The 115,343-nt window shown below is 75.5% G+C and carries 99 protein-coding genes and 1 pseudogene (1 of these 100 running past the window's edge); 35 read left to right on the forward strand and 65 right to left on the reverse strand.

Annotated features, from left to right (window positions below; all coding sequences use genetic code 11):
* Window positions 1-568 precede the first annotated feature (568 nt).
* The 4 genes from DMP17_RS42165 (at window position 569) to DMP17_RS42180 (ending at window position 4,400) form a co-directional block, all read left to right on the forward strand.
* Entirely contained in the window at window positions 569-1,075 is a 507-nt protein-coding gene (locus DMP17_RS42165; protein WP_226349920.1) for a hypothetical protein, read from the forward strand.
* A gap of 136 nt (window positions 1,076-1,211) precedes the next feature.
* Entirely contained in the window at window positions 1,212-1,577 is a 366-nt protein-coding gene (locus DMP17_RS42170) for a hypothetical protein (protein WP_226349919.1), read from the forward strand.
* Entirely contained in the window at window positions 1,574-3,634 is a 2,061-nt protein-coding gene (locus DMP17_RS42175; RefSeq protein ID WP_337832441.1) for a PPE domain-containing protein, read from the forward strand. The genes DMP17_RS42170 and DMP17_RS42175 overlap by 4 nt, the downstream gene beginning before the upstream one ends.
* Entirely contained in the window at window positions 3,627-4,400 is a 774-nt protein-coding gene (locus DMP17_RS42180) for an ESX secretion-associated protein EspG (protein ID WP_226349917.1), read from the forward strand. Before DMP17_RS42175 ends, DMP17_RS42180 begins: the two co-directional genes overlap by 8 nt.
* Here DMP17_RS42180 and DMP17_RS42185 read toward each other — a convergent pair.
* Window positions 4,375-5,778: an NAD(P)H-quinone dehydrogenase gene (locus tag DMP17_RS42185; protein ID WP_337832442.1), complete on the reverse strand. Its 1,404-nt coding sequence runs from the start codon at window positions 5,776-5,778 to the stop codon at window positions 4,375-4,377. The two genes, DMP17_RS42180 and DMP17_RS42185, sit on opposite strands and share 26 nt — an antisense overlap.
* Window positions 5,779-5,921: 143 nt before the next feature.
* Between DMP17_RS42185 and DMP17_RS42190 the strand changes: the two genes are divergently transcribed.
* Window positions 5,922-6,386 carry a gamma-glutamylcyclotransferase gene (locus tag DMP17_RS42190; protein WP_062397641.1) on the forward strand — a complete coding sequence of 155 codons (465 nt, stop codon included), beginning with the start codon at window positions 5,922-5,924 and terminating at the stop codon, window positions 6,384-6,386.
* A gap of 80 nt (window positions 6,387-6,466) precedes the next feature.
* Here DMP17_RS42190 and DMP17_RS42195 read toward each other — a convergent pair whose 3' ends face one another.
* Complete coding sequence (locus DMP17_RS42195) at window positions 6,467-7,756, reverse strand: amidohydrolase (protein WP_226368245.1); 1,290 nt, start codon at window positions 7,754-7,756, stop codon at window positions 6,467-6,469.
* A 440-nt stretch (window positions 7,757-8,196) separates the two neighbouring features.
* Between DMP17_RS42195 and DMP17_RS42200 the strand changes: the two genes are divergently transcribed.
* The 4 genes from DMP17_RS42200 to DMP17_RS42215 are packed head-to-tail and all read left to right on the forward strand — an operon-like array spanning window position 8,197 to window position 12,803.
* Window positions 8,197-9,885, forward strand: coding sequence for a serine/threonine-protein kinase (locus DMP17_RS42200; RefSeq protein ID WP_337832443.1), 1,689 nt, complete (start codon window positions 8,197-8,199; stop codon window positions 9,883-9,885).
* Between the two features lie 37 nt (window positions 9,886-9,922).
* The gene (locus DMP17_RS42205; RefSeq protein ID WP_226367575.1) at window positions 9,923-10,726 is read left to right on the forward strand and encodes a purine-nucleoside phosphorylase; all 804 of its coding nucleotides are present in this window, start codon (window positions 9,923-9,925) and stop codon (window positions 10,724-10,726) included.
* Window positions 10,726-12,345, forward strand: coding sequence for a phospho-sugar mutase (locus tag DMP17_RS42210; protein WP_337832444.1), 1,620 nt, complete (start codon window positions 10,726-10,728; stop codon window positions 12,343-12,345). The genes DMP17_RS42205 and DMP17_RS42210 overlap by 1 nt, the downstream gene beginning before the upstream one ends.
* Complete coding sequence (locus DMP17_RS42215) at window positions 12,342-12,803, forward strand: flavodoxin family protein (RefSeq protein ID WP_337832445.1); 462 nt, start codon at window positions 12,342-12,344, stop codon at window positions 12,801-12,803. Before DMP17_RS42210 ends, DMP17_RS42215 begins: the two co-directional genes overlap by 4 nt.
* Window position 12,804: 1 nt before the next feature.
* Here the strand turns inward: DMP17_RS42215 and DMP17_RS42220 are convergent, their stop codons facing one another.
* On the reverse strand, window positions 12,805-13,554 hold the full coding sequence (locus DMP17_RS42220; protein ID WP_337832446.1) for an SGNH/GDSL hydrolase family protein: 750 nt from the start codon (window positions 13,552-13,554) through the stop codon (window positions 12,805-12,807).
* 7 nt (window positions 13,555-13,561) lie between these two features.
* Window positions 13,562-14,185, reverse strand: a complete 624-nt coding sequence (gene upp / locus DMP17_RS42225; protein WP_226349910.1) for a uracil phosphoribosyltransferase — start codon at window positions 14,183-14,185, stop codon at window positions 13,562-13,564.
* A 524-nt stretch (window positions 14,186-14,709) separates the two neighbouring features.
* On the opposite strand from upp, the gene DMP17_RS42230 reads away from it, so the two are divergent.
* Window positions 14,710-14,946: a hypothetical protein gene (locus DMP17_RS42230; RefSeq protein ID WP_010230125.1), complete on the forward strand. Its 237-nt coding sequence runs from the start codon at window positions 14,710-14,712 to the stop codon at window positions 14,944-14,946.
* 85 nt (window positions 14,947-15,031) lie between these two features.
* Window positions 15,032-16,294, forward strand: coding sequence for a primosomal protein (locus DMP17_RS42235; protein WP_337832447.1), 1,263 nt, complete (start codon window positions 15,032-15,034; stop codon window positions 16,292-16,294).
* On the opposite strand, the gene DMP17_RS42240 is transcribed toward DMP17_RS42235, so the two are convergent.
* Complete coding sequence (locus DMP17_RS42240; RefSeq protein ID WP_337832448.1) at window positions 16,291-17,391, reverse strand: adenosine deaminase; 1,101 nt, start codon at window positions 17,389-17,391, stop codon at window positions 16,291-16,293. The two genes, DMP17_RS42235 and DMP17_RS42240, sit on opposite strands and share 4 nt — an antisense overlap.
* 184 nt (window positions 17,392-17,575) lie before the next feature.
* Here DMP17_RS42240 and DMP17_RS42245 point away from each other — a divergent pair, with 184 nt between their 5' ends.
* A complete protein-coding gene (locus DMP17_RS42245; protein ID WP_226349907.1) occupies window positions 17,576-18,901 on the forward strand; it encodes a PA containing protein in 1,326 nt (441 codons plus the stop codon).
* A 152-nt stretch (window positions 18,902-19,053) separates the two neighbouring features.
* Window positions 19,054-19,563, forward strand: coding sequence for a hypothetical protein (locus DMP17_RS42250; protein WP_226349906.1), 510 nt, complete (start codon window positions 19,054-19,056; stop codon window positions 19,561-19,563).
* 7 nt (window positions 19,564-19,570) lie between these two features.
* On the opposite strand, the gene murJ is transcribed toward DMP17_RS42250, so the two are convergent.
* The 9 genes and pseudogenes from murJ to DMP17_RS42295 all read right to left on the reverse strand — a co-directional run bounded on the left by murJ (window position 19,571) and on the right by DMP17_RS42295 (window position 30,964).
* Window positions 19,571-21,406: a murein biosynthesis integral membrane protein MurJ gene (gene murJ / locus DMP17_RS42255; protein ID WP_226349905.1), complete on the reverse strand. Its 1,836-nt coding sequence runs from the start codon at window positions 21,404-21,406 to the stop codon at window positions 19,571-19,573.
* Between the two features lie 748 nt (window positions 21,407-22,154).
* Window positions 22,155-23,759, reverse strand: a pseudogene (locus tag DMP17_RS42260) (solute symporter family protein); the annotation flags it as partial.
* Window positions 23,756-24,097, reverse strand: coding sequence for a DUF485 domain-containing protein (locus tag DMP17_RS42265; protein ID WP_337832449.1), 342 nt, complete (start codon window positions 24,095-24,097; stop codon window positions 23,756-23,758). The gene DMP17_RS42265 and the pseudogene DMP17_RS42260, both read right to left, overlap by 4 nt.
* Before the next feature lie 178 nt (window positions 24,098-24,275).
* Window positions 24,276-25,562 carry a thymidine phosphorylase gene (locus DMP17_RS42270; RefSeq protein WP_337832450.1) on the reverse strand — a complete coding sequence of 429 codons (1,287 nt, stop codon included), beginning with the start codon at window positions 25,560-25,562 and terminating at the stop codon, window positions 24,276-24,278.
* Window positions 25,559-25,960 (reverse strand): cytidine deaminase, encoded by a 402-nt coding sequence (locus tag DMP17_RS42275; protein WP_062403743.1) that lies wholly within the window; start codon window positions 25,958-25,960, stop codon window positions 25,559-25,561. Before DMP17_RS42275 ends, DMP17_RS42270 begins: the two co-directional genes overlap by 4 nt.
* A gap of 39 nt (window positions 25,961-25,999) precedes the next feature.
* Window positions 26,000-27,235, reverse strand: a complete 1,236-nt coding sequence (locus DMP17_RS42280) for an ABC transporter permease (RefSeq protein WP_226349902.1) — start codon at window positions 27,233-27,235, stop codon at window positions 26,000-26,002.
* Window positions 27,232-28,311 (reverse strand): ABC transporter permease, encoded by a 1,080-nt coding sequence (locus tag DMP17_RS42285; protein ID WP_062397669.1) that lies wholly within the window; start codon window positions 28,309-28,311, stop codon window positions 27,232-27,234. Before DMP17_RS42285 ends, DMP17_RS42280 begins: the two co-directional genes overlap by 4 nt.
* Complete coding sequence (locus DMP17_RS42290) at window positions 28,308-29,819, reverse strand: ABC transporter ATP-binding protein (protein ID WP_337832451.1); 1,512 nt, start codon at window positions 29,817-29,819, stop codon at window positions 28,308-28,310. The genes DMP17_RS42285 and DMP17_RS42290 overlap by 4 nt, the downstream gene beginning before the upstream one ends.
* A complete protein-coding gene (locus tag DMP17_RS42295) occupies window positions 29,816-30,964 on the reverse strand; it encodes a BMP family lipoprotein (protein ID WP_226367586.1) in 1,149 nt (382 codons plus the stop codon). The genes DMP17_RS42290 and DMP17_RS42295 overlap by 4 nt, the downstream gene beginning before the upstream one ends.
* 194 nt (window positions 30,965-31,158) lie before the next feature.
* On the opposite strand from DMP17_RS42295, the gene DMP17_RS42300 reads away from it, so the two are divergent.
* Both DMP17_RS42300 and DMP17_RS42305 read left to right on the forward strand, forming a co-directional pair.
* Window positions 31,159-31,608, forward strand: a complete 450-nt coding sequence (locus DMP17_RS42300; RefSeq protein ID WP_337832452.1) for an SRPBCC family protein — start codon at window positions 31,159-31,161, stop codon at window positions 31,606-31,608.
* A gap of 73 nt (window positions 31,609-31,681) precedes the next feature.
* Entirely contained in the window at window positions 31,682-32,998 is a 1,317-nt protein-coding gene (locus DMP17_RS42305; protein WP_337832453.1) for a D-alanyl-D-alanine carboxypeptidase family protein, read from the forward strand.
* Window positions 32,999-33,505: 507 nt separating this feature from the next.
* Here DMP17_RS42305 and yhjD read toward each other — a convergent pair.
* The 9 genes from yhjD to DMP17_RS42350 all read right to left on the reverse strand — a co-directional run bounded on the left by yhjD (window position 33,506) and on the right by DMP17_RS42350 (window position 42,285).
* Entirely contained in the window at window positions 33,506-34,570 is a 1,065-nt protein-coding gene (yhjD, locus tag DMP17_RS42310; protein ID WP_337832454.1) for an inner membrane protein YhjD, read from the reverse strand.
* Between the two features lie 43 nt (window positions 34,571-34,613).
* Window positions 34,614-35,627 carry a tryptophan--tRNA ligase gene (gene trpS / locus DMP17_RS42315; protein WP_337832455.1) on the reverse strand — a complete coding sequence of 338 codons (1,014 nt, stop codon included), beginning with the start codon at window positions 35,625-35,627 and terminating at the stop codon, window positions 34,614-34,616.
* Between the two features lie 25 nt (window positions 35,628-35,652).
* A complete protein-coding gene (locus DMP17_RS42320) occupies window positions 35,653-36,555 on the reverse strand; it encodes a winged helix-turn-helix transcriptional regulator (RefSeq protein WP_226367590.1) in 903 nt (300 codons plus the stop codon).
* A 195-nt stretch (window positions 36,556-36,750) separates the two neighbouring features.
* Complete coding sequence (locus tag DMP17_RS42325; protein WP_226367591.1) at window positions 36,751-36,933, reverse strand: hypothetical protein; 183 nt, start codon at window positions 36,931-36,933, stop codon at window positions 36,751-36,753.
* A gap of 72 nt (window positions 36,934-37,005) precedes the next feature.
* The gene (locus DMP17_RS42330; protein ID WP_337832456.1) at window positions 37,006-39,645 is read right to left on the reverse strand and encodes a bifunctional FO biosynthesis protein CofGH; all 2,640 of its coding nucleotides are present in this window, start codon (window positions 39,643-39,645) and stop codon (window positions 37,006-37,008) included.
* An 82-nt stretch (window positions 39,646-39,727) separates the two neighbouring features.
* Window positions 39,728-40,231: a YbaK/EbsC family protein gene (locus tag DMP17_RS42335; RefSeq protein ID WP_443217957.1), complete on the reverse strand. Its 504-nt coding sequence runs from the start codon at window positions 40,229-40,231 to the stop codon at window positions 39,728-39,730.
* Window positions 40,232-40,290: 59 nt separating this feature from the next.
* A complete protein-coding gene (locus DMP17_RS42340; protein ID WP_337832458.1) occupies window positions 40,291-41,103 on the reverse strand; it encodes a protein kinase domain-containing protein in 813 nt (270 codons plus the stop codon).
* A complete protein-coding gene (locus DMP17_RS42345) occupies window positions 41,100-41,912 on the reverse strand; it encodes an exodeoxyribonuclease III (RefSeq protein WP_337832459.1) in 813 nt (270 codons plus the stop codon). The genes DMP17_RS42340 and DMP17_RS42345 overlap by 4 nt, the downstream gene beginning before the upstream one ends.
* A 43-nt stretch (window positions 41,913-41,955) precedes the next feature.
* Complete coding sequence (locus DMP17_RS42350; RefSeq protein WP_062397696.1) at window positions 41,956-42,285, reverse strand: hypothetical protein; 330 nt, start codon at window positions 42,283-42,285, stop codon at window positions 41,956-41,958.
* Window positions 42,286-42,542: 257 nt separating this feature from the next.
* On the opposite strand from DMP17_RS42350, the gene DMP17_RS42355 reads away from it, so the two are divergent.
* Window positions 42,543-44,771, forward strand: coding sequence for an NADP-dependent isocitrate dehydrogenase (locus DMP17_RS42355; RefSeq protein WP_337832460.1), 2,229 nt, complete (start codon window positions 42,543-42,545; stop codon window positions 44,769-44,771).
* A gap of 54 nt (window positions 44,772-44,825) precedes the next feature.
* Here DMP17_RS42355 and DMP17_RS42360 read toward each other — a convergent pair whose 3' ends face one another.
* Window positions 44,826-46,127, reverse strand: coding sequence for a DUF2252 domain-containing protein (locus DMP17_RS42360; protein WP_337832461.1), 1,302 nt, complete (start codon window positions 46,125-46,127; stop codon window positions 44,826-44,828).
* A 206-nt stretch (window positions 46,128-46,333) separates the two neighbouring features.
* Between DMP17_RS42360 and DMP17_RS42365 the strand changes: the two genes are divergently transcribed.
* Window positions 46,334-46,516 carry a hypothetical protein gene (locus DMP17_RS42365; protein ID WP_337832462.1) on the forward strand — a complete coding sequence of 61 codons (183 nt, stop codon included), beginning with the start codon at window positions 46,334-46,336 and terminating at the stop codon, window positions 46,514-46,516.
* A 4-nt stretch (window positions 46,517-46,520) separates the two neighbouring features.
* Here the strand turns inward: DMP17_RS42365 and DMP17_RS42370 are convergent, their stop codons facing one another.
* A complete protein-coding gene (locus tag DMP17_RS42370; protein ID WP_226349891.1) occupies window positions 46,521-46,829 on the reverse strand; it encodes a DUF3017 domain-containing protein in 309 nt (102 codons plus the stop codon).
* A gap of 23 nt (window positions 46,830-46,852) precedes the next feature.
* Window positions 46,853-47,692, reverse strand: a complete 840-nt coding sequence (locus tag DMP17_RS42375; RefSeq protein WP_255656803.1) for a bifunctional methylenetetrahydrofolate dehydrogenase/methenyltetrahydrofolate cyclohydrolase — start codon at window positions 47,690-47,692, stop codon at window positions 46,853-46,855.
* Window positions 47,693-47,936: 244 nt separating this feature from the next.
* Here DMP17_RS42375 and DMP17_RS42380 point away from each other — a divergent pair, with 244 nt between their 5' ends.
* Complete coding sequence (locus tag DMP17_RS42380; protein ID WP_337832463.1) at window positions 47,937-48,605, forward strand: GPR1/FUN34/YaaH family transporter; 669 nt, start codon at window positions 47,937-47,939, stop codon at window positions 48,603-48,605.
* Between the two features lie 154 nt (window positions 48,606-48,759).
* Here the strand turns inward: DMP17_RS42380 and DMP17_RS42385 are convergent, their stop codons facing one another.
* Window positions 48,760-52,101 carry an error-prone DNA polymerase gene (locus DMP17_RS42385; RefSeq protein ID WP_337832810.1) on the reverse strand — a complete coding sequence of 1,114 codons (3,342 nt, stop codon included), beginning with the start codon at window positions 52,099-52,101 and terminating at the stop codon, window positions 48,760-48,762.
* A gap of 486 nt (window positions 52,102-52,587) precedes the next feature.
* Here DMP17_RS42385 and DMP17_RS42390 point away from each other — a divergent pair, with 486 nt between their 5' ends.
* Window positions 52,588-54,099: a M28 family metallopeptidase gene (locus tag DMP17_RS42390; protein ID WP_226367597.1), complete on the forward strand. Its 1,512-nt coding sequence runs from the start codon at window positions 52,588-52,590 to the stop codon at window positions 54,097-54,099.
* Window positions 54,100-54,121: 22 nt separating this feature from the next.
* Here the strand turns inward: DMP17_RS42390 and DMP17_RS42395 are convergent, their stop codons facing one another.
* The 8 genes from DMP17_RS42395 to sucC form a co-directional block, all read right to left on the reverse strand.
* Window positions 54,122-55,987, reverse strand: coding sequence for a DNA polymerase Y family protein (locus tag DMP17_RS42395; RefSeq protein ID WP_443217958.1), 1,866 nt, complete (start codon window positions 55,985-55,987; stop codon window positions 54,122-54,124).
* Window positions 55,984-57,075 carry a hypothetical protein gene (locus DMP17_RS42400; RefSeq protein WP_337832464.1) on the reverse strand — a complete coding sequence of 364 codons (1,092 nt, stop codon included), beginning with the start codon at window positions 57,073-57,075 and terminating at the stop codon, window positions 55,984-55,986. Before DMP17_RS42400 ends, DMP17_RS42395 begins: the two co-directional genes overlap by 4 nt.
* 271 nt (window positions 57,076-57,346) lie before the next feature.
* A complete protein-coding gene (gene purH, locus DMP17_RS42405) occupies window positions 57,347-58,906 on the reverse strand; it encodes a bifunctional phosphoribosylaminoimidazolecarboxamide formyltransferase/IMP cyclohydrolase (protein WP_337832465.1) in 1,560 nt (519 codons plus the stop codon).
* Window positions 58,899-59,507 (reverse strand): phosphoribosylglycinamide formyltransferase, encoded by a 609-nt coding sequence (gene purN, locus DMP17_RS42410; protein ID WP_226349884.1) that lies wholly within the window; start codon window positions 59,505-59,507, stop codon window positions 58,899-58,901. The genes purH and purN overlap by 8 nt, the downstream gene beginning before the upstream one ends.
* A 128-nt stretch (window positions 59,508-59,635) precedes the next feature.
* Complete coding sequence (locus DMP17_RS42415; protein ID WP_337832466.1) at window positions 59,636-61,357, reverse strand: cell division protein PerM; 1,722 nt, start codon at window positions 61,355-61,357, stop codon at window positions 59,636-59,638.
* A gap of 77 nt (window positions 61,358-61,434) precedes the next feature.
* The gene (locus DMP17_RS42420; RefSeq protein WP_337832467.1) at window positions 61,435-62,724 is read right to left on the reverse strand and encodes a DUF5336 domain-containing protein; all 1,290 of its coding nucleotides are present in this window, start codon (window positions 62,722-62,724) and stop codon (window positions 61,435-61,437) included.
* Window positions 62,725-62,883: 159 nt separating this feature from the next.
* On the reverse strand, window positions 62,884-63,768 hold the full coding sequence (gene sucD / locus DMP17_RS42425; RefSeq protein WP_226367601.1) for a succinate--CoA ligase subunit alpha: 885 nt from the start codon (window positions 63,766-63,768) through the stop codon (window positions 62,884-62,886).
* Between the two features lie 3 nt (window positions 63,769-63,771).
* On the reverse strand, window positions 63,772-64,962 hold the full coding sequence (gene sucC, locus DMP17_RS42430) for an ADP-forming succinate--CoA ligase subunit beta (RefSeq protein ID WP_301549002.1): 1,191 nt from the start codon (window positions 64,960-64,962) through the stop codon (window positions 63,772-63,774).
* 261 nt (window positions 64,963-65,223) lie between these two features.
* Between sucC and DMP17_RS42435 the strand changes: the two genes are divergently transcribed.
* From DMP17_RS42435 to DMP17_RS42445, 3 genes are all read left to right on the forward strand, one after another.
* Window positions 65,224-66,198 (forward strand): esterase/lipase family protein, encoded by a 975-nt coding sequence (locus tag DMP17_RS42435; RefSeq protein ID WP_226353733.1) that lies wholly within the window; start codon window positions 65,224-65,226, stop codon window positions 66,196-66,198.
* Between the two features lie 422 nt (window positions 66,199-66,620).
* Entirely contained in the window at window positions 66,621-67,409 is a 789-nt protein-coding gene (locus DMP17_RS42440) for a M23 family metallopeptidase (RefSeq protein WP_226353734.1), read from the forward strand.
* 49 nt (window positions 67,410-67,458) lie between these two features.
* Window positions 67,459-68,091, forward strand: coding sequence for a DUF1707 SHOCT-like domain-containing protein (locus DMP17_RS42445; RefSeq protein WP_337832468.1), 633 nt, complete (start codon window positions 67,459-67,461; stop codon window positions 68,089-68,091).
* 3 nt (window positions 68,092-68,094) lie between these two features.
* Here the strand turns inward: DMP17_RS42445 and DMP17_RS42450 are convergent, their stop codons facing one another.
* Window positions 68,095-70,530, reverse strand: coding sequence for a UvrD-helicase domain-containing protein (locus tag DMP17_RS42450; RefSeq protein WP_226353736.1), 2,436 nt, complete (start codon window positions 70,528-70,530; stop codon window positions 68,095-68,097).
* 262 nt (window positions 70,531-70,792) lie between these two features.
* On the opposite strand from DMP17_RS42450, the gene DMP17_RS42455 reads away from it, so the two are divergent.
* Together DMP17_RS42455 and DMP17_RS42460 are read left to right on the forward strand one after the other, a co-directional pair.
* Window positions 70,793-71,107 (forward strand): chorismate mutase, encoded by a 315-nt coding sequence (locus DMP17_RS42455; protein ID WP_226353737.1) that lies wholly within the window; start codon window positions 70,793-70,795, stop codon window positions 71,105-71,107.
* A 302-nt stretch (window positions 71,108-71,409) separates the two neighbouring features.
* Entirely contained in the window at window positions 71,410-72,819 is a 1,410-nt protein-coding gene (locus tag DMP17_RS42460; protein ID WP_226353738.1) for a hypothetical protein, read from the forward strand.
* 95 nt (window positions 72,820-72,914) lie between these two features.
* On the opposite strand, the gene DMP17_RS42465 is transcribed toward DMP17_RS42460, so the two are convergent.
* Together DMP17_RS42465 and DMP17_RS42470 are read right to left on the reverse strand one after the other, a co-directional pair.
* Complete coding sequence (locus DMP17_RS42465) at window positions 72,915-73,619, reverse strand: response regulator transcription factor (RefSeq protein WP_337832469.1); 705 nt, start codon at window positions 73,617-73,619, stop codon at window positions 72,915-72,917.
* Entirely contained in the window at window positions 73,616-74,929 is a 1,314-nt protein-coding gene (locus DMP17_RS42470) for an ATP-binding protein (protein ID WP_374203805.1), read from the reverse strand. Before DMP17_RS42470 ends, DMP17_RS42465 begins: the two co-directional genes overlap by 4 nt.
* Window positions 74,930-75,254: 325 nt before the next feature.
* Here DMP17_RS42470 and DMP17_RS42475 point away from each other — a divergent pair, with 325 nt between their 5' ends.
* Together DMP17_RS42475 and DMP17_RS42480 are read left to right on the forward strand one after the other, a co-directional pair.
* Window positions 75,255-76,496, forward strand: coding sequence for a PspC domain-containing protein (locus DMP17_RS42475; RefSeq protein ID WP_226367605.1), 1,242 nt, complete (start codon window positions 75,255-75,257; stop codon window positions 76,494-76,496).
* Complete coding sequence (locus DMP17_RS42480) at window positions 76,489-76,695, forward strand: hypothetical protein (protein WP_073576424.1); 207 nt, start codon at window positions 76,489-76,491, stop codon at window positions 76,693-76,695. The genes DMP17_RS42475 and DMP17_RS42480 overlap by 8 nt, the downstream gene beginning before the upstream one ends.
* Window positions 76,696-76,850: 155 nt before the next feature.
* Here DMP17_RS42480 and guaA read toward each other — a convergent pair whose 3' ends face one another.
* Window positions 76,851-78,401 (reverse strand): glutamine-hydrolyzing GMP synthase, encoded by a 1,551-nt coding sequence (guaA, locus tag DMP17_RS42485; RefSeq protein ID WP_226353742.1) that lies wholly within the window; start codon window positions 78,399-78,401, stop codon window positions 76,851-76,853.
* A gap of 155 nt (window positions 78,402-78,556) precedes the next feature.
* Between guaA and DMP17_RS42490 the strand changes: the two genes are divergently transcribed.
* Window positions 78,557-79,498, forward strand: a complete 942-nt coding sequence (locus DMP17_RS42490) for a hypothetical protein (protein WP_226353743.1) — start codon at window positions 78,557-78,559, stop codon at window positions 79,496-79,498.
* 3 nt (window positions 79,499-79,501) lie between these two features.
* On the opposite strand, the gene DMP17_RS42495 is transcribed toward DMP17_RS42490, so the two are convergent.
* On the reverse strand, window positions 79,502-79,936 hold the full coding sequence (locus DMP17_RS42495) for a hypothetical protein (RefSeq protein WP_226353744.1): 435 nt from the start codon (window positions 79,934-79,936) through the stop codon (window positions 79,502-79,504).
* A gap of 98 nt (window positions 79,937-80,034) precedes the next feature.
* Here DMP17_RS42495 and DMP17_RS42500 point away from each other — a divergent pair, with 98 nt between their 5' ends.
* Window positions 80,035-80,529, forward strand: coding sequence for an FBP domain-containing protein (locus tag DMP17_RS42500; protein ID WP_226353745.1), 495 nt, complete (start codon window positions 80,035-80,037; stop codon window positions 80,527-80,529).
* 1 nt (window position 80,530) lies between these two features.
* Here DMP17_RS42500 and DMP17_RS42505 read toward each other — a convergent pair whose 3' ends face one another.
* Window positions 80,531-81,655, reverse strand: coding sequence for a GuaB3 family IMP dehydrogenase-related protein (locus DMP17_RS42505; RefSeq protein WP_208823117.1), 1,125 nt, complete (start codon window positions 81,653-81,655; stop codon window positions 80,531-80,533).
* Window positions 81,656-81,705: 50 nt separating this feature from the next.
* On the reverse strand, window positions 81,706-83,217 hold the full coding sequence (guaB, locus tag DMP17_RS42510) for an IMP dehydrogenase (protein WP_224392163.1): 1,512 nt from the start codon (window positions 83,215-83,217) through the stop codon (window positions 81,706-81,708).
* Between the two features lie 150 nt (window positions 83,218-83,367).
* Here guaB and DMP17_RS42515 point away from each other — a divergent pair, with 150 nt between their 5' ends.
* Window positions 83,368-83,775 (forward strand): DUF5319 domain-containing protein, encoded by a 408-nt coding sequence (locus DMP17_RS42515; RefSeq protein ID WP_226353789.1) that lies wholly within the window; start codon window positions 83,368-83,370, stop codon window positions 83,773-83,775.
* Window positions 83,776-83,854: 79 nt separating this feature from the next.
* Here DMP17_RS42515 and DMP17_RS42520 read toward each other — a convergent pair whose 3' ends face one another.
* The 4 genes from DMP17_RS42520 to DMP17_RS42535 all read right to left on the reverse strand — a co-directional run bounded on the left by DMP17_RS42520 (window position 83,855) and on the right by DMP17_RS42535 (window position 88,280).
* Complete coding sequence (locus DMP17_RS42520) at window positions 83,855-85,057, reverse strand: anti-sigma-D factor RsdA (protein WP_337832471.1); 1,203 nt, start codon at window positions 85,055-85,057, stop codon at window positions 83,855-83,857.
* Window positions 85,050-85,625, reverse strand: a complete 576-nt coding sequence (locus DMP17_RS42525) for a sigma-70 family RNA polymerase sigma factor (RefSeq protein ID WP_337832472.1) — start codon at window positions 85,623-85,625, stop codon at window positions 85,050-85,052. Before DMP17_RS42525 ends, DMP17_RS42520 begins: the two co-directional genes overlap by 8 nt.
* Before the next feature lie 800 nt (window positions 85,626-86,425).
* A complete protein-coding gene (locus tag DMP17_RS42530; protein ID WP_010225624.1) occupies window positions 86,426-87,022 on the reverse strand; it encodes a response regulator transcription factor in 597 nt (198 codons plus the stop codon).
* Window positions 87,023-87,224: 202 nt separating this feature from the next.
* On the reverse strand, window positions 87,225-88,280 hold the full coding sequence (locus DMP17_RS42535) for a hypothetical protein (protein ID WP_226353791.1): 1,056 nt from the start codon (window positions 88,278-88,280) through the stop codon (window positions 87,225-87,227).
* A gap of 84 nt (window positions 88,281-88,364) precedes the next feature.
* Here DMP17_RS42535 and DMP17_RS42540 point away from each other — a divergent pair, with 84 nt between their 5' ends.
* Window positions 88,365-88,700, forward strand: coding sequence for a WhiB family transcriptional regulator (locus DMP17_RS42540; protein ID WP_062403765.1), 336 nt, complete (start codon window positions 88,365-88,367; stop codon window positions 88,698-88,700).
* Window positions 88,701-88,817: 117 nt separating this feature from the next.
* Here DMP17_RS42540 and groL read toward each other — a convergent pair whose 3' ends face one another.
* Both groL and groES read right to left on the reverse strand, forming a co-directional pair.
* Window positions 88,818-90,440 carry a chaperonin GroEL gene (gene groL / locus DMP17_RS42545; protein ID WP_226353792.1) on the reverse strand — a complete coding sequence of 541 codons (1,623 nt, stop codon included), beginning with the start codon at window positions 90,438-90,440 and terminating at the stop codon, window positions 88,818-88,820.
* A gap of 119 nt (window positions 90,441-90,559) precedes the next feature.
* Window positions 90,560-90,850 (reverse strand): co-chaperone GroES, encoded by a 291-nt coding sequence (gene groES / locus DMP17_RS42550; RefSeq protein WP_020623960.1) that lies wholly within the window; start codon window positions 90,848-90,850, stop codon window positions 90,560-90,562.
* A gap of 279 nt (window positions 90,851-91,129) precedes the next feature.
* Here groES and DMP17_RS42555 point away from each other — a divergent pair, with 279 nt between their 5' ends.
* Window positions 91,130-92,722, forward strand: coding sequence for an alkaline phosphatase D family protein (locus DMP17_RS42555; RefSeq protein WP_337832473.1), 1,593 nt, complete (start codon window positions 91,130-91,132; stop codon window positions 92,720-92,722).
* Between the two features lie 18 nt (window positions 92,723-92,740).
* Window positions 92,741-93,652 (forward strand): aldo/keto reductase, encoded by a 912-nt coding sequence (locus tag DMP17_RS42560; RefSeq protein ID WP_226353794.1) that lies wholly within the window; start codon window positions 92,741-92,743, stop codon window positions 93,650-93,652.
* Here DMP17_RS42560 and rimI read toward each other — a convergent pair.
* The 8 genes from rimI to glmS form a co-directional block, all read right to left on the reverse strand.
* Window positions 93,631-94,122, reverse strand: a complete 492-nt coding sequence (gene rimI / locus DMP17_RS42565; protein ID WP_226353795.1) for a ribosomal protein S18-alanine N-acetyltransferase — start codon at window positions 94,120-94,122, stop codon at window positions 93,631-93,633. The two genes, DMP17_RS42560 and rimI, sit on opposite strands and share 22 nt — an antisense overlap.
* Window positions 94,119-94,808, reverse strand: coding sequence for a tRNA (adenosine(37)-N6)-threonylcarbamoyltransferase complex dimerization subunit type 1 TsaB (tsaB, locus tag DMP17_RS42570; protein WP_226353796.1), 690 nt, complete (start codon window positions 94,806-94,808; stop codon window positions 94,119-94,121). The genes rimI and tsaB overlap by 4 nt, the downstream gene beginning before the upstream one ends.
* A gap of 10 nt (window positions 94,809-94,818) precedes the next feature.
* Window positions 94,819-95,295: a tRNA (adenosine(37)-N6)-threonylcarbamoyltransferase complex ATPase subunit type 1 TsaE gene (tsaE, locus tag DMP17_RS42575; RefSeq protein WP_226353797.1), complete on the reverse strand. Its 477-nt coding sequence runs from the start codon at window positions 95,293-95,295 to the stop codon at window positions 94,819-94,821.
* The gene (locus DMP17_RS42580) at window positions 95,292-96,545 is read right to left on the reverse strand and encodes an alpha/beta fold hydrolase (protein ID WP_226353798.1); all 1,254 of its coding nucleotides are present in this window, start codon (window positions 96,543-96,545) and stop codon (window positions 95,292-95,294) included. The genes tsaE and DMP17_RS42580 overlap by 4 nt, the downstream gene beginning before the upstream one ends.
* Window positions 96,542-97,750 carry an alanine racemase gene (gene alr, locus DMP17_RS42585; protein WP_443217959.1) on the reverse strand — a complete coding sequence of 403 codons (1,209 nt, stop codon included), beginning with the start codon at window positions 97,748-97,750 and terminating at the stop codon, window positions 96,542-96,544. Before alr ends, DMP17_RS42580 begins: the two co-directional genes overlap by 4 nt.
* A gap of 38 nt (window positions 97,751-97,788) precedes the next feature.
* Window positions 97,789-99,213 (reverse strand): argininosuccinate synthase, encoded by a 1,425-nt coding sequence (gene argG / locus DMP17_RS42590; RefSeq protein WP_226353800.1) that lies wholly within the window; start codon window positions 99,211-99,213, stop codon window positions 97,789-97,791.
* Window positions 99,214-99,271: 58 nt separating this feature from the next.
* Window positions 99,272-100,765: an NAD(P)H-hydrate dehydratase gene (locus DMP17_RS42595; RefSeq protein WP_337832475.1), complete on the reverse strand. Its 1,494-nt coding sequence runs from the start codon at window positions 100,763-100,765 to the stop codon at window positions 99,272-99,274.
* Between the two features lie 87 nt (window positions 100,766-100,852).
* Complete coding sequence (gene glmS / locus DMP17_RS42600) at window positions 100,853-102,712, reverse strand: glutamine--fructose-6-phosphate transaminase (isomerizing) (RefSeq protein ID WP_226353802.1); 1,860 nt, start codon at window positions 102,710-102,712, stop codon at window positions 100,853-100,855.
* A gap of 118 nt (window positions 102,713-102,830) precedes the next feature.
* On the opposite strand from glmS, the gene DMP17_RS42605 reads away from it, so the two are divergent.
* The gene (locus DMP17_RS42605) at window positions 102,831-103,724 is read left to right on the forward strand and encodes a dienelactone hydrolase family protein (protein ID WP_226353803.1); all 894 of its coding nucleotides are present in this window, start codon (window positions 102,831-102,833) and stop codon (window positions 103,722-103,724) included.
* 373 nt (window positions 103,725-104,097) lie between these two features.
* Here the strand turns inward: DMP17_RS42605 and DMP17_RS42610 are convergent, their stop codons facing one another.
* From DMP17_RS42610 to eccCa, 9 genes are all read right to left on the reverse strand, one after another.
* Window positions 104,098-104,535 carry a hypothetical protein gene (locus DMP17_RS42610; RefSeq protein WP_337832476.1) on the reverse strand — a complete coding sequence of 146 codons (438 nt, stop codon included), beginning with the start codon at window positions 104,533-104,535 and terminating at the stop codon, window positions 104,098-104,100.
* Entirely contained in the window at window positions 104,529-104,813 is a 285-nt protein-coding gene (locus DMP17_RS42615; RefSeq protein WP_226353805.1) for a hypothetical protein, read from the reverse strand. Before DMP17_RS42615 ends, DMP17_RS42610 begins: the two co-directional genes overlap by 7 nt.
* Window positions 104,814-105,007: 194 nt before the next feature.
* The gene (gene glmM, locus DMP17_RS42620; protein ID WP_226367617.1) at window positions 105,008-106,345 is read right to left on the reverse strand and encodes a phosphoglucosamine mutase; all 1,338 of its coding nucleotides are present in this window, start codon (window positions 106,343-106,345) and stop codon (window positions 105,008-105,010) included.
* 11 nt (window positions 106,346-106,356) lie between these two features.
* Window positions 106,357-106,956 (reverse strand): 30S ribosomal protein S9, encoded by a 600-nt coding sequence (gene rpsI / locus DMP17_RS42625; RefSeq protein ID WP_369804852.1) that lies wholly within the window; start codon window positions 106,954-106,956, stop codon window positions 106,357-106,359.
* Complete coding sequence (gene rplM, locus DMP17_RS42630) at window positions 106,953-107,396, reverse strand: 50S ribosomal protein L13 (protein ID WP_062397782.1); 444 nt, start codon at window positions 107,394-107,396, stop codon at window positions 106,953-106,955. Before rplM ends, rpsI begins: the two co-directional genes overlap by 4 nt.
* Before the next feature lie 234 nt (window positions 107,397-107,630).
* The gene (locus tag DMP17_RS42635) at window positions 107,631-107,921 is read right to left on the reverse strand and encodes a WXG100 family type VII secretion target (protein ID WP_062397784.1); all 291 of its coding nucleotides are present in this window, start codon (window positions 107,919-107,921) and stop codon (window positions 107,631-107,633) included.
* Between the two features lie 14 nt (window positions 107,922-107,935).
* On the reverse strand, window positions 107,936-108,238 hold the full coding sequence (locus DMP17_RS42640; RefSeq protein ID WP_226353807.1) for a WXG100 family type VII secretion target: 303 nt from the start codon (window positions 108,236-108,238) through the stop codon (window positions 107,936-107,938).
* Between the two features lie 157 nt (window positions 108,239-108,395).
* Window positions 108,396-109,703, reverse strand: coding sequence for a type VII secretion-associated protein (locus DMP17_RS42645; RefSeq protein ID WP_337832477.1), 1,308 nt, complete (start codon window positions 109,701-109,703; stop codon window positions 108,396-108,398).
* Complete coding sequence (gene eccCa, locus DMP17_RS42650; RefSeq protein ID WP_337832478.1) at window positions 109,700-113,587, reverse strand: type VII secretion protein EccCa; 3,888 nt, start codon at window positions 113,585-113,587, stop codon at window positions 109,700-109,702. Before eccCa ends, DMP17_RS42645 begins: the two co-directional genes overlap by 4 nt.
* A gap of 100 nt (window positions 113,588-113,687) precedes the next feature.
* Here eccCa and eccD point away from each other — a divergent pair, with 100 nt between their 5' ends.
* The gene (gene eccD / locus DMP17_RS42655; RefSeq protein WP_337832479.1) at window positions 113,688-115,082 is read left to right on the forward strand and encodes a type VII secretion integral membrane protein EccD; all 1,395 of its coding nucleotides are present in this window, start codon (window positions 113,688-113,690) and stop codon (window positions 115,080-115,082) included.
* A protein-coding gene (locus DMP17_RS42660) for a S8 family serine peptidase (RefSeq protein ID WP_337832480.1) crosses the window boundary here: on the forward strand, window positions 115,079-115,343 show its 5' portion. Its footprint extends 1,100 nt past the window's final position; the window shows 265 of its 1,365 coding nt (coding positions 1-265); its start codon is at window positions 115,079-115,081; the stop codon falls past the right edge of the window. Before eccD ends, DMP17_RS42660 begins: the two co-directional genes overlap by 4 nt.

The raw sequence follows: 115,343 nt of genomic DNA on the forward strand, positions 1-115,343 counted from the left end.
CCGCAGCTCGCGTTCCGCGGAACGCGACATCGGTCCACCCGGCCGCGGCCCGCGAGCACGCCCTCCGTTCCGCGGGACGCGGTCCGCCCGATCCTGCTGCGGACACCGCACACGCCCCGCGGTTGGCGGAACGCACACGGCTCGCGCGCCGTGTCCCCGCGGTGGTCGGGACTCCCGCAGCGGTCGAGCCGTCGGCCCGCCGCGCGTCCCGATACGCAGTGCGCGTTCTGCGGAACGCACGCCGCCCGACCCGGACGCCCCCACCGACCGACCCCGGGCACGCCCCGGGCTCGCGGGAGCACACCCCGCGTTCCGCGGAACGCGCTGTCCCGAGCGGGTCACCGCCCGTTGACCGGCACGTCGCGCCGTTCTAGCGTTCCCGACGTGTCGCGCACGCCGTCCGGCGCCCGCGACACGCACGTCACAACTCCACAGCCGACCCGTGTGCCCGATCCACGGGGCCCGGAACTACCGCCACGCGGAGTACCGCGCCGCGGATCCGCTCACCACGCAGGCCCTGCCGCGCCGTGAGCCGTCCCAGTTCGACCGAGACGTCACAGGATCCGTCATGCCCCCAGAGTTCGACATCGCGCCGACGACGTTCCACGTCACGACGCACGTCCACACCGACGGCCCGATCCCGGGCCCGCACTCCCTGCTCACCCTGACCTCCGCCGCGTACGGCGCGGACGGGGTCCTGATCGGCACCTTCACCGCCAACCTCCGGGAGCTTCCGGGGGCCACCCTGCACCCGACCGCGCTGGCGTCCTGGCGCACCCGGGCGGAGGACTGGCTCCTGACCCGGCGGGCCTCGCGCCCACCGGGGCAGGTGGCGAACGACTACGCAGCCTGGGTCACCGACCTGGGCGAGCGTGCGCTGTTCGTCTCCGACCCGGAGGAACCGGACCACCTGTTCGTCTACTGGTATCTGCAGCGTTTCGCAGGCCGGTGGCCGTTCGCGGGGACCGTTCCCGCCCTCGGCGGGACGCCCCGGCCCTGGGCCCCACCGCCGTGCCCGCTGCGCGGGTGCGCCCCGGTCGAGGTCCCGGAGCCGACCGAGGTGACGGCGGCCTGATCGCGACACACCCCCGTCCGTGCCGGTGACCACCGGTGCGGGCGGGGGTGTCGTCGTGTGCGGGCTTCGCGATCGCGACCGTTCCACGGCGAACCCCCGCGGCGACGGCCGGTGCGGGCCTAGCGTGCGCCCGTCCGTGATCCGCCCGTCCGCACCGGAGGCCGACGTGCCCGACATCCACCCGGACCTGCGTGTCGACCCGGCCGCCCCGGCCGGGGCGGCGGAGGCGCTCGACCGGGCCGCGTCCCGGCTGGCCGTCGCGCTCCGCACCCTCGACGCCGACGCCCGCCGGGTCGAACCGTGGCTGGGGGATCCGGCCAGCGCCGAGGCCGCCGCCCGCTACACCGTCCACGCCGCGGACGGCCCGGACGCCGCGATCGGCCGGCTGCGCACGCTGCACGCGGAGCTGCTGCGGGCCCGCGACGCCGCCGGTGTCACCGGGCGTGCCTACATCCACACCGAGGAGTCGACGACGGACGCGCTGAACGGGGGTGCCCGGTGACCGCACCCCGTTGGGCGGGACTGAGCCACGCCGAGATCGTCGCGATGGTCGCGTCCGGTCCGGGCCCCTCGGCGTCGGCCGGGGCGGAGCGGGCCTGGCGCGACGCCGCCGCCGCGCTCACCGACGTCCACCGCGAGCTGTCCGGCCAGGTCCGCGAGCTGCCCGGAGGGTGGTCCGGCGGCACCGCGGACGGCGTCACCGTGGCGTTCGGGTCGCTGGACGGCTGGGTCGTCTCCGCCGCCGTCGACGCGGACCGCACCGCCGACGCACTCGCCGCCCAGGCCGGGCTCGCCGCGGACCTCCGGGCCCGGATGCCGGCCGCCGCGGCCCCGACGCCGCCCGAGACCGCACCCACCGGCCCGGCCCTGCTCGACGACTGGGCGGCCGCCGACCTCGCCGCGGGCAACTCGGCCGGCCGGGCCGCGGAGCTGATGGTCCGCTACGACGGCGACACCCGCGTCACCGGCGCCCCGTGGACGGGGTGGGGTGCGTCCCCGGCCGTCGCCCACGACGGCACCGTCCCCGCCTCCCCCGCCGTCCCGGCCCCGTCGCCCGGCGGGCGCCCGCCCGGTCCCGGCGGCGATGCGGATCCGGCCCCGGCGGGCGGCGCTGCGTCGGGGACGACGGTGTTCGCGGGGATCGGCCTCGGCGGGATCACCGCGGCGGTGCTGACCGGGAACGGACGGGCCGGGGTGCCCGGGGCGCGGCCGATCGACGTCGGCGGGCCCTCCTCCGGGCCCGACCTCGCGGACGCCTCCGCGACCGACACACCCCGCACCGGCACGCCCGGCACGGACACCGGGCCCGGAACCGTCGGCCTCGTGGCCGGTCCGGCCTCCCCCGCGGGCGCCGGCGACCCGGGCGGTGTCGGCGGCGCGGACCCCGGCGGCGGCACCGCGGTGACCGCCGCGGTGACCGCCGCGGTGCTCGCGGGCGGGGCGCTCGGCGGGGCCGGGATCCTGATCGGCGCCACGATCCGCCGGGAGCGACAGAGCCGGGACGGACGCAGGCCCGCCGAGGACGGCACGCCGCCCGGCCACCCGCGCCCCGGCGGCGACCTGACCCCGGAGCACGGCGCACACCCCTCCGGCGACCTGCCACCGGGACGCGACGCACACCCCTCCGATGACCTGCCGTCGGAGCACGGCGCACGGGCCGGCGACGACGCCGCACCGGGGCCGGAGGGGCCCGGCAGCGACACCACCCCCGGTGGGGCCCCGCGGCCCGGCGACGCGGTCGGCCACGGGACACCGTCCGGCGGTGCCGCCCAGGACCCGCCGGGTGACGGACCGCCGAGCGGGGCCGAGCACCGACCGCCCTCCGGCGACGCGACGACCAGCGGCACCCGCGCCCCCAGCGGCGCCCCGGCCGCCGACGGTGGAGTGCCGTGGACGCCCGGTGGCCCCCACCCGGACGGCGCCTCGCCCGGAGGCCCCGCTCCCGGTGCATTCCCGAGCGACCGACCGTCCCCGGGGGGAACCGGCGGCGGAACCACCGGCGGTACCGCCCCCGGCGACCCCACGCCGCACAGCTCCACGTCCGCGGGCCCCGGCCACTCCACGAACGGCGGCGTCGCGCCCACTCAGCCCACGCCCGGCGGGGGTGCGACGGGCACCGGCCCCACCGGCCACGGGCCGACCGGCAGCGGACCGACCGGCGGCGGCACCGCCCCGCACTGCCCCGCCCCCGGCGATCCCGGAGACCCCGACGGTCCCCGCAGCCCGGTCCACTACGGCGTCACCACCGGCGACCTCGCCGTCCCCCACACCGACGGCCCGGCGCCCCCCGGCGCCGTCACACACGCCCGCCCCACCCCGCCGCCGATGCCGGCACCGGGCGACCCGGCCGTCACCCCCGCCGGAGTACCGGTGGGCGCGGTCCCGGCCGCCCCGCACCCGGTCGCGGCGACCGTCGGCGCGCCCGCCGACCCCCGCATCCCGGCCTGGCGCCTCGTCGCCGACGAGCACGCCGCCCCCGACGACCCCCCGGAGCAGCCCGATGCCCGACCCGACCCCGGCGTCCTGCGCCCCGACGCGCGCTGGAGGGGCCGTGGCTGAGCCCGCGCCCTGGACCCCGTCGGTGCCGTTCGTGCTCACCGGCGCCGAGTTCGACGTCGTCTGGGAGCACCTGGGGCTCGGCGCCACCCCGGTGGCGCTGCGGCTGCCCTCCCCCGGGCGCACCCGCGAGGAGCGACGCCGGGTCGTGGCGGCCGGCGTCGGCGGGCTGCGCGCCCGCGGCCTCGCCGGTCCGGCCGGACCCGACCCCGCGCTGGTACGGCTGCTGGCCCTGCTCGCCCGCCCCGACCGTCACCTGGAGGTGCGCGGCCGGTTCGACGACGGGCCGCTGCGCGCGGTCGCCGCCGAGCGCGACGGCGACGGCGTCCTCGCCGTCCACACCGGCGGAGCCGTCACCGTCACCGCGGCGGGCTCACCGGCGTTCGCCGCGGTGTCGGCCCTGCCCCGGCGCGCGCCGGGGCCCGGGCCCGCCGTGGCCCTGCCCACCACCGAGCTGGCCCGCCTCCTCGACGCGGACGCACACACCGACCCCGGCACGGACGACGGGCAGCGGGCCCGGCTCGCACCGCTGCTCGCCGGGCCCGCGCACCGTGCGCAGATCTGTGCCGTCCGGCACGACCGCTGGGGCAGCCCGTCGCGGCTGCCGGGGCACGTCGCCGTCGTCGACACGCCGCGGGGGCGCTACCGGCTGACCCGCGGGACCGGCGCGCACGGCGGACCCGAGTGGTCCACCCTCGCCCCCGCGGGCGACGGCGAGCTGCGCGACCGGTTCGCGGAGCTGTTCAGTCCAGGTCGGAGTGCTGCATGAGCTGACGGCCCGCCTCGGTGATCGACCCGGACAGCGACGGGTACACCGAGAAGGTGTGGGCCAGGTCGTCCACGCCCAGCCCGTTCTGGACCGCCATCGCGATCGGCAGGATCAGCTCGCTCGCGACCGGGGCGACCACGACACCACCGATGACCACGCCGGACGCCGGGCGGCAGAACAGCTTCACGAAGCCGCGGCGCAGCCCGCGCATCTTGGCGCGCGGGTTGGTCGACAGCGGCAGCATCACGGTGCGGGCCGGGACCTCGCCGGAGTCGATCGCGTTCTGGCTGATCCCGACGGTCGCGATCTCGGGGCGGGTGAACACGTTCGCCGCGACGGTCCGCAGCCGGATCGGGGAGACGCCCTCGCCCAGCGCGTGCCACATCGCGATCCGGCCCTGCATGGCCGCGACCGAGGCGAGCATGAGCACGCCGGTGCAGTCGCCGGCCGCGTAGACGCCCGGCTCCGAGGTGCGCGAGACCTTGTCGACGGGGACGAACCCGCCGCGGTCGGTCTCGATGCCGATCTTCTCCAGGCCGAGGTCGGCGGTGTTCGGGATCGACCCGACGGTCATCAGGGCGTGCGAGCCCTCGACGACGCGGCCGTCGGACAGCGTCACGCGGACGCCGTCGCCGGTGTTCTCGACGGAGTCCGCGCGGGCGTGGGCGAGGATCTCGACGCCGCGCTCGGCGAAGACCTCCTCGAGCACGGCGGCGGCGTCGGCGTCCTCGTGCGGGAGGACCCGGTCACGGCTGGAGACCAGGCTGACCCGGCAGCCGAGCTCGACGTAGGCGGAGCAGAACTCCGCGCCGGTCACGCCCGACCCGATCACGATCAGGTGCTCGGGCAGCTCGTCGAGGTCGTAGAGCTGGCGCCAGTCGAGGATCCGGTCGCCGTCGGGGCGGGCGGAGTCCAGCACCCGCGGGGTGGCCCCGGTCGCGATGAGGACGACGTCGGCGACGAGCTCCTCGACCGTCCCGTCGGCGTGGGTGGCGGTCACCTCGTGCGCGGCGCGGGCCGCGCCGGGCCCGGCGAACTGCGCGGTGCCGGCGATGATCCGGACGCCCTCGTTCTCCAGCCGGGCCCGCACGTCGGCGGACTGGGCGAGAGCGAGGGACTTGACCCGCTGGTTGACCGCGGGCAGGTCGACCGCGGAGTTGCCGCGGTCGACCAGCACGCCGAGGTCCTCGGCACGGTGCAGGTCGACCCGGACGGCCGCGGAGGAGATGAAGGTCTTCGAGGGGACGCAGTCGTAGACGACGCAGGCGCCGCCCATCCCGTCCCGCTCGACGACGGTCACCTCGCTGCCGTGCTGTGCCGCGACGAGCGCGGCCTCGTACCCGGCCGGTCCGCCGCCCATGATGACGATGCGGGTCACGGGAGATCCCCCTGGAGAAGTCGGTGGTGGTGGACCGGCAGGCGGTCCCGCCCGCCGGCGTCGACGGGGCTCACAGTACGCGTGTCCCATCCTTAGGACCGGGCGGGTCGAGGCCCCGCCGGGCTTCCCATTACCCTGCACGCGTGCCGCTGTATGCCGCGTACGGGTCGAACATGGACCCCGAGCAGATGAAGGAGCGCGCCCCGCACTCGCCGATGGCCGGGACCGGGTGGCTCCAGGGCTGGCGGCTGACGTTCGGCGGCGAGGACTACACCTGGGAGGGCGCGCTCTCCACCGTGGTGGAGGAGCCGGGCTCGCAGGTGTTCGTCGTGCTCTACGACGTCCCCGAGCACGACGAACGCCAGCTCGACCGCTGGGAGGGCGGCGAGCTGGGCATGCACAAGAAGCTGCGGCTGCGCGTCGCCACCCTCGACGGCAGCGTCCTCGCGTTCATCTACGTGCTGAACGCCTACGAGGGCGGGGACCCGTCGGCCCGCTACCTGGGCGTGATCGCCGACGCCGCGGAGACCGCGGGCGCCCCGGACGACTACGTCAACGAGCTGCGCAGCAGGCCCAGCCGCAAGTCCTCCCCCGGCAACCAGTCCTGACCGGCCGCACCGGCTGACGACCACGGCCCGGCCCCCGCGAGGGGACCGGGCCGTCGTCGTTCACCGCGGGAGACGGTGGTTCAGGAGGCCGCCTGCGCCAGGGCGGACAATGCGGCCTGCACCAGCACCCGCGAGCCGAACGGCAGGGCCCGCTCGTCGAGGTCGAAGGTCGGCTGGTGGATGTCCCGCTGCTTCCCGGCGCCCGACCACACCCCGAGCCGCGCCATGGCGCCCGCGGAGTGCTCCAGGTACCAGGCGAAGTCCTCGCCGCCGGAGGACTGCTCGGTGGAGGCGTCGGCCGCCTCGCCCCCGACGGTCACCGCGGCGTCGCGCAGCATCCCGGTGGACACCGCGTCGTTGACGACCGGCGGGACACCGCGGACGTGATCGAGCACGTAGCCGACACCGGTCGGGGCCAGCACGGACGCGACGAGCGCCCGCAGCTTCTCCTCGAGCTCGGTCCAGGTGGCGTGGTCGGCGGTGCGCAGGGTGCCGCGCAGCAGCCCGGACTGCGGGATCGCGTTCGCCGCGTCCCCGGCGTGCACCGCACCCCAGGTCAGGACGGTGCCCGAGCGCGGGTCGACGTGGCGGGTCAGCAACAGCGGCACCTGGGTGGCCAGCAGCCCGAGCGCCTGCACGAGGTCGGCGGTCAGGTGCGGGCGCGAGGTGTGCCCGCCCGGGGAGGTCAGCCGGACCTCGATGAGGTCGCAGGCCGAGGTGATCGGCCCGACCCGGGTGCCGAGGCGTCCGACCTCCAGGCGCGGGTCGCAGTGCAGCGCGAAGATCCGCTGCACGCCCTCCATCACGCCCTGCTCGACGGCGTCGAGCGCGCCGCCCGGCTGCACCTCCTCGGCCGGCTGGAACACCAGCCGGACCCGGCCGGGCAGCGACGGCGCGGACTGCAGCGCCAGTGCCGCGCCGAGCAGCATCGCGGTGTGCGCGTCGTGCCCGCAGGCGTGCATCACGCCGGGCACCTCGGAGGCGAACGGGAGACCGGTCTGCTCCTGCAGGGGCAGCGCGTCCATGTCCGCGCGCAGGGCGACCAGCGGCTCGCCGTGCCCCACCTCGCAGACGACGCCGGTGCCGCCGCGCAGCGTGCGCGGCTCCAGACCGGCCCGCCGCAGGGTCTCCGCGACGCGCGCGGTCGTGAGGTGCTCGCGACGGGCCAGCTCGGGCTGGGCGTGGATCGCGCGGCGCCAGCCGACGATCTCGCCCTTGTGCGCCCGCATCCACGACTCCAGCCAGGCCGGACCCGTGCCGGAGCCGAGATCGTCGACCGCGGGATCGGTGATCTCCGGGAGCTCGGTGCGGGTCTGCAGCGCAGTCACCTTGTCCTCCTCGTACTGGCCCTCGGCGGGAACGGCCCGCATGTCCGCGGTCGACGCGGACGGCGTTCGGTCGTCTCCCACCACCCATGATGGTGCTCACCCGTCCGGCGGTGTTCCAGTCGAAATCGTCCGTACACGCCTCGGGGCGGCAAGGGGTCGGCGAGCTGCTGCCAGCGGGTTCACCGCTCCAGGTGAACGGCCGCGTGCGACCGCTCCTCCCGTCGGCGAACGGCCGTCCTCGCCGTTCACCGGCGGTTCGGACGCCCGTCACGGGGAACTCCCGGCACGACGACACCGTCCCGCGGCCGGAATGCCACCGGACCGTGACCGTCCGTACGCCCGGCCCGCCGCGGCGGCCGCCCGACGTCCCGGACCGACCAGTGTCGTCACGCACCGTCACCCCCGCGCACCGGCGGTGACGATCTCGGCCGGGAACGGTGTGCGGGGACGGGCCGCGCGGGCACGATGGAACAATCGACGGCGTGTCCGTTCCCGAGGGCGAGGTCCAGCGCCGACAGTTCGCCGGGCGGTACCGCGTCGACGGTCCGCTCGGGAGCGGCGCGATGGGCACCGTCTGGTCGGGTTTCGACGAGGTCCTGCACCGCCGCGTCGCGCTCAAGGAGCTGAAGATCCCCGACGGCATCCCGGCCGGGGAGAAGCTGGAGCTGCGGGAACGCATCATGCGGGAGGCCCGGGCGCTGGCCGGGCTGTCGCACCCCAACGTCGTGACCGTCTTCGACGTGCTCGACTCCGGCGGCGACGAGCCGCTGGTGGTCATGGAGCTGGTGCCGTCGAAGAACCTGGCCGCGGCGATCACCGAGCTGGGCAGGCTCGACGCCGCGCAGGCCGGCGTCGTCGGGCACGGCACGGCGGCGGCGCTGCGGGCCGCGCACCGGGCCGGGATCACCCACCGCGACGTGAAGCCCGGCAACGTCCTGATCTCCGACGACGGCCGGATCAAGCTCACCGACTTCGGCATCGCCCGCAACGAGTCCGACGCGCCGATGACCTCCGCGGGCCTCGTGCTCGGCTCGCCCGCCTACATCGCCCCCGAGGTCGCCGCGGGCCAGCCGGTCACCCCGGCCGCGGACCTGTGGGGCCTCGGCGCGACGCTCTGGGCCGCCGTCGAGGGCCGCCCGCCCTACGACGTCGACGGCGACCCGGTCCGCACCATCACCGAGGTCGTCGACGGCCCCGTCCCCGCGCCGACGATCACCGGCCCGCTCGCCGAGGTCATCGCCGGGCTGATGGTCAAGGAGCCGTCGGGCCGGATGCCGCTCGACGAGGTCCGGGCCCGGCTGCGCCCGCTGCTCGCCGACCCGGACGACCCGATCTTCCCCGGCTCGCCGGACGTGCCGACCGTGATGGCGCGGGTGCCCGCACCGACCGGCGCGGCCCCGGCACCGGCACCGCCGCGGGTCGCCGCACCGCCCCCGCCCGGCCCGGTCGGCCCCACCGGCACCGGCGCCTACGGCCGCGTCCCGGTCGCCGACCCCGTGCCCGCCCCGGCACCGCCGCCCGCCGAGCCGCCGCGCCCGCGGCAGGCCCGGCCGTCGTCGCGGGGGGCGGCGCCCGCCCGCACCGCGGCGGCCGGCCCGACCACCGTGCTCGGCGCCGTCCCGCTGGTCCTCGGCGGCGCCCTGATCGTGCTGCTCGGCGCGCTCGCCGGGTTCGCCGGGGTCCGCGCGCTGGCCGGCCAGGAACCGCTGTCGACGGTCACGGTCGCCACCGACCGGTCGCTGCGCACCACCTACCCGGACCCGCTCGGCTTCACCGTGCCGGTGCCCGACGGCTGGACGCAGTTCCGCTCGCCCGCCCCCGACGGCTCGGTCGTCGTCCGCTTCGTCAGCCCGGACGGCCGTCAGGAGCTGTCGGTCCGGGCGGCGACCTCGCTGCAGGCCGTCACCGAGGCCCTCACCCCGGAGGCGCTGGGTGTCGACCCGGTCGAGGCCGGGCCGGTCGAGCAGCTGCCCGACGGCTCCAGCCAGATCGCGCTCACCACCGGCAGCGGCAGCGCGCAGCGCAGCACGCTGATGCGCATCATCCCCGGCCGCGACCAGCTCGGCGGGGTCTGGGTACTGCAGCTGACCTCCCCCGCCGGCCGCGCCGAGGACGCCGTCGCGGGCCTGTTCGACGCCATCGCCTCGGGCTTCCGCGCCACCCCGGGCTGAGCCGGCCATGGCGCAGGCGCCCCCTAGGCTGGCGCCCATGGCCGACACCGCCGACCCCACCGCTCGCGCCCACGACGCCGCCGCCGAGCTCGCCCGCCGCACCGGCACCGACACCCACGACGTGGCGGTAGTCCTGGGCTCCGGCTGGCGTCCGGCCGCCGACGTCCTCGGCACCCCGGACACCGAGGTCCCGATGGCGGAGCTGCCCGGGTTCGTCGCGCCGTCCGCGGTCGGCCACGGCGGCACCGCCCGCTCGCTGCGCATCGGCGACACCCGGGTGCTGGTCCTGCTCGGGCGCACCCACCTCTACGAGGGCCACGGGATGGACCCGGTCGTGCACGGCGTCCGCACCGCCGCGGCGGCCGGTGTCCGCACGGTCGTGCTGACCAACGCGGCGGGCGGCATCACCGAGGGCCTGTCGGTCGGGCAGCCGGTGCTGATCTCCGACCACCTCAACCTGCTGGCGCGCTCGCCGCTGCACGGCGCGCACTTCGTCGACCTCACCGACGCCTACTCCCCGCGGCTGCGCGCCGCCGCCCGCGAGCTGGACCCGTCGCTGGTCGACGGCGTCTACGCCGGGCTGCCCGGCCCCCACTTCGAGACCCCGGCCGAGATCCGGATGCTGCGCACGCTGGGCGCGGACCTGGTCGGGATGTCCACCGTCGCCGAGACGATCGCCGCCCGCGCCGCCGGGCTGGAGGTCGCCGGCATCTCGCTGGTCACCAACCTGGCCGCGGGCCTGTCCGGGCAGCCGCTGAACCACCAGGAGGTCCTCGACGCCGGCGCCGCCGCGGCGACCCGGATGGGCTCGCTACTGCGCGACCTCGTCGGCCGCATCTGATGGTGCTCCCGGGGCCGCTGCGCGACGCGGCGCTGCGCTGGATCGCCGACGACCCCGACCCGGGCACCCGGGCCGAGCTGCAGCGCGTGCTGGCCACCGCGATGGCCGGCGGCGACGGCGCCGCGGCGGCCGGCGACGAGCTGGCCGACCGGCTGTCCGGGCCGCTGCGCTTCGGCACCGCCGGGCTGCGCGGGCCGGTGCGGGCCGGGCCGTCGGGGATGAACGTCGCCGTCGTGACCCGGGCGACCGCCGGGCTGGCCGCCCACCTGGCCCGGACCACGGGCACCGGCCGGGTCGTCGTCGGCCGGGACGCCCGGCACGGGTCGGCGGCGTTCGCCGAGGCCACCGCCCGGGTGCTGACCGGCGCCGGGTTCACCGTGACCCTGCTCGACGGCCCCGTCCCCACCCCGCTGGTGGCCTTCGCCGTGCGGCACCTCGGCGCGGTCGCCGGGATCGCCGTCACCGCCTCGCACAACCCGCCCGCCGACAACGGCTACAAGGTCTACCTCGCCGACGGCGCGCAGCTCGTGGGTCCCGACGACGCCGCCATCGAGGACGCGATCACCGCCGCCCCGCCCGCGGTGTCGGTGCCGCTCGGGCCGCTGCCGGACCCGGCGGAGATCACCGGCGCCTACCTGGACCGGGTCGCGACGCTGTCGGGGAACACCGGGGCGCCCGCGCCGCGGATCGCGCTCACCCCGATGCACGGCGTCGGCGGCGCGACCGCGGTCGCCGCGCTCGCCCGGGCCGGGGTGCACGACGTCGCCGTCGTCGCGAGCCAGGCCGTGCCCGACCCCGACTTCCCGACGGTCGCCTTCCCGAACCCGGAGGAGCCCGGCGCGACCGACGCACTGCTCGCGCTGGCCGCCGACAGCGGCGCGGACCTCGCCGTCGCGCTGGACCCGGACGCCGACCGGTGCGCGCTCGGCGTCGCCTTCCCCGACGGCTGGCGGATGCTGTCCGGCGACGAGACCGGCGTGCTGCTCGGCGACCACGTCCTGCGGACCGGGACCGCGGCGGACCCGCTGGTCGCGACGACCGTGGTGTCGTCGTCGATGCTCGCCCGGGTCGCGGCCGCCCGCGGGGCCCGCTCCGCCGAGACCCTCACCGGGTTCAAGTGGATCGTGCGGGCCGGCGACGGGCTCGTCTTCGGCTACGAGGAGGCGATCGGGCTCTGCGTCGACCCCGACGGCGTCCGGGACAAGGACGGCGTCTCCGCCGCCGTCGTCGCCGCGGACCTGGTGCGCGGGCTCGCCGCGGCCGGGTCGTCGGTGCCGCGCCGGCTCGACGAGCTGGCCGCGGAGTTCGGCGTGCACGCCACCCGGGGCGTCTCGATCCGGATGGCCCCCGCCGAGCGCGACGCCGCCGTCGCCCGGCTGCGCGACGCGCCCCCGGCCGGCTGGGAGGCCGACCGCCCGGCCCCCGACGTGCTGCGGCTGCGGCGGCCCGGGACCCGCGTGGTGATCCGCCCGTCGGGGACCGAGCCGAAGCTCAAGGCCTACCTGGAGGTCGTGGAGGACCCCACCGGCGACGTGGCCGCGGTGCCGGCGTCACGGGCCGTCGCCGCGGAGCGCCTGGACGCGCTGCACACGGAGGTCGACGGGATGCTCGCCGGATGAGCGCGCGCCTGCTCCTGGTCCACCACACGCCGTCCCCCGCCACCGCGGAGCTGCTCGCCGAGGTCCGCGCGGGCGCGGCCGACCCGGACATCACCGGGGTGGAGGTCGTCGCCCGCGCCGCCCTTGCCGCGACGGCGAGCGACCTTCTCGCCGCGGACGCCGTCGTCCTCGGGACGCCGGCGAACATCGGCTACATGTCCGGCGCGCTCAAGCACTTCCTCGACCAGGTCTTCTACGTCTGCGCCGACGACACCCGCGGCCTGCCCTACGGGCTGTGGGTGCACGGCGGCTCGGACACCTCCGGCGCGACCCGCTCGGTGACCGCGGTCGCCGGGGCGATGGGCTGGACCGCGGCGGCCGCGCCGGTCGAGGTCGCGGGTCCCCCGGACGCCGCCGCCCGGGCCGCGTGCCGCGAGCTGGGCGCGGTCGTGGCCGCGACCGTCATGCCGGAGGACTGAGCTACCGGCGCCCGGTGGCGGGCCGGACCCCGAGGTGCGCCTCGATCCGGTCGGCCCACACCGACGCGATCGTGCGGTAGGCGCCCGGTCCGGCGTGCAGGCCGTCCGCGGTCCGCCCGGCGGGGAACAGGGTGGAGGTGTCGACGAACTCCACCGAGTGCCCGGCCGCCCGGTGCGCCGCGGCGACCCGCGGCAGGTACTCGGCCAGCCGCGCCCGCTCGGCCCGCTGCTTCGGCAGCGGCGCCCACACCCCGGCCATGATCACGTGGGTGTGCGGTGCGGCCGCGAACACGCGGTCCAGCAGGCGGTCCAGGCTCGCCGCCGTCGCCCGCGCGCTCGCGCCCTGCAGCAGGTCGTTGGTCCCGGCGTGCAGCAGCACGACGTCCGGCTGCGCGGCCAGCACCCAGCCGCCCGTCATCGGCACCATCCGGGCCGCCGTCCAGCCGGAGCGGCCCTCGTGGTCGGTGTCGGGCAGCGCGTCCGGCCCGGAGCTGCGGGAGCCGACGTAGTCGATGCGGACGCCGTCGGCGGCCAGGCGCTGCCACAGCGGGAGGCGGTAGCCCGCCGTCCCCGGGCTCCCCACCCCGACCGTCGACGACGCGCCGAGCGGCATCACCCGCACCACCCCGGGCTCGTCGACGGCGGCGGGCACCTCGGCGTCCTCCGGCCGGTCCGCCGCGGGCAGCGCCGACAGCGCGACCGCGACCACCGTCGCCACGACCCCGGTGAGGATGCGGCGGGAGGGCCTCACGGCGGGCTCAGACCGCGCCGAACTGGCGGTCCCCGGCGTCGCCGAGGCCGGGGACGATGAACGCCGAGTCGTTGAGCCGCTCGTCGATGCTGGCGGTCACCATCCGGACCGGCAGCCCGGACGCGCGCAGCCGCTCCACGCCCTCCGGCGCGGACAGCGCGCAGAGGACCGTCACGTCGTCGGCGCCGCGACGGGTCAGCAGCTCCACGGTGTGCACCATCGAGCCGCCGGTGGCCAGCATCGGGTCGAGCACGAACACCGGCCGCCCGACGAGGCTGTCGGGCAGCGACTCCATGTAGGGCACCGGCTCGTGGGTCGTCTCGTCGCGGGCCATGCCGACGAAGCCCATCTGCGAGTCCGGGATCAGGTTCAGCGCGGCCTCGGCCATCCCCAGCCCGGCCCGCAGCACGGGGACGAGCACCGGCGGGTTCGCGAGCCGGTACCCGACCGTCCGCGAGACCGGGGTGTGGATCCGGTCCTCGGCCAGCGGCGCCGAGCGGGTGGCCTCGTAGACCAGCATCAGGGTGAGCTCGCGCAACGCCGCCCGGAAGGTGGCGTTGTCGGTGCGGGCGTCCCGCATGGTGCTGAGCCGGGCCCGCGCGAGCGGGTGGTCGACGACGATCGTGTCCACGGGCGCACAGCCTACGGCGGCCGGGCCGCGAGGAGATCCCCCGTGAGGAGGCGCCCGGCCCACCGATCCGGTGCCGTCGCCCCGCGGGCCGGTGGGACCCGACGGCCGGACGCGCCCCGTGTCCTGCGACGATGCCGTCCCGTGACCGGACGGACACCGGGACGTCATCCCCGGACGTTGACACGGATGCGTGTCACGGTTCACGAAGCGTGAGAAGCACGCGCTCACCGACGAGTGACGCCGGGACCGGCCGGATGCACCTCCTCGTCCTCCCGGGTGAGGCCGCGGACACCCTCGCAGACCTTGCGTGACAGCCGATCCCCGAGCGGAACCGTGATCACCAACGGTGTCCGGTCGGACACGTCCGGTTCCCCGGATCGCGTGACCGACCGCGTGGAGTGCCACGATCAGCACGCGCGGTCGCCGATCTCGCGATTCACCTGACCCGAACGGGTGGTATGGCCGAAACGGTGTCACATCGAGGGCACCGCCGACGCTGTACTAGACAACAAGGAGGTGATCCGATGCCGGAGAACACGACTTCCGAGGAGCAGACGTTGATCGCTGCTGCGGAAAAGCTCACGCAGTGCGACGGATACGTTGTTCTGGCGGTGGACCCGCAGACCGGGGAGGTGGACGCGCACGGCCCGTTCGACGGGATGACGGCGACCATCAAGGCCGACCAGCTGCGACGCGACTTCGACCGGGGTGGACTCGAGGACGTGTCCATCGGAGTGGTCCGACTGCACTCCCAGGCCTGACCCCGCACGACCGTGATCCGCCGGGCCGGCGACACCCGAGGTGGTGGGACCGGCCGGCGGAAGGACGCGACGATAGGCTCGCCCCGTGGCAAGCGACATCGTCCCGATCCGGCTCGCTCTCACCCGGGGCGACGTGGTCACCCTGTGGGCTCCCCCCTGGCGCGAGGACGGCGAGGAGTGGGAAGCCTTCCTCGGCGACGACGAGCACGTGTTCGTCTTCGACGAGGTGGCCGGTCTCGCCGCGTTCGTGCGGACCGCACCCGAGCACGACCTGACCGACCACCCCGCGTGGTCGGCGGTCCCCGGGCTCGCGGTCGCCGAGCTGACCCCCGACGCCGTCCACCGGTACGACCTGGTCGGTCTGCCGGAGCTGGCCGCCGCCGACCCGGACGCGCTGACCGTGCAGGAGCTGCACGAGACCGTCTCGATCGTCCGGTCGCTGGCCGACGTCTGCGACCTCACCGACGTGATCGCCGCGCTCGACGGCGAGCCCACGTTCGCGCTGCTGCGCGAGGGCGAGCAGGCCTTCGCCGGCCGTGACGGCGCCAAGCGCTGGACCGCGCTGTCCGAGGCGATCGCGACGCACTGGGACGGGATCGTCGACACCGTCGACGACCTCGTCGCCACCCCGGACGTCGACGCCGGGGCGCTGGACAAGGCGCGCGCCGAGGAGCAGGAGCTCCGCGACCGTCTCGCCGAGCAGCCCCTCGACGACGACGAGGCCCTCGAGGCCGCCGCGCTAGCCGCGGGCACCGAGGACGCCGACACCGCCGAGGAGGAGCCGACCGGCTTCTGGGCCGAGGTCGGCATCGACCCGATCCGCATCGAGGTCGGCGACCGCTCCGTGGTCAGCCTGCGCTGCTACCTCGACGACAAGCCGGTCTTCCTCGGCTCCGACGGCCGGATCGACGTGTTCGGCTCCGAGCGTGCGCTGTTCCGGGCGCTGGCCGACCGGGAGCACCCCGCCGTCGCCGGGACCGACCTGACCGCGGCCGTCACCTTCGCCGAGGTGCTCGACGCGGCCGCCGTCGGCGAGCTCGACGGCGGCGTCGAGGACATGAACACCTACGTGCTGACCGGGATCGGCCCCGACCTCGCCGAGGGCGTGCTCGACCTGGACCCGGTCCAGCTCGACCTGGCCTCGGAGCTGCTGACCGACGTCGGCGAGTGGGCCGGGGACCCCGAGCCCGCCGAGGTCCTCGCCGAGTCCAACAGCCTGGGCTGGCTCGTGTCGTTCGTCGTACGGCCGGACCCGACGCGGATGGCACCCAGCCCGCCGTTCACCCAGGAGGCGCAGTCCTGGGGCGAGCTCGTCGCCGGGCTCGAGGCCCGGCTGCGGGAGCACTAGCGCGACAGGGCCTCGTACCCGGGCTTGATGACGTCCTCGATGAGCGCCAGACGCTCGTCGAACCCGATGAACGCCGACTTCATCGCGTTGACGGTGAACCAGCGCAGGGTGTCCCAGCCGTAGCCGAAGGTCTCGGCCAGGTCGTACATCTCGCTGGTCATCGTGCAGCCGGACATCAGCCGGTTGTCGGTGTTGACCGTGACCCGGAACCGCAGCTCGGTGAGCAGCCCGATGGGGTGCTCGGCCAGCGACGACGCGGCGCCGGTGTGCACGTTCGAGGTCGGGCACATCTCCAGCGGGATGCGGCTGTCGCGGACCCAGGCGGCGAGGCGGCCCAGGTGCGGGCCGCCGTCGGTGACGGTGATGTCGTCGACGATCCGGACGCCGTGCCCGAGCCGCTCGGCCCCGCACCACTGGAGCGCCTCCCGGATCGAGGGCAGCCCGAACGCCTCACCGGCGTGGATGGTGACGTGCGCGCACCGCTGACGGACGTACTCGAACGCGTCGAGGTGGCGGGTGGGCGGGAACCCCTTCTCGGCGCCGGCGATGTCGAACCCGACCACGCCGGAGTCGCGGTGGCGCACGGCCAGCTCGGCGATCTCCCGGGACCGGGCGGCGTGCCGCATCGCGGTGAGCAGGGTGCCGACCCGGATGGTGTTGCCGGCCGCCGCGGCGCGGTCGGTGCCGATCCGGAACCCGTCGAGGACGGCGGCGATGACGGCGTCGAGGTCCAGCCCGCCCTCGACGTGCAGCTCGGGGGCGAAGCGCACCTCGGCGTAGACGACGCCGTCGGCGGCCAGGTCCTCGGCGGCCTCGGCCGCGACCCGGGTCAGCGCCTCCCGGGTCTGCAGCACGGCGACGGTGTGCCCGAAGGTCTCGAGGTAGCGGACCAGCGAGCCGGAGTGGGCGGCGCCGAGGAACCAGGCCGCGAGCTCGCCGGGGTCGGTGGTGGGGAGCTTGTCGTAGCCGTACTCGCGGGCCAGGTCGACGACGGTCCCGACCCGCAGGCCGCCGTCGAGGTGGTCGTGCAGGAGCACCTTGGGAGCGCGGCGGACGGTGTCGCGGGTGACCGGGACGGGAGCGGTGGGATCTGCCACTCGGGCACGGTACCGAGCGGCGTGGCGCGCGACGACCGGCGCCCGGACCTGCCATGATCGACCCGATCCGGGTGCGGAGACATGCCCCGGACGGCTCAACGCAACACCGTCCGTCGACCCTCGTACGGCGGTCGCTACCCTCTGGGCACTCCCCACTTGGCTCAGAGGAAGCGCAGCAGGTGCCATGAGCGACACTTCGAACCTCTCGTTCGACCGGATGCGCGGCATGCTCATGCGAGCGGCCGAGATCCGTGACAGCGAACAGCAGCAGATCTTCGACTCCCTCGACGAGATCCACGCCCGGCTGGCGGCCCTGGACGCCATCGGCACCGTGCGCAAGAAGCTCACCGAACTCCCCGACCGGACCGAGCTGAACGTCCTGGCCGAGCGCCTCGACGAGACCGTGTCCAAGCTGGACAACACCGAGATCGTGCTCGGCGCGATCACCCGTGCCATCGAGTCCCTGCCGGACAAGCTGGCCAAGCCGATCGCCCAGCTCGACGGGCGGCTCGACGGCATGGGCGGGCGCCTCGAGGGCGTCTCGGGCCGGATGGACGGCCTGGACGACCGCCTGGGCGGCCTGCACAAGCGCCTCGACGACCTCGACAACCGCCTCGACCGGCACGAGATGCGGCTCGACGCGATGCCGAACGCCGTCGCCTCCCCGATCAAGGAGCGCGTCGACGGCGTCGAGCGTCAGGTGCGCGAGCAGCTCGACGCGGCCGTGCACTCCTTCGAGGAGACCGGCGAGGGCCTGCGCAACCTGCTGGGCGACACCTCGGTGGGCCTGCACCGCCGCCTGGAGGACCTGGCCCAGCGCCCGGCCGTCGACCCGGCCCCGGCGTTCGACGCCCTCACCGAGCGGCTGGAGGCCCTCTCCGCCCGCCTGGAGGAGGTCGGCACCCGGCTCGACTCGGTCGAGTCCGGTCTCGACGGCAAGCTGACCGACCTGGACGGGTCGGTCAAGGAGCGGGTCGGCAAGCTCGGCGGGTCCCTGAAGGACCGCCTGGGCGAGCTCGACGGCTCGGTCACCGAGCGGCTGTCGTCGCTGTCGGAGGCCGTGGACGGCCGGTTCGACGCGCTCGGCGAGAGCGTCGACGGGAAGCTCGACAAGCTCACCGGCGACGTCGACGGCCGCCTCGACAAGCTGACCGGGGAGGTCGACACCCGCCTGGAGAAGCTGTCCGGCGACGTCTCGACGCTCTCCGCCGGCGTCGACGACCGGCTCGCCGGCCTCGACACCGTGCTGCGCGACCGTCCGGACACCGGCTCGGTCACCGACCTGGTCACCAAGGCCAACGCCGAGTCCGAGCGCCGCAACGCCAGCCAGCTCGACGAGGCCATGGCGACGTTCGCGGAGCTGATCATGGGCCGGGGTGGGCAGTACGCCCAGCAGGCCCCGCCGCCCCCGCCCCGCCCGGCCCAGCGCCGCGGGCGGGCCAAGGTCGCGGTGAAGAGCCAGAACGGTGCCTCCGCCGCCGACCTGGTCGGCGACGACCCGGACGACTGAGTCCCCCGGTTCTCCTGACGGACGCCGCGCCCCGCACGCCGGGGGCGCGGCGTTCGTGCGTTCCGGGACCCGATTGGGCTGATCGGCCGCAGACAACCGATTCCGCCGCGGCCATCATCGCTGCACCCGTCGGCCGACCGGTGGAGGTGTCCGTGGATCCGGCCCTGAGCTTCTACCAGAGCCTCAGCTCGGTCAGCTTCACGCTGCTCGGGCTGTGGTTCACCGTGCTGGGTCTCTCGCACGGCGGGTGGCGTCGCGATCCGGCCCTGCACCGCAGCACGCTGCACGTGGCCCTGCACTTCTTCCTGCCCGGCGTGATGGGGCTGGGCGCGGTGCTGGCCGCCGGGAGCAGCATCGCGTGGCGGGTCACGTTCGGGGTGCTGGGCCTGGTCGGCCTGGTCGAGTCACTGCTGTTCCTGCGTCACCGCGGGGCGCCCGTGGCGCGGACGGTGCGGTCCCTGCGCACCCTCGACCCGCTGCTCTACGCCGCGATCGTCGCCGCGGTGTTCGTCCCCGGCCCGGTCGGCGGCGCCGCGCCGCTGCAGATCGAGGGCACGGCCACGGGACTGCTGTTCGTCGTCGGGCTGTGCTACCTCTGGTTCGCGTTCTCCCAGCGTGCCGCCCCGACGCCGGTGCCGGACGGGGCGCCGCCCGTCGTGTGAGCCGGGGTCAACGGCGGGCGAAGCGCCGGAACACGGCGTCGAGCTCGCGGACCCGCAGCACCCGCATCGCGACCACGGCCAGCGGCAGCGCGATCAGCGAGCCCCCGACCAGCAGCGTCCAGGCCCGGGCGACGTCCGGCCAGTCCGCGAGCGCCGGGTCCACGAGCCGGGTGATCCCCCAGGCGACGGCGGCCGCGGCGGCCGAAGCGAGCGCCACCCGGGCCAGGCAGGCGAGCACCTCACCGGAGCGGGCCCGGCCGAGACGGCGACGCAGCAGCCACTGCCCGAGCACCGCACCCCCGACGAACGAGACCCCGTTCGCCGCGGCGAGGCCGAGCACGACCTGCTCCGGCGGGAGCAGCAGCGGGCACGCCAGCAGCAGCGGGATCTTGACCCCCACCATGCCGACCTGGATCAGCGTCGGGGTGCGGGAGTCGGTCATCGCGTAGAACACGCGCATCTGCAGCATCGTGACCGCGTAGGGCAGGAGCCCGAACGCCGACCACGCGACGGCCTGGCCGAGGCGCTCGGCCCCGGTCCCGCTGCCCGCGCCGACGGAGAACAGCGCGGTGCCCAGGGACGGGCCGAACGCCGTCATCACGGCCGCGATCGGCACGAGCCCGACGGTGGACAGACGCGCGCCGAGGGAGAGGTCGGTGACGACCTGGTCGACGTCGCCCTTCGCCGCGGCCCGGCTCATCCGCGGCATCAGCGCGGTCAGCAGCGACACCCCGAGCACCCCGTACGGGACCTGGAGCAGCAGCCACGCGTTCATGTAGGTCGCGACCGACCCCTCGGACGCCGACGCGGCGACCCGGGTGGTGACGATGTAGCCGGCCTGCCCGACGAGGACGTAGGCCACGATCCACAGCGCCATCCCGCCGGCCAGCGACAGCCGCGGGTCCCAGCCCCACACCGGGCGGTAGCGGAACCCGATGCTGCGCATGAACGGGATCAGCACCAGTGCCTGGACAACGATGCCGAGCGTCGTCCCGACCCCCAGCACCAGCAGCTTCGGGTCGCCCATCCGGACCGGGTCGACCGAGATCTCCCCCGGCACGAGCACGTAGACGACGAGCACACCCAGCAGGACCAGGTTGTTGAGCACCGGTGCCCAGGCGAACGGTCCGAACACCTGTTTCGAGTTCAGGACCGCGCCGAGCAGCGCACCGATGCCGTAGAAGAAGATCTGCGGCAGCAGCAGCCAGGCGAACGCCGTGGCCAGGGCCGGGTTGGCCTGTCCGGTGTCCCCCGAGCCGAGGTAGAGCCTCGTCAGCAGTGGGGCGGCGGCCATCGCGATCAGGGTCGCGACCAGCAACGCGGCCCCGACGACGGTGAGCAGACGGCGGGTGAAGCGTTCGCCGCCGTCGGCGTCCTCGGCCTGGGCGCGGACCAGCACCGGGATCATCACGCTGGTCAGGACACCGCCGAGCAGCAGCTCGTAGACGATGTTCGGCAGCGTGTTCGAGACGGTGTAGGAGTCGTTGACGACCGCGAAGCCCAGCACCGCGACCAGCGCGAGGTTCCGGACGAAGCCGGTGAGCCTGCTGACCAGGCTGGCGATCGCGATCATGCCGGAGGAGCGGACGAGCGAGCCGGTGCGCTCCGCGCCGCCGGACGGGGTCGTCCCGGTGGGGTCGTCCCCGGACGTCCCCGGGGCCGGTGCTCCGCCGTCCCCGGGCGTCTCCCCCGCCGGCGCGGTGCCGTTCGACGGCGTCCCCGGGCCCGCGGCGGCGCCGTCCGGGAGTGCGGGACGGCCGGGCGACGGGTCGGCCACCGGTCCCAGCGGGGTGGTCGGCTCCCCCGGGTCGGGGATCCGCCCGGACCCGAGCGGACGGGTCACCTCGGCGGCTCCCTCCGGGGGCGTCCGCGGGGTCCGCCGGGGGTCGGTGCCCATCACCGGTCGGGGGAGCGGCTGGTGCCGCACCACCGCGGGGTGGGGCGCCCGCTCCGCCGCTCGTCGGTCCTCACGCATCGTGGTCCATCGTGCCGGATCGGAATCGTCGTGCCGACGCCCGCCCGGCACCGCGCCGTCACCCACCGGTGGGCGCACCGGCCCGGCGTCACGGCGCAGCGGCGGGCGTGTCGCGGATCCGCCCGTTCCGGCGCCCCGCCGAGCACGGCCCGGCCCCGGCCGGCGGGCGCCGGCCGGGGTCCGGGGACGCGGCTCAGTGGGACGGCGTGCCGGTGCCGGGCCCGGGCCGCTCCCGTCCCGGGCGCAGCTGCGGGTCCCGCGCCGGGGCGGCCGGCGGCCGGTACGGGCCCGCCGGGTGGCCGCCGGGCCGGGCGTCGCGCGACGGCCCGCCGTGGGGCCGTCCCGTGCGGAGAGGTGCGGCGGCACCGTCCGGCCGGGCGGTACGGGCCACCCCACCGTCCGGATGCCGGTGCGGCGCGGGACCGGCCGGGCCCCGGTACGCCGCGGGACCGGCCGGGCCGGGGTGGCCCGCAGGACCGTCGGGGCGCGGGTGGGCACCGTGACCGGCGGAGGCCGGGTGGACGCCGTGGCCGGCGGGGACCGGGGCGACGCCGTGACCGGCGGGAGCCGGGTGGGCGCTGTGGCCGGCGGGGAGCGGCGCCGGCGGGTCCTCGGGAACCGCACGCTGCAGTCCTGCCCCGGTCAGCGCCCGGACCGACATCTGCGCGTGCCCGGCGGCGTCGGGGCGTTCGCGGCCCAGCACCGAGCCGAGGTAGCCGAGCAGGAAGCCCGCCGGGACCGACACCAGGCCCGGGTTCGCCAGCGGGAACCACGCGAAGTCGAGGTCGGGCAGCATCGCCGTCGGCGCACCGGACACCGCGGGCGAGAACACGATGAGCGTCAGCGTGACGGTGAGGCCGCCGTACATGCTCCACAGGGCACCGGTCGTGGTGAACCCCTTCCAGAACAGCGAGTACAGCAGCGTCGGCAGGTTCGCCGAGGCGGCCATCGCGAAGGTCAGCGCGGCCAGGAACGCGATGTTCTGGCCGTTGGCCAGGATTCCCCCGGCGATGCCGACGAGCCCGATGACGACGGTGGTCAGCCGGGCGACCCGGACCTCCTCGGCCGCGGTGGCCTGGCCGCGGCGCAGCAGCTGGGCGTACACGTCGTGGGCGAACGCGGCCGCGGCGGTGATCATCAGACCGGCGACGACCGCGAGGATCGTCGCGAAGGCCACCGCCGAGACCAGCGCCAGCATCACCGGCCCGCCGATCTGCAGTGCCAGCAGCGGCGCCGCCGAGTTCACCCCGCCGGGCGCGGCGAGGATCGCCTCCGGCCCGACCAGCGCGGTGGCGCCGTACCCGAGCGCCAGCACCAGCAGGAAGAACGCGCCGATCAGCCAGATCGCCCACACGACCGACTTCCGGGCCTGCCGGGCGTCGGGGACGGTGTAGAAGCGCATGAGGATGTGCGGCAGCCCGGCCACACCGAGGACACCGCCGACGGCCAGTGACAGCAGGTCGAGGTTGGCCGTCAGGCCACCGCCGTACAGCAGCCCCGGGGACAGGACCGCCTCGCCGCGCGGGTGGTTCGCGACGGCCGCGGTCAGCAGCGCGGGCAGGCTCAGACCGGTCGTGCCGAGCACGAAGGCGGCCATGATCATCCCGGTCGCCAGCAGCAGGACCGCCTTCACGATCTGGATCCAGGTCGCGCCGCTCATCCCGCCGATCAGCACGTACCCGACGACCACGGCCCCGACCCCGGCGATCACCGCGGACTGCCCGGCACGGTCGGTGATGTTGAGCAGCAGCGCGAGCAGGCCGCCCGCGCCCGCGAGCTGACCGAGCAGGTAGAGCGTGGAGATCGCCACCGCCGAGGTCGCGGCGGCCGCGCGCACCGGGCGCTGCCGCAACCGGTAGCTGAGGACGTCGGCCATCGTGTAGCGACCGGTGTTGCGCAGCATCTCGGCGACGAAGAACAGCGCCACCAGCCAGGCGACGAAGGCGACGACGGCGTAGAGGAACCCGTCGGGACCGGCGACGGCGACCGCGCCGACGATGCCGAGGAACGTCGCGGCCGACAGGAAGTCCCCGGACAGGGCCAGGCCGTTCTCCGGACCGGTGAAGCCGCTGCCCGCGGTGTAGTAGTCCCGGGCCGCCGACGAGCGCCGCCGTACCCGCAGCACCAGGACGAAGGCCAGGAGGATGAACGACGAGAACACCAGGATGTTGAGCAGCGGGTCCCCGGGGGCCGGGGACGCGGCCGCGACGGCGGCGGTCACCGGTGGCCCCGCTCGAGACGCTCACGGATCTCGTCGGCGAGCGGGTCGAGCCGGCGGCCTGCGTACCGGACGTACAGCGCGGTGATCGCGAACGTCGAGACGAACTGCCCGATGGCCAGCACCAGCACCAGCGTGAGGTCGCCGAGCACCCGGGTGCCGAGCAGCCCGGGCGCCCAGGCGCTGAGCCCCACGAACAGGAACAGCCAGCCCAGGAAGCCCGCGGTCGCCGGCAGCACGAAGCGCAGCAGGCGCGCGCGGAGCTCGCGGAAGTCCTCGCTCGCCTCGGCCGCGGTCCAGACGTCGGGGCCCACCGTCACCCCCGCGCGGTCCGGTGACACGGGGACGTGGCTGGGGGACGGCATCGTCGCCGGCGAACGGTTCACACTGTGCGTAACGGACGGATACACCGAGAGTTACGTTTCGTCGCGAATGCGACACGCGGACGCAGGAAGATCCGTCACGTCCCGTCGGGCACCTGCCGCCGTTCGGGCCGCGCGCTGCCCCGGCCGGGGGCGGTCAGCCGCCCCGGCGGACGTCGAGGACGAGGTCCCGCTCGGGCGGCGGGTCCGCGGTGATCAGCAGCGCCGCCCCGGCGAGCAGCCGCCGGGCCGCGGGGAGCCGGTCGGCGTCGTCGGTGTGCAGCTCGGCCAGCGGCGCACCGGCGCGGACCTCGTCGCCCGGGCCGGCCAGCAGCCGGACCCCGGCCCCGGCCTGCACCGGGTCCTCCTTGCGGGCGCGCCCGGCTCCGAGCTTCCAGGCCGCGGTACCGACGGCGAGCGCGTCGGCCCCGGCGAAGATCCCGGACCGCTCGGCGACGACCGTCTCGACGTGCGTGGCCACCGGCAGCGGCGCGGACGGGTCCCCGCCCTGCGCGGCGATCATCCGCTCCCACACGTCGTACGCGGCACCGGAGGCGAGCACCGCGGCCGGGTCGGCGTCGGGGAGACCGGCGAGGGCGAGCATCTCCGTGGCCAGCGCGACGGTGAGCGACACCAGGTCGGCCGGTCCCCCGCCACGCAGCACCTCGACCGACTCGGCGACCTCCAGGGCGTTGCCGACGCAGCGGCCCAGCGGGCGGGACATGTCGGTGAGCAGCGCGGTGGTCGGGAGGCCGTGGGCGGCGCCGATCGCGGTCATCGCGTCGGCGAGCTCCCCGGCGCGCGGCAGGGTCTTCATGAACGCGCCGGACCCGACCTTCACGTCGAGGACCAGCCCGCCGGTGCCCTCGGCGAGCTTCTTGCTCATGATCGAGCTGGCGATCAGCGGGACGGACTCGACGGTGCCGGTGACGTCGCGCAGCGCGTAGAGCCGCTTGTCGGCGGGGGCGAGCGTGGGCGTCGTCGCGCAGACGACCGCGCCGACCTCGCGCAGCTGCGCGGTGATCTCCTCGGTGGTCAGCGAGGCGCGCCAGCCGGGGATGGCCTCCAGCTTGTCCAGGGTGCCGCCGGTGTGGCCGAGCCCGCGCCCGGACAGCTGCGGCACCGCCGCCCCGCAGGCCGCGACGAGCGGCGCCAGCGGCAGCGTGATCTTGTCCCCGACGCCGCCGGTGGAGTGCTTGTCGACCAGCGGGCGTCCGACGTCGCCGAAGTCGAGGACCTCGCCGGAGTCGATCATCGCCTGGGTCCAGTGCGCGATCTCGCCGGGCTCCATGCCGTTGAGCAGGATCGCCATGGCCAGCGCGGCCATCTGCTCGTCGGCGACCTCGCCGCGGGTGTAGGCGTCGACCACCCAGTCGATCTGGGCCTTCGACAGCGTGCGGCAGTCGCGCTTGGCCGCGATGACCTCGACCGCGGAGAAGCTCACGGGAGGTCCTCCGGGCCGAACGCGTCGGGCAGCACCTCGGTGAACGGCAGCACCCCGCGCGGGGTGTCGCAGAGCAGGGCGGCGCCGCCGAACTCGTGGAGCACCTGGCGGCAGCGTCCGCACGGCATGAGCAGGTCGCCGTCGCCGGAGCGGCAGGCGACCGCGAGCAGCCGTCCGCCGCCGGAGAGGCGCAGCTGGCCGGCGAGGGTCACCTCGGCGCAGACGCCGAGGCCGTAGGAGGCGTTCTCGACGTTGCAGCCGGTGACCACCCGCCCGTCGTCGACGAGTGCGGCCGCGCCGACGTGCAGCCGGGAGTACGGCGCGTACGCCCAGGCCGCGGCCTGCACCGCGGCGGCCCGCAGGGCGTCCCAGTCCGGGACGGGTGCGTCGGGCCGCATCATGTCCGCGCCCGCTCCGGACGGTCCCCCGCCTGCCATCTAGCGTCCCTCCCCGCGCCGGTACGGCTCGCCGAGCCGGGCCGGTGGTCGTAGTCGTTGCGAGGCCGCCGCGAGCACGATCAGCGTGACCAGCTGCGGGGCGTAGGAGGCGAACTCGCTGGGCACGGTGTCGACCGACCAGTAGACCGCGTACACCAGCAGCCCCGCGACGAGCGCGACGGCGGCGGCGGTCCACATCCGGCGGATCGCCCACAGCACCGCGACGACGACCGCGACCAGCGTCGCGCCGTAGAGCAGCGCGTGCACCGCCTCACCGCCGGCGCGCAGCTGCAGGCCGTCGACGTAGCCGAACAGCGCCGAGCCGACGAGCAGCCCGGCGGGCCGCCAGTTGCCGAAGATCATCGCGGCGAGGCCGATGTACCCGCGGCCGCCGACCTGGTTCTCCAGGTAGCCGAGCTGGCCGGGGTTGAGCACCAGGGCCGCGCCGCCGAGCCCGGCGAGCGCGCCGGAGATCGTGACCGCGACGTACTTGTGCAGCACCACGTTCACGCCGAGCGACTCCGCCGCGACCGGCGACTCGCCCGCGCTGCGCAGCCGCAGCCCGAACGCCGTCCGCCACAGCACGAGGTAGCTCACCGGGACCAGCGCGACCCCGATGACCAGGATCGGCGTCAGGCCGGTGACCAGCCCGGACAGCAGCCCGGCGAGGTCGGAGACGAACACCCGTTGCTGGGCCTCCAGCGCCGCGAGGCCCTCGGAGACCCCGGGGATCGAGAATTCGGTGAAGCCCTCCAGCCGCGGGGACTGGCGCGGGTTCTGCGAGACCGGGGTGAACACCAGCGTCGCCAGGTACTTCGTCAGCCCCGTCCCGAGCAGGGTGATCGCGACGCCGGAGACGATGTGGTTGACGTTGAACGTCACCGTCGCGACGGCGTGCAGCAGCCCGCCGAGCGCGCCGAACACCAGCCCGCCGAGCATCGCCGCCCACGGCCCCCACTGGTAGCCGGCCCAGGCCGCGCCCCAGGTGCCGAGCACCATCATGCCCTCGAGGCCGATGTTGATGATCCCGGCGCGTTCGGCCCAGAGGCCGCCCAGGCCGGCGAGCAGGATCGGCAGCCCCAGCCGCACCGCGGCGGACGCGGTGCCGCCGGAGGTCAGCTGGGTCTGGCCGGTCAGCGTCACCGTGACCGACAGGACGGCGACGAGCGCGGCTGCGATCAGCGCCGACCGGGCCCAGCCGGGCAGGGTCCGCGCACGGTCCAGCACCGCGGTCACGACGACACCTCCGCGGGTTGCGGTGCGGGGGCCGCCGCGGCGACCCGCCGTTGCTCGGCCCGGCGCTCGACCCGGCGGACGACCTCGTAGGCGACGACCACGGACAGCACGATCAGGCCCTGCATGATCAGCACGATCTCCCGCGGGATGCCGACGACGTCGAGCGCCACCGCGGACTTGTCCAGGAACGCCCACAGCAGCGCGCCCAGCGCGATGCCGACGGGGTGGTTGCGGCCCAGCAGCGCGATCGCGATGCCGGTGAAGCCGTAGCCCTGCGGCGAGGACAGCGTGTAGGCGTGGTCGCGCCCGAGCAGCTCGGGCAGCCCGACCAGCCCGGCGACCGCACCGGAGAGCAGCAGCGCGACGACGATCGTGCGGCGCGCGTTCACCCCGCCGGTCGCGGCGGCCGTCGCCGACTCGCCGGAGGCGCGCAGCTCGAAGCCGAACCGAGTGCGTCCGAGCAGGAACCAGTAGCCGATGCCCAGCGCGGCCGCGACGAACACCATCCCGAAGATCGCGCCGTTGCCGACCGGGATCCCGGGGAACCAGCCCGACTCGGGGATCGGCGGGGTGGTGATGTTGTTGCCGCGCAGCTCGCCGAAGGTCTCGGCGCGGATCAGGTAGGCGATCAGCCCGGTGGCGATCGCGTTCAGCATGATCGTCGAGATGACCTCGGAGACGCCGCGGTAGGCCTTGAGCAGCGCCGGGATCGCGACCCAGGCCGCGCCGGTCAGCAGCGCCACCACCATGATCAGCACGGTGTGCAGGACCGGCGGGAGCGCCACCGTCCCGCCGACGATCGCGGCGACGCAGGCGGCGACCCGGAACTGGCCCTCGACACCGATGTTGAACAGCCGCATCTGGAAGCCGATCGCGACGGCCAGCGCGGCGAGGTAGTAGACGGCGGCGGAGTTCACGGTGTCCACGACGACCGTGCCCGACCCGACCTGCGCGAGGATCGTGGTGACCGCCGTCCACGGCGACGCCCCGCTGATCACCAGCGCGACCCCGCAGAGCAGGGCGGCGACCGCGATCGCCAGGACGGGCGCGACGACGGCGCCCCGCAGCCGGCTCACGTGGCGGCTCCGGTCATCTTGGTACCCAGCTCCTCGGGGGTCACGGTCGCGGGATCGGCGGTGCCGACCAGCCGCCCGCCGGAGATGACGGCGAGGGTGTCGGACAGGCCGATCAGCTCGTCGAGGTCGGCCGAGACCAGCAGCACCGCGAGCCCGGCGGCGCGGGCGCGGCGCAGCTCGGCCCAGATGCCGGCCTGCGCGCCGACGTCGACGCCGCGGGTCGGATGGGCCGCGATGAGCAGCACCGGGTCGCCGGACAGCTCCCGCCCGACGACGAGCTTCTGCTGGTTGCCGCCGGACAGCGCGGCGGCCATGACGTCGATGCCGGGGGTGCGGACGTCGAAGTCGCGCACGATCCGCTCGGTGTCGGTGCGCGCGGCGGCGGTGTCCAGCAGCCCGTGCCGGGCGATCGGCGGCCGGGACTGGAACCCGAGGATCCGGTTCGCCCACAGCGGCTGCTCGCCGAGCAGGGCGTGGCGGGACCGGTCCTCGGGGACGTAGCCGATGCCGGCCTCGCGGCGGGCCATCGTCGACGTCGCCGAGATGTCGGTGCCGTTCAACAGCACCCGGCCACGGGCGTGCCTGCGCATCCCCATGACCGTCTCGACGAGCTCGGTCTGGCCGTTGCCCTCGACGCCGGCGATGCCCAGCACCTCACCGGCGTGCACGACGAGGTCGACGCCGTCGAGCAGGTCGCGGCCGCCGTCCGGGCTCGCCAGCCCGAGACCCTCGACGCGCAGCACCTCGCGGTCGGTCACGGTCGACTCGCGGGTCTCCGGCGAGGGCAGCTCCGAGCCGACCATCATCTCCGCCAGCTCGCGGTTGGTGACGGTCCGCGGGTCCGCGGTGCCGACCGTGCGGCCGCGGCGGATCACGGTGATCCGGTCGGCGACGGCGCGGACCTCATCGAGCTTGTGCGAGATGAACAGGAACGTGTAGCCGTCGCCCTGCATCGTGCGCACGGTCGCGAACAGCTCGTCGACCTCCTGCGGGACCAGCACCGCGGTCGGCTCGTCGAGGATCACCGTGCGGGCGCCGCGGTAGAGCACCTTGAGGATCTCGATGCGCTGCCGGTCGGCGACGCCGAGGTGCTCGACGAGCGCGTCCTGCCGGGCGGCGAGCCCGACGGTCGCGGACAGCTCGGTGATCCGCGCCCGGGCCGCCTTCCCGATGCCGTGCAGGCGCTCGGCGCCGAGCAGCACGTTCTCCGCGACCGTCAGGTTGTCGGCCAGCATGAAGTGCTGGTGGACCATCCCGATCCCCGCGGCGATGGCGTCGGCGGGGCTGCGGAAGTGCGTGTCCGCCCCGTCGACGACGATCGTGCCCTCGTCGGGCGTCTGCATCCCGTAGAGGATCTTCATCAGGGTCGACTTGCCGGCCCCGTTCTCGCCGCAGAGGGCGTGGACCTCACCGTGGGTGACGGTGAGGTCCACGCCGTCGTTCGCGACGACGCCAGGGAACCGCTTGGTGATCCCGCGCAGTTCGACCGCGTGGCGCTCGTCGGTCACTTCGTGGACTTGACGTCGATCTGTCCGGCGATGATCGCGGCCTTGTACGCCTCGAGCTGCGGGACGATGTCGTCGACCTGGCCACCGGAGGTGGAGTAGCCGACACCGTTGTTGGCGAGGTCGAACCGCGCCGGGAGCTTCGCGACGGTGTTGCCCGCGACCGCGTTGATGTACTCGTAGACCGCCACGTCGACCCGCTTGATCATCGACGTCATGATCGTGTCGCGGACCTGGGTCAGCTGCGGCGAGTTGTACTGGTCGGAGTCGACGCCGATGGCCTTCTTCTGCGCGGTCTGCGCGGCCGCGAAGACACCCTGGTTCGACTGGCCCGCCGCGGCGAAGGCGATGTCGGCGCCGCCGTCGTACTGGCCGGACGCGATCTCGGTGGCGCGGGTGGCGTCGTTGAAGCCGGTGAAGTCGCCGGCCGGGGAGATGTAGGCCGACTCGACGTCGATCTGCGGCGCGACGGCCTTGGCGCCCTGCTCGTAGCCGGCGTCGAACTTCTGGATCAGCGGGTTGTCGACGCCGCCGATGAACCCGACCTTGCAGGTCGAGGTCTTCAGCGCGGCCGCGGCGCCGACCAGGAACGAGCCCTGCTCCTCGGCGAAGACCAGCGGCTTGACGTTGGGCAGGTCGACCGTGTCGTCGTCGACGATGGCGAACTGGATGTTCGGGAACTCGGTCGCGACGGTCTTCACGCCGGTGGCGTAGTTGAAGCCGACCGCGACGATCGGGTTGAACCCGCCCTGGGCGAGCTGGCGCAGGCGGTTGGTGCCCGCGTCCTCGCTCTCCCCCGCCTGGGCGGTCGCCTCGCGTGTGTTGGCCTTCTGCAGCCCCAGCTCGGCGACGGCGCGGTCGAGGCCGGCGGCCGCCGCGTCGTTGAACGAGGCGTCGCCACGGCCGCCGATGTCGTAGGCCAGCCCGACCTTGAGCCGGCTCGCGTCCGCCTTCGGGGCCTCCGGCGCCGGCTGGGCCGACGCGGCCGGGACCGACGGCGGCGCGACGCGCTCGCACTCCCCGGCCTGGGCGCCGCCGCCCCCGCCGGTGTCGCGGGCACAGCCCGCGAGCGTGAGTGCCGCCGCGGCCACGAGCGCGATCGCGGTCGCGTACCGGCCCCTGCCTCCGATGCGCTGGTTGATCCGCACGAGGTGACCTCCCCCTCCGGCGCCACCGCTCGGCGGCGCGTGTCCGGACGGGACGGTAACCGCTGGACAACGGTTTTGGCAGAAGTCGAAACAGGGCCGTGACGCGGAATCGTCGAGCGGTTGACGGACGGTACCGTCCGCGCACCCGGACGATCTTGTACCGGGAGGTGACGGCAGTCGTCGGAGGAGGATCGATGGATCGCGCGGAACGTACGGTGCAGGCCCCACCGGAGCGGGTGTGGGAGCTGGTCTCGGACATCACCCGGGCCGGTGAGTGGAGCCCGGAGGCCACCGGGGGACGGTGGCGCGGCGACGCGACCGGGCCCGCCGTCGGCGCGAGGTTCACCGGCGGCAACCGGCACGGCCGGATCCGCTGGTCGACGCACTGCCGGGTCACCGAGTGCGAGCCGGCCCACCGGTTCACCTTCGTCGTGACCGAGTCGCGCACCGCCTGGGGCTGGATCCTGGAGCCGGCCGGCGACGGGGCGACGACCGTCGTCGCCTGGCGGGAGAAGACCGGCGAGGCGGCGCTGCCGGTACGGCTGCTGCAGCGCAGCGGGATCCTGGGCCGGGACCGCGAGACCCTGATGCGCGACGGGCTGGAGCGCAGCCTGGACCGGGTCAAGGAGATCGTCGAGCGCTGACCGTGCCGCGGTCCGTGGTGCCGGGCCCGGAGCGGGCGGCCCGTTCCGCCGGGCGGTGGGTCATGCTGCAACGGTGACGACCCCCGCCGGCCAGGGCTCCCCGCGCCGACCCGCCGCCCGGCTGCTCGTTCCCGTCGTCGTGGCGCTCGCGCTGGCCGGGGCGGCGGGTACCGCTCCGGTCGCCTCCGCCGCTCCGGCCTCCTCCGCGGCTCCGGTCGCGGTCGCCGCGGGGTGCCCGGGGCAGGAGGTCCCGCCCGGCCCGCCCGCGCGGGAGGAGACGGTGCCGGTCGCCCCGCTGCCGGTGCCGTCGCCACCGGTCGGCGGGCTCGGCGGCTGCGGTGACACCCACGCCGGGCCGGTGCCGCCCCCGCCGGTCGGGGTCGCGTCGTACGTCGTCGCCGACCTCGACTCGGGTGCGGTCCTCGCCGCCCGGGCCCCGCACGCGCGGCAGCGTCCGGCGTCGACGATCAAGCTGTTGCTCGCGCTGGTCGTCGACGAGCGGCTGCCGATGGACCGGGTGGTCGTGGGCACCGCCGAGGACGCGAACGTCGACGGCAGCCGCGCCGGGATCGGTCCCGGCGGGCGCTACACGGTCGACCAGCTGCTGCACGGGCTGCTGCTGTCCTCGGGCAACGACGCCGCGAACGCCCTGGCCCGCGAGCTCGGCGGGGTCCCCGCGACGCTGGCCGCCATGCGCGACGAGGCCCACCGCCTCGGTGCCCTGGACACCCGCCCCGCGACGCCCGCCGGCCTCGACGGCCCGGGGATGTCCGCCTCGGCCTACGACCTGGGCCTGCTGCTGCGCGCCGCACTGGAGCGCCCGCGGATCGCGGCCGCGCTGACCACCCGGAGCATCCCGTTCCCCGGGTTCGCCGACAAGCCCGGCTTCCTGCTCGGCAACGACGACCGGCTCCTCGGCGCCCCCGGCTTCCTCGGCGGCAAGAACGGGTTCACCGACGCCGCCCGGCACACCTTCGTCGGCGCGATGGAGCGCGACGGGCGACGGCTGGTCGTCGCCATCGTGCGCGGCGAGCCCCGGCCGGTGCTGATGGTCGACCAGGCCCGCGCCCTGCTGGACTGGGGCTTCGGCGCCCCGGCCACCGGGATCGGGACGCTGGTCGAGCCGGGCACCACCGGGTTCGCCGACGGCTCGGACACGCCCCCCGGCGCCGCGGCCCCCGCCGGCGGGGCAGGCGGCGCGGACAACGCAGGCGGCGCGGCGTCCGGAGGCGCGGACGGGGCGACGGGGAGCACCGACGGGGCGACGGCGACCGGCACCCCGGATCCCGCGGGTGCTCCGCCGGTCCCCGCCGCGGTGCTGGTCGGCGGGGTCGCCGCGCTCGCCGGCGTCGGGGCGCTGGTGGCCGCGCGGCTGCGCCGGCGTCGTTGACCTGCGGCAGACGCCCGGGACCGTCCCGGCGCCCCGCACCCCGGAACTCTCCTCCCGCGGAATCGTCCACCGGGCGAACGAGTCGTCGGGAACCTCTCCCGGGACCCTGCCGAGTCGGCGCCGGCTCGCCCCGGTGCTCGAGGGCGGGGGTGCACCCTTCTGCGAATCCGCTTACCGGGTAAGCGAACTCGCCGGGATCACGTCCCTGGAGCTCGGGTCCGCGGGTCCGTTCACCGGGCGAAGGAGTTCGTCGGGGCCTGTACCGGGAGAACCGGCCGGGACGGCACCGGCTCACCCCCGCGCCCGCAGGCCGGGCCACACCCTCCTGCGAATTCGCTTACCGGGTAAGCGAACTCGCCGGGATCAGGTCCTTCGAGATCGGGGCGGGGCGGCGTCGCGGGCACCCCGGTGACCACGAGCCGCCGGCACCTCGCCGCAGCGCAGCCGCCCCGGACCGCGCGAACACCTGTCCGAACGCGTACGCCGGGGACCGGACGGCGATCCGGGTCAGCGCCGCCGGCGTCCCAGGGCCCGCAGGCCGAGTGCTCCGCCGATCAGACCCGCGGTGACCAGGCCCGCCGACGCGAGCGCGCCCGGGCCGTCCCGGACGACGTACTGCGGCCGGATGATCGCCGGGGCGGGCAGGTCGCGGTAGCCCAGGTCGTTCTCCTCGGCGCTGGCGGCCCAGGCCGTCACGAACAGCAGGAACCGCGAGGTGAAGAAGATGAAGACCAGCAGACCGAGGATCGAGCCGAACGCCGCACCGGCCGCGGAGTTCGTGACCGAGCCGAGGTAGATCACCATCACCCGCTGCAGGATCGCGAACCCGACCGCGCCGATCAGCGCGGCCTTGGCCGCGCTGCGCAGGGACACGGGCTCGCGCGGCAGCCGGGCGATCACCCAGAGGAACACCAGCCAGTTCCCGGCGAGCACGAGCAGGAACGAGGCGATGCTCAGCAGGACGCGTGCCCACGTGGCGTCGCCGAGGCCGACCAGGTCGAGCAGGAACCTCCCGGCCGCGCCGCCGATCGAGGAGATCGCGAACGACAGCACCAGGGCCAGCCCGAGCCCGACCAGGGCGAGCAGGTCGAACGCCAGTCGCTTGATCATCGGTGGGGCCTCGTCCCGCTGGCCCCACTGCTCGGTCAGTGCCTCGCGCAGGTTGCTCATCCAGCCGATGCCCGAGTACAGCGCGCCGACCAGACCGATCAGACCGATCGCCCCGGCCCGGTCGATCGCGGTCTGCACGATCCCGCCGAGCAGTTCGCCGATCTGGCCCGGCGCGGCCGACTGGATCGCCTGGCGCAGGGAGTCGAGAAGCTCCGGGTTGCCGCGCAGCACGAACCCGGCCGCCGCGAACCCGACCATCAGCAGCGGCACCAGCGCCAGGATGGAGAAGTAGGTGATCGCCGCGGCGTAGTGGTCGCCGTGGTTCTCGGTGTAGCGCTCCCCCGCCCGGACCAGGTGGTCCAGCCACGGATGCTTCTCCCGCTGGCGGTCGAGGAAGGTCTCCGTCTCCTCCTCGTCGGTCTCCAGCCGGTGCGCGATCGTGGCGGCGCGGTTCTCGGCCATCATTCCCCCGGTTCGGTGGTACTCCCCGCCCCGGGCGCGCGGCTCAGGCGGGCGGGAGGAACCCGATCCTCTCGTGAACCGCCGCCAGTGTCGCGCCGGAGACCTCACGCGCACGGGTGGCACCGCGCGCGAGCACCCGGTCGAGCTCGGCCGGGTCGGCCAGGTAGCCGTTCACCTTCTCCGCGAACGGCTCCGCGAACGCGGCGACGATCTCGCCCAGGTCCTTCTTCAGGTCGCCGTAGCCGCGGCCGACGTACTCGGCCTCGACCTCGACGACCTTCCGGTCGGTCATCGCCGCGTTGATGGTGAGCAGGTTCGCGATGCCCGGCTTGTCCTCCGGGTCGAAGCGGATCTCGCGCTCGTTGTCGGTCACCGCGGAGCGGATCTTCTTGGCCGAGGTCCGCGGCGGGTCGAGGAGCTCCACGATCCCGCTGGGCGACGACGCCGACTTGCTCATCTTCGCCGTCGGGTCCTGCAGGTCGTAGATCTTCGCCGTGGCCTGCGGGATGTGCGGCTCGGGCACCCGGAACGTCTCGCCGAAGCGGTGGTTGAACCGCTGCGCGAGGTTGCGGGTCAGCTCCAGGTGCTGGCGCTGGTCCTCGCCGACCGGGACGCGGTCGGCCTGGTAGAGCAGGATGTCCGCGGCCTGCAGGATCGGGTACGTGAACAGCCCGACCGTCGCCCGGTCGGTGCCCTGCTTGGCGGACTTGTCCTTGAACTGGGTCATCCGGCCGGCCTCGCCGAAGCCGGTGATGCACTCCAGGATCCAGGACAGCCGCGCGTGCTCCGGGACGTGCGACTGCACGAACAGCGTGCAGCGGTCCGGGTCGAGCCCCAGCCCGAGCAGCTGCGCGGCCGCGACCCGGGTACGCCGGGCCAGCTCGGCCGGGTCGTGCTCCACCGTGATCGCGTGCAGGTCCACGACGCAGTAGAACGCCTCGTGGTCGTCCTGCAGGGCCACCCACTGCCGCAGCGCACCCAGGTAGTTGCCGAGGTGGAACGAGTCGGCCGTGGGCTGGATCCCGGACAGCACGCGGGGACGGTGGGCGTCGTTCATGCCCGCCATCGTTCCCTACCGTCCGTCATCTCGGGCGCACCGGGGACACCGAGTCCCGGGCGAACGCCCGCCCGCACTGCTCGCAGTCCAGCCGCACGCAGAGCGGCTGCCCGCAGGCCCGGTGGCGGATCGTGAGGTCGATCGGGGCGCCGTCCCCGCCGCACCAGCGGTGCGACCACTCGACCAGGCAGGCGTGGATCGGGAAGCTGGCCCGCCCCTTGTCGGTGAGGCGGTACTCGCCGTCGCCGCTGCGGCTGAGCACCCCGAGCGCGACGAAGCGGCGCAGCCGGTCCGACAGCACCTCCGGGGAGATCCCCAGCTCGTGGGCGAAGCAGTTGAACGCCCGGATCCCGGCGAGCGCGGCGCCGAGGACGGTGGCACCCCACCGGTCGCCGATGATCTCCATCGCACCGGGCAGGAACGAGAGCGGGTCGACGGGCAGCGTGCCGCGGGTACGCCGCGGGTGCCTGCGGGCCAGCAGGTCCAGCCCCGGCGCCCCGGGCTCGCGCTCGACCTCGGTGTCCCGCGGACCGACCGCGCCGCCGCAGGCCGCGCAGCACACCCGCACCCGGGTGGGGCGGCCGCAGTCGCGGTGCACGATCTCGGGGAGCGGGACCTCCCGCGGGACCCAGGTCTTCTCCCAGTCCCAGGTGCAGATCAGCAGCTTCCAGATGTCGCCACCGCGCTCGGTGAGGGCGTAGCCGCGGCGCTCGCGGCCACCGTCGGCGTAGCTGCGGGGCTCGAGCAGACCCGCGTCGACGAGCCCGCGCAGCCGCGCCGACAACGTCGCGTCGGAGATGTTGAGGGTCTCCCGCCACCCCGCGTACCGGCTGACGCCGAGGAACGCGCGCTGCAGGATCAGCAGCGTCCAGGTGTCGGCGAGCAGGCCGAGACCGCGCCCGACGGCGCCCAGCTCCTGCGGCCGCACCCGCTCGCCTCCCTTGACCCCGGACTGCTCAAGATCGTACCGTTGGCCTCACTCTGCCGATCGAAGCCGCGCCTGCGCGTGGCCGGCGGCGGGGTGGGCCGGATCGGGGGGTCGGTCCACCGGCCGGGGCGGACGTCCTGCGACAGCGCGGTGAGGGGGCTGCGGCAGCCGCGGGGCGTCGTCCCGGTCAGCACCTCACCCGTTCTCCCGGTCCTTCTCCTTCTCCTGCTCCGGGTCCTCGGGCTGCGGGGCGGCCTCGACCGTCACCACGCCCTTGTCGAGGTCGATCGGGCCCAGCCGCCACTGCTGCCCGCCCTGCGCGGCGTCCGAGTCCTCGTGCATCCGCTTCCGCGGGAACATCTCTCCGAGCACACCCATACCGCCACCGTAGGCCGATCGGCGGCCGGGCCGGTCCCGCGCGGCCCGGGGGCGGCGCGGGACCGGCCGGGATCAGGCCGGGGTCAGCGGCAGCATCCGCGGCCCGGTGCCCGATGCCGGGGTGAGCACGCGGGGCTCGCCGCGGTAGGTCGTCGTCCGCTGCCGGACCGGGCGACCGGCGGCCGCGGCGATCGCGGTGAGCTCGGCGACCGAGCGCTCGGAGCCGTTCTCCGAGCCGGCCATCCGGGAGATCGTCTCCTCCATCAGCGTGCCGCCCATGTCGTCGGCGCCCCCGGCCAGGATGTCCGCGGCGAGGTCGTCGCCGAGCTTCACCCAGGAGCACTGGACGTGGTCGATCCGCCCGTGCAGCGCGAGCCGGGCGAACGCGTGCACCGCCCGGTTGTCGCGCTCGGTCGGCCCCGGCCGGGCGATCCCGGCCAGGTAGATCGGGGCGTTGTGGTGCACGAACGGCAGCGGCACGAACTCCGTGAACCCACCGGTGCGGTCCTGGATCGACGCCAGCGTGCGCAGGTGGCCGAGCCAGTGCCGGGGCTCGTCGACGTGGCCGTACATCATCGTCGAGCTGCTGGGGATCCCCAGCTCGTGCGCGGTCGAGACGACCTCGATCCACTGCGACGCCGGCAGCTTGCCCTTGGTCAGCACCCAGCGGACCTCGTCGTCGAGGATCTCGGCGGCGGTGCCCGGGATCGAGCCGAGCCCGGCAGCCTTCAGCTCGGTCAGCCACTCCCGGATCGACACCCCGGCCTTGGCCGCCGCGGAGACGATCTCCATCGGGGAGAACGCGTGCACGTGCATCCCCGGCACGGCGGCGGTGACCGCGCGGACCAGGTCGGCGTAGAACGACACCGGCAGCTGCGGGTCGATGCCGCCCTGCACGCAGACCTCGGTGGCGCCGTCGCGGGCGGCCTCCGCGGCGCGCTGGGCGACCTCGTCGAGCGAGAGCCGGAAGGCGTCGGCGTCGCGCTCGCGCTGGGCGAAGGCGCAGAACCGGCAGCCGACGTAGCAGACGTTCGAGAAGTTGATGTTCCGGTTGACCACGTAGGTGACGTCGTCCCCGTTGACCTGCCTGCGCACGTCGTCGGCGAGGTCGAGCAGGGTGCGCAGCGCGGGCCCGTCGGCGGTCAGCACGGCCATCGCGGCGTCGGCGTGCGCCGGGTCGAGCAGCGCCGCCGGGTCGGACGCGGCCAGGTCCAGCCCGGCCCGGACGTCGGAGTCGAGCCGCTCGGGGGCCGCCCCGTGCCCGGCGCGCTGGTGCTCCAGCTCGGCGGCCACCTCGTCCCAGTCGCCGTAGACGTCGCCGAAGTCGCTGCGCCGGTCCTCGGTGCGCCCGGTCGTGTCGATCGTGGAGTTCAGGTCGGTGCGCCCGGTCGAGGCGAACCCGCCGTCGGGCTCCTGCCACGCCCGCCCCTCCACGACGGCGTCGGGCCGGGCGAGCCCGTCGGGCCCGGACAGCGCGGCGACGTGGCCGTGCAGCCGCGCGTCGATCCACGGCGACCCGGCCCGCACGTACTTCGGGTAGGCGGTGAGCCGCTCCTGCAACGTGAAGCCCTCGGCCTCGGTGATCGCGGCCAGCTCGTCGACGGCGGGCCACGGCATCTCCGGGGACACGTGGTCCACCGTCACCGGGGAGACACCGCCCCAGTCGTCGATCCCGGCGCGCAGCATGAGCGCCTGCTCGTCGCCGACGAGGTTCGGCGGCGCCTGCAGCCGGACCTTCGGACCCAGCACCAGCCGGGCGACGGCGATCGTCGCGGCCAGGTCGTGCAGGTCGGCGTCGGGGTCGCCTGCCATCGCGGTGTCCGGCTTCGCCCGGAAGTTCTGGACGATCACCTCCTGCACGTGCCCGTGCGCGCGGGCGGCGGAGCGGATCGCGAACAGCGACTCGGCCCGCTCGGTGCGGTTCTCGCCGATGCCGATCAGGATGCCGGTGGTGAACGGGACGCCGACGCGGCCGGCGTCGGTGAGGGCGCGCAGCCGGACCGCGGGCTCCTTGTCGGGGCTGCCGAAGTGCGGGCCGCCCTTCTCGAACAGCCGCTGCGACGTCGTCTCCAGCATCATCCCCATGCTGGCCGCGACCGGCTTGAGCCGGGTCAGCTCCTCCCAGCTCATGACGCCCGGGTTGAGGTGCGGCAGCAGCCCGGTCTCCTCCAGGACGGCGATCGCGCAGGCCCGGACATAGTCGAGGGTGGAGTCGTAGCCGCGCGCCTCGAGCCACTCGCGGGCCTGCGGCCAGCGGTCCTCGGGGCGGTCGCCGAGGGTGAACAGGGCCTCCTTGCAGCCCTGCGCGGCGCCCTGGCGGGCGATCTCGACGACCTCGTCGCGCTCCAGGAACATGTCGTCGAGCTTGTGCGGGACGGTCGCGAACGTGCAGTAGTGGCAGCGGTCGCGGCAGAGCCGGGTCAGCGGGATGAAGACGTTGCGGGAGTAGGTGACGACGCCCGGGCGGCCCTCCTCGACGAGTCCGGCGTCGCGGACCCGGCCGGCGTGGCCGAGCAGCTCGTCGAGGTGCTCACCGCGGGCGGCGAGCAGGACGGCGGCCTCGGTCACGTCGAGGGTGGACCCGTCCCGGACCCGGCGCAGGGCCCGGCGGAACGCCGAGTCCGAGGGCACCGGTTCGGCGGGTGCGGGGGTCGGGAGAGGGACCGGCGGTACGGCCTCGGCCGGGACGGGTGCGGCAGGAGTATCGGCCATGCCACCCACACTAGGTTTCGCGGATCATCGCAGCGACCGTCCGTTTCCCGGCGATGGATCACGGCCGGTGCGGGAATACGGCTCAGGCGACCTCGGCGGGCGTCCCGCCGGTGACGGCGACGAGCTCGTCGAAGGTCGTCGGGAACACCGAGCGGGCCACCCCGCCGGCCGCCCAGACCCGGGCGAACTCCCCCAGGGCGACGTCGACCAGGGTGCGCACCGGCGCCGGGTGCCCGACCGGGGCGACCCCGCCGATGACCTGCCCGGTCGCCTCCAGCACGAGCTCCTTGGACGCCCGCCCGACCCGCTGCGCGCCGACCAGGGCGGCGACCCTGTCGGTGTCGACCCGGTGCGCGCCGGAGGTGAGCACGAGCAGCGGGGCGCCGTCGGCGTCGAAGACCAGCGAGTTCGCGATCTGGCCGACCTCCACCTCCAGCGCGGCGGCCGCCGCGGCCGCGGTGGTCACCGCGTCGGGCAGCAGCACCAGGCCCGCGATCGACGCGGGATCGGCACCGGCCCGGCGCAGCGCCTCCTTCACGGCGGCGACGCGGGGGTGGTCGGCGGGGTGTTCGACGCTCCGGCTCACCCGGCCCATCCTGCCCCCGCCGCGTCGCGGGCGCCGCCGGGTTTCGCCGCCGGGTGTGCTCAGAGGACGGCGAGGACCAGCAGCACGACGACGACCACGGCCAGCACCCCGGCCACGCCCAGCAGGATCCAGCGGTTGCGGCCGAGGTCCCCGCCCGGGGACCGGGGCCGGGCACCGCGTTCGAACAGCTCGGCGGCCCGGTCGTGGGTCGGGCGCTCGGCCGGGTCGTCGGCGGTGAGGCCGTCCAGGACCGTCGCGAGCGCGCTGCCCGCCGACAGGCGCGGGTCCGCCGCCTCGCGCAGGACGGCACCCAGGCACCACAGGTCCGCGGCCGGGGTGTCGGCGCCCTCGGGAGCGGCGGGCGCACCGTTCCCGCCGGGGCGCGGACCGACGGCGCGGGCGAGGCCGACGTCGGTGAGCAGGGCGCGGCCGTCGGCGGTGACCAGCACCGCGTCGGCGTCGAGGCCGCCGTGGGTGCCGCCGTCGGCGTGCACCGCGCGCAGCGCGGCCAGCACGTCCCGGCCGACGAGCGCGACCTGCCGGGGAGAGGGCGGCGTCGTCTCGACGACCGCACCCAGCGGTCGCGCCTCCGGGTGCTCGGTGACCAGGTACTCGCGCATGTCCCCGGCCGAGGACCGGTCGGTGACCAGGTCCAGCACCCCGACGACCGACGGGTGGCGTAGCCGTCCGGCCGCCCGGACCTCGGTGAGCAGCCGCTCCCGGACCCCCGCGACCGCGGGCAGCGCGATCTCGGTGACGGCCACGGTGCGGCCGGTGATGCGGTCCTCGGCACGGTGGGTGGGCCCGAAGCCGCGCCGGCCCAGCTCGTCGAGCAGCAGGTAGCGGCCGCCGACCATCCGGCCGGCGATCACACGGCCCCCAGCCGGACGACGACGGGGGCGTGGTCGGAGAAGCGCCGGTCGTGCGCGGGCGCCCGGTCCACCACGGCCTCGTGCGCGGCGTCGGCGAGCCCGGGCGTGGTGAGCAGGTGGTCGATCCGCCACCCGGTGTCGTTGTCGAAGGCCCGCCCGCGGTAGCTCCACCACGAGTACGGCCCGTCGACGCCCGGGTGCCGCTCGCGCACCACGTCGCGCCAGCCGTGCTCGAGCAGCTTCGCGAACCACTCCCGCTCGTGCGGCAGGAACCCGGAGTTGCGCCGGTTCCCGCGCCAGTTGCGCAGGTCCAGCTCGGTGGGGGCGATGTTCCAGTCCCCGCCGACGACCATCTGCCGCCCGGTCGCGGCGCACCGGTCGAATGCGGTGCGCAGGTGGTCACCGAAGGCCGCGCAGAACGCGTCCTTCTGGTCCTGCTTCTCGGTGCCCGCCATGCCCTTGGGCAGGTACAGCGAGGCGACGGTGAGCCCGCCGGGCAGGTCCACCTCGAGGTAGCGGCCGTCGAGGTCGGTGGTGGGGTCGCCGAAGCCGATCCGGACCGCCTCGGGCTCGTCGCGGCTCAGCACGGCGACGCCGTTGCGGCCCTTCGCCGTCAGCGACGGGGCCAGGCGCAGGTGCCAGCCGCCCTCGTCGAGCGCGGCCAGGAAGGCGGCCGGCAGCTCGTCGGGCCGGGCCCGGACCTCCTGCAGGCAGACCGCCCGCGCGTCGGTCGCGGCCAGCCACTCCAGCAGCCCCTTGGTGGCGGCGGCACGGACCCCGTTGACGTTGACCGTGGCGAGCGCGTTCACACCGCCTACTGTGCCGCACCCCTGATCACGCTGCGCGACGGGTTCAGCACCGGCTGCCCGAGGTCGCGGCGACGGAGTCCACCGGCACCCACTGGTTCTGCTCGGTGAGCTTGCGGAAGCCGCCGTCGACGATCGTCTCGGCCGCGACCTCGGTCCCGACCGGGAGCGTGCGGACCGGCGCCGCCGAGTTGCCGGGCGCCGAGCGCACCGTCACCTGCTCGCCCTGCACGACGACACGGCACCCGGTGGTCTCCAGGTTCCCGGTGACACCGCCGTAGGCGAGTGCGACGACCGTCAGGCCGACACCGATGAGCCCGACCAGCGGCCAGCCCCTCAGGAGCGACTTCCGGGTGAGCCCGAAGACCTTCGCCACCGTCGTTCCCCTCCCGCCGAGCGCTGCCGTGACCACGGTAGCCGGTCCGCGGCCGTGGGCTCGACCATCACGGGGGTGTCGGGCCGGTTACTCCTGCGGGCGTGCGGGGGCGGTGAACAGATAGCGTGTGGCCCAGTCAGCGGGTCGCCGCGCCGGGGACCCGCCCGGTCGTCCCGGGCCCGTCCGCCGGCGCCGTCGCGGCCCGCTCGCTGGACACGGCAGCACACACGACGAGCCGAGGCAGGCCTGAGGACGCGATGAAGCTCATCTACACGTACACTGACGAGGCGCCGGCACTGGCGACCCACTCCTTCCTGCCGGTCATCGAGGCCTTCGCCGGCCAGGCCGGGGTCGACGTGGAGACCCGCGACATCTCCCTGGCCGCCCGCATCCTGGCGAAGTTCCCGGACCGGCTGACCGACGCCCAGCGCGTCCCGGACTCGCTGTCCGAGCTGGGCGAGCTGGCGAAGACCCCGGACGCCAACATCATCAAGCTGCCGAACATCTCGGCGTCGATCCCGCAGCTCAAGGCGGCGATCACCGAGCTCCAGGGCGCCGGCTACGACGTACCGGACTACCCGGAGAACCCGCAGAGCGAGCAGGAGAAGGCCGCCCGCGCCGCCTACGACTCGGTCAAGGGCTCCGCGGTCAACCCGGTGCTGCGCGAGGGCAACTCCGACCGCCGCGCCCCGCTGTCGGTGAAGAACTTCGCCCGCAAGCACCCGCACTCGATGGGCGCGTGGAGCTCCGACTCCACCAGCCACGTCGCCACCATGGACGACGGCGACTTCCGGCACTCCGAGACCTCGTTCACCGCCGCCGGTGACGGCGCGGTCCGCATCGAGCACGTCGCCGCCGACGGCACCGTCACGGTGCTGAAGGAGAAGGTCGCGCTGCTGGACGGCGAGGTGTTCGACGGCGCCGTCATGCGTCGCGAGCCGCTGCAGGCCTTCCTCGCCGAGCAGGTCGCCGACGCCAAGGCCAAGGGCGTCCTGTTCTCGGTGCACCTCAAGGCCACGATGATGAAGGTCTCCGACCCGATCATCTTCGGCCACGCCGTCCGCGCCTACTTCGCCGACGTGTTCGCCTCCTTCGCCGACGACCTCGCCTCCGTGGGCGCCGACCCCGACGACGGTCTCGCCTCGATCCTGACCGCGCTGGAGAAGCTGCCCGCCGACAAGCGCGACGCCGTCGAGAAGGCCATCACCGCCGCCTACGAGACCGGCCCGGCGCTGGCCCAGGTCGACTCCGCGCGCGGGATCACCAACCTGCACGTCCCGAGCGACGTCATCATCGACGCCTCGATGCCGGCCGCGATCCGCACCTCCGGCCAGATGTGGAACGCCGACGACGCGCTGCAGGACACCAAGTTCGTCATCCCGGACTCGTCCTACGCCCCGCTCTACGACGAGACCGTCAAGCACTGCCAGGCCAACGGCGCCTTCGACCCGACGACGATGGGCACCGTCCCGAACGTCGGCCTGATGGCGCAGAAGGCCGAGGAGTACGGCAGCCACGACAAGACCTTCGAGATCGCCTCGGCGGGCACCGTGCGCGTCGTCGACGCGGCGTCGGGCGAGGAGAAGCTCTCGCACGAGGTCGGCGAGGGCGACATCTGGCGCGGCTGCCAGACCAAGGACGCCCCGATCCGCAACTGGGTCGGGCTGGCCGTCGAGCGGGCCCGGGCCACCGGCTCCCCCGCCGTCTTCTGGCTGGACTCGGCGCGCGCCCACGACGCGCAGCTGATCGCGAAGGTCGAGAAGTACCTGGGCGAGCACGACACCGACGGCCTGACCATCGAGATCCTCGCGGTCGCCGAGGCCACCCGCTACACCCTGGAGCGGGCCCGCAAGGGCGAGGACACCATCTCGGTCACCGGCAACGTGCTGCGCGACTACCTCACCGACCTGTTCCCGATCATGGAGCTGGGCACGTCGGCGAAGATGCTGTCGATCGTCCCGCTGATGAACGGCGGCGGCCTGTTCGAGACCGGCGCCGGCGGGTCCGCGCCGAAGCACGTACAGCAGCTGCAGAAGGAGAACCACCTGCGGTGGGACTCCCTCGGTGAGTTCCTCGCGCTGGCCGTCTCGCTGGAGATGCTGGCGTCGAAGACCGAGGAGCCGCTGCGGGCCAAGCTGCTCGGCCAGACCCTCGACGAGGCCACCGGCAAGCTGCTGGAGAACGGGAAGTCGCCGTCGCGCAAGGTCGGGGAGCTCGACAACCGCGGCAGCCACTTCTACATCGCGCTGTACTGGGCGCAGGCCCTCGCCGCGCAGACCGAGGACACCGAGCTGGCCGCGATCTTCGCCCCGCTCGCCGAGAAGCTCGCCGCCGCCGAGGACACGGTCGTCGGTGAGCTGAACGCAGTCCAGGGCGACCCGGTCGACCTGGGCGGCTACTACTACGTCGACCGCGCGAAGACCGACGCGGTCATGCGGCCGAGCGCCACGTTCAACGCGGCGATCGACGCCTTCGCCGGCAAGTAGCCCCACCGCCGACGGCCCGTCCTCCCGCTGCCGGGAGGGCGGGCCGTCGTCGTGTCAGGCCGAGCTGACGACGGGGATGCGCCCGGAGCGGAACGCCTCCACGAACAGTGCGTGGTCCGCGCGCACGGTCCGGGCGTAGTCGTGGGCGAACTCCACGACCCACTCGACGAACGCGTCCTCCGCGCCCGCGGTGCGCGCCGCGACCGCCTCCTCGACCCGGAAGTCGACGAGTGCGTGGTCGGCGTCGGCGTCGGCCACGCAGTGGATCTTCGCCGTGGCCCGGCCCAGGTCCGCGACGACCGGCGCGATCTCGTCGGGCTCGGTCAGCTCCGACCAGTCCAGGTCCGCCTCGTAGGGCGAGACCTCGGCGACGACGAACCCGACGCCACCGAGCTCGGTCCAGCCCAGCATCGGGTCGGCGTGCGCCTGCAGCGCGCGCTGCGACACCGCCGTCCGGTGCCCGTGGTGGCGGAACGCCGCGGCCACCCGCTCGTCGGTGACCACCCGCGACGGCGCGGCCACGTTGCCCTGCTTCATCGACACGACGATGTCGTTGTCCAGCGCCTGGTTCAGCCCCTCGACCAGCACCGTGTACGTCGGCAGCCCGGCGCTGCCGATGCCCACACCGGAACGCCCGGCGACGTCCTTGACGGTGTAGGCGACGCCGCGGTGACGCCGGGACTCCGGGATCGTGGCCACGTAGGCCTCGAACGCGGCGGTGACCGCGGCCTTCTCGTCGTCGTCGAGGGTGCGGACACCGGGGCCGGCACGCAGGATCCGGTCGAAGCCCTCGGTCTCGGTGATCGCGTCGAGCAGCCCGACCCGGGTCCGGGTGCGCGCGGTCTGCAGGACCTGGTGCACCGGGCCGTCGGTGGTGTCCAGGCGCAGGGAGAACGCGTCGTCGTCGCGGTCGGCGAAGTGCCGCACCTGGGCCAGGTAGCTGCGGCAGTAGCGCTCGACGAGCTCGGACAGCGACCGGTCCGACAGCGCCTTGCGCCAGCCGAGCAGGCACAGGCTGGCCGCGAACCGGGTGACGTCCCAGGTCCAGTGGCCGAGGTAGGCCTCGTCGAAGTCGTTGACGTCGAAGACGAGCACGCCGTCGCCGTCCATGTAGGTGCCGAAGTTCTCGGCGTGCAGGTCGCCCTGGATCCAGACCCGGCCGGTGCGGTCGTCGACCCAGGGGTCCTCGCGGCGGGCGACGTCGTCGTAGAACAGGCAGGCGCTGCCCCGGTAGAACGCGAACGGGTCGGCGGCCATCTTCCGGAACTTGGTCCGGAACGCCGACGGGTCGGCCGCCATCAGGTCGTCGAAGGCGGTCACGAGGGTGTCGACGATGTGGCCGCTGCGGTCGGTCATGGCGGCGATCATGCTCGCGGACGGTGGCGGGGACCACCTCCGTCCGTGGGGTGCCGCCGGACCGGGCGCCGCCGACCGGGTGGCGGATCGATCTTCGTTGCGATCAACGGGTGATCAGCGGGGCCACCGTGGGCGACATCACGCAACTCGTCCGGAGCAACCCCCGTCCCGGAGCGGGTGTACCCACCGGTAGAATCTCGTTAGCGATGATCATTATCAGGCCGTCCCGCAGCGCACCGACCGGGGATCTCCCCGCCCGGCCGGGCCGGGTCGTGCGCGCGACCAGCACCGGCCCCGGGCGTCCGGGGAGCAAGCGTCCCGCCGGCCCGCGCAGGCCCCCGACCCGGCGCCCGGCGGGCCCGGAGACGACCGGCGGCTCCCGCAGCTGACCACTCAGCTGATGGTCAGCGACCCCTGGGTGATCGTCAGCGCCAGCAGCAGGACGACGACGCCGAACCCGCCGTACACCAGCGCGTCGGCGTAGCGGCCGCGGATCGCGAGCAGCCCGACCCGGTCCGGCGGCAGCGCCACCCGCAGGCCCGCGGCGACCAGCATCGCCACCGCCAGCGCCGCGGACCCCTCGCGCCAGTGCTCGGTGACCACCCGCTGCAGCCCGACCAGCGACACACCGAGGACGACGAGCAGCGGCCAGTGCGCCCGCAGCCGGGCCCGCAGGCCGTGCCCGGAGCGGGTCGTCACCATCACCGCCCCCCTGCCGCCGCCCGTCACGCCGACAGGCTGCGCTCGGCTGCCTCGACGACGTTCGTCAGCAGCATCCCGCGGGTCATCGGTCCCACGCCACCCGGCATCGGCGCCAGCAGCCCGGCGACCTCGGCGACCTCGGGCGCCACGTCGCCGACCAGGCCCAGGTCGGTACGGGTGACGCCGACGTCCAGCACCGCGGCGCCCGGCCTGATCTGGTCGGCCGTGATGAGCCCGGCCCGCCCCGCCGCCGCGACGACGACGTCGGCCTCCCGCAGGTGCGCCGTCAGGTCCCGGGTGCCGGTGTGGCACAGGGTGACGGTCGCGTTCTCCGAGCGGCGGGTCAGCAGCAGCCCCAGCGGGCGGCCGACGGTCACGCCACGACCCACGACGACGACCCGCGCCCCGTTCAGCTCGACACCGAACCGGCGGCACAGCTCGACGATGCCGCGCGGGGTGCACGGCAGCGGTCCCGGCTCGCCGAGGACCAGGCGGCCCAGGTTGGTCGGGTGCAGGCCGTCGGCGTCCTTGCCCGGGTCGACCCGCTCCAGCGCGGCGCCGGCGTCGAGGCCGTCCGGCAGCGGGAGCTGCACGATGAAGCCCGTGCAGGTCGGGTCGGCGTTCAGCTCGTCGATCGTGTCCTCGACCTGGGCCTGGCTCGCGTCGGCGGGGAGCTCGCGCTGCAGCGAGGTCATGCCGACCTTGGCGCAGTCGCGGTGCTTGCCGCGCACGTAGGCGTGCGATCCGGGGTCGTCACCGACCAGCACCGTGCCCAGCCCGGGGGTCACCCCGGCGGCGGTCAGCTTCTCGACTCGGCCCCGCAGGTCCTCGAGCAGCTCCGCCAACGTCGCCTTGCCGTCCATCACGCGTGCGGTCACCCGGGCATCCTCTCAGGTGACGCCCGGGCCGGTCGAACCTGACCGAAGGACGCGTACGTCCCGCGCAAGTAGGGGACGCCGCCCCCGCGACCTGCGACGACGGTCCGGTTGCGTGCGACCGGGGTACAGGTCGGGGTCTGGTCGTACGGAGGGGCGAAAAACGATCTCCACGAGAGCAGAATCACACCGCCGGTGCACGACCGGTCACGAACTCGACGAGGAGTTTTCCATGAGCGTGGAGAGCGACACCGCGGGGGCGCAGGCCGCTGCTGCCCCGCCCGCCCCGGCAGCAGCCGCCCCGGCTGCCAACCCGGCCCTGATGGGCCTCATCTGCTTCCTGCCGTCCGGCATCACGCTGGGCCTGTGGTTCGTGGGCTACCTGGACACCACCGCACTGCCCGGCGGCATGATCCCGGTCGTGACCTTCTCGGCGGGCCTGTTCCTGCTGCTGTCGGCCATGGTCGCGCTGCGCGTCGGGGACAGCGTCACCGCCGCGATCTTCGGTGTCTTCTCCGCGTTCTGGACCAGCTTCGGCGTGCTGCTCATGGCGCTGAACAACGGCTGGATCATCGACGCCGGCACCGGACAGGCCCTGTCCACCGAGCAGGTCGGGTCGATCCAGTCGACCTACCTGCTCTCCTTCACCCTGGTGTTCGTCCTGCTGACGCTGGCGACGCTGCGGCTGCCGCTGATGTTCACGATCGGCTTCGTGCTCGTCGACATCACCTTCGTGCTGGCCTACATCGGTGTGACCGCGGGCAACGCGGGCCTGTTCCCGATCGCCGGGATCACGACGTTCGCGTTCTGCATCGTGTTCGCCTACATCCTGTTCGACGCGTTCGGCCAGACCCTGGGCGGACGCGCGATGTCGATGGGCGGGCCGCTCGTCAAGTCCTGACCCCGTCGCGACCGCCCGCGGGCCCCGCCGGTTCCTCCGGCGGGGCCCGCGGCGTGCCCGGTTCCGGTGGTCCGCGTGTCCCGGTGGTCCCGGTGGTCGGGAACCGCGGGGCCCGGCGGTCGCGGGGGCCCGGCGCCGGGCGCGGGCGGGACGGTCAGCGGAAGTCCCGGGACACCACCTTCACCGCCAGCGGCATCCGCTGCAGCCGGTCGGCCAGCAGGTTCAGCACGCCCTCCGGGCTGCGTTCGAGCCGGCCCCGGACCAGCAGCCCCGCGCTCCCCAGCGCCACCGACCGGTAGCGCGCCCACAGGCCCTCCGAGCAGGTCACGTTCAGCATCCCGGACTCGTCCTCGAGGTTCACGAACGTCACCCCGCGCGCGGTCGCCGGGCGCTGGCGATGGGTGACCAGTCCCCCGACCAGCACCCGGGCCGGGGTGTCCGGGCCGGCGCGGCGGCCCACCTCGTCGAGCCGGTCGATCCGGACCGCGCCGAGCGCGTCGAGGTCCGCGCGCAGGTGCTGCACCGGGTGGCTGTCCGGGGAGACGCCGGTGGCCCAGACGTCGGAGACGGTCAGCTCCGCCTCGGTCATCCCCGGCAGGGCCGGCGCGTCGAACCCGACGGCGGTGCCCGGCAGGTGCTCGGGCCGCACCCCCGCGACGACGCCCGCCGCCCACAGCGCCTCCCGCCGCTCCACCCCGAAGCAGCCGAACGCCCCGGCCGTCGCCAGCGCCTCGGCCTGCGGGCCGGTCAGCCGGACCCGGCGTGCCAGATCGGGCAGGTCCGCGAACGGCCCGCCCGCGTCGCGCTCGGCGTCGATGACCCCGGCGAGGTCCGCGCCGACGGTGCGGACACCCGCCAGGCCGAGCCGGACCGCCCGGCCGCCGGTGCTGTCGTCGTCGGGTTCGAGGACGGCGTCGGCCCGCCCGGCGTTGACGTCCGGCCGGTGCACCCGCACGCCGTGCCTGCGGGCGTCGGCCACCAGCGACTGCGGCGAGTAGAAGCCCATCGGCTGGGCGTTGAGCAGGCCCGCGCAGAACGCCGCCGGGTGGTAGAGCTTGAACCACGCCGAGTAGTAGACGAGCGCGGCGAAGCTGATCGAGTGGCTCTCCGGGAACCCGAAGTTCGCGAAGGCCAGCATCTTGGCGAAGATCCGTTCGGCGAGCTCGCCGGTGATCCCGTTCGCGGCCATCCCGTCGTAGAACCGCCCGCGCAGCCGTTCCATCCGCTCGGTGGACCGCTTGGAGCCCATCGCCCGGCGCAGCTCGTCGGCCTCGGCCGCGGTGAACCCCGCGACGTCGACGGCGATCTGCATCATCTGTTCCTGGAACAGCGGGATGCCCAGCGTCTTGTGCAACGCGGGCTTGAGCAGCGGATGGTCGTGGTCCCAGGTCTCGAGCTCGTTGCGCCGCCGGATGTAGGGGTGCACCGAGCCGCCCTGGATCGGGCCGGGCCGGATCAGCGCGACCTCGACGACGAGGTCGTAGAACTCGCGCGGGCGCAGCCGCGGCAGGGTGGCCATCTGGGCGCGGGACTCCACCTGGAACACCCCGACCGAGTCCGCGCGCGACAGCATCGCGTAGACCTCCGGGTCGGACTCGCCGATCGCGTGCAGCTCGATCCGCTCACCGGTGACGGTCGTGACCAGGTCCACCATCAGATGCAGCGCGGTGAGCATGCCCAGCCCGAGCAGGTCGAACTTCACCAGCCCGGCCGCGGCGCAGTCCTCCTTGTCCCACTGCACGACGGTCCGGTCGGCCATCCGCGCCCACTCCACCGGCACGACCTCGGACACCGGCCGGTCGCAGATGACCATGCCGCCGGAGTGGATGCCCAGGTGCCGGGGCGCACCCATCAGCTGCCCCGCGAGGTCCAGCAGCAGCGGCGGCATCTCCTGCGGGAGCTCGCTCGCCTCCAGGGCGTGCCAGCGTTCGACGCGCCTGCTCCAGGCGTCCTGCTGGCCGGGTGAGAACCCGAGCGCGCGGGCGGTGTCGCGGATCGCCGACCGCGGCCGGTAGGTGATGACGTTCGCGACCTGCGCGGCGAACAGCCTGCCGTAGCGGCGGTAGACGTACTGGATCGCCTCCTCGCGGCGGCCGGACTCGATGTCGAGGTCGATGTCGGGGTAGCCGTCGCGGTCCGGGGACAGGAACCGTTCGAACAGCAGCCCGTGCCGGACGGCGTCGACGTTGGTGATGCCCAGCGCGTAGCAGACCGCCGAGTTCGCGGCCGATCCCCGGCCCTGGCAGAAGATGTTCGACCGGCGGCAGAAGTCGACGATGTCGTGGACGATCAGGAAGTAGCCGGGGAAGTTCTTCGCCTCGATGATCTCCAGCTCGCGCTGCACGGTGTGCGCCGCGAACGGGTTCTCGTCACAGCTGCCATAACGCTCCATCCGGCCGCGTTCGGTCAGCACCCGCAGCCAGGTCGTCTCGGTGTGCCCGGGCGGGACGTCGAACGGCGGCAGGTCCGGCGCCACCAGGTGCAGCTCGAACGCCAGCTCCCGGCCCAGCTCCGCCGCGCGCTCCACCGCGCCGGGGTGGCGCTCGTCGAACCGCAGGGCCATCTCCCGCCCGGACCGCAGGTGCGCGGTGCCCGCCGCGGGCAGCCAGGGGTCGATCTCGTCGAGGCTGCGGCGGGCCCGGACCGCGGCGACGGTCGCGGCCAGCGGGGCCCGGTCGGGGGTGGCGTAGTGCGCGCCGGTCGTCGCCACCGTCGCGACGCCGGCCCGCTCGGCCAGCGCGGCCAGTGCGTCGTTGCGCTCGGTGTCGCCGGGCTCGCCGTACACGGTCAGCTCGACCCGCACGTTCTCCGCGCCGAAGCGCGCGACCAGCCGGTCCAGCTCCGCCGCGGCGGCCACCGGGCCCGAGCGGTCCAGGGCGCGGCGCACCGCGCCCTTGCGGCAGCCGGTGAGCACGACGACCTTCCCCGCGGTGTCGGCGACGACCTCGTCCGGGTCGTAGACCGGCCGCCCCTTCTCCCCGCCCCGCATCTGCGCGGTGGAGATGGTGCGACACAGCGCGCGGTACCCGTCGGGGCCGCGGGCCAGCAGCAGCAGGTGCTCGCCCTCGGGGTCGGCGACGCCGTTCTGCGGGGCGGTCAGCCCGGTGCTCAGCTCGGCGCCGAACACCGTGCGCACCCCGAGCGCGCGGGCCGCCTCGGCGAACCGAACGACCCCGTACATGCCGTCGTGGTCGGTGAGCGCGACCGCCTCCAGCCCCAGCTCGGCAGCACGCTCGACCAGCTCCTCCGGGGCGCTCGCGCCGTCGAGGAAGCTGAAGTGCGAGTGGCAGTGCAGCTCCGCGTACGGCACGACGCCCGGCCCCGCCGGGTGCAGGTCCTCGGGCGGCTCGCAGGGGCCGCGGTGGACGGACCAGGCCGGTGCGTCCCCGCCGTCGGCCTCCGGGCCGCCGCGCAGGCTCGCGCCGTCGCGCACGGAACGACCCGACAGCGCACTCTCCAGCTCCGCCCAGGGGACGTCCGGGTTCTGCCAGCCCACCCGTGCAGCGTACTCGAACACAAGTTCGAACGTCGAGCGCCGGGTTCCGCGGACGGGCGTCGCCGTGCGGGCCGGCCGGCTGCTCCCCAGCGCCGGTCGGCCCCGCACGGCGGGTCCGGGCTCCGGCGCGGCACACCGGCCGCTCCCCAGCGCCGGCCCGCGGGCCACCCGGACGTACCCATCCGGTGCCGGCAGGTGGTTCGTGGACCGCCCCGCCGACATCTCCGAGTTCACCAGCCGAACCTGTGGAACGACTGAGACCCCGGTGTGGATCGACCGAGGATCACCGCGGCCCCGGGTCGCGCCGGGTCGTACCGTCGTGTTCGTGACGCCGTGTCGTGATCGTCGGTTCACCGCACGGCCACGCCCGATGGCGGATGCTGGTCCGACGCCGCGGCGCCCGACCGGTACCGCGCACGCACGAGGAGCGCCGGACACCCGGCGCGGACGAGGCCCGGCACCGGGCCGGACGGCAGGGGTGGCTCCATGGGACGGGCGAGCACGACGGGTGGCCGGCACCGGCCACGCCTCGGGAACCGGCTGGTCAGGGTCGCGGCGGCCGGGGTGGCCGTCGTCGCGCTCGCGGCCTGCGCGGACGTCCCCGCGGCGCCGGGCACCGCGACGATCGGCACCACCGGCGGCGGGAGCCAGGGGGCCGCGCAGGGCGACCCCGGCCTGCCGCAGCGGCTCGCGGCCGCGGTCGGCGGCGACGGCGCCTACGCCCACCTGCAGCAGTTCGAGAAGCTCGCCGACGCGAACGACGGCAACCGCGCGGTGGGCACCCCCGGGTACGACGCGGCCGTCGACCACGTCGTCGGGACCCTGCGCGCGAGCGGGTTCGAGGTGTCGACCCCGTCGTTCGAGGTGCGCACCTTCTCCGCGGGCGACGCACGGCTGACCGTGGCCGGCGCACCCGTGACGACCGAGGTGCTCGGCTTCTCCCCCGCCACCCCGCCCGGCGGGCTGACCGCGCCGCTGTCGCTGCGCCCGCGCACCCCGCAGGACCCGACACCGGGCTGCGACGCCGCCGACTACACCGGGATGCCCGCCGGGGCCATCGCCGTCGTCGAGCGCGGGACCTGCGAGTTCGGCCAGAAGTCCCGGCTCGCGGGGGCGGCGGGCGCGGCGGCGGTGATCGTGGTCAACACCGAGGACGCGGCCCTGCCCGCCACCCTCGGCGACACCCCGGGGGTCGTCCCGACGGCGGCCGTGACGAAGACCGCCGGAGCCGCCCTGCGCGACGGCCAGCAGGCGTCGCTGGTGCTCGACACCACGATCCGGCAGCAGACCTCGCGGAACGTGATCGCCGAGACCACCACCGGCGACCCGGGCCGGGTCGTGGTCGCCGGGGCCCACCTCGACAGCGTGCCCGAGGGCGCCGGCATCAACGACAACGGCAGCGGCAGCGCCGCCCTGCTCGAGATCGCGCAGAAGCTCGGCGGCTCCCCGCCGGTCGGCCAGAAGGTGCGCTTCGCGTGGTGGGGCGCCGAGGAGATCGGCCTGGTCGGCTCGACGAAGTACGTCGAGGGCCTGTCCGAGGCCGACCGCGCGCGGATCGCGCTCTACCTCAACTTCGACATGGTCGGCTCGCCGAACCCCGGCTACCTCGTCTACGACGGCGACAACTCCGACGGCCTCGGCGGCGAGGCGGGCCCGCCCGGCTCCGACACCGCGGAGCGCGTCCTGACCGAGGCGCTGGTCGGGGCGGGCGTGAACGGCCCCGAGGGCACCGCGTTCGACGGGCGCTCGGACTACGGCCCGTTCATCGAGGCCGGCATCCCGGCCGGTGGCCTGTTCACCGGCGCCGAGGAGCAGAAGACCCCGGAGCAGGCGCAGAAGTGGGGCGGCACGGCGGGACAGTCCTACGACCCCTGCTACCACACGGCCTGCGACCGGCTGACCAACATCGACCGGACGGCACTGGACCGGAACGTGACGGCGATGGCCTCGGCGATCGGCCGGTTCGCCGTCGACCTCACCGGGATCCCGCAGCGCTGACCCGCCCGCGGCGGCCGGTGGCTCAGTCGTAGACACCGGTCACCTCCCAGCGGCCGCCGCGGTGCACGAGCAGCAGAGCCGTGCCGTCGGCGAGCACGACCTGCAGCCGGACCGCGGGCCCAGGGCCGTCGGGGGCCCACCAGCGGGTGTGCACCGGCCAGGGTCCGGCCCAGCCGGTGACCTCCCGGTCCGGGCCGCCGCCCGCGACCCGGCGCGGGACGCCGTCGAGCAGGTCCGGCGCGGCCGGGCACACCTCGGCGCCGTCCGCGGCGAGCAACCGGACCGGGAGCGGGTCCGGGGGCACCGTCGCCGGGGACGGTGCCGGGAGCCGGCCGGGCCAGGTCGCCGGGGGGTCGGCGGGTGGCCGACGCCCGGGAGCGCGGCGGGGGTGTGCGGTCCCGTTCCGCTCCCCGTCCCGGGGCCGTCCCGCGGGCCCGGCCTCTCCCGGCTCCTTCTCCGCGGCCTCGTCGGGCACGGCGTCGCCGGGACGTGCCACCGCCGGCCGCCCGGGGGCCGGTCCGGGCGGCTCGGGGTCCGCCTGCTCCGCATGCCCGGGGGCACCGGCGGCGCCGTCCCGCGCGGGAGCCACGGGTCCCGGCCGGGCGGGGACCGCCGTGTCCTCGACCACCCGCTCGTCGCCCCACGGCACCAGCCGCACCCGCTCGCCCGGGTCCCGGCCGCCCGCCGGGACCGCGGTGAGCACCGCCTCCGGCCCGAGCAGCGCCTGCACCCGGACCAGGGCCCGCCCGGCCCGCTCGTCGCCCTCGCCGACGTCGCCCCACAGCCCGCGCTGCAGCGCCCCGGCGACCACGGTGTCCTCCGGGGTGAGCCGCAGCGCGACCAGCGTCCCGGAGCCGCCGCGCCCGAGCCACGAGTCGAGCTGCCAGCGCACCCGGTCCACCGTCCCGGACGGTGTCAGCGGCTCGGCGCACCGCCAGACCCTCAGCAGCTCCTCCCCGCTCTCCGTGCGTGCGTGCACCCCCAGCCGGGTGCAGGCCAGGCCGTGCCCGGCGAGCGCGGTGTGCAGCCGGGTCGCGAGTGCCCGCGCGGCGAAGGCGGCCGCGTCGACCCGGTCCACCGGCGGGTCCAGCTCGACCGCCGCGGACAGCTCCTCCGGCGGGACCCGGCGCGCGGGCGGGCGGGGGTCGAGCCCACGGGCGAGCCGGTGCGCGACCACCGCGTCGGCGCCGAAGCGCGAGGCCACGTCGGCCTCCGACAGCGACGCGAACGCCCCCAGCGACCGCAGCCCCAGCCGGCGCAGCAGGTCCACCAGCGCGGCCCGGTCGACGTCGGGGTCCCGGTCCAGCTCGGCGACCTCCAGCGGTGCGAGGAACTCCGCCGACCGTCCCGGCGGCACCCCGCGCCCCCGGCGGGCGGCGAGCGCGGCGGCGAACATCCCGTCCGCGACGCCGATCTGGCACTCGGTCCCGGCGTGCAGCGCGACCTGGTCGATCAGCCGCTCCACCGCGGCGCGCTCCCCGCCGAACCAGCCGACCGGACCGCGCGCGGGCAGCACCAGCAGCCCCGGCCGCACCACCTCGACGCCGGGGGCGAGCGCCTCCACCGCGGCGGCGACCGGCTCGAACAGCCGGGCGTCGCGCCCCGGGTCGGGGGCGAGCACCACGAGCTCCGGGCACCGGGCCTGCGCCTCCCGGCGCCGCAGCCCCCGGCGGACCCCGTGCCGGCGGGCCGTCGCCGAGCAGGCCAGGACCCGGTTGGCGTGCAGGACCGCGGCCGGCCGGTCCGCCGGGACGTGCGCGGCGCGGGCGGCGGCGGTGACCGGCCAGTCCGGGGACCAGACCGCCAGCACCCGCGGGTCGGGCTCCGCCCGCCCACCGCCGCCCGTGCCCGTCGCGCCGCCCGCCTCCGTCGTGCCGGGCGTGCTCATCCGGCCGCCCGGACCACGGGTCGCGCGACCGGGACCTCGCCCACCGCTGCCGCGGAGACCGCGGGCACCGACGGCACCGAGGCGATCGCGGGCACCGACGGCACCGCGGGGACCGAGGGCGTCGCCGGGGCGGGGACGACCGTCCCGCCGGGGCCCGGGAGGAGCACCTCCACCCCCCACCCGGCCGGGCCGATCCCGCGCCCCTCCGCCCGGACCTCGACCCGCCGGGACCGCAGCCGCCCCGTCCCGCGGCCGACGCCCTCCCAGCGCGGACGGGTGCAGTGCAGCCGCAGGTCGGCACCCGGCCATCCACCGAGCGCCAGCAGCACCGCACCCCGCTGCCGGGCCCGCGCGGCGAGCCGCTGCCGGTCCCCGGCCCGCAGCCCGGCCCGCTCCGGCCCGGCCACCACCACGAGGTCCAGCCCGTCCAGCAGCGCCGCGGTCACCCCGACCAGGTCCGCGCCGGGGTCGGGGACCAGCGCCAGCCGGTCCAGCCGCACGCCCGCCTCGGCCGCGGCCGTCGCGCCGAGGCCGGGACGGCCGACCACGCCCGCCCACGCGCCCTCCGCGGACGCGGCGGCCAGCAGCGCGAACAGCAGCGACCCCGCGCCGGACCCCACGCCCACCGCCACGGTGGACCCCCGCCGCAGGCCCCCGCCGGGCAGCAGACCGGCCAGCGGCCCCGGCACCGGCAGCAGGTCGGCCTCGGTCACCGGACGCGCCTCGACCGTCCCGGCGCTGCGGGCCGGGGGCTCCGGCTCCGGGCAGGGCCCCACGGGCCCCGGCCGGGTCCGCTCCAGACCCGCCCGGGTCTCCGTGCGGCGCAGGACGTGCCGGGCCCGGGCGAGCCGCTCGGCGGCCGAGCCCGCCGGGGACCCCGGCCCCCCGGCCGGGCCCCGCGCCCCGGGCAGCGGCTCCCGCCCGCCCCCGGGGGCACGTGACCCGGCCCCGACCACCGGCCCGGACCCCTCCGGACCGGTGTCGTCCCCGACGTCGACGCCGGCTCCCCCACCGACACCGCCGACCACCCGGCCGACCGCCGCCGCTCCCCCGACGACGACCGGCCCCTCGCCCGCACCGACGCGCACCGCAGTACCTCCCCGCCACACACCGCGCCACGACCGAACGGCCGCGACCTCGCCCGGCGCGCCGCGGGGAAGGCGACGCGTGCTCGAACTGACGTTCGAAGCATAGGGCCTGTGCCGCCGCTCCGCATCCCCCGGGTGGGGGTGGTGACGACGACGGGAGGACCGTCGCACGCACCCCCGACATTCTCGGCCGGAACACCCCCCGACCTGCGGGAACGCCGACGGCCCGGGCCGCGCGAGGCGGTCCCGGGCCGTCGGGGTGAGCGGTGGGTCAGTGGGCGAAGTGCCGCGTCCCGGTCAGGTACATCGGCACGCCCGCCTTCGCGCAAGCCGCGACGACCTCGTCGTCGCGGACCGAGCCGCCGGGCTGCACGACGGCGGCGACACCGGCGTCGAGCAGCACCTCCAGCCCGTCGGGGAAGGGGAAGAACGCGTCGGAGGCGGCGACCGAGCCGCGGGCCCGGTCCCCGGCCCGGGTCACGGCGAGCTTCGCCGCGTCGACCCGGTTGACCTGGCCCATGCCGACACCGACCGCGGCGCCGTCGTGGGCGAGCAGGATCGCGTTGGACTTCACCGCGCGGCAGGCGCGCCAGGCGAACGCGAGGTCGTCGAGCACCTCGGGGGCGACGACGTCGCCGGTGACGAGCTTCCAGGCGGCCGGGTCGTCGCCGTCGGCGTCGACGAGGTCGCGCTGCTGCACCAGCAGCCCGCCGGAGATCGGGCGGAGCTCGGTGCCGGTGCGGGCGGCGCCGTCGGGGATGCGCAGGACGCGGACGTTCTTCTTGCGCTGGAGCACCTCGAGGGCGCCGTCGGCGTAGCCGGGGGCCACGACGACCTCGGTGAAGATCTCGGCGACCTGCTCGGCCATCGCGACCGAGACCTCGCCGTTGACCGCGATGACCCCGCCGAACGCCGACACCGGGTCGGTGGCGTGCGCCTTGCGGTGGGCCTCGGCGACGTCGGCGCCGACCGCGATCCCGCACGGGTTGGCGTGCTTGATCACCGCGACCGTGGGGCGGTCGCCGTGGTCGTGCGCGGCGCGCCAGGCTGCGTCGGCGTCGACGTAGTTGTTGTAGGACATCTCCTTGCCGTGCAGCTGCTCGGCGCCGGCGAGGCCGGAACCGGTGCCGTCGGTGTAGAGCGCGGCGGACTGGTGCGGGTTCTCGCCGTAGCGCAGCGGGCGCTCGCGGGTCCAGGTGGCGCCGACCCACTCGGCGGAGGCGTCGTCGTCGCCCGTGGGGAACTGCTCGCCCATCCAGGTCGCGACCGAGACGTCGTAGGCGGCGGTGTGCCGGTAGGCGTCGGCGGCCAGCCTGCGGCGGTCCTCCACGACGAACCCGCCGGCGCCGACCTGCTCGAGCACCCAGGCGTAGCGCGACGGGTCGACGACGACCGCGACGCTCTCGTGGTTCTTCGCCGAGGCCCGCACCATCGCCGGGCCGCCGATGTCGATCTGCTCGACGGCCTCGTCGCGGCTCGCGCCGGACGCGACGGTCTCGCGGAACGGGTAGAGGTTGGACACCAGCAGGTCGAACGGCGCGATGTTCAGCTGCTCGAGCTGCGCGAGGTGCTCGGGCTTGCGGGTGTCGGCGAGCAGCCCGGCGTGCACCCGCGGGTGCAGGGTCTTGACCCGGCCGTCGAAGCACTCGGGGAACCCGGTGACCTCCTCGACGGGGGTGACCGGGACGCCGGCGTCGGCGATCCGCTGTGCGGTGGAGCCGGTCGAGACGATCTCCACCCCGGCGGCGTGCAGCCCGGTGGCCAGGTCGAGGAGACCGGCCTTGTCGTAGACGCTGATCAGGGCCCGGCGTACCGGCCTGCGCTCACTCACTGTTCACCTCGTGGGGTTGGGCGGCGGTGGCGAACCGTCGCACGGTCGCGACCAGCAGCCGTCGTTCCTCGGTCTTGATGCGCTCGTGCAGGGAGGTCTCGTCGTCGCCCGGGAGCACGGGGACCTCCGCCTGCGCGAGCACCGGTCCGGTGTCGAGCCCGGCGTCGACCTCGTGCACGGTCGCGCCGGTGACGGGCACCCGGGCGGCCAGCGCGTCCCGGACGGCGTGCGCGCCGGGGAACGCCGGCAGCAGCGCCGGGTGCGTGTTCAGCATCGGGCATCCGAGCGCGTCCAGGAAGGCCGGGGAGACGAGCTTCATGAACCCCGCCCCGACGACGAGGCCCGGCCGGTGCGCGAGGACGGCCGCGGCGAGCGCGGTGTTCCAGGCGTCGCGGTCGGGGTGGTCGGCGACCCGCTCGACGAAGGTGGGGACACCCGCGGCGCGGGCCCGGTCGAGCCCGGTGGCACCCGCGCGGTCGGCCCCGACCCCGACGACGGCGAACCCGGCGCCCGCGGTGTCGAGCAGTGCCTGCAGCAGGGTGCCGCTCCCGGAGACGAGGACGACGACCCGCAGCGCCCCGTGCCGCTCCTGCGCGCCCACCGTGTCCCTTCCTCGCCGGTCCGGGCCGCTCCACGGCCCCTGGCCAGGGTAGACGCGCCCCCCGACGACGACGGCGCCCGGTGCGGTGGCCCGGGTCACCCGGCCCCGCCGGGGCCCGGGGCGTCGGGTCAGTCGTCCCGGGAGCGGTCGCGGGGGCGCGTGATGCGGTCGGTCCGGTCCTCGGCACGCCGGCCGGTCGGGTCGGCCGCGCGGCGGTCGCCGGGCCCGTGGTCGTCCGCGTCGTCGATGTCGTCCACGTCGTCCACGTCGTCCACGTCGTCGCCGTGGTCGAGGTCGGTGGTGTCCTCGTCGGCGGCGGCGCGGCGGGCGGCCGTGCGACCGGCTCCGTCGGGCTCCTCGTCGGGGACGGCGTCGGGGTAGGGGTAGAAGTCGCCGTGGCCCCCGTCGTCGTCCCACGCGGCGTCGGCACGGCGGGCGGGCGCCCCGGCGGTGCGACGGCGTTCGACCAGTTCCCCCACCGTCGACGCGCGACGGCGGTCCCGGGCGGCCCGGGCCCGATCGACCGCGGTCCGCGACCGGTCGGTGCCGCCCATCGGGACGTGCCGGGCGAGCTCGGTCCCGGCGCAGGTCAGCACGGCCGGGATCCCGACCAGCAGCAGCGCGCAGCCGAGGACCGCCCACGGGTGGAACGACACCGGGTCGTAGGGCCCGCCCGCGAGCGCACCCCCGGCGAGCGCCGCCGGGACGGCCGCCCCGACCGCGACGACCACGGCCGCCAGCGCCGGTGCCGCGACCCGGTCCACGACCGGCGCGTCCTCCCCCAGCGCCCGCCGGCAGGCGATCCCACCGAGCACCCCCGCGACGACGGGCAGCAGCACGACCAGCACCGCGGCCGTCGGGACGGTGGTGACGGGCAGGACCACCGCGGGCGGGAACGGCGGCAGCGGACCCGGCTCGACGCCGAACGGACCGGACCGGGCGATGCCGACCGACACCCCCGCGCCCAGCGCCCAGGACAGCGCCCCGACCAGGGCGTTCGGCAGGTACCCGATGCTCAGCACCAGCACCCCGACGCCCGCCCAGGCGCCGGGGGCGATGCGCTCGGCGGTGTCGGCGACGTCCGAGGCGCTCGCGAGCAGCGCCACGGTCAGGACGAGGGCGGCCACCAGCAGCATCGCGGCGGCCGCGACCCGGGCCCCGGCCAGCGCCGCGCCGGGCCACCCCGCCAGCACCCGCTTCCAGGCCGCCGGCGCCCCGCAGGCGTGGACGACGCCGATCCCGGCGGCCGCCCCGGCCACCAGCCCGGCCCCGATCATCGACGCCCAGGGGGCGGTGACGGCCATGTCCCGCGGCAGCAGCGCCCCGGCGAGCACGGCGACCGCGGCGGCGGCCCCGGCCTGGGACGCGACGACGGCGCCCGCGTCGTGCCGGACCCGCCCGCCCAGGCGGAGCACCGCCCAGCGCGAGCAGAAGGCGACCAGCGCGACGACCACCAGCGTCGGCAGCAGCGGCAGCACCCCGAACGGGTGCCCGTCCACGGCGACCGGGATGAGGTGCGCGGCCAGCCACAGCGGGACGGCGGTGGCCAGCGCCCCGTCCGCGGTGACCGCGACGCCACCGGTGCCGGTCAGCAGCGCCGCCACCGGAACGAGCATCGTGTACCCGGCGAGGACGGCGCCCATCGTGGCCACGAGCAGGATCCGCAGCCGGTCCAGCCCGGTGCCGGTCCCGGTACCGCGCGTCGGGGTCCGGGCGGGGCGGCGGCGCCCCCGCTCCCGGTCCGCGACGGCGGTCGCGCGCCCACCGCGGGACCGCTCCGGTGCGGACCCGGTGGACCGGGCCCGGGAGGCCGGGCGACCGCGGGCGGGACGGGGCGGGGTGGTGCTCACCCGGTCAGCGTCGCAGCGAACGCGGCCCGGGAGGGGCAGGCACGCCGCGACGTGCCGGGGCCCACGGTTCCGGCCGGTCAGGCGGAGCCGTCACCGCCGGGCCGGAAGGTGCGGGTGGCCTCGTCCTCACCGGATGCCGGGGACGCGGGGCGCTCGGTCTGGTCGCCGGCCGCCGGGGCGGAGCCGGAGCCGGGGATCGCGGAGGGGCGGGTGACGCCCGCGTCGTCCCCGGTACCGCCCGCGCCCGCCGTGTAGGGGGTGGTCGCGGGCGGGACCTGCTCGGCCCCCGGCGCGCCGGTCACCGCGGCGGCGCGGTCGCCGTAGGACACCCCGGAGAAGGCGCCGCCCGCGCCGGACGGCGTGTGCGGTGCCGCGTCGGCCTGCGGGGTGCGGCCGCCGACCGCGTGGCGGCCCGCGTCGTCGCCGGTCCGGTCCTGCGCCCCGGGCACCTCGGGCGCACCGTGGGCCCCGGACTGCCCCGGGTACTGCCCAGCGGCGGGCTGCGACGCCGCGGGCACCGCACCGGGGGCGCCGTACGCGGCGGCACCGGCGTGGTCCGCTCCGGGCTGCGCCACACCGGACTGCACCGCACCGTGGGCGGCGCCGTACTGGCCCGCTCCGTACTGACCGGCGCCGTACTGGCCGGCGCCCGGCTGGGCGACACCGTGCTGGCCCGCACCGTGCTGCCCCGCGACGTGCTGCCCCGCGCCGTACTGGCCCGCAGCGGGCTGGCCGGGGGCGTACGGGGCCGCGCCGGGCTGGGCGGCGTAGGGGCTCGCGCCGTACTGGCCCGAGGCGTAGGGGGCCGCGCCGTAGGGCGTCGCACCGGAGGCCGCGCCGTACGGGGCCGCGGCACCCGGCTGGCCCGCGCCGTAGGGCTGCTGCGGCATCCAGGGCGGCTGCTGGCCCGGCGGGACCTGGCCGGGGCCCCAGCCGGGCTGCCCGACGTGCGACGGGCGCTGCGCCCGCGGCGCGGGGGCGGAGACGACGCCGGACAGGAGGAGCTGGGCGTAGAGCAGTGCGGCGGCGGCGAGCAGCGCGACCACGAACACGACCCAGCCGAGCGTGCCCCCGATCGAGCCGGTGCCGGTGCCGGCCAGGAGCAGCAGCATCGTCAGCGCCCCCGTCGTCGACAGGACCACGCCCGCGACCAGGGTGCGCCCGGTGCCGGGCAGCAGGGTGAGGGCTCCCGCGACGCCACCGGCGACGACCATCGCGACCGGGAACAGCCCGGTCGTGACGTCGAAGAAGGTCAGGACCAGCGCCAGCAGGGCCAGCACGGCCCCCGCCAGGACGGCGATCCGCACCGTCGGAGCGGGCGCGGCCTGCTCCGGAGCCGGGACGGCCCCGGGCTCGTTGCTCGACATGACGACCACTCCCGTGCGACGGATGGACTCGCTGCACCGCACGCTAGCCGATGCCCCCGACACGGCCGGGTGAGGCGCACCTGGTGCACACAGCACGACGCGCGGGCACCCGGGGAAGTTCCCGGGGCCCGCGCGTCGGACGTGCGATCCGCGCTCCGATCAGGCGGAGAGGATCTCCTTCATCAGCGCGGCGGTCTCGGACGGCGTCTTGCCGACCTTGACACCGGCGGCCTCGAGGGCCTCCTTCTTGGCCTGCGCGGTACCGGCCGAGCCGGACACGATCGCGCCGGCGTGGCCCATCGTCTTGCCCTCGGGGGCGGTGAAGCCCGCGACGTAGCCGACGACCGGCTTGGTGACGTTGGCCTTGATGAAGTCCGCGGCGCGCTCCTCGGCGTCGCCACCGATCTCACCGATCATCACGATGGCCTCGGTCTCGGGGTCCGCCTCGAACGCCTCGAGGGCGTCGATGTGGGTGGTGCCGATGACCGGGTCGCCGCCGATGCCGATGGCGGTGGAGAAGCCGAACTCACGCAGCTCGTACATCATCTGGTAGGTCAGCGTGCCGGACTTCGACACCAGGCCGATCCGGCCCGCGCCGGCGATGTTCGCCGGGATGATGCCCGCGTTGGACTTGCCGGGCGAGATGATGCCGGGGCAGTTCGGGCCGATGATCCGGGTCTTGTTGCCGGTGGCGACCGCGTGCGCCCAGAAGTACGCCGAGTCGTGCACCGGGATGCCCTCGGTGATGACGACGGCCAGCGGGATCTCGGCGTCGATGGCCTCGATGACCGCGTCCTTGGCGAACTTCGGCGGGACGAAGATGACCGACACGTCGGCGCCGGTCTCCTTGATCGCCTCCTCCACCGTGCCGTACACGGTGACGTCCTTGTCGCCGATGCTGTGCGTGGTCCCGGCCTTGCGGGCGTTCACACCACCCACGATGTTCGTCCCGGCGGCGAGCATCTTGGTGGCGTGCTTGGTGCCCTCGCCGCCCGTGATGCCCTGGACGATGACCTTGCTGTTCTCGTTGAGGAAGATCGACATGTCTCAGGCTCCAGCGTTCGCGAGCTCGGCGGCCTTGGCGGCCGCGTCGTCCATCGTGCCCACCACGGTGACGAGCGGGTGGTTCGCGTCGGCGAGGATCTGACGACCCTCCTCGACGTTGTTGCCGTCCAGGCGGACGACCAGCGGCTTGGTCGCGTCGTCGCCCAGGATCTTGAGGGCCTCGACGATGCCGTTGGCGACCGCGTCGCACGCGGTGATGCCGCCGAAGACGTTGACGAAGACGCTCTTGACCTCGTCGTCGCCCAGGATGACGTCCAGGCCGTCGGCCATGACCTGCGCCGAGGCGCCGCCGCCGATGTCGAGGAAGTTGGCGGGCTTGACCCCGCCGTGCGCCTCGCCGGCGTAGGCGACGACGTCGAGGGTGCTCATGACGAGCCCCGCGCCGTTGCCGATGATGCCGACCTGGCCGCCGTCGAGCTTGACGTAGTTGAGGCCCTTGGCCTTGGCCTTCGCCTCGAGCGGGTTCTCGGTGCGCTCGTCGACCAGGTCCGCGTGCTGCGGGTGCCGGAAGTCGGCGTTGGTGTCCAGGGTGACCTTGCCGTCGAGGGCGATCACCTTGTCCTGCGGGTCACGGACCAGCGGGTTGACCTCGACCAGCGTCGCGTCCTCGGAGACGAAGGTCTCCCAGAGCTTCACGATCACGTTCGCGGCCTCGTCGGCGACGGCGGCCGGGATCTTGCCCGCGGCGACGATCTCGTCGGCCTTGGCCTTGTCGACACCGGCGATCGGGTCGATGGCGATCCGGGCCAGCGCGTCCGGGCGCTCGACGGCCAGCTGCTCGATCTCCATGCCGCCCTCGGCCGAGCACATGGCCAGGAAGGTGCGGTTGGACCGGTCCAGCAGGAAGGAGAAGTAGTACTCCTCGGCGATGTCGCTGGCCTCGGTGACCAGGACCTGGTGCACGGTGTGGCCCTTGATGTCGAGGCCCAGGATGGCCTCGGCCTTCTCCTTGGCCTCGTCGGCGTTCTCGGCCAGCTTCACGCCGCCGGCCTTGCCCCGACCACCGGTCTTGACCTGTGCCTTGACCACGACGGCGGTGCCCAGCTCGGCCGCCGCGGCCGCCGCGTCGGCGGCGTTGTCCACGGTCCGGCCCGGCAGCACCGGGACTCCGTGCGCGGCGAAGAGGTCCTTCGCCTGGTACTCGTAGAGGTCCACTCGGCTCTCCCGCTCCACTTCGCTCTCGCCGCGACCGGCGCGACCCCGGCTCGTTCTCCGGGCGCGCCCCGCACAGGTGGCGGGCGGCAGCGGTCGCGGACGTCGGTGATGCTGCGTCGGGGAGCCTAGCCACGCCGCGCGCACCGGTCCTGACCTGGGCCGGTGACCGCTGTCACCCCGTCGGCGCAGTGCTCGATTCAGATCGACCGACCGAGTGATCGGGGCCACCGATCGTCCCGCGACACAGCGGAATCCTGTGACCTGCCTTACCTTTCGGACATGGCGACGTCGCTACCCGGAGGCGCTCGCCTGCGCGCGATCGCCGACGGGGCGCTGTCGACAGTGACGGCCGCGACGTCCGATCTCGGGCAGGCGGCGGGCTACGCCGCGCGGACCTTCACCTCGCGTGCGGGGCTGCGCGGGCTGGCGCTGGAGGGCGCCTGGCTGGCCGCGCACCTCGCGCTGTACCCGATCGGACTGGCCGAGGAGACCGTCCGGCCGCAGGGCCACTGGCGCACCGACAGCCTGCCACCGGTCAAGCGCAGCCTGGTCGTCGCCGACCCCACCGCCGCCGGGACGCCGATCCTGCTGGTCCACGGGATCATGGACAACCGCTCGGTGTTCACCGTGTTCGCCCACGAGCTGCGCCGGCGCGGCTTCGGGGTGGTGCACGCCATCAACTACAGCCTGTTCACCGACGACGTCCGCACCGCGGCGCACGAGCTGCGCGGCCACGTCGAACGGCTGCGCGAGGCCACCGGGTCGGACCGGGTGCACATCGTCGGACACTCCCTCGGCGGGGTGATCGCCCGCTACTACGTGCAGCGGATGGGGGGCGACGCCGTCGTCGACACCCTGGCGACGCTCGGCAGCCCGCACTCGGGCAGCAACCTGGCCCGGATCGCGCCGCTGCCGCTGTGCCGCCAGCTCTGCCCCGGCTCGGCGATCCTGCGTGAGCTGGACGAACCGGCCCCCGGCTGCCGGACCCGGTTCCTGGTGGTCTGGTCGCGGATGGACGAGATCATCGTCCCGCAGCGGAACTCCCGGCTGCGCCACCCGGACCTCGACGTCACCGAGCTGGAGCTCGACGACGTGGGCCATCTCGCACTGCCGGTGGACCGGCGCACGGTGCACTTCGTGGCGAGCACGCTGGCCCGCGGGGAGGCGGAGCGCCGCGAGCACGACCGGGTGCGCGACCGGCGGCTGCGCGGGTCGCTGCGGCTGGTCGGCCGGCACACCGCCGAAGGCGCATGAACACAGCCGAAGGCGCCTGAGCGTCCGGTCCGGGAGGGGGAACGGGATCCTCCGTTCGCCGTCGCGTCGCCGACCGCCCGACCGGTCGTCGATGATCCACGACCGTCCGCAACCGCACGGCGGGCCGCCGTTGCCGCTCGGCGGGGCCCGGGTTACCGTCGCGTTGTCCACGTCACGGACCGGTCACGGTGATCGGTGTCGCCCCGAACGACGCCATCCCCCGACGGAGCCCCCACTCCGACGATCACCGCCGAACGGTCCGCGGCGCCCTGAACACCAGAAGGGCAGTCTTGTCGCGCCACCGCTTCCCCAGCGGCGCCACGCGACCGGAGGCCCGGCCCGGCACGCTCCCCCCTGTGCCGCCGGCCGGTCACCGGCTCCCGGCGCTCCCGGCTCCCCCGCCGATGGTCTCGCGTACCCGTGTGACCGTGGCCGCGGCGGCCGGTGGCGCCCTGGTCGCGGCCGGTCAGACGGTCGCCGGAGCCCTCGGGGTGCCCGGCTGGGGCGGTGAGGCCTCGGTCGAGGAGGCTTACGCCCGGCTCGCCGCCTCGGCGATGCTGCCGGTGTCCAGCGACACCCGCCCGGCCGACACGACCGCCCCGATGGACACCTCCGCGATCGGCGGCGAGCAGCTCAGCGCGCAGGCCGCGTCGCTGCCCGACCTGGACTCCACCTCGAAGGTCGACGTCGCCAACCTGACGAAGGCCGCCCGGATGGGCCGCGAGGCCGCCAAGCTGGAGCGGGCCGTGACGACCGCGATGTCGCACGGCGCCCCGAAGGCGGTCATGTACAACGGCGAGGCCCTGGTCATGCCGACGGCCGGCCGGTTCACCTCCGGCTTCGGCGCCCGCTGGGGCGTGCAGCACAAGGGCATCGACCTCGCCGCCCCGATCGGCACCCCGATCTTCGCCCTGACCGACGGTGTCGTGGAGAAGTCCGGCCCCGCCAGCGGCTTCGGGATGTGGGTGGTGCTCAAGCACCCCGACGGCACCAGCACCGTCTACGGCCACATCAACCGGTCGTTCGTGCAGGAGGGCCAGCAGGTCAAGGCCGGCGACGAGATCGCCGAGGTCGGCAACCGCGGCCAGTCCACCGGCCCGCACCTGCACCTCGAGGTGTGGGAGCCGGACGGCACCAAGATCGACCCGCTGCCGTGGCTGGCCGCGCGTGGCCTCGACGTCACCGCCGCGACGGGCTCGCGCGACGCCTGATCGGCGAGCGCCGCTCCCCCGGCCCGCCCGGACGGTCCAGAATGGCCGGGTGGCGGACGAGTCGGCGTACCGGGTGGGGGACGGCGAGCGACGGGCGGTCGACGCCCGGCTGCAGCGCGCGCACGGCGAGGGACGGCTGTCCCTGCCCGAGTACGAGGAACGCTCGGCGAAGGCCTGGGCGGCCCGCACCCGCGCCGACCTGGAGCCGTTGACCCGTGACCTCCCGGCCGACACCGCCGGGGCACCCACGGCCGCCGTCGAGCAGGCGCCGACCACGGCCCTCCCGGCTCAGGCACCGGCCGGCGAGTTCGCCGCGGCCGCCGGGCGGCGCGCCGGCGGGCTCCTGGCCACGGCCGCGCTGGTCGTCGCCGCCGTCTGGGGCGGGTCGCAGGTGCTGCCGGTGACCGACGGCGTGACGGTGTTCGGGTCCCGCACCATCGGGGTCACCGCCGACACCCCGCGGGTGGGCGGGGTGCTGCTGTTCGGCTCGGTCGAGGTCGTGGTGCCCGAGGGCACCCGGGCGGACGTCTCCGGGTTCACCGTGTTCGGCTCGACCGACTGCCCGACGGCGTGCGCCGCGCCGGGTGACCGGACGGTGGACGTGCACGTCGTCGGGGCGTTCGGGTCGGTGAAGGTATTGGCCCCGGCCGAGGCCGCGGCGCAGGACCGCGACGACGACTGAGGTCTACAGCTTCTGCATCGGGACGCCGCCGATCAGCATCAGCCGGACCGTCCCGCCCGAGCCGAAGTCGATCGTCACCGTCGCGCGCGGGCCGATGCCGTCGGCCGCGACGACGGTGCCCAGGCCGTACTTGTCGTGGTTGACCCGGTCCCCGACGTCGAGGTGCAGCGACTGGTTGTTCAGCGACCGCTCCGGGACCTTCCAGCTCCCGCGGTCGGTCGCCTGCGGCCGCTTCCCGAACCCGAACCGCCCCACCGGCGCCGACGGGCGCTGCGCGGCGAGCTGCTCCTCGGTGCGCCGCCAGTCGAGCAGCGACGGGGGCACCTCGTCGAGGAAGCGCGACGCCGGGTTGGTGCTGGGCTGCCCGAACGCGGACCGCACGATCGCCCGGGACAGGTAGAGCCGCTTCTCCGCGCGGGTGATCCCGACGTAGGCCAGCCGGCGCTCCTCGGCGAGCTCCTTCGGGTCCCCGAGGGTGCGCAGGTGCGGGAAGATCCCGTCCTCCCAGCCCGTCAGGAAGACCACCGGGAACTCCAGGCCCTTCGCCGTGTGCAGGGTCATCATCGTGACCACGCCGGAGTCGTCGTCGGGGATGGAGTCCGCATCCGCGACGAGCGCGACCCGCTCCAGGAAGGCGGCCAGCGAGCCGGGCTCCGGGACACCGGCGGGGGTGTCGTCGTAGGTGTCGGCCTCGCCCTCGGGGGCAGCGCCGTCGGGCGCCTCGCCGGACCCGATCGCGGCCCCGCCGTCCGACGCCAGGTCCGCGACGGCGGCGTCCCCCGCGAACTCCCGCGCCACCGTGACGAGCTCGGCGAGGTTGTCCATCCGGGTGCCGTCCTGCGGGTCCTCCGACGCCTGCAGCTCCTCCAGGTAGCCGGTGCGCGCGTAGACGGCCTCGAGGACCTCGGCGGTGTCGTCGCCGCGCTCGACGAGCTCGCGCAGCTCGTCGAGCATCCGCACGAACCCGGCGATGTTCTTCTGCGAGCGGGTCGCCAGGGCGGGGAGCCGCTGCGGCTCCTCGGCGGCGGCGCGCAGCGCGCGGGCGAACGAGGTGCGCTCGCGCTCGGCGTACTCGGCGACGACGGCCTCGGCCCGGTCCCCGATGCCGCGCTTGGGCACGTTGAGGATCCGGCGCAGGCTGACCGTGTCCTCCGGGTTGGACAGCACCCGCAGGTAGGCCAGCGCGTCGCGGATCTCGCGGCGCTCGTAGAAGCGCACCCCGCCGACGACCTTGTAGGGCAGCCCGACCCGCAGGAACACGTCCTCGAAGACGCGGGACTGGTTGTTGGTCCGGTAGAACACCGCGATGTCGGAGTTGCGGTACTCGCCGGTGTCGACGAGCCGGTCGATCTCGCGGGCGACGAACGACGCCTCGTCGTGCTCGTTGTCCGCGACGTAGCCGACGACGCGCTCGCCGTCGCCCGAGTCGGACCACAGCCGCTTGTCCCGCCGCTCCGGGTTGCGGGCGATCACCGCGTTCGCGGCGGACAGGATCGTCTGGGTCGAGCGGTAGTTCTGCTCCAGCAGGATGGTCCGCGCGTCCGGGAAGTCCTGCTCGAACTCGATGATGTTGCGGATGTTCGCGCCGCGGAAGGCGTAGATCGACTGGTCCGAGTCGCCGACGACGCACAGCTCGCCGGGGCGCCCGTTCGCCGTGGCCGGGGCGACGAGCTGGCGGACCAGCTCGTACTGGGCGTGGTTGGTGTCCTGGTACTCGTCGACCATGACGTGCCGGAAGCGGCGCCGGTAGTACTCGGCGACGGCCGGCAGCCGGTCCAGCAGCGAGACCGTCTCCATGATCAGGTCGTCGAAGTCGAACGCGTTCGCCTGGCGCAGCCGCGACTGGTAGACGCCGTAGACCTCGGCGATGCGCCGCTCGTGGTCGGTGGCGGCGCGCTCGGCGGCCTCGTCCGGCGAGACCAGCTCGTTCTTCAGGTTGGAGATCTGGGCGGCCAGGGCGCGCGGGGCGAACTTCTTCGGGTCCAGCTCCAGGTCGCGGCCGACGATGCCGACGAGGCGGCGGGTGTCGTCGGCGTCGTAGACGGAGAAGGCGCTGCGCACGCCGAGGTGCTTGGCCTCGCGCCGGAGGATCCGTACGCACATGGAGTGGAAGGTGGACACCCACATCGGCCCGGAGCGGCGCCCGACGAGGGCGTCGACGCGCTCCTTCATCTCGGCCGCGGCCTTGTTGGTGAAGGTGATCGCCATGACCTCGCCGGGGTGCACCCCGCGCTCGGCGAGCAGCCAGCCGATCCGGTGGGTGAGCACCCGGGTCTTCCCCGACCCCGCGCCGGCGACGATCAGCAGCGGCGAACCCGCATGCGTCACGGCCTCGCGCTGGCGGTCGTTGAGGCCTTCGAGCAGGCGGCGGCCCTGGGCCGTCGTCGGCTCGGCGGCGGCGGCGGGGCCCGTTCCGGGGAGTTCGAACAGCGCACTCATCGTGTCGAACACGGTACGCCGGGGGTCCGACAACCCCGCTCCGGCGTCGCCGGTCCCCGGAAACCACGGCGGCCCGGTGCGCCGGGTGGTCTACACTCGCGGCGTGGCACACGACAGGCGATTTCGCTACGGGTACCGGACCCCGGTTCCCGCTGCGCCGCCCGTCTGAGCCCAGACGCCACCCGCACGCCCCGGAGTCCGACGGACCCGGGGCGTTCGCATGTCCTCGGTCCCGACGGCCCGTGACCGAGACGAGGAGACCATGACCGTGACCGACCCCGCAGCCCCGCAGCCGAGCTCCGGCACGAGCACCGAGGTGCGCACCGGAGCCGATCCCGAGATCGACCAGCTGCGCCGGGAGATCGACCGGCTCGACGCCGAGATCCTCGACGCGATCCTCCGCCGCACCGAGGTCTCGAAGCGCATCGGCGCCGCCCGCATGGCCGCGGGCGGGCCGCGCATCGTCTACAGCCGCGAGATGGCGGTGCTGGACCGGTTCGCCGACCTCGGCCCCGAGGGCCGCGAGCTGGCGATGATGCTGCTGCGGCTGGGCCGCGGGCGTCTCGGCGGCCGCTGATCCTCGTGCGACACCCGGTCGCATCCCGCGACCGGCGTCGAGGTGACGACCGTTCGGCGATTCACGCGCAGTACACAGGGCGACACACCCGCACGGGCCCCACCTGGGGTTCAGGTCGGGGCACCCTTGCGCAGTGGTTGCCTTGCGAGGCAACGAGCAGGTCGAGCGGTCGGATACGGCCGATGAACGGGAACCACCCGATCGGGTGACCTGCGACGAGCGGAGTGTGATCACTTGGGGTTCAAGGGCTCTTTCCGGTACATCTTCCCGGGTCGAAATGACCCGAAGGAGGACGTGCGGCCGTGACCGACACACCTGCCGGAGCCCCGCTCCCCGGCGCCCCCGGCGCCACCGGGCCCCGCGACGTGGTGAGCGTCGCCGAACTGCTGGCGCGTCACTCGCGTGCGTCCCACGCCTCCTCCGACGGTGCGGGTCCGCTCACCGGGCCCGTCCTGTCCGTCGGTGACCTGCTGCGCCGCGAGGGGCGTCCCCCGGTGGCCGAGGGTGCGTCCGCCGACGCCGCCTCGGCCGGAGACATCGCCGCCGCGGGTGCCCCGGGCGGCTGGCCGGACATCGACCTCCCGCAGCCCCGCGCCGCGGCCGGCGCCGACGGCTGGACCGGCCGCCAGGTGTCCGGGCGTCGTCGCGCCGGTGTGGTCGCCGGCGCGCTGCTCGCCGCGGGCTCCGTGCTCGGCGCGGCCCTCTACAACGGCGTCGGCACCGAGAACTCCGACGCGCGCGCCGCCGCCGACGGGCTGTTCCCCGGCTTCGGCCTGCCCACCGCGGGCGACACCCCGGACACGCTGCCCGCCCAGTACCTCCCGGCGAACGTGGCACTGAGCACGCCGCTGCCGGACGCGCCCGCCACCGCCCCCGGCGCCACCGACTGGATGGCCGTCGCCTTCGGTCCGCAGCAGCCGGCGCAGGCCGTCGCGGCGGGCCGCACCCCGGGCACCGCCGCCGGGCCCGCCGTCGCGGTCCCCGCGCCCCGCACGCCCACCTCGCCCTCGACCGGGAACCCGGGCACCGGGTCCCCGTCGTCGCCGACGGTCCCGGCGCCGCGCGGCTCCGGCGGGACGGGCTCGCCGCTCGCCCCGATCGTCGCCCCCATCAACAACCCGGACCGGCCGTCCGCGGGCAACATCCTCGAGCCCGTGACCGGCACGCCGCCGTCGCGCGGCGGGACCAGCACCGGCCCGATCCAGGACGTCACCGAGAACGTCCGCCCGGTCGGGGACGCCGTCGGCGGCGTCGTCGCCCCGGTCGCGCAGGCCGCGGCACCGGTCGGGAAGACCCTCGGCGGTGCCGTGTCCCCCGTGACCGAGGCCGTCCGCCCGGTGACGAACGCGCTCAAGCCCGTCACCCGGCCCCTCACCGACACCCTCGAGCCGGTGACGACGCCGGTGCTCGGCGCGCTGTCGCCGGTCACCGAGCCCGTCCTCAAGAGCACCGAGCCGCTCACCGGCCCGGTCCTGAAGGCCGCCGAGCCCGTCACCGGGCTCCTCGACACCTCCGCGAAGAAGGCCACCGAGGACACCGGCTCCTCGTCCTCGGAGGCCACCCAGCCGCTGCAGGCCGTCACGAAGCCCGTGGGGCAGGTGGTCGGCACGGTGACCGAGCCGGTCGGGGGCGCCCTGTCCGGCGTGACCGAGCCGGTCGGCGGGGTGCTCGGCGGCGTCACGAAGGGCGCGGGCGGGCTGCTGGGCGGCTGACGCCCCACCCACGACGACGACGGCCCCGGTCCCTGCACACGCGGGGACCGGGGCCGTGTCGGCGTCCTTCCGGCACGCCCCGGTTGCTGCGCGACCTACACGAGCCTCCTGTCGGAGGCCCAGCGGGACAGCTCGTGCCGGTTCGACGTCTGCGTCTTGCGCAGCACGCTCGACACGTGGGTCTCCACCGTCTTCACCGAGATGAACAGCTCCTTCGCGATCTCCTTGTAGGCGTAGCCGCGGGCCAGCAGCCGCAGCACGTCCCGCTCCCGCTTGGTCAGCTGGTCGATCTCCGGGTCCACCGGCGGTGCCGCACCCGGCCGGTCGGAGAACGCGTCCAGCACGAACCCGGCCAGGCGTGGTGAGAAGACCGCGTCGCCGGCCCGCACGCGTCGCACGGCGTCGGCGAGGTCCCGGCCCGAGATCGTCTTCGTGACGTAGCCGCGGGCGCCGGACCGGATCACCGAGATGACGTCCTCGGCGGCGTCGGACACCGACAGCGCCAGGAACACCGCCTCCGTGCCCGCCGCGCGCGCCCGGCGCAGGATCTCCGCGCCCCCGCCGCCGGGCATGTGCACGTCGAGCAGCACCACGTCCGGCGCGAGGTGCCCGACGCCGGCCACCGCCTCGTCGACGGAGCCCGCCTCACCGACGACCTCCAGCACGGGGCTGCGCCCGTCGCCGCGGTCCAGCTCGGCGCGCACGCCGGACCGGAACAACGCGTGGTCGTCGACCAGGTAGACCCGGATACCGGTGTCGTCCGGACCGGCCGGGGTCCCCGGCACGTCGGCGGTGGTCATGCCGTCTCCTTCTCCGTCAGCGGCATCGACAGCCGCACCTCCGTACCCTCGCCGGCCCCGGTGCGGATCCGGACCGTGCCGCCGTGGCGGCGCATCCGGGCGTGCACCGAGTCCGCGAGGCCGTGCCGGTCGTCGGACACCGCGTCCGGGTCGAAACCGGTGCCGCGGTCACGCACGAACACCTCCGCCGCGCCCGGACCCTCGTCCGAGGCCGGCTCGACCTCCACGTAGACGTCGACCTCGGACGTCCCCGAGTGCTTCGCCGCGTTCACCATCGCCTCGCGCGCCGCCAGCACCAGGGCGCGCAGGTCGTCGTCGAGCTCGGCGTCACCGACCAGCACCGGGCCGACGGCCACCGCGTAGGTGTCCTCCACCTCGCCCGCGACGCGCGTGATCGCCGCCGACAGCAGCGTCTCCACCGCGTCCGGGGTGCCGCTGCCGCCCCGGGCGCGCCCGCCCGGCCCGTAGAGCCAGGCACGCAGCTCCCGCTCCTGGCCGCGGGCCAGCCGCTGCACCTCGCGCGGGTCGCCGGACTGGCGCTGGATCAGCGCGAGGGTCTGCAGCACCGAGTCGTGCAGGTGCGCGGCGATCTCGGCGCGCTCGGCGGCGACCGCGCGGGCCCGGCGCTCCTCGCCGAGGTCGCGCACCAGCCGTACCCACCAGGGGACGGTGAGGACCGCGACGCCCAGCAGCGTCGCCAACGCCGCGAGGATCCCGAACCGCACCTGGCTCAGGTCCAGGTTGCCGAGCAGGAACACCGCCAGCCCGGTCAGGACGAGCGCGGCGCCGAGCACGGTGCGGGCCAGCGCCGCACGACCGCCCGTGACGCGGCTGCGGGCGTCGCGCGCCCACCGCCGTCGCTGCGCCTCGTCGGCCTCCCGCCACACGACGGCCGCACCGACCGTCGCCAGCCCCAGCGGGCCGGCGATCCAGCCGAGCACGGCCGAGCCCGAGGTCGCCGCGACCAGCGACAACCCCAGCCCCAGCGTCACCAGCCCGGCGGCCTGCAGCCGTTCGGACCGGGTGACGGTCCGCTCGACGACGGCGGCCTCCTGCCGCAGGAACACCCACAGCAGGCCGTAGGCCAGCACCCCCGCCCAGCCGAGCAGGGTCAGCGCGACGAAGGCCGCCCGGATCCACCGGACGTCGACGCCGAGGTGGTCGGCCACCCCGCCCGCGACGCCGCCGACCATCCGGCCGGAGCGGCGCCGGGTCAGCGGGACGCGCGCACCGGGGCGCGGCGGTACCGGGCCGGCCGGCCGCGGGGGGACGGTGCCGCCTGACGGCGGGGGCACCGGGCCGGCGGGCACGGGCACCGTCGGCCCCGGTCCCCCGTCGGCCCCGGGCTCGGCAGCTCCGGACACGGCCGCCCCGGGCCCGGTCGCCCCGGGTGCGGCGGCGCCGGGCAGCGCGGTGCCGGGCAGCGCGACACCGTGCGACGGGGCCGCCCACGGAGCGGCGGTGGGCCGCGTCGGCGCGTCCGCCGACCCCGGTGCGGTACCGGTCGAGGGGTCCGAGCTGTTCACGACCCCATCGTCACACGACCCGCGCCGGATCCCCTCCGGATCGGGACCGGGGTCGTCTCGGGGTTGTCCCCGAGACGCCGGGGCCCGCCCGGACGGCAGGCTCGACGCCATGAACCAGACGCAGCTGCCCGGGAGCGGCCGACCACCGTCGGCGACGGCGACGGCCCGGAACACCATGCGCGACATGTGGGACTCCCGGCCCCTGCGTCCGCGCGACGACCGCAAGCTCGCCGGGGTCTCCGCCGCGATCGCGCGCCGCTACGAGATCGACCCGACGCTGGTCCGGGTGGGGTTCGTCGTCGCCGCGATCGTCGGCCCCGGCATCCCGCTCTACCTGGCGGGCTGCGCGGTCCTGCCGGACGCCGGCCCGCCCGGCAGCCCGGTCCCGCCGCGCAGCGGACCGTCCTCCGTGCTGTCGGTGACGCTGCTGGTCCTGGCCGCTCTGCTGGCGGTCCCGCTGGTGCTGTCCGCCGACCGCGTCATCCCCGCCGTCGTCACCGTCGCGCTGCTCGTCGCGCTGCACGTGACCCGGGGGAACCGGCCCGGGGCCCGGGAGGCCGCCGCGTCGCCGACACCCGTGGTGCCGTGGGTCGCGGACCCGCACGCCCCCACCGTGGCGCAGGTGACGCCACCGGCCTGGGACCCGCTCGGCGCCGCGCCGTTCGCCTGGGACCTGCCCGAACCGGGCCCGGAGCCGGGTCCGCCCCCGGCGCCCCGCTCGAAGCTCACACCGATCACGCTGGCCGTGTCGCTCGTCGTCGCCGGGATGGTGGGGGTGCTCGCCCTGGCCGCGCCGGGTGCGGTGCCGGCCTCGGCCGTCCCGGGGGCCGCGCTCGCCGTCGTCGGGATCGGGCTGGTCGTCGGTGCGCTGCGGCGCGCCGGACGCTGGCTGGTGCCGTTCGCGGTGCTGCTCGCGCTCGTCACGGCGGCCACCATCCCGCTCAACGACGCCGTCGGCCCCGACGGATGGGCCGTGCGCGATGGCATCGGGGAGACCGTCGCGGCCCCCGCGACCGTCGCCGAGCTCGCCCCGGAGTACCGGCGCGGCACCGGCACGGTCCAGCTCGACCTGACCCGCCTCGACCTCGCCGCGACGCCCGGCGCGACCGGGCCCGTCCGCACCCGGGCCGAGGTCGGCGCGGGGGCGGTGGAGATCCGGGTCCCGCGGGACGCCGACCTGCTCGTCCGCGGCTCGGTGGGCACCGGCGACCTGACCGTCGACGGGCAGACCCGCACCGGGCAGGACGTGGACCTGACCGTGAACGACCCCGGCCCGGACGGACCCGGTGGCCGGGTGCTGGAGCTCGACCTGCGGGCCGAGCTGGGAACCGTGGAGGTCACCCGTGGATAGCTCGCTCGCCCGTCGCGCTGACCCGTTCGCCCTCGTCGCCGGGGTCCTGTCGCTGCTGGTGGCGGTCTGCGGGGTCCTCGGGATCGCCCCGTGGGAGGTCGTCGACCTGCGCTGGGTGCTCGCCGGGACCGCCGTTGTGGCGGGGATCGCATTCCTGATGGCGAGTGTGCGTAACTCCCGGGCCACATCGGACGACTAAAGGGTCATCACGGGAGCCGGCGGGCTGGGGAGCACCGCCGGACCCGCCGCCGCCCGCGTGGCAGCGGTGTCCGACGGGGGTCGGACACCGCGAGGCCCGGGCTGGCCGGGGCGGGGCCGAGACATCGGCCCCGCCCCTGTTACGTCAGGCCCCGGTCACTCCCACTCGATGGTGCCCGGGGGCTTGCTCGTGACGTCGATGACGACCCGGTTGACCTCGGACACCTCGTTGGTGATCCGGGTGGAGATCCGCTCGACGACGTCGTAGGGCAGCCGGGTCCAGTCCGCGGTCATCGCGTCCTCGCTGGACACCGGGCGCAGGACGATCGGGTGGCCGTAGGTGCGGCCGTCGCCCTGCACGCCGACGCTGCGGACGTCGGCCAGCAGCACCACCGGGCACTGCCAGATCTCGCGGTCCAGCCCGGCGGCGGTCAGCTCCTCGCGGGCGATCGCGTCCGCGGCCCGCAGCGTCTCCAGCCGGTCGCGGGTGACCTCGCCGATGATGCGGATGCCCAGGCCGGGGCCGGGGAACGGCTGGCGGGCGACGATGACCTCGGGCAGCCCCAGCTCGGCGCCGACCATCCGGACCTCGTCCTTGAACAGCGCGCGCAGCGGCTCGACCAGGTCGAACTCGATGTCGTCGGGCAGACCGCCGACGTTGTGGTGGCTCTTGATCACCGCGGTGCCGTCGCCACCGCCGGACTCGACGACGTCCGGGTAGAGCGTCCCCTGGACCAGGAACCCGACGTGGTGGTCGGCGACGACCTCCGCCGTGGCCGTCTCGAAGACCCGGATGAACTCCCGGCCGATGATCTTGCGCTTCTGCTCGGGCTCGGTGACCCCGGCGAGCGCGTCGAGGAACCGGTCGGCGGCCTCGGCGACGTGCAGCGTCGCACCGGTGGCGGCGACGAAGTCCTTCTCGACCTGCTCGCGCTCCCCCGACCGCATCAGCCCATGGTCGACGAACACGCAGGTCAGCCGGTCACCGATGGCGCGCTGGACGAGCGCGGCGGCGACGGCGGAGTCGACCCCGCCGGACAGCCCGCAGATCGCGCGGCCGTCGCCGACCTGGGCGCGGATCGCCTCGACGGTGTCGTCGATGATCGACGCCGTCGTCCAGGACGGGCGGATGCCCGCGATGTCGTGCAGGAACCGGCGCAGCACCTCCTGGCCGTGCGGCGAGTGCCCGACCTCGGGGTGGTACTGCACGCCGGCGAGCCGCCGGTCGGTGTCCTCGAACGCGGCGACGGCGACCCGGTCGGTCGACGCGGTGACGGTGAAGCCCGCCGGCGCCGCGGTCACCGAGTCGCCGTGGCTCATCCACACCGGGTGCGTACGGGGCAGGCCCTCGTGCAGCGTGCCGGGGGTGCCGGTCAGCGCGACCTCGGTGCGGCCGTACTCGCGGGTGCCGTCGTGGGCGACCTCGCCGCCCAGCGCGCGGGCCATCGCCTGGAAGCCGTAGCACATGCCGAACACCGGGATGCCGGCCTCGAACAGCGCCGGGTCGACCGCGGGGGCGCCGTCGGCGTACACGCTCGCGGGGCCGCCGGAGAGGATCACCGCGGCGGGCTCGCGGGCCACGATCTCGGCGACGGGCAGGGAGGCGGGCACGATCTCGGAGTAGACGTCCGCCTCGCGTACGCGACGGGCGATGAGCTGCGCGTACTGGGCGCCGTAGTCCACGACGAGGACGGTCGGGGTCTGCACACGACCAGGGTAAACGGGCGATCCAGGTCACCCGCCGTCCGTACCGTCTCGTCGATCCTGATGATCCCCACCGGCCGCAGGTGGTGCGGCGTAACGGCGAGGCCCGGTTGCTCCGATGGGGGGATGACGGCACCGTACGACCTGGAGGCACCCCGATGGCCACCACCCCGACCGGCCACACCACCGGCACCGGCGACACCCCCGCCGACCCGGCCGTCGACGGCGCCACCACCACGACCGCCGCGCCGCTCGTCCCCGCCCAGCGGTCCGCGCCGGAGCAGGAGACCCGCCCGGCCGCCGGCACGCTCGGCACCGGCGCGCTCGGGGTGGACGCGCTGGGCCTCGGGGCGCTCGGCACCACCGGGCTGCTCGGCGGGACCCCGGCCCCGGTCGCCCCGGCGCAGGCACCCGCCGCGCCCCCCGTCGACGGTCCCGCGGTCGCGGAGCCGGTCCGGGAGTCCGCGGAGCCGGTTCCCGGGGCCGCGGTCGTCCCCCGGGCCCGCGCGTTCCGGGCCCGGATCCTGCCGGTGTTCCTGTGCGCCGCCGCCACCGGCACCGCGGCGATCGCCGCCGCGGGCCTGATCATGACCCCGTCGGCGACCTCCCCGCTGCCCACTCCGCAGAGCGTGACCGCCTCCGGCGCGACGGTGCCGCAGGGCCCGCCGCTGCCGCAGGCCGTCGCGGCGTCGCTGGTCGGGTCCGCCGCCGGGACCGGGCTGTGGGCCGGGGACCCGGTCGTCGCGATGACCGCCTGGCGCGACAACGGCGGGCTCACCCACCTCACCGCGATCGGCGACGGCTTCACCCGCGTCGCCGACGCCGCGGGCCGTCAGGACGCGGTGTCGCTCGCCGTCGCCTGCGGGCGGCTGCAGGCCGCCATCGACGCCGCGCGGGCCTACGACGCCGTGCCCGACGCCGTCGCGCAGACCTCCTGGACCGCGCTGCTCGACCACGGCACCGCCGCCGCCACCGCGGGGACCTCCGGGGCGCTCGCGCTGGACCCGTCGCAGCTGTCGGTCTTCACCGCGCAGTCGAACCTGGTGCGCGACGACCTGACGGCCGTCACCGACCGGGTCCGCGCCGTCCTGGCGGGCTGAGCCTCAGTCCTCGTGTCGCCCGCGCGAGCGCAGCGGCGGCGGCTGCACCGACCCGAGCAGCGCCCGCAGGTCCGCGGCGCTCGCGGCGCGGCGACCCAGGTCGACGGCGACCGTCGGCGCGATGTCGCGCAGCCGTCCGAGCAGGGCCGGGTCGGCCAGGTCGTACCGGCCGTCGGCGGTCCCGGTGACGATCGCGTCCGGGCGCAGCGCCCGCACCGCCTGCGGGTCCGGGCTGCGGTCGTCACCGACCGGGTCGACGCCGTCGAGCGTCCCCGCGCAGCCGACCAGCTGCGCGCCCAGCTCCAGCAGCAGCTCCCCCACCCGGGGGTCGGTCGCCACCACCCGCACGACCGGTCCGCGCAGCGGCACCGGGGTCCCGGTCGCGTCGACGAAGGCTCGTCCACCGCCCATGGCGGCTCCGGCGGTGGGGCGGCTCATCGGCGGGCTCCTCCTGGCTGACGACGGCGTCGCCGTCGAACCTACCGCGCCGAAACCCGCTCGACCCCCGCCGCGACGGGCGCCTAGCGTGGCCCGCCGTGACCAGCCCGACCGAGACCCGGATCCGCCGCGCCCTCACCAACTGCTCCAAGGGGGAGGCGACGCGGATGGTCCTGCCCGCGTGGGTCCGCGACCTGGACCTCGACCTGCTCGACGACGTCCGCGGCTGGCGTGACCCGAAGGCCCCCGACCGCGGGGTGCTGCTGGTCCCCACCGACGACGGCCCGGCCGGTGTCGTGCTGCGCGCCGCCACCGGTGCCGCCCGCGCGGCGGCGATGTGCGCGCTGTGCCGGACCACCCACACCGTCGGCGGGGTCGCGCTGTTCGCCGCCCCGCGCCGCGGCGCGAAGGGCCGCCAGGGCGACACCGTCGGCACCTACATCTGCGCCGACCTGGCCTGCGCCGAGCACGTGCGCGTCGAGACGGCGACGGCCGCGCTCAAGCCCGCCCCCGGCACGACCGTCGACGAGCGACGGGCCGGGCTGCGGGAGCGGGCCGCGGAGTTCCTGGCGGCCGTGACCGCCGAGGGGTGACTCAGGTACGCAGGTTCAGCCCGACCCGCTGGAACTCCTTGAGGTCGGAATAGCCGGTCTTCGCCATCGCCCGGCGCAGCGCACCGAACAGGTTCGTCGTGCCGTACGGGCTGTCGGTCGGCCCGAACAGCACCTGCTCCAGGGTCCGCCCCGACCGCGCGAGGCCGGTGACCTCCGAGCGCGGCAGCGACGGGTGCGCCGCCGACGACGTCCAGTACAGCCCGCCCGCGGGGGCCTCCGCGGCCTCGGCGAGCTGCTCGCCGAGCATGACCGCGTCGGCGCCGCACGCCACGGCGCGGGCGATGTCACCGGAGGTGCCGATGCCGCCGTCGGCGATCACGTGCACGTACCGGCCGCCGGTCTCGTCGAGGTAGTCGCGGCGGGCCGCCGCGGCGTCGACGATCGCGGTCGCCATCGGGACCCCGACCCCCAGCACCTCGTCGGTGGTGGTGGAGGTGGACTGCCCGTACCCGACGATGACGCCGGCGGCGCCGGTGCGCATCAGGTGCAGCGCGGTGCGGTAGTCCCCCACCCCGCCGGCGACGACCGGGACGTCCAGCTCGGCGATGAAGTCCTTGAGGTTGAGCGGCTCGTCGTCCGAGACGTGCTCGGCGGAGATGATCGTGCCCTGCACGATGAGGATCTCGACGCCCGCGGCGAGCAGCGCCGGGGTGAGCTCACGGGCGCGCTGCGGGCTGACCCGCGCCGCGACCGTGTGCGAGCCGTCGCGCAGCGGGCGCAGCGCCTCGGTGATCAGGTCCTGCTGGATGGGGGCCTGGTGCAGCTCCTGCAGCAGCGCCACCGCGGAGTCCGGCTCGTCGCCGGTCGCCGCTGCGACGACACGCTCCAGCGCGCCCTTCGGGTCGGCGTGCCGGGCCCACAGGCCCTCCGCGTTCAGCACCCCCAGCCCGCCCAGCTCGCTGATCCGCACCGCCGAGTCCGGCGACACCACCGCGTCGGTGGGGTGGGTCATCAGCGGGATGTCGAAGCGGTAGGCGTCGAGCTGCCAGGCCGTCGAGACGGCCTTCGAGCTGCGGGTCCGCCGCGACGGGACGATCTCGATCTGGTCGAGGTCGTAGGCACGACGGGCCTCCCGGCCCATCCCGATCTCCACGAGGTCACGCACGGGCACCACCCTAAGCGGCGCTGCTCAGGGTGGTGCTGGGGCCCCCGTGACTACCGGGCGGCGTAGTTCGGGGCCTCGACGGTCATCGTGATGTCGTGCGGGTGGCTCTCCTTGAGACCGGCCGCGGTGATCCGCACCAGGCGCGCCTGCTGCAGGTCCGGGATGGTCTGCGCGCCGACGTAGCCCATGCCCGAGCGCAGCCCACCGCCGAGCTGGTGCACGACCGAGGACAGCGGCCCGCGGAACGGGATCCGGCCCTCGATGCCCTCGGGGACGAGCTTGTCCTCGCTGAGCACGTCGTCCTGGGCGTAGCGGTCCTTGGAGTAGGACCGGCCCGCGGCGCCGGCACGGCCCTGCATGGCGCCGAGCGAGCCCATCCCGCGGTAGGTCTTGAACTGCTTGCCCCCGACGAGCACGACCTCGCCGGGCGACTCCGCGGTGCCGGCCAGCAGCGAGCCCAGCATGACCGTCGACGCGCCGGCCGCGATGGCCTTGGCGACGTCGCCGGAGTACTGGATGCCGCCGTCGCCGATGACCGGGACGCCGGCCGGGGCGCACGCCCGGGTGGCCTCGTAGATCGCGGTGATCTGCGGGGCGCCGACCCCGGCGACGACGCGGGTGGTGCAGATCGAGCCCGGCCCGACGCCGACCTTCACCGCGTCCGCACCCGCCTCGACGAGCGCCTTGGCGCCCTCGTAGGTGGCGACGTTGCCGCCGACGACGTCGACGTGGTCGCCGACCTCGGCGCGCAGCTTCGCGACGGTCTCCAGCACACGGCGGGAGTGGCCGTGCGCGGTGTCGACCATCAGGACGTCCACACCGGCCTCGACGAGCTGCATCGAGCGGGCGTAGGCGTCGTCGCCGACCCCGACCGCGGCGGCGACGACGAGCCGCCCGTCCGGGTCCTTGGTCGCCAGCGGGTACTGCTCGGTCTTGTTGAAGTCCTTGATCGTGATGAGGCCGCGCAGCATGTCGTCGCCGTCGACGATCGGCAGCTTCTCCAGCTTGTGCCGGCGCAGCAGGCCCAGCGCGGCCTCCGCGGTGACGCCGACCTTGGCCGTCACCAGGGGCGCGCGGGTCATGACCTCCGACACGGGCCGGTCGGTGTCGACCTCGTAGCGCATGTCGCGGTTGGTGATGATCCCCACCAGGTGGCCGGTCTCGTCGGTCACCGGCACGCCGGAGATCCGGAACTTGGCGCACAGGGCGTCGACGTCGGCCAGCGTCGCGTCGGGGCTGCAGGTCACCGGGTCGGTCACCATGCCGGCCTCGGACCGCTTCACGACCTCGGCCTGGGCCGCCTGGGCGTCCGGGGAGAGGTTGCGGTGCAGCACGCCGAGACCGCCGGCGCGGGCCATCGCGATGGCCATCCGGGACTCGGTGACGGTGTCCATCGGGGACGACACCAGCGGCACCTGGACCCGCACCCGGCGGGTCACCTGGCTCGACGTGTCGGCCGAGCTGGGGATCACGTCCGACTCGGCGGGCAGCAGCAGCACGTCGTCGAAGGTCAGTCCGAGCATCGCGAACTTGTCCGGCAGGCCGCCCATCTCGCTCGTCATCTCTCCGGGGCTCCTCTTGCGGTCGAAGCAGTGTTGTCGAGGCGGTGCGGTCGACGCTGACGGCGGGCTCCCGCCGCAGGCCGCCATCGTACGTCCACCACCCCGGGGTGGGCCGGGGCCCGACCCCCCTGCACCGGTACCGTGTACGCCGTGTCACCAGAGGCGCTGCCACCGGACCCGTTCGCCGGAGACCCGGATGACCCTGCGCTCTCGATGCAGGCCTATGACGACCGTGGTGACGGCCCGTGGCCGGGTTCCGGTGACTCCGAGGTACCCCCGTTGAACGAGACCGACCGCGGCGAGATCCTGGCCGACCTGGCGGACCTGGCCGTGTACCAGGCGCTGCTGGCGGGCCGCGGCGTCCGCGGGATCGTCGTCGACTGCGCGGACTGCGGCGAGCAGCACTTCCACGAGTGGAACCTGCTGCGCGCGAGCCTGCAGCAGCTGCTCGACGAGGGCCGGATGCGGCCGCACGAGCCGGCCTACGACCCGGACCCGGCGCACTACGTCACGTGGGAGTACTGCCGCGGGTACGCCGACGCGACCCTCGCCGACTGAGCGCGACACCCCCGACACACGCGAAGGGCCCCGGAGGAGATCCTCCGGGGCCCTTCGTCGTACTGCGTGCCGGACGGCGTCAGTTCGGCGTGCTGCTCACCGCGCCGGTCGTCGTCGACGACGGCGGGGTGGTGTCGTCCGTCGGGTCGCTCTGCCCCTCCCCGGCCGCGGTGGGCCGGGTCGTGGGCGCCGTCGTCGGGGTCGTCGGGTCCGCCTGGCCCTCCGTCGTCGGCGAGGTCTCCGACGGCGACGGCGACGTCGTGGGCGAGGTCTCACCCGGCCCGTTCAGCACGGACGGGTCGGTGGTGCCCTCCGGCGAGGTCGTGCCACCCGGGGTGGTCGTCCCCTGCGCCGGACGCGGGTCCGGCGTCGGGGTGTCCTCGTCGCCCTCGGAGACCGGGGGCGGCGGGGCCGGGGTCCCGTCGCGCAGCGGCGACCGCGGGTCGGTCGGCGTGCCCGGCGGGGTCTCGGCGACCTTCTGGTTCAGGAAGCGGTTCTGCTGCTCGAAGTCGTTGCGCAGGTCCGGTGCCGTGCGGTCCACCAGCGGGCCGAGCGCGGCGAGCTCCTGCTGCGCACCGACGGTGTCCCCGGCGGCGAGCTTGGCGTTGACCCGCTCGATGCCCTCGCGCAGCGTGGTCGCGGCCTGCACCTGGTCGGCGCGCTCGCTGTAGAGCACCCGGGAGACACCCCACAGGGCGTCGCCCGGCTGGGCCTCGTGCGCGCTGATCGAGACGACGGCCAGCGCACACGCCGCGACCGCTGCGGCGGCGACGAGCGGGCGCAGGAAGGAGACCTTCCGCGACGGCTTCGCCGGCTGCAGGATCTGCACGGCCTCGTCGGCGTCGAGCAGCTGCGGGATCGGGTCGCGGTCGACCTCGTCCTTCCAGGACGAGAGCATCGCGGCCAGGTGGTCGTCGACGTCGTAGCCGCGCCGGCCGGGGCCGGACACGCCGAGCCCGGAGGACAGGGCGTTGATCAGCTCGTCGTCGGCCTGGAGCTCGACGAGGTCGATCGGGCCGTCGTCCTCGAAGCCGTCGAGGTCGTCCCACTCGTCGGCGCGGGCGGCGTGCCGCTGCACGACCGGCTGCGGGACGGTGCGCCCGTCGAACGGCACCGGGTGGCCCTGGTGACCGAGCGGGTGCGAGTGGCCGTTGGTGTGGCCGTTGGCACGGGGAGGGCGGGGCTCGCCGAAGCGGCCACGCGTCACCGGTGCGGGCGGGCGCTCCCAGCCCTCACCGGGCGGTGGGGGGAAGCCCGGACCGTGCGGACCCTGGTCACGCATCCCGGACCACCTCCTCAGTCATCATCTTCCTCAGCCGGGCCAGCGCCCGGTGCTGGGCGACGCGGACGGCGCCCGGGGTGGAGCCGACGGCTGCCGCGGTCTCCTCCGCGGACAGACCCACGACCACGCGCAACACGATGATCTCCCGATGCTTGTCCGGAAGGATCTCCAGGAGCTTGGACATCTCCTCCGACAGTTCCACCTGCAGGGCCCGGGACTCCGGGCCGTCGGACGACTCCATGCGGTCCGGCACGTCGGCCATCGGTTCGGAGCGGTTCCGGGACGCAGCCCGGTGCGCGTCGATGACCTTGTGGGACGCGATGCCGTAGACGAAGGCGAGGAACGGGCGACCCTGCACCCGGTACCCCGGCAACGCCGTGAGCACGGCCACGCAGACCTCCTGGGCGACATCGTCCGCCGAGACGGACCCTCGGTCGGTCCCCAGACGGGCGCGGCAGTAGCGCACGACGAGGGGCCGAATCATGGCGAGAACGCGCTCGACCGCGGACCGATCGCCGGCCATGGCCGCTTCGATCCACTCGTCGGGAACGTCTCTTGATTCACTCATCGTGGGGAACCGCCCAGGCGTTACGAGCTTCCAGCAGTGTCATCCGATCGTGGAGGCAACCCGCGTTCGCGCAGGTGAGATCGGCTCGGATCCACCGTATCCGAGCGGGGCTCGCCGACGGGAGTCGCTCCATGTCAGATCAGACGATCGTGCACAGTTCCGGGTTGCGCGGGGCCGCGCCGGAACACGTCCACGGGGCGGCCACGGTCGGCGAGCGGTTCGTCACCCACCGCAGGATGCGGTCACCGGACGCAGTGAAGATCGTCCGCGCCCGATCACCGGCCGTGGACCGCCCGGCGCGGGTCGCGCCCGGTTCGGCGCGGAATCCGGACGGGTCGCCGTCGGGGCCGCGGGGCTGCGGTGACGCATGTGACCCCGGGGACGCGAGGGACGCCGGGTGACGATTCCCGGCGTCCCGCCGACCGCTCGTCGGACGAGGGCCGATCGGAGGCGGACGGTTACGACGTCCGGCGGATCCGTCGTCGGCCTCGGCCGGGGCGGCCGCGGGGCCCGGCGGGGTCCGGTCGCGGGGAGCACGACCGGCGTCCCGTCACCGGGGCGCCGGACCGGCCGGAGCCGGTCGGGGCGGATCTCCCGGGCGTGGTGTCCCGGGTGCGGGCCGCGGGGTCTGCAGCGGCCCGGGTGCGTGGGCCGGACACGGGGATGTCCGGGGCGTGGAGCCGGACCGCGGGGGTCGGTCCGGCTCACGATGCCCACCCGCGGACGGGTGGGGTGGAGCGGCCGGTTCGGGGTCGGTCGCTCGGTGGTGCGTTCTCGTGCCGTTCCGGGTGGGGACCCGGTCAGGACACCAGGCCGCGCCGGAAGCCGTGGGCCACGGCCTGTGCGCGATCACGGACGCCGAGCTTGCGGAACAGCCGGCGGGCGTGGGTCTTCACGGTGTCCTCGGACAGGTAGAGCTCGCGGCCGATCTGGCCGTTGCTCTTGCCCTGGCTCATCCCGCGCAGCACCTGGAGCTCGCGCTCGGTGAGCTGGACCCCCGGGTCGGTGGGGACGCGAGGGGTCGGCACCGAGGTGCTGGCCAGGGTGTGTGCCAGCGCGGCGACCAGCTCGGGACGCGAGGCGTCCCAGCGCAGGTAGCCGCGTGCCCCCCCGGCGATGGCGGCGGCGATGCTGCCGGCGTCGTCCGGGGCTCCGAAGACGATGACGTTGGCCTGCGGGTGGGCGGCCACCAGTCGTCGGGTGGCCTCCACCCCGGTGGGCACAGCACGCTGCGTCCCGACCAGGACGACGTCGACGGACTGGCGGGCGTAGCGGGCGAGGAGCTCGTCCCCGTGGGCGACGCAGTCGATGCGCTGGACCCCCGGGACCGCGGACATGACGCGAGTCAGTCCCTCGCGGACGCTGCGACGATCGTCGCAGATGAGTACCGTCGTCACGACGATTCCTTCCTGCAGCTTCCTGCAGCCGGGTGATTCTTCACCCTCCGAATCGGCGGGTGACACTCTCACCTTGACACGGTCGGGGCGATTTTGTGCCCTCCGTTCGGCGCTCTGACCCACGTGCATCAGCGTCATGTGGGTGAAGCGTCGCCGAATGGAGTAGTCCGTACGGTACATCGTCCGGGCCGGACTCCGGGCACTACTCCCGCAGCAGGTCTCGCCCGCTACGGTCACTTCGCGTATAGAGGACGCTCACCGTGTGCAACACCGCATGTCGGCGACCCTCCGCATCCGCTCGGCGACTGCGCGTATCGAATGGTGACGCTCCGGCGTGTCGCGCTCCGACGACCGGTCCGGAACCGGCCTCCGGCGTCGCCCGATCGGCCCCGCGGCGCCCGCGGTACGGCCGAGCGGGTACGGCATCCGGACCACCTCCGGCCGGGTCCGGTGCCCCGTCCGGCCCCGGTCCCGGCCCGGTGAGGTCGGCCCGGGCGAGCAGCGCGGGGCGGTGCAGCGGTAGCAGTCCGTGTACGAGCGCGTCCGCGGCCACCGCGTCCAGCTCGGCGACGACGCCCGCCCGGTCCCGCCCCGCCACCCCGGCGGCGACCGCCCGGACCAGACGGCTCTTGAGCACGTGCCGCGCGGACCCGAGCGCCCGTGCCCCGGCCAGCGCCTCGTCGGCGGCGGCGAGCGCCGCGGCCGGGTCGCCCGCGACCAGTGCCGTCTCCGCGGTCACCCAGCCATGGCGGACCCGGGTGCGGTGACCGTGCGGGCCGCACCACGGCCCGGCCCGGCGCAGCAGCACGGCGGCGGTCGCGGCGTCGAGGCGGCCGAGGGCGTCGGCGGCGAGCCCGGTCAGCGCGTCGGCGACGGCCGCGGCGCGGTCGAGGCCCCACGGCCCGGGGTCGCCCGGGGTCCCCGCGCCCGGCAGCACCAGCCGGAGCGCGGCGCCGTCGAGGGCGGCCGCGGCGCGGTGCCCGCCGAGCTGGCGCAGGTGCGAGGCCCGGGTGACGGTGGCGTGCGCCCGCGGCACGACCCCGGCCGCCGGGTCGCGGCGCACCCCGTCGAGCAGCGCGGCCGCGGCCGCGTAGTGCCCGGAGCCGCCCCGGGCGACGGCGGCCGCCCACCGCAGCTCCGCCGGCCCGTCCGGGCGCGCCGCCGCGGCCACCTCCCGGTCCGTCGCCACCCCGGCGAGCAGGGCCCGGACCTCCGCCGACGGCGCTCGCCATGCACCACCCTGTCGGACGTGCACCATCGTTCACCTCGAATCAGGTTTGCGGCCGCCATGGCCAGGGAATCTGAGCGTCGTCAGGTTCGATAGCGAAGGCAGGTGACGAACATGGCGGACATCCGGAGGCTTCCCGGCCCGGTCGCCGACATCTACGACTGGCAGATGGAGGGAGCCTGCCGGGGGATGGACAGCGCGTTCTTCTTCCATCCCGAGGGTGAGCGCGGTCCCGCCCGGGCCCGTCGTGAGACCCGAGCGAAGCAGGTCTGTTCCGAGTGCCCCGTGGTGCAGCAGTGCCGCGAGCACGCACTGAAGGTGCACGAGCCCTACGGCATCTGGGGCGGCCTGTCCGAGTCCGAGCGGGACGCGATCATCCGCGGTCCGCGCCGCACGCTCAAGGTCGCCGCCGAGGCGACCGTCCAGCCGGTGGAGATCCACACCGCCTGAGAGAGCCCCGACCGGCGGGGGCTCCCATCTCCCGTCGGACGGCACACACTTCCTGCCCCGCAACGCACAACGGCGGGCGACCCGAGGGTCGCCCGCCGTCGTCGTGCTCGGACCGGATCAGTGACCGTGACCGTGCCCGTGGCCACCGGCCGGGGCCGGGTCGGCCTTCTCCGGCTTGTCCACCACGGCGCTCTCGGTGGTCAGCACCATGCGCGCGATGGAGGCGGCGTTCTCCACCGCCGACCGGGTCACCTTGACCGGGTCGATGACGCCGTCGGCGATCAGGTCGCCGTAGGAGCGGGTGGCCGAGTTGTACCCGGTCCCCCAGCCGCCCTCGGCGACGCGGGACACGACGATCGCGCCCTCGTCGCCGCCGTTCTCGGCGATCCAGTACAGCGGCGCCGAGAGCGCCTTGCGGACGATCGCGACACCGGTCGCGGCGTCACCGGTCAGGCCCAGCCCGCCCTCGAGCTCGGCCGCGGCGTGCACCAGCGCGGAACCGCCGCCGGGGACGATGCCCTCCTCGACCGCCGCACGGGTCGCCGCGACGGCGTCCTCGATGCGGTGCTTGCGCTCCTTGAGCGCGGTCTCGGTGGCGGCACCGGCCTTGATGACCGCGACACCGCCGGAGAGCTTGGCCAGGCGCTCCTGGAGCTTCTCCTTGTCCCAGTCGGAGTCGGACTCCTCGATCTCGCGCTTGAGCTGCGCGACACGACCCTCGACGTCGGCCTTGGAGCCGGCGCCCTCGACGATCGTGGTGGCGTCCTTGGTGACGACGACGCGACGCGCGCGGCCCAGCAGCTCGAGCCCGGCCTCGTTCAGCTTCAGGCCGACCTCGGGGTTGATGACCTGACCGCCGGTGGCGACCGCGAGGTCGTCCATGAACGCCTTGCGGCGGTCACCGAAGAACGGCGACTTGACCGCGGCGACCTTGACGGTCTTGCGGATCGAGTTGACGACCAGCGTGGACAGCGCCTCGCCCTCGACGTCCTCGGCGATGATCAGGAGCGGCTTGCCCTCGCCGAGCACCTTCTCCAGCAGCGGCAGCAGGTCCTGGATGGACCCGATCTTGTCGCGGTGCAGCAGGATGTACGGGTCGTCGAGCGCCGCCTCCATGGACTCGGAGTCGGTGACGAAGTACGGCGACAGGTAGCCCTTGTCGAACTGCAGACCCTCGGTGATCTCCAGCTCGGTCGAGAGGGTGGAGCCCTCCTCGACGGTGATCACGCCGTCCTTGCCGACGGTGTTGATCGCCTGGGCGATCAGGTCGCCGATCTCCTGCTCGCGCGAGGCGATGGCGCCGACCTGCGCGATGTGGCTCTTGGCGTCGACCGGGGTGGCCTTCGCCAGCAGCACCTCGGAGACCTTGGCCGAGGCCGCGGCGATGCCCTGGCCCAGCGCGAACGGCGCGGCGCCCGCGGCGACGTTGCGCAGGCCCTCCTTCACCAGCGCCTGGGCGAGCACGGTGGCGGTGGTGGTGCCGTCGCCCGCGACGTCGTTGGTCTTGGTGGCGACGGTCTTCGCCAGCTGCGCGCCGAGGTTCTCGAACGGGTCCTCGAGGTCGACCTCACGGGCGATGGTGACGCCGTCGTTGGTGACGGTCGGACCGCCGAACTTCTTGTCGATGACGACGTGCCGGCCGCGCGGGCCGAGCGTCACCTTCACCGCGTCGGCGAGCTGGTTCACGCCACGCTCGAGCGCGCGACGGGTCTCCTCGTCGAAGCTGATCTGCTTCGCCATGTCTTGTTCTCGCTGCCTCTCGGGATACTCGGGTTCTCGGGGGAGAGACGCGACCGCCCCGGTGCGGGCCACCGTTGGGGGTGGACCACCCGGGGCGGTACGTCAGGCGATGCCTCGCGTCAGTTGACGACGGCCAGCACGTCGCGCGCGGAGAGGATCAGGTACTCCTCGCCGTTGTACTTGACCTCGGTGCCGCCGTACTTCGAGTAGATGACGACGTCGCCCACGGCCACGTCGAGCGGGACGCGGTTGCCGTTGTCGTCCACCCGGCCCGGGCCGACGGCCAGGACCTTGCCCTCCTGGGGCTTCTCCTTGGCGGTGTCCGGGATGACGATGCCAGAGGCGGTGGTGGTCTCCGCCTCGCTGGCCTGGACGACGAGCTTGTCCTCGAGCGGCTTGATGTTCGCCACGACGATGACCTCCCCTTCCTGGGGTGAATCCGGTGTCACGGGTTCTCTAGCGGTGTCAGCAGCGCGCACGTGGCGACTCCCGCCCCGCCGTCGCGGGTGCCGGGGCGGAGGTCGTCCGCCGCGCGCGTTGGCACTCTATCCATGAGAGTGCCAGAAGCCGAGCGGGGGCTCAACCGCGCCGTTCGGGCGTGTCGGGAGTTCCCGGTCGTCGCCCGTTGTTCACGTACTCGTCGGCCGACGGCCCGGTGTCACTCGATCGGGACCGTTGCACTGCACATCGTGGTCACCTCCCGCCGTTCGCTGCTGCGCGCCGGACTCACCGCCGCCGCCGTCACCGCCGCCGCACCCCTGCTGCCCGGCGCCGCCGCCGCGGCGCCCGGACCCGCCCCGGCCCGGCCGCCGGGCGACCCGTTCGGGCTCGGCGTCGCCTCCGGGGAACCCGATCCGACCTCGGTCGTGCTGTGGACCCGGCTCGCCACCGACCCCGTCGCCGAGGACGGCCTGGGCGGGCTCGGGAACCGCGCCACCGACGTCGAGTGGGAGGTCGCCGACGACGAGCGCTTCACCCGCGTCGTGCGTCGTGGCCGGGTCCGCACCGGGCCGGACGCGGGCCACAGCGTGCACGTCGAGGTGCCGGGCCTGCGCCCCGGCCGCGACTACCACTACCGCTTCCGCGTGGGCCGCACCGTCTCCGACGCCGGCCGCACCCGCACCGCGCCCCCGCCGGCGTCGATGACGCCGGTGCACATGGCCTTCACCTCCTGCTCCCAGTTCGAGCACGGGTGGTTCACCGCCTACCGGCGGATGGCCGAGGAGCGCCCGGACGTGCTGCTGCACCTGGGCGACTACATCTACGAGTACCCGGCGAAGGACTACGTCGCGCCCGGCGGGAACGTGCGCGACCACGCCGGCCCGGAGACGACGACGCTGGCCGGCTACCGGCAGCGCCTGGCCCAGTACCACGCCGACGCCGACCTGCAGGCCGCGCACGCGGCCGCGCCGTGGCTCGTCGTGTTCGACGACCACGAGGTCGAGAACAACTGGGCCGGCGACGTCCGGGAGCTCCCGCTCGACCCGCCCGGCGACTTCACCGCCCGCAAGGCGGCCGCGTTCCGCGCCTACTGGGAGAACATGCCGCTGCGCGCCGCCCAGCGCCCCCGTGGCGCCGCCATGCGGCTGTACCGCCGCGTCGGCTGGGGCGGGCTGGTCACCTTCCACATGCTCGACACCCGCCAGTACCGCGGCGACCAGCCCTGCGGCGACGAGTTCCGCAGCGACTGCGCGGAGCGCACCGACCCGGCGCGGTCGCTGCCCGGCTCCGCGCAGGAACGCTGGATCGCCGACGGCTTCGCCCGCTCCCGCGCCCGCTGGGACGTGCTGGGCCAGCAGGTGTTCTTCTCCCAGGTCGACTTCACCCCGGGCGCCGGGCGCGGCTTCAACCCCGACGCGTGGGACGGCTACCCCGGCTCGCGCGACCGCGTCGTCGACTCCTGGACCGCGGCCACGCAGCGCGGGCGCGCCCGCAACCTCGTCGTGCTCACCGGCGACGTGCACGCGCACTGGGGCGCCGACGTGAAGCGCCGCTTCGACGACCCCGCCTCGCCGGTCGTCGGCACCGAGCTGGTGTCCAGCTCGATCACCTCGGGCGGCGACGGCTCGGAGAAGCAGAACGGCTCCGACGCCGTCCTCGCCGAGAACCCGCACATCCGGTTCCACAACAACCGCCGCGGCTACGTCAGCACCCGGTTCACCGCGGACCGGATGGAGGCCGAGTTCAAGGTGGTGCCGTTCGTGCGGCAGCCGGGCGCCCCGGTGCAGACCCGCGGACGGTTCGTGACCGAGGACCGTCGGCCGGGCCTGCGACCGCTGTAGCGGAGTAGGTTCGGACGCGTGGCTGACCTGGTTCTCGGCGCGAACGTCTTCGGCTGGACGGCGGACAGGGAGACCTCGTTCGCCGTCCTCGACGCGTTCGTCGCCGCCGGCGGACGGATGATCGACACCGCGGACTCCTACATGTGGCGCGCACCGGGGAACTCCGGCGGCGAGTCCGAGACGATCCTCGGCGAGTGGATGGCCGCCCGCGGCAACCGCGACGCGCTGCACCTCGCGACGAAGGTCGGCGCCCTGCCCGGCCGCGAGGGCCTGTCGGCGGAGAACGTCGCGGCCGCGGCGCGGGACTCGCTGCGCCGCCTGGGCACCGACCGGATCGACCTCTACTACGCCCACCGCGACGACGAGGCGACCGCGCAGGAGGAGACCCTCGACGCGTTCGACGCCCTGGTGCGCGAGGGCCTCGTCCGCGAGGTCGGCGCGTCGAACTTCTCCCCGGAGCGGCTGCGGTCGGCGCTGGAGATCTCCGCGCGCGACGGGCTGACCGCGTTCAGCACGATCCAGCCGCACTACAACCTCATGGAGCGCGACGACTTCGAGGCGGGTCTGGCCCCGCTCGCCGAGTCGGAGAAGCTGGCCGTCCACCCGTACTACGGGCTGGCCAAGGGCTTCCTGACCGGCAAGTACCGGCCCGACTCCCCCGCCCCGGAGAGCCCGCGGGCGCAGGGCGCGGCGGCGTACCTGGACTCCCGCGGCCGCGCCGTGCTCGCCGGGCTCGACGAGATCTCCGCCGGCTACGGCGTCCCGGTCCCGGCGATCGCCCTGACCTGGCTGGCCGCGCAGCCCGCGGTGACCGCGCCGATCGCGAGCGCACGCACCGTCGAGCAGCTGGAGCAGCTGCTGCCGATGCTCACCCTGGAGCTGACCGACGACGAGCTGCGCCTGCTGTCCTACCTGTCCGCGACGTCCTGAGCGGCCTTCCGCACGCGGTCACGGCGCATCGTGTGGGCGTCGGCCATCGACGGCCGGTAGTAACGCTTGCGCAGCCCGACCACGGTGAACCCGTGGCTCTCGTACAGCGTGCGGGCCGGGACGTTGTCGGTGCGGACCTCCAGGAACACCGTGGCGGGCAGCTCGTCGGCGACGGCGAGCAGCCCCCGCAGCAGTGCGCGGCCGATGCCGTGGCCCTGCCAGGCCGGGTCGACGCCGATCGTGTGCACCTCCGCCTCGGCCATCGGCGGCCCGGCGACGACGGCGAGCCCGGCGTAGCCGACCAGCTCGTCACCGGCGCGGGCGGCGAGGTAGAGCTGGCCGGAGGAGACGGCGTCGCGGAAGGCCTGCGCGCTCCACGGGTCGTCCCCGGGGAAGAGGATCTCCTCCAGCTCCGCGCAGCGCGCCGCGTCGGCCCGGTACAGCGGGCCCAGCGAGACGGTGGCGTTCACGCGGTGACGCGCTTGCGGCCGGTCGGCTCGACGGCGTCGGGGCGGCGCAGGTAGAGCGGCTCGACCGGGGCGGGGGCCCGGCCGGCGAGCAGGTCCGCCGCGGCGACGCCGACCAGCCCGTCGACGGTCGGGGCGCCGGGGCCGCCGATCTCGCGGCCGAGCCGCTGCGCGAACGCCGGATCGCCGACCACGGTGCCGATCGCCAGCTCGTCCAGGCGCGCGGCCAGCGCCTCCGGGGCCTCGACGGCCGGGCCGGTCAGCCTGCGGACCGAGTGGGCGTCGGCGGGGTCGGAGGCGTCGTAGGCGGCCCAGTAGACCTCCTTGCGCCGGGCGTCGGTGACGACCAGCAGGTTCCCGCCGGTGTGCAGCCCCCAGGCGAGGGCGTCGTGGGTGACGACGCCGTGCACCGGCACGTCGAGGGCGTGGCCGAGCGCGGCCGCCGAGGCGATCCCGACCCGCAGCCCGGTGAACGGGCCCGGACCGGCGCCGACGACCACCGCCCCGACCTCGGCGAGCGCGTGGCCCGCCTCGGCGCACAGCGCCCGGACCGCGGGCATCAGCAGCTCGCCGTGGCGGCGGCCGTCGTGCGCGCGGGCGGCGAGGGTCCGCAGCCCGCCGTCGGGGCCGAGGTCGACGAGACCGGCGGTGACGACGGTCGTCGCGGTGTCGAGGGCCAGTACCAGCACGCCCGCGAGCCTACGGACGCGCGGTGCGGCGCAGCGTCGCGACCCGGGTGTCGTCGTCGCGGCGCTCCAGCGCGATCGTCACCGCGGACCCGGCGAGCCGCTCCGCGACCCCGACCCCCCACTCGACGGCGACGACCGCCCGGTCCAGCTCGGTGTCGAGGTCGAGGTCGTCCAGCTCGGCCGCGACGTCCACGTTCCCGTCGGGCCCGCCCAGCCGGTAGGCGTCGACGTGCACCAGAGCCGGGCCGTCGCCCGCGGAGGGGTGCTCGCGGGCGATCACGAACGTCGGCGAGGCCACCGTGCCGGTCACCCCGAGCCCGCGGGCCAGGCCGCGGACCAGGGCGGTCTTGCCCGCGCCGAGCGGCCCGGCCAGGAGCACGACGTCACCGGCGACCAGCTCGCGGCCGACCGTCTCGCCGAAGGACTCGGTGTCGGCGACGGTCGGCAGCTCCGTGACGACGGCGTCCGCGCCGGGGGCGGGGATCACGGCCGGTCCTTCTTCCGGGACCGGCCGGCCCGGGCCGGGGTGCGGCTGCCCCGGCGGACGCGGCCCGCGCTGCGCAGCAGCCCCTGCAGCGCGCCGCCGCCCGCCTCGGCCTGCTCGTCGTCGGTCGTGTCGGTGAGCTGCGGCGGGCGCTTGGCCCGCAGCCCGCCGCCCGCGGTGCGCTCGGTGGTGCGGGCGATCAGCGCGTCGAGCTCGGCGTCGACGACCTCGGGCTGCTCCAGCATCGGCATGTGCCCGACCCCGGGCAGGCGCACCAGCCGGGCGGTCGGGATCGCCTCGGCGATGACCTCGCTGTGCCGCCACGGGATGATCCGGTCGCCGTCGCCGGCCAGGACGAGCACCTCGCAGCCGGACAGGCCGGGCAGCGCCGCGAGCCGGTCGTGGGTGCCGAGGGTGTCGACGAAGTCGGTGAGCGCGCCGACGGCGTTCGAGTCGATCATCGTGTCGACGAGGTCGACCATCCGCGGGTCGACCTGGCGGTCGCCGTAGGCGAAGCGCTTGGTGAACACCCAGATGATGTCGCCCAGCGCGCGGCGGCCCGTCTCGACCAGGCCGGGCTGCCACGCGGCGAGCCCACCGAGGGTGCGGATGATCGGGTTGCGCCGGGACAGGAACGTGCCCGGCAGCCCCGAGGACGCCATCTCCCCCGCCGAGGTCGACACCAACGCCACCCCGGCGACGCGCTCGTGGAACAGCTCCGGGTGCTGCTCGGCCAGCGCCATCACGGTCATGCCGCCCATCGAGTGCGACACCAGCACCAGCGGACCCTCGGGGGCCAGCGCGCGGATGACGGCGTCGAGGTCGCGGCCGAGCTGGTCGATCGTGCAGGAGTCCGCGGGCGCCCGCTCGGAGCGGCCGTGGCTGCGCTGGTCGTAGAGCACCATCCGCACCGACGGGCCGGTCAGCCCGGCCAGGTGCGGTCGCTGCTCCTGCCAGGTGCGCCGGTCCAGGGCGAAGCCGTGCACCAGCACCACCGTCAGCGCGGGCTCCGAGCCGTCGGCCGGCGCGACCACCTCGCAGGCGATGCGGACGCCGTCGTCGGCCATCACCGACATCTCCTCGCCGACGGTGCCCGGCGGCGTCCCGGCGTGCGCGGACATCTCGGTGGCCAGGCTGCGACGGGTGGCGGCGATCTTGCGTCGCTGCGCGGCGACGCCGACCCCGGCCGCGGCGCCCGCCGCGCCGACCACACCGCCCGCGATCCCGGCGACGGTCCATCCCCTGCGGCTCATGCGACTCCCCCGCGCCCGTCGGTCAGCGTGCGGCGCACCCGCCCCCGGACGCCCGTGACGATCTCGTAGTGGATGGTGCCCAGCTCGTCGGCCCACTCGCGGGCCGTCGGTCCGCCGTCGGCGCCGGTGCCGAACAGCTCGACCGGGTCGCCGATCGCGACCGGCAGCACCCCCGGCCGCCCGCAGTCGACGACGAACTGGTCCATGCAGACCCGCCCGGCGACCGGCCGGACGGTGCCGCCGATCCGCACGCGCATCCGGCCGCCGTCGTTGAGCCGGCGCGGAACGCCGTCGGCGTAGCCCAGCGGCACCAGCGCCAGCGTGCGCGGCTCGCGGGCGACCCACTCGTGGCCGTAGGACACGCCCTCGCCCGCCTCGACGGTCTTGGTGAGCGCGACCCGGCCGCGCAGCGTCATCGCCGGGCGCAGCGGGCTGTCGGCGGGGCGGGCGATCGGGTCGAGCCCGTAGACGGCGATCCCCGGCCGGACGACGTCGAGGTGCAGGTCGGGGCGGGTCATCAGACCCGCCGAGTTGCACAGGTGCAGCTGCGGGGCGAACCCGCGGTCCCGGGCGAGCGCGGCGGCGGCGTGCAGCCGCGCGGCCTGGCTGTCGACGGCGGGCTGGCCCGGCTCGTCGGCGGCGGCCAGGTGCGACCACACGGCCACGACCTCGCAGGTGCCGTCGGCGACGCCGTCGGAGACGTCGTCGAGCAGGGCGGGCCACTCGCCGGGCGGGCAGCCGTTGCGCGACAGCCCGGTGTCGGCCTTGAGGTGCAGCCGGACCGGGCGGCCCGCGGCGCGGGCACCGGCCAGCACCGCGGCGAGGTGCTCGCGGCCGGACACCGACAGCTCCACCCCCGCGGCGACGGCGGCGGCGAAGTCGGAGTCGGGCAGGTGCAGCCAGGACAGCAGCGGCGCGTCGACGCCGTCGGCCCGCAGCGCGAGTGCCTCGTCCAGGGTGGCGACGCCGAGCCGGGTCGCCCCGGCCGACAGCGCCGCCCGCGCGACGGCGGCGGCGCCGTGGCCGTAGCCGTCGGCCTTGACCACGACCATCGTCTCGGCCCCGGACGCGAGACCCGACAGGTACCGGGTGTTGTGCCGGACGGCGTCGAGGTCGACCACCGCCTCGGCCGCCGGTGCGCCCGGTCCGGGCCGGGGCCGCGGACCGGGTGCGGGGTCGGTCGTGGGTAGCACGGCCCCGATCATCGCATCCCGGCCCGGCGCGGCCCGGTCCCGAGCCCGGCTCAGTCGGTCCCGGCCTCCATCGCGGCGCGGTCGAGGGACTCCTCGGCCTGCTCGGCGTCGGGGTCCGACGGCGTCGCGGTGATCTCCGCCGCACGCCCGGCCTCGATCTCGCCGACGAAGGTGCCGAACTCGCCGCCGAGCATCCCGGTGGCCGAGTACTGCTCCAGCTTGGCGCGGGAGTCGGCCAGGTCCAGGTTGCGCAGGGTGAGCTGGCCGATGCGGTCGCCCGGGGTGAACGGGGCGTCCTCGACGCGCTCCATCGACAGCCGGTCCTCGGCGTAGGCCAGGGCGGGGCCGCGGGTGTCGAGCACCGACCAGTCGTTGCCGCGGCGCAGCCGCAGCGTGACCGACCCGGTGACCGCGTTGCCGACCCAGCGGGTCAGGGACTCGCGCAGCATCAGCGACTGCGGCTCCAGCCAGCGGCCCTCGTAGAGGAGCCTGCCGAGCCGGCGTCCCTGCTCCTCGTAGGCCGACAGCGAGTCGTGGTTGTGGATCGCCGACACGAGCCGCTCGTAGGTGACGAACAGCAGCGCCATCGCCGGGGCCTCGTAGATGCCGCGGCTCTTGGCCTCGATGATCCGGTTCTCGATCTGGTCGGTCATGCCCAGGCCGTGCCGGCCACCGATCCGGTTGGCCTCCTCGACCAGCGCGACCGGGTCGTCGTAGCGGGTGCCGTTGATCGCGACGGGGCGACCGGACTCCCACTCGACGGTGACGTCCTCGGTCTCGACCGCGACGGCCGGGTCCCAGAACCGCACGCCCATGATCGGCTCGACGATCTCGATCGAGGTGTCGAGGTGCTCGAGCCTCTTGGCCTCGTGGGTGGCGCCCCAGATGTTGGCGTCGGTCGAGTACGCCTTCTCCGCGGAGTCGCGGTAGGGCAGCTCCCGCTCGCCCAGCCAGGCGCTCATCTCCGCGCGGCCGCCGAGCTGGTCGACGAACGCCTCGTCCAGCCACGGCTTGTAGATCCGCAGGGCCGGGTTGGCGAGCAGGCCGTAGCGGTAGAACCGCTCGATGTCGTTGCCCTTGAAGGTCGAGCCGTCGCCCCAGATGGAGACGCCGTCGTCGGCCATGGCGCGGACCAGCAGCGTGCCGGTGACGGCGCGGCCGATCGGGGTGGTGTTGAAGTAGGGCATCCCGCCGGCGCGGATGTGGAAGGCACCGCAGGCGATCGCGGCGATGCCCTCGTCGACCAGTGCGCGACGGCAGTCGACGACGCGGGCGGCCTCGGCGCCGTACTCCAGCGCGCGCTCGCGGACGGCGACGAGGTCGGGCTCGTCGGGCTGTCCGAGGTCGGCGGTGTAGGCGTAGGGGACCGCGCCGTTCTCGCGCATCCAGGCGACGGCGACGGAGGTGTCGAGGCCACCGGAGAAGGCGATGCCGACGCGCTCGCCGACGGGGAGGCTGGTCAGGATCTTCGGCACGCGCGGAACGCTAACAACCCGCTCCCGGCGCAGGTCCGCCGGTGTGCCGCTTCCGCGGTCAGTACGGGGAGGCGGCGGCCCGCACCGCCCGCAGCGCGACCGGGATCGCCGCCTGCATCGCCGACGCCGGCGCCGGGACCGGCGGTAGCCCGTGCTCGCGGGCGGCCGCCGTCGCGGCGCGGGCGTGCACCAGCGTCGCGCAGCCCGCCGCCCACCACGGGTCCAGCCCGGCGGCCAGCAGCGCGCCGATCATGCCGGTGAGCACGTCGCCGGAGCCCGCGGTCGCGGCCCAGGAGTCCGCGGCCGGGTCGACCAGCACCCGTCCGTCCGGTGCGGCGACGACGGTCGCGTTCCCCTTCAGCAGCACCGTCACCCCGAGGTCGGCAGCGGCGCGGCGGGCGGCGCCGATCCGGTCGGGCCCGACCTCGCCCGCGATCCGGGCGAACTCCCCCGCGTGCGGGGTGAGCACGACGGGCTCGCCGTGGATGCGGTCGCGGAGGTGGGCGTGCTGTGCGAGCAGGGTGATCGCGTCGGCGTCGAGGCAGAGCGGCACCTCGCGGTCCAGCGCCTCCTCCAGCACCGCCTGGCCCTGCCCGCCGGTGCCCAGCCCCGGCCCGACCGCCCAGGCCTGGGTGCGGCCCGCGTCGGTGATGTCGCCGGTGGCGACGATCTCCGGCCAGTGCCTGCGGACCTCGTCGGCGGCGGACCCGGCGAAGCGGACCATCCCGGAGGTGGCGAGGGCCGCGGCCCCCGCGGCGAGGACGGCGGCGCCGGGGTAGGTGGCCGACCCGGCGGCGATCCCGACGACGCCCTGGCTGTACTTGTCGTCGTCGGGGCCGGGGACCGGCCAGCGGGCGCCGACGTCGCCGTCGGACAGCACCCGGGCGTGCGGCTCGGTCCCCTCCAGGAACGGCCCGAGCCCGAAGTCCACCAGCCGTACCGGGCCGCAGAGGGGGGCGGCGAGGGCGTGCACCGGCTTGCGGCAGCCGAAGGTGACCGTCAGCGCGGCGCGGACGTGCGGCCCGTCGGTCGCCCCGGTGTCGCAGTCGACGCCCGAGGGCAGGTCGCAGGCCACGATCGGCACACCCGCCCCGTCGGCGGCGGCGACCAGCTCCGGGGCCGGGTCGCGCAGCGCACCGCGCCCGGAGATGCCGACGATCCCGTCGACGACGACGTCCGCCCCCGCCACCAGCGCCCGCGCCGCGTCGAGCCCGCCGGCGGCCGGGCCGGGCGGGTGCAGGACCAGCACCCGCCCGCGGGCGGCGCGCAGCGCGGCGAGGCCCGCCGGGTGCGCGCGGTCCGGCGCCAGCAGCACCGCGGTGACGTGCGCCCCCCGGCGGCGCAGCTCGGCGCCGGCCCACAGGGCGTCGCCGCCGTTGTCGCCCGCCCCGACGAGGAGCACCACCCGGCGGCCGTAGGTCGCGCCGAGGAACTCCCGCACGTGGTGCGCGAGCCCCGCCGCGGCCCGGCGCATCAGCACCCCGTCGCCGACGGTGCGCATCATGGCCGCCTCGGCCGCCCGTACCTGGTCCGCGGTGTGGAGCCCGTGCATGGCCGCGAGGCTAGCGCCGGGCGACCATGATCGACGGTTGTGGAGCGGGACGCCCGCGTCGCGAACGCTCCGCTCCACAACCGGTGATCACTCGACGGTGACCGACTTCGCCAGGTTGCGGGGCTTGTCGACGTCGTAGCCGCGGGCCCGGGCGATCTCGGCCGCGATCACCTGCAGCGGGATCGTCGCGACCAGCGGCTGCAGCAGCGTCGGCACCGCGGGCAGCTCGAAGAGGTGGTCGGCGAACGGGCGCACCGTCTCGTCGCCGGTCTCGGCGAGGACCACGGTCCGCGCCCCGCGCGCCTTGATCTCCTGGATGTTGGACAGCAGCTTGGAGTGCAGGACCGCGCGCCCCTTCGGCGACGGCATCACCACCACGACCGGCAGCCCGTCCTCGATCAACGCGATCGGGCCGTGCTTGAGCTCGCCGGCCGCGAAGGCCTCGGCGTGCATGTAGGCGAGCTCCTTGAGCTTGAGCGCGCCCTCCAGGGCCACCGGGTAGCCGACGTGGCGGCCGAGGAACAGCACCGCCTTCGACGGCGCCAGCTCCTGCCCGAGCGCACGGGCCTCGCCGAGCGACTCCAGCACGTGGGCGACGGCGGCCGGGATGGCCTCCAGCTCCTCGAACTCGCGGACCACCTCGTCCGGGTACTTGGTGCCGCGCGCCTGGGCCAGGGCCAGGCCGACCAGGTAGTTCGCCGCGACCTGGGCGGTGAACGTCTTCGTCGCGGCGACGCCGATCTCCGGGCCCGCGTGGGTGTAGATCACCGCGTCGGACTCGCGCGGGATCTGCGCCCCGTTGGTGTTGCAGATGGCCAGCACCCGGGCCTTCTGCTCCTTCGCGTGGCGCAGCGCCTCCAGGGTGTCGGCGGTCTCGCCGGACTGGGAGATCGCGACGACCAGCGTCGAGCGGTCCAGCACCGGGTCGCGGTAGCGGAACTCGCTGGCCAGCTCGATCTCGACCGGGATCCGGGTCCAGTGCTCGATCGCGTACTTCGCGAGCAGCCCGGAGTGGTACGCGGTGCCGCAGGCGACGACGAAGACCTTGTCGACGTCGCGCAGGTCCTGGTCGGTCAGGCGCTGCTCGTCGAGGACGATCCGGCCGTCGACGAGGTGCCCGCGCAGGGTGTCGGCGATCGCGGTCGGCTGCTCCTCGATCTCCTTGAGCATGAAGTAGTCGTGGCCGCCCTTCTCGGCGGCGGCGAGGTCCCAGGTCACCTCGAACGGGTTGACCCCGACCGGCTCCCCGTGGAAGTCGGTGACGTCGTAGCCGTCGCGGGTGATCGTCACGACCTGGTCCTGGCCGAGCTCGACGGCGTCGCGGGTGAACTCGATGAACGCCGCGACGTCGGAGGCCAGGAACGTCTCGCCCTCGCCGATGCCGAGCACCAGCGGGGAGTTGCGACGGGCGGCGACGATCCGCTCCGGCTCGTCGGCGTGCGTCACCACCAGGGTGAACGCACCCTCCAGCCGGCGGGCGACGGCGCGGACCGACGCCGGCAGGTCGCCCTTCGTCGGGCCGTCGGCGTGGGCGAGCGCCACCAGGTGCGCGGCGGTCTCGGTGTCGGTGTCGGACTCCGCCCAGATGCCCTGCGCCTCCAGCTCGGCGCGCAGCTCCAGGAAGTTCTCGATGATGCCGTTGTGGACGACCGCGACCTTGCCGTCGCTGCTGCGGTGCGGGTGGGCGTTGCGGTCGGTGGGCGGGCCGTGCGTGGCCCACCGCGTGTGCCCGATGCCCGAGGTCCCGGTGAACCGGTCGCGACCGATCTCCTCGAGACGTGCCTCCAGGTTGGCCAGGGCTCCGGCCTTGCGCTCGACCAGCAGCTCACCGCCGTCCGGCAGCGCGACGCCGGCGGAGTCGTAACCGCGGTACTCCAGTCGTCGCAGGCCGCCGAGGACGACGTCGAGTGCGGACCGATGACCGACGTAACCGACGATGCCACACATACGGATGAGCGTATCGACGCCCGGTTGCCGATCTTCCGGCGACGGGGTCGGTCCGGCGCCACGCCGGACGTCCGTGCGAGGCGGGCACGCGGTGACCTGCACCGGTACGGTGCCGACCGTGGCCCGGACCAGCGTGACCCGCCCCCCGTCGATGAAGGGGGCCAAGGACGCCCTCGGTGTGCTGTCGCGTCCGGGGCCGAACCCGGTGAAGTACGGCGACCTGGGCCTGATCGGTCTGCCGGGCATCGTCTACACCCCCGCGGAGGGCTACCAGCTGCCCGCCGTGGTGATCGGGCACGCATGGCTGCAGCCCGCGCACCGCTACCACGAGCTGCTGCGCCACCTCGCGACCTGGGGTTTCGTCGCCGCCGCGCCGAACACCCAGCGCGGCCCGGTCCCGAGCGTCGCCCGGTTCGCCTCGGACCTGAACACCGTCCTCGACGTGTGTGTCGGCGTCCGGCTCGGCGACGGCCACGTCAGCGTCGACGCCCGCAAGACCGCGCTGGTCGGGCACGGCACCGGGGGCGGCGCCGCCGTCCTCGCCGCCGCCCGGCGTGAGCGCCTCGGCGCGCTGGTGACCCTCGCCGCGTCGGAGGTGAAGCCGTCCGCGATCGAGGCGGCCGCCGCGGTGACCGTCCCGACGCTGCACCTCGCCGCCGCCGTCGACTCGCTGGCCCCCATGGAGGGACACGCGCAGCGGATCGCCGCCGCCCAGCACGAGGCCGGCACCGACGTGACGCTCCGCGAGATCGAGAAGGCCGGGCACCTCGGGTTCTGCGAGGGCAGGCACTGGACGAGCTTCCTGCTGCAGAACCGCCCGCAGCACCGGACCCGGAAGATCACCCGGGCGCTGGTGACGGCGTTCCTCATGCAGGAGCTGCAGAACGAGAAGCGGGTGTCCTCGCTGACCTCGGGCAACGTGCCCGGGGCACCGGTGGTGGACCTCACGCCGGATCCCGACGACGAGCAGGACCAGCAGTCGTCGTCGGGGCTGCTGGGCATCGGCGGCTGACCCCGCGGGGCGACCCCCGAGCCCCGGTGATCCGTGGCTCGCACCGTGATCCGCCGCCCACGCGGCGATCCGCCGCCCGCAGGGTCGGCGACCGCTCGCGCAGCGACTCGCCCCGCACGGTGACCCGCTACCCGCGCAGCGATCCGCTGCTCGCACTGAGACCGCCGCCCGCCACGGTGATCCACTCCTCGCGCGGTGATCTAGTCCTCGCGCGGTGATCCGCTCCTCGCGTGCGTCCGGACGCGCGCGGGCCGCGGATCAGCGCGCGGACCCGAGGGCTGGTGGCGGCAGCAACCGGGAGCGGGGCGGGCCTGGGCAGGACAGCGCTGCCGGCGGTGCCCCGGGAGGGGGAGCCGGGACGCGGTGGCCCGGCTCAGCGCTCGGACGGGTCCGCGAGCGACGGCGCCACGGGGCCCCGACGGTCGGTGACCCGCGTCCCGGTGAGGCCGGGCAGGCGCATGCCGGGGACGTCCGCGGGTACGCGCCCCGCGCCGTCGGACTCCGTCGCACCCGAGCGCCCGGGCGTCGCCGTGTCGTGGTGGGCCGGAGGACCGTGCCGCGCCGGATCGGCGGGGGCGGTGTCCTCCGCCCGGGCCGCGTCCCGCGCGGCCTCGTCGGCCAGCCGGTGCACCTCGCGCCCGACGAGGTCGAGCCGGGCCGTCACCGCGTGCCCGGCCGGGTCGTCCCACGCGTCGGCGACGGCGTCGCGGATCCCGGCGAGCAGCCCGGCGGCGTCGTCGAGCCGGCCCACCAGCGCCCGCAGGGCCCTGACCTGGTCCGCGACGCCGGCGTCCGTTCCGTCGATCAGCACGTTTCCGCCCCGTGAAGGGCGGAACGGTGCTGATCGACACCCGGGACCGCCCGGAACGCCGTGGCCGCGTCGGCGTCCACCGCCCGGGCCGAGGCCGCGGCGCGCCGGGTCGCGTCGGCCAGCGCCGTCAGCTCGTCCGCGACCCGCCGCAGCCGGACCGCGCGGTCCCCGTCGCCGGGCCCGGTCGCGGGGGCCGCGGTCAGTCCGGCGGCCAGCTCGTCCAGCCCGCGCGCGGCACGGTCCAGCGCCTCGGGGTCCCGCCGCACGTCCGGTCGCATCGGCCCAGCCTGCGCCCGCCCGCACCCGCACCGTACCCGAACTGCCGATCCCGTTCGCGACCGCGAACGCGTGTCCCCACCGCGACCGACGGGGCCGCGCCCGGAACGCCGTCCCGGCAGGGCTCCGCGGCCCCGGACAACGACGTCGGGGCCGCCACCCGGTGTGGGTGACGGCCCCGATCGGCGTGTGCGGGTCAGCGCGCGGCGGCGACGACCTCGGCCAGCCGGCCCGCGACGGCGTCGGCCTCGCCCTCGCTGGGCGCCTCGACCATCACGCGGACGAGCTGCTCGGTGCCCGACGGGCGCAGCAGCACCCGGCCGGTGTCCCCCAGCTCGGCCTCGGCCTTGGCGACGGCCTCGGCCACGTCCGCCGACGCGGCGACCGCGTCCTTGTCCGCGACGGGCACGTTGCGCAGCACCTGCGGCAGCACGGTGACGACCGAGGCGAGCTCGGCCAGCGACGTGCCGGTCTGCGCGACCCGCGACATGAGCCGCAGGGCGGTGAGCAGACCGTCGCCGGTGGTGGCGTGGCCCGGCAGCACCACGTGCCCGGACTGCTCGCCGCCGAGGGTGAACCCACCCTCGCGCAGCCGCTCCAGCACGTAGCGGTCGCCGACCTTGGTGGTGTCCAGGGTGATCCCGGCCTCGCGCATGGCGATGTGCAGGCCCAGGTTGCTCATCACCGTGGCGACGAGCGTGTCGTGGGCGAGCTCGCCGGCGTCGCGCATGGCGAGCGCCAGCACGGCCATGATCCGGTCACCGTCGACGACGGCGCCCGTCCCGTCCACGGCCAGGCAGCGGTCGGCGTCGCCGTCGTGGGCGATGCCGAGGTCGGCGCCGTGCTCGCGCACCGCGGACCGCAGCGGGCCCAGGTGGGTGGACCCGACGCCGTCGTTGATGTTGAGACCGTCCGGCTCGGCGTGCAGCGCGATCACGTCCGCGCCCGCCTGCCGGTAGGCCTCCGGCGCGGCCAGCGCCGCGGCGCCGTGCGCGCAGTCCACGACCACGCGCAGCCCGGACAGCGAGCCGGGCGCGGCGGAGAGCAGGTGCGCGACGTAGACGTCGGTGGCGTCCGGGGCGTCCCAGACGCGGCCGATGCCCTCCCCGGTGGGGCGGGCGCCGAGCCCGGCGGCCAGCTGCTGCTCGATCGCGTCCTCGACCTCATCGGGCAGCTTGTGGCCGCCCGCGGCGAAGAGCTTGATGCCGTTGTCGGGCATCGGGTTGTGCGACGCGGAGATCATCACGCCGAGGTCGGCGCCGGTCTCGGCGACCAGGTGCGCGACGCCCGGGGTCGGCAGCACACCGACCCGGATCGCGTCCGCACCGGCCGAGGTGAGCCCGGCGACGACCGCGGCCTCGAGCATCTCGCCGCTCGCGCGGGGGTCGCGTCCGACGACCGCGAGGGGCCGGCGGCCGGAGCCGTTCGAGAGCGTGCGGGCGGCCGAGGCACAGACGCCAACGGCGAACTCCGGAGTGAGGAGTTCGCCGTTGGCCAGGCCCCGGACGCCGTCGGTTCCGAAGAGACGAGGCATCCGGTGTGCGATCAGCGCTTGGAGTACTGGGGCGCCTTGCGGGCCTTCTTGAGGCCGTACTTCTTGCGCTCGACGGCGCGGGCGTCACGGGTCAGCCAGCCGGCCTTCTTCAGCGGCGGGCGGTCCTCGGAGTCCAGCTCGACCAGCGCACGGGCGATGGCCAGGCGCAGCGCGCCGGCCTGACCCGCGGTGCCGCCACCCTTGAGGTTGGCGAAGATGTCGAAGCGCTCGGTCTTCTCGACGAGGACCAGCGGCTCCTTCACGATCTGCTGGTGCAGCTTGTTCGGGAAGTACACCTCGAGCGGCTTGCCGTTGAGGGTGAACCCACCGGTGCCCGGCAGCAGCCGGACGCGGACGACGGCCTCCTTGCGGCGGCCGACGGTCTGGACCGGGCGGTCGCCCAGCACGGGGGCCTCGGCGGCGAACTCGTCGGCGTCGAAGTCGGCGGCGTCACCGATGGTGTAGTCGACGTCGGCGACCTCGGTCTCGGTGGCCTCGGTCTCGGTCGCCTCGGCGGCCGCACCCTCGGTCTCGACCGCGTCGACGACCTCGTCGGGTCCGTTCTCGGGGCTGGTCACGGGCTGTCCCTCTTCGTTGCTCGGGGTGGTCACTGGCTGACCTGCTTGATCTCGAACGGCTGCGGCTTCTGGGCCTCGTGCGGGTGCGCCGGGCCGGCGTAGACCTTCAGCTTCTTGGCCATGGCGCGGCCGAGACGGTTCTTCGGCAGCATGCCCTTGATCGCCTTCTCGACGAGGCGGTCGGGCTGGCTGTCGATCATCTCGCCGACGGAGCGCTGGCGGAGGCCACCCGGGAAGCCGGAGTGGCGGTAGATGAACTTGTCGGCACGCTTGTTGCCGGACACCGAGATCTTCTCCGCGTTCACGATGACCACGAAGTCGCCGTTGTCGACGTGCGGGGCGTAGGTCGGCTTGTGCTTCCCGCGCAGCAGCGTGGCAGCGTGGGTGGCGAGCCGACCGAGGCGCACGTCCTCGGCGTCGATCACGTGCCAGGCGTGCTGGATGTCGCCGGGCTTGGGGCTGTACGTGGGCACGGATCTACCTCGTCGTCGTTCTCGGCTGGTGGGCCGTCCGCACGGGTTCCGGCCCACTCTCTAGTCTCTGGTTCCTCAGCGTGCTGCTGGTGGACGCCGGAGGGACGCTCGATCCCGCCGCTGTCGCCGGAGGACGGCGCCCGCGGGTCTCCACCGCTGCACAACGAGAGCCAAGCGTACCCGCCGGTTCCGGGGGCGGACGCAAGGGGGTCGTCCGGGCCCCCGGACCGGGTGTCAGGCGAACCGGGCCCGGTTCGCCTGCTCGGTGGCCCGGTAGTTCTGACCGGCCTGACCGACGAGCTTCCCGATGGTGCCCAGGGTGGTGGTCAGCTCGGCCGCCGAGGTGTCCCACTTCTGCTGCGACGCCCGGTAGGTGGCCGCCGCGTCGCCGGTCCAGGTCGCGACCATCGGCGCGAGTTGCCGCCGGAGGTCCTCGAGCTGGGAGTTGATGCGTGCGGTCGTCGCGACGGTGTCGGCCGACGCCGTCTCGAGCGCGCTGAAGGTGACCTTGATCTCGGATCCCATGGTGTGGCTCCCCCTCACCCGAGCACCGACGTGATGGCGGTGCGGTTCTGGTCCTCCTGCTGCTGGTACGTCGTCGCCGTGCCGCCGAGCTGCTCACCGATCGCGCCCAGCGCCTCGTTCAGCCGCCGCGCCTCGGTGTCCCACTTGGCCATCAGCTGGGCGAACGCCGTCGCCGCGGTGCCGGACCACTGGCCCTGCAGCGGTCCCAGCTGGCTGCGCAGGCGGCCGAGCTCGCCGTTGACGGCGTCGCTCACCGCCCGCACCTGGCCCGCCGCGCGGACCATCTCCTCGGTCGTCGTGCCGAACCCGTCGGCCATACGTCCCACCTCGTCCCCTGATCGGACCCCGGCGCGGCCGTGTCGACGGCTCCCGGGCCCGGGGGCGCGGTGCCCCCGGCCCGCGCACAGTGGCAGGGCGCGCCGGTGGCCGTGGCCGTTCCGGGCGGACCGTTCGCGACCGGGAACGCCGGACGGCTCAGGGCACCCGGTGCAGCGTCGCGACGACCTCGGCGCAGGCCGCGGCGACCGGGGCGCCCACCGGTCGCCGGCACCCGGCGACGAGCTCGTCGGTGCCGGAGAACACGACGTGCCAGTCGACGATGGTCCCGTCGCCCGGTGTCTCGGTCCAGCGCAGGACCGCGCGGCCGCCGACCGTCGCCGGCACCGGCCCGGGGTCACCGACGAGCGCGGCGAGCTCGCGGCGGGCCCGGTCGGGCTCGCGGTCGGCGTCGTAGCCGAGCGGGCTGCGCTCCAGCACGAGGAGGTCCGCCCCGTCCGGACCGCCGGCGGGGGTGAGCAGCACGCGTCGGCGCTGCGGGTCGCCGCCGGTGTGCTCCCAGCCGGTCGGCAGCGCGGCGGCGTAGCCGTACTGGACGACCGTGGGCCCGGCCGGCGTCACCGGGCGCGGGCCGCCGAGCAGCAACCCGGTACCGAGGAGGACCGCCCCCAGCACCCCGGCGACGACGATCGCCGCCCGGGCGCGGTCCGGGCCCTCGGGGGGTGGGGTGACGGGGTCGGGCGCACCGGGCCAGTCCGGTTCCTCCGCCGCCTCACCCGCGCCGTGGCTGCCGGGCGGCGGGGCGGCCGGATCGGGGCCGGGGTCGGCGAGCACGGAGGCGCCGAGCACGGCCGCTCCGACCACGGCCGCAGCCTCCGGACCCCAGGGCTCGCCGCCGTCGGGCCGCAGCCCGGCGACGCGCACCGGGCACGGGAGCCGGGACCCCACCGGGCCGCCGGGCGGGGCCGCGGCCCGGGTATCCGCGGCCCGGGTATCCGCAGCCCGGGTATCCGCAGCTCGGGTGCCCGCGGTCCGGGAGCCCGCGGTCCAGGAGCCGGCGGCCCGGGTGTCCGCGGCAGTGTGCTCCCCGCGGAGGAGCGGGCCGGACGTCCCGGCGACCACGACCAGCTCCGCACCGGTCGCCCGCACGAGCGACGCGAGGTCGGAGCCCCGCTCCCCCACCCGCTCCGGCACCCCGTCGCGGACCAGCACCACGTCGTCGTCGACGACCAGGACCGGCCCGTCCGGCAGCTCCGGTTCCGCCGCGAGCACCGCGACCGCGGCCGGGACCACCAGCACCCGCGGGCCTCCGGGGAAGGCACCGCCCGCCGTCGTCCCGACCCGGACGACGACGCCGGGCGGCTCGTCGCCGAAGTAGTCCGCGACGGCCGTCGCCGGGGGTGTGCCGGGCGGGGCCGCGGCGACCAGGCGCAGCCCGGCGGCGTCCGCGGCGGCGAGCAGCACCGCGTCGCGGCGGTCGTGCACGGCGACCGCGAAGCCGCTCACCCCGGCTCGGTCCAGGCCAGCTGCACCCGTCGCGCCCCGGCCCGCCGGTCGACGAGCACGCCGCGGCCGGGTGGCATCGGCCCGGGGCGGACCTTCTCCAGCAGCGCGCCCTCGTCGGGGCTGCCGGAGCCGACCAGGCCGGGGGCGCCGAGCTCGCGCAGCCGCCCGAGGACCGGGTCGAACAGCGCCCGCCCGGCCCCGCCGGTGCGGCGTGCGAGGACGACGTGCAGCCCGACGTCGCGGGCCTGCGGCAGGTACTCGGCGAGTGCGAGCAGCGGGTGCGTGCCGGTCGAGCCCGCCGCGGGGACGACGAGGTCGTAGTCGTCGACGAGCAGCCACACGTCCGGCCCGCTCCACCAGGACCGTTCCCGCAGCTGGGCCGGGGTGACGTCCGGGCCGGGCAGCCGCCGTCCGAGCGAGCCCGCGATCTCGGCGCAGGCGTCGGTGGTGGCCTGCGCGGTCGAGGTGTGGGCGAGCAGGTGGCTCTGCGGGACCCCGCCGAGCAGCGTCCGCCGGTGGTCGACGACGACGATCCGCGCCTGCTCGGGCGTCCACCGCGCGGCGATGCCGTGGGCGAGGGTCCGCAGCAGGGTCGTCTTGCCGCCGCCGGAGTCGGCGAAGCAGAGCAGGTGCGGCTCGTCCGGGTCGAGCTCGACGGTGGCGAGCCGGTCCTCGTCGACGCCGAGCGCGGGGCCGCGGCCCGGACCGGGCGGGAGCTCGGCGACCTCGATCCGGGTGGGCAGCAGCCGCACCGGGCCGACCGACGGGCCGTCCCAGGCGTCGTCGATCTCCCGGGCCGGGTCGGTGCCGGGGACCAGGCAGGGCGCGGCGACGACGGTGGCCTCGCCGTCGGCGGACAGGCCGTGCCCGGGCAGCGCGGGCACCGCGGCGGCGCGACGCCGGTCCACCTCGGAGTCCGACGGGTCGCCCAGCCGCAGCTCGACCCGGCTGCCGAGCTGGTCCTTGAGCGCGGGGCGGATCTCGGCCCAGCGGGCGGCGGACAGCGCGAGGTGCACGCCGTAGGCGAGCCCGCGGGCGGCGAGCGCGGTCAGCTTCTCGTCGAGGTCGGAGAAACCCGCGCGCAGCGCCGCGTAGCCATCGACGACGAGCAGCAGGTCGGTGGCGGTCACCTCGGCGAACCCGCCCGCGGCGCGCCGGGCCCGGAACTCCTCGATCCCGGCGACGCCGTGCGCGGCGAACAGCTGCTCGCGCTCGTCGACGGCGGCGACGGTCTCGGCCACCACCCGTCGCACCAGGTCGCCGGCCCGGCGGTCGGCGACGGTCCCGACGTGCGGCAGCCCGGCCAGCGGGGCGAGCGTGCCGCCGCCGAGGTCGAGCACGTGCACGCCCAGCTCGGCCGGGGTGTGGGTGAGCGCGAGCGCGGTGACGACGGTGCGCAGCGCGGTCGACTTCCCCGACCGCGGCCCCCCGACGACGGCGAGGTGCCCGGCCGCGCCGGACAGGTCCAGCACCAGCGGGTCGCGCCGCTGGGCGTAGGGCCGGTCGACGAGCCCGACCGGCGCGGCGAGCCGTCCGGCCGGTCCCGGTGCGCACAGCCCGCGCCCGGCCCGGATCAACGGCTCGCCGAGCACCACCGGCAGCGGCGGCGGCTCCGCCAGCGGCGGCAGCCACACCCGGTGCGCGCGCAGACCCGGCCCGGACACCGCGTCGGCGATGCGGTCGAGAACGGTGCCGGTGGGCGCGGGCCCGGGGTCCGGCGCCGGGAGCTGCGCCGAGGCGGGCAGCGCGACCGGGCCCGCGCGGAACGGCAGCGCGACCCGCGGCGCCCCGGGTGCGCGGCGACGGGCGGCCCGCGGGGTGTCCGGGCCGGAGACGTAGGCGGCCCGGAAGCGCACCAGCTCGTCGGTGCCCGCGGACAGGTACGCGGCGCCGGGCGTCGGCGGGAGCAGGTGCGCGTCGGGCACGCCCAGCACCGCGCGGGACTCCGCGGCGGAGAAGGTGCGCAGCGCGATCCGGTAGGACAGGTGCGACTCCAGACCGCGCAGCCGCCCCTCCTCCAGTCGCTGCGAGGCCAGCAGCAGGTGGATGCCGAGCGAGCGGCCGAGCCGCCCGATGGTCACCATCAGGTCGATCATCTCCGGGCGCTGGGCGAGCAGCTCGGAGAACTCGTCGACGACGACCAGCAGCGACGGCAGCGCCGCCAGCGGTGCCCCGTCCCGGCGCAGCGCGTCGTGCTCGGCCAGCGACGACAGGTTGCCCGCCGCGCGCAGCACCTCCTGGCGGCGGGTGATCTCCCCGGCGAGCGCGTCGGCCATCCGGTCGACCAGGGTCAGCTCCTCGGCCAGGTTGGTGATCACCGCGGAGGTGTGTGGCAGCCCGGCGAGGCCGAGGAACGTCGCGCCGCCCTTGAAGTCGACGAGCACCAGGTTGAGCTCCTCGGCGGTGTGCGTCGCGACCAGCCCGAGGACGAGTGTGCGCAGCAGCTCGCTCTTGCCGGAGCCGGTCGCGCCGATGCACAGCCCGTGCGGCCCCGCACCGCCCTGCGCGGACTCCTTGAGGTCGAGCAGCACCGGCCGTCCGCCGCCGTCGGTGCCCAGCGGGACCCGCAGCCGCTCCCCCGGCCCGCGTCGGCCGCGCAGCGCGGCGACCCCGCCCGGGTCCGTCGTGGACAGTCCGAGCAACGACGGAAGCCCGGTCGCAGCACTGTCCACACCGGACGCGACGACGTCGGCGGTGCCGTCCGGGCGGTAGCGCGCGAGCCGGCGCGCGAGTGCCAGCGCCTCGGCGACGACGAGCCCGTCGGGGACGCCGACCTCCCGGCCGCCGGGCCCGCCCCGGCGCAGCGTGCGCACGCCGTCGGGCCCGGTCCCGGCGGCCAGGCGCAGCACCGACGCCGCGGGTCTGCGCCCGCCCGCCGGCCCCAGGCGCAGCACGGTGACGCCGGGCAGCCCGGCCCACGCGCCCGGGGTGTCGGCGGCCCCGTCGAGCACGACGAGCAGGTGCTGCTGGGCCGCGGACGGCTCGTCGACCCACCAGCGCCGCACCCGGTCCGGGTCGTCGGTGATCATCCGGACCGGCCCGACGGCGTCGGAGAGCCGCGGGTGGGCGACGTGCGGCAGCCACTTCGCCCACTCCCAGCGCGCGGCCGCACCTCCCGGCGCGACGACGGCGAGCCGCGCGTCGTCGGGACCGTGCCAGGTGACGTACTGGGCGACCAGTGCCCGGGCGAGGTCGAGCACCGGGGCGGCGTCGGGGTCCGGTTCGAGCCAGATCGTCGCCGACGCGCGGGTGTCGACGGCGACCGGCAGATCGTCCACGGTGGACCAGCGGTGCAGGAACCGGCGCAGCGCGAGCGCGGACAGCGGTTCGAGTGTCTCCATCGGACCGGTGTGCGGGGCGGTGAGCCGGGTGGCGAGGCGCTGGGTGCCGCGCCCGGCGCGCAGTCGGCCGAAGTCGTCGTCGCCGGGGCGGCGCTCCCACAGCCGGTCCGCGGCGAGCACGTCCGGCCAGGCGGCCGGGTCGGGGTGCACGGTCTCCAGCGCGTGCCGCTGCTCGGCGGCGATCGCGCGGGCCCGCCCGCCCAGGACGTCGAGGTAGCGCAGGTAGTCGCGGCGGTCCTCGTCCATCGTCGCGGCGCGCGCGCCGGCGCCGCGGCCGCCGCCGGCGAGCATGCCCAGCGCGGACAGCGCGAACATCCCGCCGAACAGCCAGGTGCTCGTGTCCCCGCGGCCCAGCACGACGAACAGCAGCGCCCCGCCGACCATCGCCAGCGGGAGCAGCCGCTGCACGAGTCCGCCGGGGACCGGGCGCTCCGGCTCGGGCGGCGGTTCGAGCACCAGCTCGCCGCCGGGCAGCTCGGGCACCGAGCGCCGCGGACGTCGCATCCCGACGGTCCCCGCCATCGCCACGCGCCTCCCGTTCACGGTTCTCCCGAACGCCCCCGGCGGCGCCGGGGCCGTCGGATACTCGCAGCCGCCCCGGGCCCGCCGGGGCCGTTCGGGGAGATCTGCCAGGGAGCCGCCCGTGACCTCCGTCCTGCCCGCACCGGCCGCGACCGGCCCCGGCGACGCGGTGTCCGCCGCCACGTCCGGGCCGGTGCCCGGCCGCTGGACCCGGGTCGGGGTGCACACCCCGCGCGGGCGCGTCGACGTGGCGCTGCCGGCCGACGTCGCCGTCGCCGAGCTGGTCCCGATGGTGCGCGAGCTGCTGGGCCGCGCGACCGCCGACACCCCGCAGGCCTGGCGGTTCACCGGCCCCGCGGGCGGCCCGCTGCCCGCCGACGCCACCCTCGACGAGCTCGGCGTCCGGGAGGGCGAGCTGCTGCACCTGGGCCCGCCGCGCCCGGCGCCCGCGCCGCCCGTCCTCGACGACGCCGCCGAGACCGTCGCCGGTGCGGTGCGCGGTGCGGCCGACGCCGCCGGGACGGCGCGCTGGTCCGGGACGGCCGCAGCCGTGCTGGCGACGGCCGCCGCGGGCGCCGTGCTGTCCACCGTGGATGGTCCGTGGCGGCCGTGGGGGTGCGCGCTCGCCGCCGCGGGCGCCGTCGGGGCGCTGCTGGTCGCCCACCGCGGTCGCGACGACGACCGGCTCTCGACCGCCGCCGCACTCTGCGCGGTCCCCGCCGCGGCGACGGCCGGGCTCACCGCGCTGCCCGCACCGGCCGGGGCGGGGGCGCTGCTGCTCGCCGCCGCCGGGGCCGGGCTGGCCGCCGCCGCGGGTCAGGCGATCGCGCGCGCGGTGTCCCCGGTCCTGCTCGCGGTGGCCCTCGCCGCGTCCGGGGCCGCCGCCGCGGCGCTGGCCCGGCTGCTGCTGGAGGCCCCGGTGACGGCCGTCGCCGCCGGGCTCGCGGCGCCCGCCCTGGCCGCCGGGCCCCTGCTGCCCCGGCTGGCGCTGCGCCTGGCCGGGATCCCGGCCCCGGCCGTCCCGACCGACGCCGGGTCCGTCGCGGACGCCGAGCAGGTGCTGCCCGGTGCGGAGCAGACCGCCCGGGCCGGGCTGGCCCGCGGCCTGCACACCGGGACGCTGGCCGGCACCGCGGTCGCGGCCGCCGGGGCCGCTGCCGTCGCCGCGACCGGGGGCTGGACCGGTGGCCTGCTGCTGGTGGTGACGGCGGCGGTGCTGCTCCTGCGGGCCCGTGCGCTCGTCGAGCCCGCGGCGGCCCGCATCCTGACCGGGTCCGCGGTGGTCGCGGTCGCCACCGCCGCGGTCCCGGCCGCGCTCGCACTGGACCCCGCGCCGCGGCTCGCCGTGGCGGGCGGGCTGCTGCTCGCCGTCGGCGCGGGTGCCGCGGCCGCGCGGGCGATGCCGTCGCCGCCGGCCCGCCGGGCGCTCGACGTGTGCGAGCTCGTCCTCACCGCCGCCGCCGTGCCCGCCGCGCTGGCCGCGATGGGCCTGTTCGCCCTGGTCCGCACCCTGTGACCGGCCCGGCCCGGCGGGCGGTGCCGCTGCTGGCCGCGACCCTGCTCGCGCTGCCCCTCCTCCCCACCTCACCACCCCCGTCCCCCTCCGTCACCCCCGCCGCGTCGTGCGCCGTCCACACCCCCTGTGGGGTCGCCACACCCCCCGCACCGGGTGTGGGGGCAGGCGACGGGGTGTGGACGTGGCCGGTCGTCGCGGCGGCCGAGCCCGGACCGCCGGGACCGGCCGACGGGTTGCGGCAGACCCGCGCCTGCACCCCGC

The sequence above is a fragment of the Pseudonocardia sp. TMWB2A genome (assembly GCF_017312135.1).

Excerpts from the sequence above, each read along its gene's own strand:
- DMP17_RS42165 (WP_226349920.1), top strand. The coding sequence starts at position 569 with ATGCCCCCAGAGTTCGACATCGCGCCGACGACGTTCCACGTCACGACG.
- DMP17_RS42195 (WP_226368245.1), bottom strand. The coding sequence starts at position 7,756 with ATGCGGGCCGTTCCCGCCGAGGGCCAGTACGAGGAGGACAAGGTGACT.
- DMP17_RS42205 (WP_226367575.1), top strand. The coding sequence starts at position 9,923 with ATGGCCGACACCGCCGACCCCACCGCTCGCGCCCACGACGCCGCCGCC.
- DMP17_RS42210 (WP_337832444.1), top strand. The coding sequence starts at position 10,726 with ATGGTGCTCCCGGGGCCGCTGCGCGACGCGGCGCTGCGCTGGATCGCC.
- DMP17_RS42215 (WP_337832445.1), top strand. The coding sequence starts at position 12,342 with ATGAGCGCGCGCCTGCTCCTGGTCCACCACACGCCGTCCCCCGCCACC.
- DMP17_RS42230 (WP_010230125.1), top strand. The coding sequence starts at position 14,710 with ATGCCGGAGAACACGACTTCCGAGGAGCAGACGTTGATCGCTGCTGCG.
- DMP17_RS42245 (WP_226349907.1), top strand. The coding sequence starts at position 17,576 with ATGAGCGACACTTCGAACCTCTCGTTCGACCGGATGCGCGGCATGCTC.
- DMP17_RS42275 (WP_062403743.1), bottom strand. The coding sequence starts at position 25,960 with ATGCGGCCCGACGCACCCGTCCCGGACTGGGACGCCCTGCGGGCCGCC.
- DMP17_RS42300 (WP_337832452.1), top strand. The coding sequence starts at position 31,159 with ATGGATCGCGCGGAACGTACGGTGCAGGCCCCACCGGAGCGGGTGTGG.
- yhjD (WP_337832454.1), bottom strand. The coding sequence starts at position 34,570 with ATGGCCGAGAACCGCGCCGCCACGATCGCGCACCGGCTGGAGACCGAC.
- trpS (WP_337832455.1), bottom strand. The coding sequence starts at position 35,627 with ATGAACGACGCCCACCGTCCCCGCGTGCTGTCCGGGATCCAGCCCACG.
- DMP17_RS42325 (WP_226367591.1), bottom strand. The coding sequence starts at position 36,933 with ATGGGTGTGCTCGGAGAGATGTTCCCGCGGAAGCGGATGCACGAGGAC.
- DMP17_RS42330 (WP_337832456.1), bottom strand. The coding sequence starts at position 39,645 with ATGGCCGATACTCCTGCCGCACCCGTCCCGGCCGAGGCCGTACCGCCG.
- DMP17_RS42355 (WP_337832460.1), top strand. The coding sequence starts at position 42,543 with ATGAAGCTCATCTACACGTACACTGACGAGGCGCCGGCACTGGCGACC.
- DMP17_RS42360 (WP_337832461.1), bottom strand. The coding sequence starts at position 46,127 with ATGACCGACCGCAGCGGCCACATCGTCGACACCCTCGTGACCGCCTTC.
- DMP17_RS42365 (WP_337832462.1), top strand. The coding sequence starts at position 46,334 with ATGATCATTATCAGGCCGTCCCGCAGCGCACCGACCGGGGATCTCCCC.
- DMP17_RS42370 (WP_226349891.1), bottom strand. The coding sequence starts at position 46,829 with ATGGTGACGACCCGCTCCGGGCACGGCCTGCGGGCCCGGCTGCGGGCG.
- DMP17_RS42375 (WP_255656803.1), bottom strand. The coding sequence starts at position 47,692 with ATGGACGGCAAGGCGACGTTGGCGGAGCTGCTCGAGGACCTGCGGGGC.
- DMP17_RS42380 (WP_337832463.1), top strand. The coding sequence starts at position 47,937 with ATGAGCGTGGAGAGCGACACCGCGGGGGCGCAGGCCGCTGCTGCCCCG.
- DMP17_RS42390 (WP_226367597.1), top strand. The coding sequence starts at position 52,588 with ATGGGACGGGCGAGCACGACGGGTGGCCGGCACCGGCCACGCCTCGGG.
- DMP17_RS42395 (WP_443217958.1), bottom strand. The coding sequence starts at position 55,987 with ATGAGCACGCCCGGCACGACGGAGGCGGGCGGCGCGACGGGCACGGGC.
- DMP17_RS42420 (WP_337832467.1), bottom strand. The coding sequence starts at position 62,724 with ATGTCGAGCAACGAGCCCGGGGCCGTCCCGGCTCCGGAGCAGGCCGCG.
- sucD (WP_226367601.1), bottom strand. The coding sequence starts at position 63,768 with ATGTCGATCTTCCTCAACGAGAACAGCAAGGTCATCGTCCAGGGCATC.
- DMP17_RS42435 (WP_226353733.1), top strand. The coding sequence starts at position 65,224 with ATGGCGACGTCGCTACCCGGAGGCGCTCGCCTGCGCGCGATCGCCGAC.
- DMP17_RS42450 (WP_226353736.1), bottom strand. The coding sequence starts at position 70,530 with ATGAGTGCGCTGTTCGAACTCCCCGGAACGGGCCCCGCCGCCGCCGCC.
- DMP17_RS42455 (WP_226353737.1), top strand. The coding sequence starts at position 70,793 with ATGACCGTGACCGACCCCGCAGCCCCGCAGCCGAGCTCCGGCACGAGC.
- DMP17_RS42465 (WP_337832469.1), bottom strand. The coding sequence starts at position 73,619 with ATGACCACCGCCGACGTGCCGGGGACCCCGGCCGGTCCGGACGACACC.
- DMP17_RS42475 (WP_226367605.1), top strand. The coding sequence starts at position 75,255 with ATGAACCAGACGCAGCTGCCCGGGAGCGGCCGACCACCGTCGGCGACG.
- DMP17_RS42490 (WP_226353743.1), top strand. The coding sequence starts at position 78,557 with ATGGCCACCACCCCGACCGGCCACACCACCGGCACCGGCGACACCCCC.
- DMP17_RS42495 (WP_226353744.1), bottom strand. The coding sequence starts at position 79,936 with ATGAGCCGCCCCACCGCCGGAGCCGCCATGGGCGGTGGACGAGCCTTC.
- guaB (WP_224392163.1), bottom strand. The coding sequence starts at position 83,217 with ATGACGAGCGAGATGGGCGGCCTGCCGGACAAGTTCGCGATGCTCGGA.
- DMP17_RS42520 (WP_337832471.1), bottom strand. The coding sequence starts at position 85,057 with ATGCGTGACCAGGGTCCGCACGGTCCGGGCTTCCCCCCACCGCCCGGT.
- DMP17_RS42525 (WP_337832472.1), bottom strand. The coding sequence starts at position 85,625 with ATGAGTGAATCAAGAGACGTTCCCGACGAGTGGATCGAAGCGGCCATG.
- DMP17_RS42535 (WP_226353791.1), bottom strand. The coding sequence starts at position 88,280 with ATGGTGCACGTCCGACAGGGTGGTGCATGGCGAGCGCCGTCGGCGGAG.
- DMP17_RS42540 (WP_062403765.1), top strand. The coding sequence starts at position 88,365 with ATGGCGGACATCCGGAGGCTTCCCGGCCCGGTCGCCGACATCTACGAC.
- groL (WP_226353792.1), bottom strand. The coding sequence starts at position 90,440 with ATGGCGAAGCAGATCAGCTTCGACGAGGAGACCCGTCGCGCGCTCGAG.
- DMP17_RS42580 (WP_226353798.1), bottom strand. The coding sequence starts at position 96,545 with ATGAGCCGCAGGGGATGGACCGTCGCCGGGATCGCGGGCGGTGTGGTC.
- alr (WP_443217959.1), bottom strand. The coding sequence starts at position 97,750 with ATGATCGGGGCCGTGCTACCCACGACCGACCCCGCACCCGGTCCGCGG.
- DMP17_RS42595 (WP_337832475.1), bottom strand. The coding sequence starts at position 100,765 with ATGCACGGGCTCCACACCGCGGACCAGGTACGGGCGGCCGAGGCGGCC.
- glmS (WP_226353802.1), bottom strand. The coding sequence starts at position 102,712 with ATGTGTGGCATCGTCGGTTACGTCGGTCATCGGTCCGCACTCGACGTC.
- DMP17_RS42615 (WP_226353805.1), bottom strand. The coding sequence starts at position 104,813 with ATGCGACCGGACGTGCGGCGGGACCCCGAGGCGCTGGACCGTGCCGCG.
- glmM (WP_226367617.1), bottom strand. The coding sequence starts at position 106,345 with ATGCCTCGTCTCTTCGGAACCGACGGCGTCCGGGGCCTGGCCAACGGC.
- DMP17_RS42635 (WP_062397784.1), bottom strand. The coding sequence starts at position 107,921 with ATGGGATCCGAGATCAAGGTCACCTTCAGCGCGCTCGAGACGGCGTCG.
- DMP17_RS42640 (WP_226353807.1), bottom strand. The coding sequence starts at position 108,238 with ATGGCCGACGGGTTCGGCACGACGACCGAGGAGATGGTCCGCGCGGCG.